The following is a 115,343-nucleotide window of genomic DNA, read 5'->3' on the forward strand; positions in this document are numbered from 1 at the left end:
GGGGGCGGTGCGGGCAGGGTTGGAGTCATGACCGCAGCAAAGAGGCTCTACCCCCTGGTCGCCTGCGCCTCGATTCTGTTCTCGGTGGTCGCCGTGGTGGTCGTCCAGTGGGGGGCCGGCCCTTCCGTCGATCCCATGAACATGACCGTGAGCGAATTCGCCGTGTCCGACCGCGGGGGCGTGACGGAGACGGCGATGGCGGTGCTCGGGGTCGGGTCTCTGGCGTTGCTGGCGGGGCTGCGGTCCGCGGGGGCGCCCGTGCGGGGGATGCCCGGGTGGTTGCTGATGGTGTGGTCGGGAGCGTTGATCGTGGCGGCGATCGTCCCGACCACACCCATCGGCCAGGATCTGGATGTGGTGGCCGAGATCCACGGGGTCGCGTCGGCAGCGGCTTTCGTGAGCCTGCCGGCCGCGGGTGCGTTGCTGGTGCCGCGGTTGACGGCGCACGCGGCGTGGAAGCCCGTCGCGCGGGCCGTGGAGTGGGTGGCGTTGGCGGGCGGGTTCGGGCTGCTGGCGATCACGTATGTGGCGCTGCCGGGCGGGGGCGTGATGATCGGGTTGGTGGAGCGGTTGCTGCTGGCCGCGGAGGTGTCGTTGCTGGCGGTGCTCGCGGGATGGCTGGCGTGGCTGGCCTGGTCGCCGAGTGTCGCAAAGGCCGCCGATTTCCCGGCATATCACAGATTTATCGCTAGTCGATCTTAAAACCATACGTTTGGATGCTATTCTCTCCCGCGATCTTCTATCCGGGAGCAGGTGTCATGGCATCGGGCAGATCCATCAGATTCAAGATCTCGACGCTGCTCGTCATCCCCTTGATCTCCCTGATCGCGCTCTGGGGCTTCGCCGCGAGCACCACGTCGGGAGAGGCGCTCAACCTGCTGAAGGTCGAGACTCTCTGGACCGGTGTCATCAACAACGCCGACAGCCTGGTGTCCAACCTGCAGGCCGAGCGGCTGGCCTCGGCGGAGCGGCTCGCGGGAGTGGCGCGGGACCCCGAGGCGCTGCAGCAGGCGCGGGGCAAGGTCGACGCGGCCAGGAAGAAGCTGCGGGAAGAGGCGCTGGCGCAGGACACCCAGGACGCCCTCACCCCGGACATGCGCACCCAGCTCCAGACCGTGCTCGCGGAGGCCGACCGGCTGCCCGAGATCAGGGGCAAGGTGGATGACCGCAGGTTCGTCGCCGGCAACCTCGTCACGGAGTACTCGAAGGTCTCCGACGAGGTCCACCTGCTGTATTCGAGGCTGGTGGTCAGCACCGACCTGGAGCTGTCCCTGCAGGGCCAGGGCCTGATCGCCGCCGACCAGGCGCGTGAGCTGCTGAGCCGCGAGCACGCCCTGATCGTGGCCACGAACGGCCGCGCCACCATGCACGAGACACACATGCTGGCCAGGATCGACGGCGCCAGGACGTACCTGTATCCCCAGGCCCTCGCCAACCTCGACACCGAGCTGCGGGCGCCGTTCGAGAAGTTGTACTACTCGCCCCGCTACGTCACGATGGAAAACCTCCTGGACGGCTACATCGGCGGCCAGCGGGTGGACATCCAGCTCTGGCGGGGCATCTCCGACCAGGTTCAGGCCGAATACCGGGAGGCCATCGGCGCCACCGGCGACAAGCTGCTCGCCAGGATGGAGCCCGCGGGCGTGGGCATCCTGGTGCGGGCCGCCGTCGCGGGCGCGCTCGGGCTGTTGGCGGTCGTGTTCTCCGTCTTCATCTCGATCAGGGTCGGCCGCCGCATCACCCGCGAGCTGGCCGCGCTGCGCCGTACGGCACTCGACCTGGCGGAGATCAGGCTGCCCGAGGTCGTGGCGAAGCTGCGCAAGGGCGAGAGCGTCGACATCGCGACCGAGGCCCCGCCCATCAAGGTGGGCGAGAACTCGACCAGCGAGGTCAGCGACCTCGCCGCGGCGTTCGACAGCGTCCAGAGCACGGCCGTGGACGCGGCCGTCGAGCAGGCCAAGCTGCGCGACGGCGTGGCGGAGGCGCTGCGCAACCTGGCCCGGCGCAGCCAGTCGCTGCTCCAGCGCCAGCTCCGGCTGCTGGACGAGATGCAGCGGCAGACGGAGGAGCCGGAGGCCCTGGAACGGCTGTTCAAGATCGACCACCTCACGACCCGCATGCGCCGCCACGCCGAGGGCCTTGTGCTGCTGTCCGGCGGTTCGGCCGGCCGCAGGTGGCGCGGCGTCATCCCGATGGAGGACGTGCTGAACGGCGCGGCCGCCCAGGTCGAGGAGTACACCCGCGTCCGCGTCTATCCGATGTCCGAGTGCGGCGTCTCGGGCACCGCCGTGGCCGACCTCATGCACCTGTTCGCCGAGCTGATCGAGAACGGCACCGCGTTCTCCTCCCCCGGCAACGAGGTCTCCGTGCGCGGCGAGATGGTCGGCAAGGGCTTCGCGGTCGAGATCGAGGACCGCGGCCTCGGCATGGACGAGCACACCCGCAGGGCCATCAACGAACGCCTGGCCAGCGCGCCCGAGTTCGACCCCGCGCAGACCGAGCGGCTGGGGTTCGCGGTGGTCGCGATGCTCGCCGCCAGACACGGCATCAAGGTCACGGTCAAACCCTCACCGTACGGGGGGACGACGGCCATCGTGCTCGTGCCCGGATCGCTGGTCGAGCCCATCCCCACGCCCGTGCAGCCGATGGAGTTCGAGCCCGTGTCCGTGTCGGTCGTCAGGGACGAGCCGACGGGGCCCGGCGAGTTGCCGCGCCGGGTCCGTACCAGCAGAAGGGCCGTGACCCAGGGGAGCGGCCCCACGGCGGTCCCGCAGCAGTCGCAGGGCCGTCCCGCGGCGATCCCGCAGCAGTCCCAGGGGAACGGGCGCGCGGCGGTGCCGCGGCAGGCCCAGGCCGGTGGCCCGGCGGCGCTGCCACGACGGCGGGACACCGACGCGGCCGAGCAGCCGCAGCGGGAGACGGGGCAGCCGCGGCGCGAGCGGGAGCCGGGGGTTCCCCAGCGCGAGACGGGCCTGCCGCGGCGCGAGCGGGAAACAGGGCTGCCGCGGCGCGAGCGGAAGACCGGACGGTCCCCGCGCGAGCCGGAGACGGGCCTGCCGGAGCGTGAGCGGGAGTCGGGGATTCACCAGCGCGAGACGGGCCTGCCGGAGCGTGAGCGGGAGACGGGGCTGCCGCGGCGCGAACGGCAGGCCAACCTGCCGCAGCGGCTCAGGGAAACGCCGCCGCCCGCGCCGCCGGTCCCCGAACGCTCACCCGAGGAAGCCAGGGCGCTGCTCTCCTCGCTCCAGTCCGGCTGGCAGCGCGGGAGGCAGGACAGCGAGCAGGATGGGGGATCCGAATCGTGAGTCGCGAGCACGAGTGGGTCGACGAGGAGGCGGGGCCGGTCGTCCGGCCGTACGCGGTCACCCGCGGGCGCACCAAGCCCACGTCGTCGTCGGCGCTCGACCTGCTGGCGACCGTCGTCTCGACGGGGCTGCCCGCGCCCGCCAAGGCGGAGCTCAGCTCCCAGCACCGCCGGCTGCTGACCTTCGTGACGGGGAAGGCGAAGCCCCTGGCCGAGGTCGCCTCGGACCTGAGCCTGCCGGTGGCCGTGGTGCGGGTGCTGCTGGGCGACCTGCTCGACCACGGGCTGGTGACGGTGCGTCCGCCGCGCGACAAGGCCGTCGCCCCCTCGGAGTCGCTGCTCCGAGAGGTGATCAACGGCTTGCGCGCCCTGTAGCCGGGGGCCGCGCGTCAGTTCGCGGAGGCGAGCGTCCGCAGTGAGTGCTCGACCAAGGTGATCATGACCTCCTTGGCGGAGTTGCGCCGCCGCACGTCGCAGAGCATGACGGGTACGTCGTCCTCCAGGTCGAGCGCGATGCGTACGTCGTCGACGCTGTGCTGGGCGGCGCCGTCGAAGCAGTTGACGGCCACCACGAACGGTGTGCCGCGCTGCTCGAAGTAGTCGACGGACGGGAAGCAGTCGGTCAGCCGCCTGGTGTCGGCAATCACGACCGCGCCCAGCGCGCCGTGGGACAGTTCGTCCCACATGAACCAGAACCGTTCCTGGCCCGGCGTCCCGAACAGGTACACCACGAGCCCGTCGCGGATCGTGATGCGGCCGAAGTCCATCGCCACGGTGGTGGTGGACTTGGCCTCGACGCCGTCGAGGTCGTCGACGCCGATCCCGCGGTCGGAGAGCACCTCCTCCGTGCGCAGCGGCTTGATCTCGCTGATCGACCCGACCAGTGTGGTCTTGCCGACGCCGAACCCCCCTGCGACAAGAATCTTGAGCGCGACGGGGTCCTCAGAGAGCACGGAGTCCATTGATCACTTCCTTGAGAATGCGCTCGTTCGAGCGCGCCCCTCCAGCCGAGGGCGACGTCACCGAGATGAGGCCGTTGTCACGCAGGTCACCGAGCATGACCCGGACGACGCCGACGGGCAGATCGATCTCGACGGCCAGGTCCGCCACCGAGATCGGATTGCGTGCTGCCCGCAGGATCAGTTGCTGTTCTGGGCCGAGCTCGTCAGTCGGTTCGCCGATGACGCGCACGGTGGCCACGAGGTCGAACGTGTCTCCGGAGGAGTGCGTGCGACCGCGGATGAGAGCATAGGGCCGCACGATCGGCCCCGCCTCCTCATCGAACCACTGCGGGCTATCGCTCATGACGCTCCAGCGCGTGGGTTGGTGTTGATGTGCTGACCCACCCTCTTGACCAGCATCGCCATCTCGTAGGCGATGTGGCCGACGTCCACGCTGGCGTCCGCGATGACGGCCAGGCACGTGCCCTGTCCCGCGGCGGTGACGAACATGAACGCGCTTTCCATCTCCACGATGGTCTGGCGTACGTCGCCGCCGCCGAAGTGCCGCCCGGTGCCGCGGGCCAGGCTCTGGAACCCGGCGGCCACCGCCGACAGATGTTCGGCGTCCTCGCGGGACAGCCCGCTGGAATAGCCCACGGCCAGGCCGTCCGTCGACAGGATGACCGCCTGGCGGACCGCGGCGACCCTCGTCGCGAGGTCGTCCAGCAGCCAGTTCAGTTCACCGGTGTTGGTGGCCGGCACACTCATGCATCCCCCTTACTCATGGGCCCCTCCTCAGAGGCTTCTTCTCGGGCGCGTTGCGTTCCCCGCTGGAACGCGGAGAACAGGTCGCGTACCTCATCGGGAGAGCGTTCGGCCCGCGGCTCCGGCTCAGGCGGTGGTTCCTCCTTGAGCTTCGGCGCCAGTTTGGCCTGACGCACCCGCCTGGGCAGCCCGGCGTGGGTGCCCGAGGTCACGACCGCGAGCGCCTTCTTCCGCGTACGGCTCGGCAGGGCGGCCTTGCCGTCGCCGCCCGCCTCCAGCGTCGCCTGGTCGGTCACCATCGTCCGCGGCACGAGCACGATGGCCGTCGTGCCGCCGAGGGGCGAGCGTCGCAGGAGCACGTTGATGCCGTGCCGTTCGGCCAGCCTGGCGACCACGAACAGGCCGAGCCTGTCGCTGTCGGCCAGGTCGAACTCGGGCGGCGCGGCCAGCAGCGCGTTGAACTGGGCGTATTCGCCGGACGACAGCCCGAGGCCTTTGTCCTCCACCTCGATGGCGTATCCGTTGCTCACCATGTCGCCGCGCACGTGGACCGTGGTGTCGGGCGGCGAGTAGATGGTGGCGTTCTCGACCAGTTCGGCCAGCAGGTGGGTGATGTCGGCCGCTGCGGCGCCGTCGACCGCGCTGACCGGCATCGACTCCACGGTGACCCTGGTGTAGTCCTCGACCTCGGCGACCGCGGCCCTGACGATGTCGATCACGGGCACCGGCTTGCGCCAGGCCCGTCCAGGCTCGGCGCCCGACAACACCATCAGGCTCTCCGCGTGGCGGCGCATGCGGGTGGTGAGGTGGTCGAGCCGGAAGAGCTCCTCCAGCCGGTCGGGGTCGTGCGTGCGGCGCTGCATGCCGTCGAGCAGGGCGAGCTGGCGGTGCAGCAGGCCCTGCTTGCGGCGGGCGAGGTTGAGGAACACCTGGCCGACGCCGCGCCGCAGCGACGCCTGGCCGACGGCCGCGTTGACGGCGGTGCGCTGCACGGAGCCGAAGGCCCTGGCCACGTCGGTGATCTCAGCGGAACCGCTCACCTTGATCGCCTTGGTCTCCTTCCGTACGTCGACGTCCTCGCCCCTGCGCAGCCGCGCCACGATCTCGGGCAGGCGCGTCTGCGACAGCTCGACCGCGGCGGAACGCAGCCCGCCCAGCTCGCCGGCCAGGCGGCGACCGAAGCGTACAGAGATGATGATCGACGCGAGCACCGCGATCAAACCGACGCCGCCCGCGATGGAGATCTTGACGATGGTGGAGGTGGCGGCCTCGGACGCGCGGGCGGTCACGATCGTGGACGACTCGGCGTTGATCTCGTCGAGCTGGGCGGTGAGCTGGTCGACGATCTCGTGCCAGCGGTCGTCCTTGGCGGGCAGCTCGCCCGACCCGGCGACGCGCGCCTCGAGGCTGGTGAAGGAGAGGAACGGGTCGGTGGCGAAGACCCGCTTGTACGGCTCGCGCAGCCGCACGTCGAGCCCGGCCATGCCGCGCGCGTGCAGGAACTTCCTGGAGGCGACGTACTCGGTGAAGGCGGCCGCCTCCGGCGCGCTGAGCCGCTTGGCGCCGCGCTTGCCGACGACGAGGGCGTGCTCTCTGGCGATGTACTCCCTGGCCATGCCCATGGCCTGCGTCGATGCGGCCTGCTGGTAGATGGCCAGGTCGGAGACGGTGACCAGGTGGTCGTAGATCATGAAGAGCTGGTCGAGCACCTGGTTGTAGGCGTTGAGGGTGGTGAGGCGGTTGCCGCGGTTCTGGTCGACGGCGGTCCTGATCTGGCCGAGCCGGTCGAGGGCGACGTTGAGGTTGCCGATGGGGCGGCGCAGGTCGCTGTCGACGGCGTCGCCGGCTTCGTCGACGGCCCGGCGGAAGTCGTCGACGGCCTTGTCGGTGCGGGAGCGCTGGCCGCCGAGCACCTGGGAGTGCTCACCCGCGGTGAGCGGCTCCATCGAACGCATACGTTCGGCCTGCAACTGTAAGCCCAGGTCGGCGGAGGTCACACCGATCGTCTGGTAGAGCGTGTCGGCCCGGAGTAGTGACTGGGTGTCGCCCATGGTGAGGTTGAGGACGAAACCCCACAGCGCGCTCAGAGACAGGAGGGGTAGCAGTAGCAATAAGAAGATCTTGAACCGAATTGACCGGTTTCGCGAGCCCATGTCCCAACCTCGAGTCGGGGGCATTTCCACACCTTGTGTAAATACACCTCCGGAAGATCGCACAGGAGACTAGCACCGTTTATGGTCCCCGCGCAGTGGGGGGAAGACGTTCATTACCGGGATTATTGGGAGGGGATCTTGGGCTCTCGGCGGGCCACGGCGACGATCCTCTCCAGCCAGGCCAGCGCGACCAGCGAGATCACGATGAGTCCACCCCAGTTCAGCAGGGTGTACACGTGCACCTGCCAGTCGGTCACGTTCGGCACCCTGCCGATCCGCAGCAGCTGGAACTGCCACGGCTGACCGGTCAGCACGAGGGTCACGGCGATCGCGATGGCGCTCATCGAGTCCCACAGCGCGTGCAGCAGCGAGACCCCCAGGTACGCCAGCCAGACGGGCGCCGTCAGCCGCCCGCCCGCCGCGAACAGCACGCCGCCGGCGATCGCCGTCCACAGGCCGTGCCCGACCGGCGTCAGGATGCCGCGCAGCACCTCGGTCTCCACGAGCTGCACCAGCGACAGGCCCTCCGAGGTGAACAGGGCGTTGAACGCGTACCCGGCGCTCTCGAACGCCGCGAACCCGAACCCCACCGTCGCCCCGAGCACCAACCCGTCTTGTATCGACGGCTGTGCTGATGGCGATCCTTCGGATCGCGGCTCGGTCGCTGGGTTCCGGGGTCTTCCCTCGCGGAGGGGGCGGGTGATGAGGATGAGGGCGGCGAGTTTCACGCCCTCCTCGATCAGCCCGACCAGGACGTACATCAGGATCGACGGCCGGACGAGCCAGCTCTCCAGCAGCGAGGCGCCGAGCACGCCCAGCACGCCGCCCACCACGAACGCTGTGAACAGCAGCTCGACCGTGACGCGGGACGAGCGGGCCCGCCCGTACGCCCAGACCACGAACGTCACGGGCACGAGGAAGCTGCCGAACAGCACGACGGTCGGCACCAGGTTGGAGTTGCGCGTCCAGGCGGTGACGACGACGGTGGCCAGCCAGAGCACGAACCCCGTCACGAAGATGCGCAACCACGGTCTCATCGCGCGAGTTCCTCGACGGCGCGGAGCGCGGCGGCCGCGGCGGCGTCCGCGCGGCCGACGGGCGCGGAGTCGGAGCCCGCGATCGCGATCCTGCCGAACCTCCTCCGCGCGAGGTCCGACGGGAACGGCCCGTCGGGGTAGAAGGGGTGCCAGGGGCGGCAGTACTCGGGCGCGTTCGCGTGCCCCCACCGGTCGACGGTGATCGCCTCGATGTCCGCCGCGGGGTCGAAGCCCGCGGGGCCGAGCAGCCGGGCGAGCTGGTCGCGGATGGTGTGCTCCAGCCGCCCGTACGGTGTCCTGACCAGTTCCCGCCTGCCCGCCGCCGCGCCCGCACCCGGCCCCAGCTCGGAGCGGCACGGCGTGGCCAGGAGATGCACGGTGGCGGGCGGCTCGAACTCGCAGAAGCCCCAGTACGCGCCCGTCCAGCGCACCCGCCGCACGCCGAGCCGCCGCCACGCCCGCGCGTCGCGCACCCGTACGGTGGCGTGCAGCAGCGGCACCCTGACGGCCGAGCGCAGCGCCCGCCGCTGGTCGTCGGGCAGTTCGGGCACCAGGTAGGGGATGACCGCGCTCCAGCAGGCCAGGATCACCGACCCGGCTTCGACGGTCATGACCTGGTGGCCGTCGAAGTACCCCACGGTCGCCGCGCGTGCGCCGTCGCGCGCGAACACGACCGGGCTGGACATGCGCAGCCGCGCCCGGTCGTCGGGGGGAGCGGCGACGCGCTCCCCTCCGGCGTTCGCCGGCCACTCCTGCCGCACGCTCGGCGAGTTGAGCCGGGAGGGTTTGTCCCGGTCGAGCCCGAGCCCGCCGAACCCCGGGTAGCCGGAGGCCCAGGCGTCGATCGCGCCGAAGGCCCGGGTGTCGTAGGCCCATTCGCGGCACGGCATGGTCCTGCAGAACCGTTCGACGTCGGGGTGGACCCCGCACACCCGCAGCAGGAACTCGGAGTAGGTGAGCGCGGCGAGCCGTTCCTGTTTCTCCTCCGCCGACAGCCGGGGGAACCAGTCGGGCGGGTCCGCGTGGAGCATGCGCAGGTCGCGCCTGGCCCGTTCGGCGATCGGGGCCGCGTCGGCCCATCCGGGTGCGGAGAGCCTGACCAGGGTGTCCGTGCCGAAGGTCTCCGCGTCGCACATCACGCCGTCCGGCCGTCCCTCGCGGGTCCTGCGGCGCAGCGCGTCGCGCCGGGCCTGCCCGCCGGTTTCGTCGTGGTTGTCGAGGACGAGTACGGCGGCGCCGGGGTCGCGCCGCAGCCATTCCGCGGCCGCGCTTATGCCGCTGCGCCCGCCGCCGGCCACCACGAGGTCGTAGCGCTCGCCCGTCGGCTCCGGCGTGTCCGCGTGGATCCAGAACCGCCCGTCCCGCAGCGCGTGCGGCACGCTGAGCGCCTCACTGGTGTCTCCCCGCACCGTGAAGCCGCCCGGCCGGTACGCGGCGTTCTGGCGCGTCTCAGCGTGCCCAGGAGCGCCATGGGTCACACGTGCCGCCGCCGGGCTCACCAGAGCGCTCACGGCTATGCCGTCGAAGAAGTCCCGTCGGGAAATGATCTGGTTCATCCCGAGGTCGCGTGGATTCAAGCCCATGGCGCGATCATCAGCAGCCGGGCGAAAAGCGGCGTCATGCCGCGCAGTGGTTCGAGGAACATTTTGCGCGACCTATTACGGCGAATGCCTGATTGAACCACCCGTCCGGAATGTCAGGCCGGGACGTCAAGTGCCCGGCACGCACCCCTTCGACGCCTCCTGGTGGGCTCAGTCCGCCGGTGGTGTGGCCTCTGACCAGCACGATCACGAGGACTTCCCGGCGTCGCACGTATGCCGCAGAACAGGAAAACGCCACGAAACCATTGAATTCCGCGAATAGCGACGTTGCCCGGCTGCGTACTCCCCGATTCCTCTAGCGTTTCCGACAATGCCGCGCGAGTGAATTGGAGCATATATGCTTAAGACCATTTCTGGCATATGTCTGGGCATGCTGGCCCTTGCCGGATGTTCCTCCGGTGAGGAGCCCGCCGCGCCCGCAGCCTCGGCGTCCGCGTCGTCGCCGTCCGCCGCTTCGGCCAAGCTCCGGGCCGCCCTGCTGCCGGTGCCCGACGGCATGCACGTCGCCTACGGCCCCGAGCTGGGCGCGTTCGGCAAGCTCAAGTCCACCCAGCAGGGCATCGCCGCGCTGCGCCAGGCCAAGCTGCAGCGGCCGGAGTGCGCGGGCGCGGCCCAGCTCGACATCGAGCAGCCCGACGTCGCGGGGGCGCCCGCCGCGGTGATCGCGTTCGCCGCCGAGCGCGGCTCGATCACGCAGGCGGTGGTGTCGCTGCCGTCGGAGTCCTTTCCGAAGCCGCTGCCGCGCCAGTGCGCCACCTACACGGCCGACGTGGGCGGCACGCAGGTGACGTACAAGACCAAGACGCTCAACATGCCGCGCAAGGGCGACGAGTCGCGCGCCTACCTCACCTCGGCCGCCGGGGGGGAGAAGAACGCCCAGATCGGCTCGGTCATGATCAGGCGGGGCACCGTGGTCATGAGCATGCTCGTGGTCGGCCAGAAGGTGAAGGCGCAGGGCCTGTACGAACTGGCCCGCCTCGCGGACAAGAACCTCGAACAGGTCGTCTGACGGTTCTCAGATGAGCACGTGGTCGTCAGGGCGGCCGACGAAGGCGAACTGCGCGTTGCGGGTCAGCTTGATGTGGTCGGCCTGCCACGTGTGCATGGAGGCGTCGGCGCTGCGCCAGTAGACGAAGTTGAAGCGGTCCGCCGAGTAGATCTTGACGGAGTCCTCCTTCAGTCGCCGTACCAGCTGGGTGTCCTCGCCGCGGGTGATGTCCGCGAAGCCGTACGAGCGGAACATGTCGGCCTTGCCGAGGAACGTGCCGCCCTGGACGAGGAACGAGTAGCGGTGCTCCAGGCCGGGCAGGCGCAGCATGGTCGTGTTCATGCCCTCGAAGTACGCGTAGTGCGCGCCCTTGCCGACCAGCTCGGCGTCGGAGTAGTCGAACGCCCTGACCAGGTCCGACAGATAGTGCTCGCCGTAGAGGTTGTCGTCGTCCATCTTGGCGATCAGGTCGCCCTCGGCGGCGGCGATGCCCAGGTTCATGCAGGAGCCGAGCGAGAGCGAGGCGTCCGCGGGCAGGACGACGACGTCGGTGATGCCCGCCATGCGGGCCTTGTCGGCGACCACGACCGGGTCGATGTCCAGGCCGTGCAGCACCATGACGAGCTGCAGCGGCCGGTGGATCTGGCGGGCCACCGACGAGATCGCGTGCTCGATCTGGGAGGCGCGGTTGGTGGGCAGCACGACCGAGATCGAGCGCGACCGGGGTTCCACCTGCTGCCCGAGGACCTGGAGGACCTGGTCGACGCGGTGGGAGAACAGGTGCTTATCGAAGACCTCGCGCATCGCCAGGTGGCCCGTCCTGGCCCGCAGCTCGGGGCTGTTGATCAGGTGCAGCACCTGGTTGTACGACTCGATCGGCTCGCGCGCGATGGGCACGAGGTCGCCGAAGGTCTCCTCGATCGCCCGTGACCACCCCGACACGACGGGCGTCGCGCAGGCCGACAGCTCGAAGACGCGGCGGGCGCACATGGTCGGCGAGTCGAGCACGGAGTTGACGTTGAGGAAGACCTTGTACATCCGGTACGCGGCCAGCATCCGGTCGTAGGGCAGCTCGCCCACGATGTGCGGCCGGTACTTCTCCGGCCAGGCGTACTTCTCGTCCACCTCGCCGTTGCGGGCGAAGATGTGCAGGCCGAGCTCCCTGATCGGGTCGAGCACGGTCTCCATCTGCTCGCGGCGCTCGGGGTGCTTGTCGCGGAAGTACATCCCGCCGAAGACCACGTCGTGCAGGCGGCCCTGGCGCTGCTGGATGGGGTTGTGCACCCGGGGCTGGGCGGCGAACTGCAGCACGTCCACCCGGTCATGTCCGAGAACTTCGCGATATTTCGGCAACATGTCACCGTCGCAGGTGAACACGTAGTCGAACAGCCTGGCCGTGTCGATGAAGAAGTCGAAGTTCGGCGGGTCCTCCTTGTTCCAGAAGACCGTGGGGATGCCCTCCCGCCTGCACCAGGCCACCAGGTCCCGCAGCGGCTCCTTGGGAGCGTTGGTGCCGGTCATCTGGTAGCGCCAGCGGCCCTGGTTGCCGTGCCAGGCGGACTCGCAGAACAGCAGGTCGGGCCGCTTCTCGGCGAAGATCTCCGGCCAGTCCTTCAGCCCGAACTCGATCTGGTCCCACTCGTAGCGGAAGGCCATCCTGGAGAAGTCGTCGAGGATCACCGCGACCTTCAGGTCGGGCCTGTTGACCGGGCCCGACGGCCACTTCACCGCCGGAACCTCGACCAGCGGCGGCCGGTTGTTCGCCGTCTCGATGGCCTCGGTGACGGGGATGGGCGGCTTGGGGGCCTTCTGCCGCGACCTGACCGCCTCGACGATCTTCCCCGGGCTCTTCGAGCCCAGCGCCTCGCCCAGCTTGAACGTGCGCTTGGCCTGCGTGGCCTCCAGCTTCCAGTTCGCGTAGGCGGCCTTGGCCTCGGCGATCTCCAGCCGCCGCCGCAGCTCCCGCAGCTCCGCCTCGTACCGCTCGACGACCTTGCGGTCCTCGGGCAGCCAGTTGACGGGACCGAGTCGCTGGAACTCGAATCCCTCGGGTTCGTGTTGGGAGAGACCGTGCGAAGCACCGAGATTTTCGGGGGGAACGCGGGGGGCCTGCCCCCCGCGGGGATTTTCGGCCATGGTGGGACGCCTAACGCTCAGCGGAGTACATCATGCTACGGCGGAAATGGCCATTATTCGGGGCGTTTGCCCTGAGAGGCAGGCGCCAGGTTGTCCCCCTTGAGCCAGGCGGAGATCACCGTGGCGATCCGCGGCCCTGCCTGGCCGTCCCACAACACGGGCAGCTCGCCCGCCGGCGTCGAGGCGCCGTCGGCCAGGGACTTCTCCGCCGCCGCCGGCAGCAGCGCGGGCGTGACCAGGCGGTTCGTGCCGTGAGTGATGGTGATCGGCCGCTCGGTGTTGGGCCGTACGGTCAGGCACGGCACGCCCAGCACGGTCGTCTCCTCCTGCACGCCCCCGGAGTCGGTGACCACCAGCGCGGCCCCGCGCACGAGGGAGAGGAAGTCCACGTAACCCAGCGGATCCACCACCCTGACCGACGCGCCGTCGACCAGGCCCGCCTCGGCCAGCCGGGCCTTGCCCCGCGGGTGCACGGGCACGACGAGCGGAATCTGCCGCGACACGTCGAGAACCGCGTCGACCAGCTCCTTGGCGGCCTCGGCCGTGTCCACGTTCGCCGGCCTGTGCAGGGTCGCCACGGCGTAGCGGCCGGGCAGGCCGAGCCGCTCCACCACGGGCGCCGGGTCCAGCGAGGGCAGGGCGGCGTACAGGCTGTCGATCATCGGGTTGCCCACCAGGTGCACCTTCGAGGCGGGCACGCCCTCGCTGGCGAGGTAGGACAGCGCCTCGGGCGAGGTGGCGAACAGCACGTCGGCCAGCGCGTCGGTGACGACCCGGTTGACCTCCTCGGGCATGCCGCGGTCGAACGAGCGCAGCCCCGCCTCCACGTGCGCGGTCCGCACGCCCAGCTTGGCGCAGACGAGGATCGCGGCCAGCGTCGAGTTGACGTCGCCGTACACCACGACCAGGTCGGGCTCCTGCTCCTGGACGACCTCTTCGAGGCCGACGAGCAGCGCGGCCGTCTGCTTGGCGTGGGAGCCGGAGCCGACGCCCAGGTTCGCCACCGGCTCGGGCAGGCCGAGGTCGGCGAAGAACACGTCCGACATCAGCGCGTCGTAGTGCTGACCGGTGTGGATGATGCCCTGCCGCACGCCGAGTTCACCGAGTGCCCGGACCACCGGGGCCGCTTTCACGAAATTGGGACGAGCGCCCAAAACGTGCAGGACCAGGGGGTTCTCCCTCATTGACCTCGCCTTTCATAGCGGAAGGGAAAAAACGTTGCCTATGGTACGGTCCCACCGTGGCATCCGACGCCAGTCGTCAAGACTCCTCCCGTTCATCCGACAGGGTTTCCGCGAAGTCCGCCCGTGCCGGCGTCGGGGGACTTCTCAAGGGCTTCGTCCAGCACCCGATCATCGTCTCCCGGGTGGTCATGACGAAGGTCAGGTCCGACCCGGTCCGCGTGGCCCAGGCCGCCGCCGAGACGCTGCCGCCCAAGATGCGGCCGGTCGTGGGCAGCGTGGCCTGGCCGGCCGCGCGCCGGGCCCGGCGCGCGGTGCGCAAGTTCGGCATGCGCGTGGTCAAGGGACCGTGGAACGAAGCCAAGGCCCACTGGGACGCCGGCCGCGTCAGCGAGGCGGCAGCCGTGCTCGAGGCGCACACCAAATACCCCTTCGTCAAGCGCAGGGCCGCTTACTACCGCGGTGAGCTGGCCGCCATCAGTCCCGACCCGATCCCGCCGGGCCCCAAGGTGGCCATCCTGAGCCGGGTCGAGAACCGTGTGCTGCACGTCGTCACCAACGCGCTGCCGTACACGCAGGCCGGCTACACCGTGCGCACCCACCGCATCGTCAGCTCGCAGAAGGCCGCGGGCATCGACCCGCACGTGGTCACGAGCTGGGGTTGGCCCATGTTGCAGGGGCACGCCGACGCGGCCCCGTACGAGGAGATCGACGGCATCCCCTACTACCGGCTGCTGCCGGACGGGCACGGGGAGATGCCGTTCGAGACCCAGGGCCGCATCACGCGGGGCGCCGACGGGGTCACCAAGCTGGTGGCGGAGCTGCGGCCGCAGGTCGTGCACGCCGCCACCGACCACCGCAACGGCTCGATCGCCCACGCCGTGCGCGACAGGACGGGCACGCCGTTCGTCTACGAGGTGCGCGGCTTCCTGGAGGAGACCTGGGCCTCGCGCGACCCGATCCGCGTCGGCAGCCAGCGGCACGTGCTCCAGCGCGAGCGCGAGGCGTTCCTGATGCGCGAGGCCGACGCCGTGGTGACGCTGGCCGAGACGATGGCCGCCGAGATCGTCGAGCGCGGCGTGCCCAGGGAGAAGATCCACCTGGCGCCCAACGCCGTGGACGACTCGCTGCTGTCGGCCCACTACGACGGCGCCTCCTTCAGGCGGGAGTACGGCATCGAGCCGGACGAGATCGTCGTCGGGTCGGTGTCGAGCATCGTCGCCTACGAGGGGTTCGCCACCCTGCTGCGGGCCGCCGCGCTGCTGCGCGACGACCGCACCCCGGTGCGGGTGCTGCTCGTCGGCGACGGCACCGAGCGTGACAACCTGCTCGAACTGGTCGAGGAGCTGGGCCTGAGCGACGCCGTGCTGCCGGGGCGGGTCGGCCCCGACGAGGCGCTGCAGGCGCAGGACGCCATCGACGTCTTCGTCTGCCCGCGCGAGGACCTGCGTGTGTGCCGACTTGTTACGCCATTGAAACCGGTCGAGGCGATGGCGCTCGGCAAGCCGGTCGTGCTCAGCGATCTGCCCGCGCTCTCCGAACTCGTCGGCGGCGACGGCGCCGGAATGCTCGTGCCGCCCGGCGATCCCGCCGCGCTGGCCAAGGCGCTCGCCGGGCTCAGGGAAGATCCCGCCAAGCGCGCCGAGATGGGTGAGGCGGGACGGGCGGAAGTGGCCGCGAAGCGCACGTGGAACCGCGTTGCCGAGACTTATCAAGCTCTATACCGGTCACTTGCCGAATGATGACCTTCGCGTTGGCTGTCTCTTACGACGGGTTCGGTCGCATTAGGCGTGAGCTAGGTGGAGTTGAGATAACCTTTGCGACCATGAAGTGTTGTTTCCGGCTCCCTAAGGCACGGCTGTGACAGAAATCGACTTGGCTGTCATCGGTCTGGGCTACGTCGGCATGCCGCTCGCCAAAGAGGCTGCGGGTGCCGGGTTGCGGGTCGTCGGCGTGGACGTCGACCCCCGCAAGGTCGACGCGCTCAACGCCGGGCAGTCCTACATCGATGACCTGACGGACGCGGACCTTGAGCACATGCTGGCCAACGGGTTCAGCGCCACGCTCGACGAGACCGTGCTGGCCCGAAGCAACACGATCGTCATCTGCGTGCCCACCCCGCTCGACGAGGATCACCGTCCTGACCTGTCGGCCGTGGAGGGCGCCACCAAGACCGTCGCCCGCAACCTCAGCAAGGGCACGCTCGTCGTGCTCGAGTCCACCACCTGGCCGGGCACCACCGACGAGGTGGCCAGGCCGCTGCTGGAGAGCTCGGGGCTCGTCGCCGGCGAGGACTTCCACCTGGCGTTCTCGCCCGAGCGCATCGACCCGGGCAATCCCAAGTTCGGGCTGCACAACACCCCCAAGGTCGTCGGCGGCTACACGCCGACCTGCCGCGACCGCGCGACGGCCTTCTACAACCGCTTCATCGAGCAGGTGGTGCCGGTCAGCGGCACCCGCGAGGCCGAGATGGCCAAGCTGCTCGAGAACACCTACCGGCACGTCAACATCGCCCTCGTCAACGAGATGGCGATCTTCTGCGACGAGCTCGGCATCGATCTGTGGGAGTCGATAGAGGCGGCCGCCACCAAGCCGTTCGGCTTCCAGAAGTTCCTGCCGGGGCCGGGCGTCGGCGGGCACTGCATCCCCGTCGACCCGTCCTACCTGTCCTACACCGTGCGCAAGCTCGGCTACCCGTTCCGGTTCGTGGAGCTGGCGCAGGAGATCAACGAGCGGATGCCGTCGTACGTGGTGGCGCGGGTGCAGCGGTTGCTGAACAGCAACAAGAAGCCCGTGAACGGTGCCAAAGTGGTTATGCTCGGCGTCACGTACAAACCGGATATCGCCGACGAGCGTGAGACCCCGGCGCTCCCAGTGGCGCGAGCGCTGCTGGAGCTGGGGGCCGAGCTCTCGTTCGCGGATCCGTACGTCAAGGAATGGTCGGTCGACGGCACCGCGGTGCCGCGTGAGGAGGATCTGGCCGGGGCCGTGACCAACGCGGACGTGACGCTGCTGCTGCAGCAGCACGCCGCGTTCGACCTCGACATGGTCGAGGCGAAGGCCAAGCTCGTGCTCGACACCCGAGGCGTTCTCGCCGAGGGTGAACGCGTCGAGCGGCTGTAGCGACGGAGGGCTGCGCGCAGTGCACGTGCTCGTCATGACGGTGGTGCATAACCCCGAGGACGCCAGGATTCTGCATCGGCAGATCCGCGCTCTCGTGGATGCCGGTCATGAGGTCACGTACGCGGCGTCGTTCACCGCTTTCGGCGTCGTCCCTCGTCCGTGGGTCACGGGCGTCGATCTGCCCAGGGCCGCGCAGCGCAAACGCCTTTCCGCGGTGTGGGCCGCGCGGCGGCTGTTCAAGCGCATGCGCGACAAGGTGGACCTGGTTCTGGTCCACGATCCCGAGCTGCTGTTCGCCGTGTGGGGCATACGCAACAGGCCGCCCGTGGTGTGGGACGTGCACGAGGACACCCCCGCCACGCTCTCCCTGAAGCCCTGGCTGCCCTCGCCCCTGCGCCCGCCCGTGCGGTTCATGGCGCGCATGCTCGAAGGCACCGCCGAACGGCACATGCACCTGATGCTGGCCGAGACGGCGTACGCGGGCCGGTTCAAGCACGCCCATCCCATCGTCCCCAACGAGACGTGGGTGCCCGACTCCGTGACCCCTCCCGGCGACGACCGGGTGGTCTATCTCGGCTGGTTGTCGCGGGCGAGGGGCGTGATCGAGGCCGTCGAGGTGGCCAAGCTGCTGCAGCCGTACCGCGTGGCCGTGGAGCTGATCGGGTACGCCGACCCGCAGAGCCGTCCGATGCTCAACCAGGCCGTCACCGAGGGCCTGCTGGAGTGGCGCGACTTCATGCCCAACGACGAGGCGCTCAAGCGGCTCGACGGGGCGCTCGCGGGGCTCTCCTTACTCCACGACGAGCCCAACTACCGGCATTCCATGCCGACCAAGATCGTTGAATACATGGCCCACGGCATTCCTGTCATCACCACCCCCTCCCCGCGCGCTGTCGAGCTGGTCGAACGCTATGACAGCGGCGTCGTGGTGCCGTGGGAGGACCCGAAGGCGGTCGCGCAGGCCGTACTGACCCTCCGCGACGACGTGCGGGAACGACGGGCGCAGGGGGCGCGCGGCTACGCGGCGGCCCGCGCCAACCACCACTGGCCCAACTCCGCCAAGCGGTTCGTCACCCAGCTGGAGTCGTGGGCGGGCGTCAGCCGATAACGGTTCTCTTGCAAGGGCGGTAGGTTCCTGAACGTGCGCTGGATCTTTCTCGCTGTGGGCGCGGCCATCGTCGTCGTGGTCGCGGCGGCGATCATCGTGCTTCCCTCCTCGTCGGAGAAACCGGTCGCCACGCCGGCGACGCCCAAGCCGTCCAGGACGGAGCCGACGCCCAAGGTGAGCGCGGTCACCGACCGGTGTGGAACGTTCGAGACCAAGGAACAGGCCCCCTACGCCGTCACCGGCTACTGGATCACCCCCAAGTCCAACCCGTGCACCTGGCGCAAGCAGCTGCAGGAGATCCACAGCGTCGGTGGCGACACGATCATCAGGATCGGCTACGGCCTGCAATATCGTCCCGTCACCGGCTCCGGCGAGATCAAGACCAAGGACGGCGAGCTCGACTCCCTCTACGAGGCGTGCGAGGAGGACGGCCTGACCTGCCACGAGGCCGCTGAGCGGGACCTCAAGCGGGCCAACCCCGGCAACCGCGTCGGCCGCACGTACGTCTACCGCACCGACGAGTCGTTCGGCGAGAGCCTGTTCCGCTGTCCCGAGATGGAACACGCCATCCAGACGCCCAAACGCACCTATTTCCGGCTCATCACCCAGCCGGACGGCTCCGACGACTCCACGTGCGACTTCAGCAGCGAGGCCACCTCCTACGACCTGATCCTGGTCGCCGGCAAGCCCACGGACAGCCTGAAGGAGCTGCTCGACCTGGCCGACCAGTTCGGCATGAGGGTCTTCCCCGCGCTGCCGCTCGCGCCCCGCGACCCCAAGACGCCGACCAGGGCCAACAAGAAGCACATCGGCACGCTCACCACGCTGACGCGGCGCATCCTCCAGGACTACGGTGTGCGCTTCGCCGAACGCGAGTCGCTGGGCGGCGTCTACCAGCCGTTCGAGGTGCAGATGTCCGACACCCTCGCCGACAACCCGACGCTTGAGGTCTACGCCGACCAGCACCGCATCGTGGAGCAGGAGTTACCGGGCAAGCCCATCCTGATCAGCCCCTACCTGGACGCGCGCAAGCGGGTGGCGTTCGGCCAGACGCCGAAGCAGGTGGCCGAGGGGTTCCGGGCGCTGGCGAAGACGGGCGTCGGCATCGTCGCGCCGCAGGACAGCCGGGGCACCGGCAAGGTGGGCCTGTACTGGCCCGACGAGCGCGAGAGCGAGGTCGACGAACGGCTGCGCCCGGTGGTGGGCGAGTCGACGTACGACACCGCCTACCACGGCTCCACGCGCGACTACTACCGCGAGATGTCGATCGCCCGCGAAGAGATGCTCATGGCCGGCCACGAGGTGCAGCTGTGGGCCAACGTGGAGGCGTTCGAGCCGTCGGGCGACCAGCCGTGCGCCCCGCACGGCACGCGCGGCAAGACCGACAAGAAACGCCTCGACCAGGCCGTGACCATGGCGGGACGCTACGTGCAGAAGATCGTCTCCTACATGTGGAGCGACTTCATGACGTGCGGCCGGCCCTCGCTGGAGAAGGAGATCATCGCCGACTGGCGGCGGCCGATCGCGGTTGACGCGATCCGGCGCGGGCGTGACAACCAGGACGGCGTGGAGGTGCGCGGCTACAACTTCCAGGGCGCGACGGTCACCGTCCAGTGGTCCGGCGGGACGCAGGAGCTCGCGGTGCCCTCGGTCGGGTGGCTCGACGAGGACCCGCTGGAGGAGCTGCCCGAGGGCATGGCCACCGCGTGGGTGCCGTTCAACTGGTCGCAGGTGCCGGCCGGCGAGTGGGTCAGGATCGGGGTGAAGGTGCCGTCGGGACTGTCGACGACGGAGCCGCTGCACGTGCGGATCGACACCTGACGAGGGGGCCGCGGCGGCGTTCGCTCCCCGTCCGCGGCTGCGTGTAACGTGCCTGCCATGGTCCCGAGCATCCCGGTCAGCGTCGACCTGGTCGTGCTCACCGTCCGCAACCAGGCGCTGAGCGCGCTCGTGTGGCGCCGCGACAACCCGCCGTTCCTGCGCCGCTGGTCGCTGCCCGGCGGCTTCATCCAGCTCGACGAGGACCTGCCGGCCGCCGCCCACCGCATCCTGGCCGAGCGGGCCGGCCTCCCCGGGGCCCCGGTGCACCTGGAGCAGCTCCAGACCTACGGCTACCCCGACCGCGATCCCCGCCAGCGCGTGCTGAGTGTCGCCTACCTCGGCCTCGCCCCCGACCTGCCCGCCTCGGAGAAGGCCCACATGAGCTGGCAGCCGGTCGACTCGCTCGCCGTCATGGCCTTCGACCACCGCCGCATCATGAAGGACGGCGTCGAGCGGGCCCGCTCCAAACTCGAATACACCCCGCTGGGCGCGGCCTTCTGCCCGCCCGAGTTCACGGTGGCCGACCTGCGCCGCGTCTACGAGATCGTCTGGGGCGGCACACTCGACCCGCGCAACTTCCACCGCAAGGTCACCAAGGCCGAGGGCTTCCTGGTGGAGACGGGCGCGACCACGACCCGTGACGGAGGCCGCCCGGCCAAGCTCTACCGCCGGGGCCCCGCCGAGCTGCTCCACCCGCCGATGTTGCGCACGCTCAAGGAGTGACGCGGGCCGGGTGGTGCTTGGCCGCGCCGGGCCTTCTACAGTGGGGGCCATGCCTCGTTTCCGCCAGATTCTCGACACCATGGCCCCGTACAAACCGGGCAAGGCCGTAGCGGCTCCTGACGGCAGGTCGTACAAACTGTCGTCCAATGAGACCCCGTACGATCCGCTGCCGTCCGTGGTCGAGGCGATCGCCGAAGGGGCGCGGCAGATCCACCGTTATCCCGATCCCGGGGCGACGAGGCTGACCGAGGCCATCGCCGCGCGTTACTCCGTGCCGCCCGAGCACGTCGCGCTCGGGGCCGGATCGGTCACGGTGGCGCAGCAGTTGTTCGAGACGGTGGGCGAGCCGGGGGTGGAGGTCGTCTACGCGTGGCGCTCCTTCGAGGCCTACCCGCTGCTCGCCGACCTGGCCGGCGTCACCTCGGTCATGGTGCCGCTGGCCGGCGAGGACCACGACCTCGACGCCATGGCCGAGGCGATCAACGACCGCACGCGCCTGGTGTTCGTGTGCAACCCCAACAACCCGACGGGCACGGCCGTGCGCCGCGGCCCGCTGGAAGCCTTCCTCGACCGGGTGCCCGAGCACGTGCTGGTCGTGCTCGACGAGGCCTACCACGAATACGTGCGCGACGACGACGTCCCCGACGGCCTCACCCTCTACCGCGACCGGCCCAACGTCTGCGTCCTGCGCACCTTCTCCAAGGCGTACGGGCTGGCCGGTCTGCGGGTCGGCTACATGATCGCGCAGGAGCCCGTGGCGTCGGCCGTGCGCAAGACGATCGTCCCGTTCGCGGTCAACCACCTCGCGCAGCTCGCGGCCATCGCCTCGCTGGAGGCCGAGGACGAGCTGCTCGACCGGGTCGAGCAGGTGGTCAAGGAGCGCACCCGGGTCAGGCAGTCGCTGCTGGAGCAGGGCTGGACGGTGCCGCCCACCGAGGCCAACTTCGTCTGGCTCCGGCTCGGTGGGCGCACCCTCGACTTCGCCGCCGCGTGCGCGGCGGAGGGCGTGGCGGTGCGGCCCTTCGCGGAGGAGGGCGTGCGGGTCTCGATCGGCTCACCCGAGGCCAATGACGCCTTCCTGGCCGCCGCCGCCTCCTTCGCGAAGTAGGGCCGTCACTTCCCTCGGCGGGCCTGCCAGTTGAGGTAGGCCACGCCGGCGATGTGGGAGCCCTGGCCGGGTTCGAGCGCGCGGGCTTCGTAGATCGACTTGGCGTGCTCGAAGACCTTCTGGTCCCACTGCGCGACGGCCATCCACCGCGGCGCCTGGAGATACTGGCCGGAGGCGGCCAGTCCGCCGGTGCCGTCGACGCGATGGAACGTCGTCGGCACGCCCTCGGCGTCGGTGGTGGCCATGTTCCTGCTGTAGGACCTGGCGAACCTGGCCATGTCGGCGCCCTTGAAGCCGAGCTTGTGGCGGAAGGCGAGGGCGGCGAACTCCACGTCGATCGCGCCGTGGCTCAGGTCCTCGATCTGTTGGGCGCCGTTGCCCGACGGGGTGAACTCGGAGAGACCGTCGCCGGCCGAGAAACCCCGGTAGGTGGCGCCGAACGACGGCCAGTACGGCCAGTGGTAGGCGTCCTTGTCGTTGGTCCTGAGCTCGCCGGCGAAGGTGCGGGCCATGCGTCTGGCGCGGTCGGCGTAGGCGGGGTCGCCGGTGGCGGCGGCGATCTCGGCGTAGGTGAGCCCGAGCGCGAGGAACTGGTTGGTCGGCATCTCGGTGCCGTCGTAGGCGAGCGGCGTGCCCTTGACCCAGGCGAGATACCCGCCGCCGTCGTCGCGTCGCCGCCATTCCCGGTCGTGCACGGCGGCCGCGGCCTTGGCGGCGTCGAGATATTCCATGGCCTTGGCCCGGTAGCGCGCGTCGGCGCGGAGCTTCGGCGTGCCCAGCACGATGCGTGCGAACGACGCGATCGGATAGGTGATCATGCCGGTGTGCACGGCGAAGATCACAGGCTGGGAGACGAGCGGGGTCGTGCCCTGGGCGGGCAGGGTGATCTCCCCGCTTTCGCGCAGGTCGCGCGTGGTGACCTGGGTGGGCGTCGGGTAGGCGTCGAGGATCTTGCGTACGGCGTAGTCGGGGGAGTCCGGGTCCATGGACAGGTCGGTGAACGTGGCGACCACGTCCCTCCAGTCGCTCCTCACTTCTAACGTGAAGCGGTCCTCGGTGCCGCCCGCGCGCACGGTCGCCGTGGTCTGGTCGGCGTACGGCAGCGAGCTGCGCACCTCCAGCACGGGCCGGCCGGACGCGTCCTTCAGCGCGGCGATGCCGACGGTGTAGGGGTGCATCGCCCGCCACGCCGGCAGCGACTCCCCGCGGTAGTCGGCCACGCCGCGCTCGGAGTCGCGGTTGCCGAGCACGAGGTCGATGTTCGTGACGAGCCGGTCCAGGTAGTGGGTGTCGCGGTAGGCCTCGTACATGCGGATGAAGCCCGCCAGCACGTACGACTGGCCCCAGGCCAGGCCGCCGTGCTCGTTGTTGTCGGTCGGCTGGCCCACGCCGCCGCTCTCGTGGAAGGTCCGCTCGAACTGGTCGAACGTCTCCCGCGAGGTGTAGTCGTGGCCCGCCGAGGCGCGAGCCGTGCCCGTGTGCAGGGTGCTCAGCGCGCCCACCGCGAGCGCGCCCAGACCGAACTGCCTGCGTGTCAACATCGTTGCGTCACCTCCGGCGGCGTCAGCCCTTGACCGCGCCGCGCATGCCTTCGAGTACGTGCCGTTGCATGATCATGAAAACGATGACGACCGGAATGATCGAGATGATCGTCCCGGCGGCCAGACTGCGGACATCCGTGCCGGTGATCCCGGCGAGGTAGGCGATCCCGAGCGCGACCGGGTATTTCGCGGAGTCCTTGAGCACCACGAGCGGCCAGATGAAGCTGTTCCAGACCGAGATGAAGCCGAAGATGCCGAGGATCGCCAGGGTGGGCCGGGCGGCGGGGACCATGACGTGCCAGAAGATGCGCAGCTCGTGGCAGCCGTCGGTGCGGGCGGCGTCCACGACCTCGCGGGGCACGCCCGCGAACGTCTGCCGGAGCAGGAAGACCCCGAAGGCGGACAGCACCCCGGGCAGGATGACCCCGGCGAACGTGTCGGCCATCCCGAGCTCGGAGACCACGAGGAACCTGGGGATGAGCATGACCTCGCTCGGCAGGAACATCGTGGACAGGATGGCGAAGAAGATGAGGTTCTTGCCCCTGAAGTTCATCAGGGCGAGCGGGTAGGCGCACAACGCGGAGACGACGATGTAGAGCGGCACCGTCACACCGACGTAGATCACCGAGTTGAGCAGGTAGGTGGGGAAGGGGATGGCGGTCCAGGCCTCGATCACCCAGTCGAGCACGGGAGGCCGGGGGACGATGTCGGGCGGGAAGGAGAAGACCGCCTGGCCGGCGGGCTTCAGCCCCGCGGAGAGCAGGATGAGGAACGGGCCGACGAAGGCGAGGGCGATCGCCGACAACACGATGTACATCCCGGCGCGCCGCAGTCTCATGGGCAGGCTCATGGCATGACCGTCCGTCCGCGGGTGAGCCGGTAGTTGAGGATGGCCATGGCGATCATCAGCACCCAGAGCACCAGCCCCATCGCGCTGGCGTAGCCCATCTCGTAGTGCTCGAACGCCGCCGACCAGATGTAGTAGCCGAGGGTGAGGGTGGCGTCCTGCGGGCCGCCTCGGGTCATCACGTAGATGGAGGTGAAGGCCTGCATGGCGTCGAGCATCTCCACCGTCACCGCGACCGCGATGTACGGCACCATCAGCGGCACCGTGATGTGGCGCAGCCGGTGCCAGGCGGTGGCGCCGTCGACCTTCGCGGCCTCGTACAGGTTGGTGGGGATGGTCTGCAGCCCGGCCAGGTAGATCATCATGTAGAAACCCATGCTCTTCCAGCCCTCGACCAGGACGAGCGCGGGCAGCGCCCAGAAGGGGTCGAGGAGGTACTGGATGGGCTGGTCGAGCAGCCCTGCCGCGGTGAGCATCCAGTTGAGCACGCCCTGCTGGTGGAAGACGTACTCCCAGGCGACGCCGACGGCGACCATCGAGGTCACGACCGGCAGGTAGTAGAGCATCCGGAAGGTCTTGATGCCGGGGAGTTTCTGGTTGACCAGCACGGCGAGCAGCAGCGGCACCACCACCAGCAGCGGAAACATGCCCACCAGGAAGAGCAGCGAGTTGAGCAGTGCGGTCCAGAACCTGCCGTCCCCGACGATCCGGGTGAAGTTCTCCATCCCGACGTAGACCGGCTGCGAGACCACGTCGTACTCGAGGAACGACAGCTGGATCGCGGTGACCGCCGGCCAGGCGAAGAACACGCCGAACAGGACGAGCGCCGGGAACACGAACAGGTAGGGCGTGTACCACCGCTGCCCGGGGATCCGGCCGGCGGCCATCGCATCACATCCTTTTTGCCGTCCTAAGATTTGATAAAGGCTGGCCAGAATTTCGGGAAGCGTACATTCGGCTGATCTATACGGTCAAGACCTTGCCTCTTGACGTTCCGTTGCGAGGCTGACATGGTGCCGAAAGTGGCGATAAAGGACGGCCATATCTTGCAGGAGGCTCGCGGAGATGACTCGATGTGCCTTAACGATCGGCGCGCTGGCGCTGTCCCTCTTCACCGCCGGCTGTGTCGCCGGCACGTCGCCCCAGACCGCCGCGGCACCCGCGGACGACCCGCCCTTCGAGGGTGAGGTCGAGTTCTGGACGATCAACCTGAAGAAGAACTACAGCGACTACATCACCGGCCTCATCGCCCAGTACGAGAAGGAACACCCCAAGGTCAGCATCAAGTGGGTGGACGTTCCCGGCCAGGAGAGTGCGACCAAGCTGCTCGCCGCCGTGGCCAGCGGTGACGTGCCCGACGCGGTCAACGTCAACTCGGTCGAGCTGGGCAGGTTCGTCCCGTCGCTGGAGCCGCTCGACACCTACTTCGGCCAGAAAGAGCTGGCCGACTTCCAGCCCAACCTGGTCGAGCCGATGCGCATGAACGGCAAGCTCTACGCCGTGCCCTGGTACAACGGCGGCGCCCCGGTCGCGATGTACCGCAAGTCGGTCGTCTCCAAGGCCGGCTTCGACGAGAAGGCCCCGCCCACCTCCTGGACCGAGGCACTCAAGCTGGCCGACACGGTCTACGACAAGACCAAGGTCAACGGCACCAACGCCATCCCCGACCACACCGCGCTGCGCTACCACGGCGTCCCCCTGCTGACCGACGACAAGAAGAAGGCGGCGTTCAACACGCCGGAAGCGGTCGCCGTACTGGAGAAGTTCAAGAAGAGCTACGACAGTCACGGCATCGCGCCAGGGGCCGTCTCCAAGGACATCCGCAGCCTGCCGCAGTCGCTGGAGAACGGCCAGGTGGCCTTCAAACCGATGGCCAACGCCGCCGAGCTGCTCAACATCCAGAAGAACGCCCCCGACGTCTACAAGGACCTCGCCATCACCGAGCCGGTGAGGATGAGCTCCGGCGGCTACATGCTGCTCGCGCAGCAGGCCTTCTCCATCCCCAAGGCCTCCACGCACAAGAAGGCCGCCGCCGAGTTCATCAAGTTCTTCACCAACGGCGCCAACCAGCTGGCCTTCTGCAAGATCGTGCCGATCTACCCGTCCACGGTCTCCTCGACCAAGGACCCCTTCTTCACCGAGGCCGAGGGCGACGACCCGATGGCCGTCGCCCGCCAGGTGATCGTCAAGGGGCTGCCGCAGCTTGAGTACAGCCCGCTCGGCACCACCAAGGACGCCGAGCTGGCCGAATACCTCATGGAAGAGGTCAGAGCCTTCCTCCAGGGATCCCAGAGCGCCGAGGAAGCACTCGACGCCGCCGAGAAAAAATGGAATGACGCACTTGCCTGAACTCCGTATCGGGATCATCGGCGCCGGCCTCATGGGCCGCGGCCACGCCGAGGTCTTCGCCGCCCATCCCAGAACTAAGATCACCGCGGTCGCCCGCCGGCCGCTCGAACACGCTCCAGGAGCCACCGTCCACCCCGGCTACCAGGAGCTGCTCGACTCCGGCACCGTGGACGCGGTCTCCATCACCACCCCCGACCACCTGCACGCCGACGTCATGGTGGCCGCCGCCCGCGCGGGCGTGCACATCCTGGTCGAGAAGCCGTTCACCACGACGGTGGCCGACGCCGACCGCGCCGTCGCCGCCATCCGGTCGGCGGGCGTCGTGGCCATGTGCCTGTTCAACCACCGGTGGGTGCCGGCGTACGCGCAGGCCAAGGACCAGATGCGGGCGATCGGCGAGCCCGTCGTGGGCTACGCGCGCAAGGACGACACCATTCACGTGCCCACCGAGATGCTCGGCTGGGCCGGCGAGACCACCTGCGCCTGGTTCCTGTCCAGCCACGACATCGACCTGATGACCTGGCTGTACGACGACGAGGTGGTCGAGGTGTTCGCCACGGCCAGATACGGCAAGCTGCGCGGCCGGGGCATCGACACCCCCGACGCCATGCAGATCCAGGCCAGGTTCGGCCGGGGCGCGGTCGCCACGTTCGAGTCGGCCTGGATCTACCCCAACACCTTCCCCACCATGGTGGACAGCTACGTCACCGTGGCCGGCGAGACGGGCGTCATCCAGCTCGACCGCCAGAAGGAGAACATCCAGCTGGCCACGGAGGACGGCTACACCTACCCCAGGAACATGCTGCAGCGGGTCGTGCACGGGGTGCCGGCGGGCGCCTACCGCGACGCGATCCACCACTTCGTGGACTGCGCGATCGCGGGGACCGAGCCGCTGATCACCGTGGAGAGCTCCCGGCACGTGACAGCGGTCCTGGCGGCCGCGCACGAGTCGGCGCGTACGGGGCAGCCGGTGAAGCTCTGATGGGCGCGGATGTCACGTACGTGGAGAAGCCGCCGCACGTGGACCCGGTGCGGATGCGGCACATCACCGACGCGGCGCTGCTCGCCGAGCTGGGCGTGACGTCGGTCGCGCAGGCGCGGCCGTGGCGGCGGCGCGACCCGGTGTGGCCGCGGCCCCGCCCCGAGGACGTGGCGGAGGCGGACCGGCTGATCGGCACCGAGGTGGACTTCCTCGACAAGGGCCACGGCCGCTCCAGGCTGTACGGCTTCCACTACCTCAGGTGGATGATGCCCCTGGTGTCGGCCTACGCGCAGACCGGCGACCCCCGCTACGCCCGCGAGTGGGACCGCTTCTTCCGCCAGTGGTACGCGAGCCGTGACCTGGTCGAAGGCGACTGGCCGGGGCTCGACGTGGTGTGGTACTCCCTCGGCGTCGCCTCCCGCTCGATGCACGTCACCCGGGCGCTGGCTGTCTTCGGCACCGAGCCCGCGCTCAGCGACGCGTGCTGGCTGGAGATGATGAAGACCCTGCTGGGCGGCGCCCGGTGGGCGGCCGAGGAGCACGACGAGTTCCGGCACGGCAACTGGCAGTTCGCCACCGTCTGCGAGCTGCTGCACGTCGCCCGCGTGTTCCCCGACCTGCCCGAGTCGGGGCAGTGGGCCGAGGTGGCCAGGGCGCGCATCCTGGAGCACCTGGAACGTGACGTGCGCGAGGACGGCGGCCACCACGAGCGCTCTCCCGGCTATCACGGCATGTGCCTGGGGGGCGTGCAGCGGGCCGCGTCCGTCGACCCCGACCTGGTCGCGCACCCGCGCTTCCGCGCCATGCACGACTGGCTGGCCTCGCTGACGACCTCGGGCGGCTGGGTGCCGCACCTGCAGGACAGCGGCGTGGTCTGGCCCGCCGAGATGCTGCGGACCGGGGAGGAGCTGCTGGGCGAGCCGGTGGTCCCCCCGGAGGGCTCGCACGCCCTGGAGGACAGCGCGTACACGATCTTCCGCGCCGGCACGCTGCACACCGTGATCAACCACGGGCCGTACATCGGCCACGAGCTGGAGCCGCACAGCCACCACGCGGCACTCGACTTCGTGCTGTCCGGCTGGGGGGTGCCGCTGGCCTGGGAGGCGGGCGGCCCGCCGTCTTACGACGACCCCGGCTACTACGACTGGTTCCAGGCGACCAGGGGCCACAACACCCTGCTCGTGCCCGGTGAGGACTACACCGAGGACCGCAGGGCGGCCCGCGACCTGTTCCACGCGGGCGAGCACGTGGACGTCTTCGCCGGCCACCACCACGGCTACCGGGCCAGGCACGACCGCCGGATCGTCTTCGTACGCGCCGAGCCGTCCTACTGGCTGATCACCGACGAGATCGACGCGGAGGCGATCTGGCTGATCCACGGCACGTCGCCGTGGATCGAGCACGGCCCAGGCCACGCCAGCAGCCAGGGCCCCGGGCTGCTCGTGGTGCCCGCGCAGCCGCCGGACGAGATCACGTTCGGCAGCGGGCCGGCCAGGATGCCCGACCCCGAGACCGCCACCGCCCCGTACGGCGAGATCCACGCGCTGGGGCTGCGCCGCCGCGACGGCCGGTTCACGGTCGCCGTCTTCCCGTTCCAGGACGTACCTCCCGAGGTCCAGGTGAGCCCGCCCACCATCCGCGTGGGCGGCGTGACCGACACGTTCACCGCGCACGGCTGGGCGCGGGACGGGCTCGCCGAGCGCTGGGGCGGCCGATGAGCGAGGACCGGCCGGTCCTGATCGACGCGGACGTCATGCTCGGCCGTCACCCGCGTCGCGACGTGGGCGGGGGCACCGTGGCCGAGCTGCTCGCCGCGATGGACCGCGTGGGCATCGCCGAGGCCGTGGTCGGCAGCATGACGTCGTGGCTGCACGACCCGGCCAGGGGCAACCGCGAGCTGACCGGCCTGCTCGCCGGGCAGCCCAGGCTCAGCCCGTGCTGGGTGCTGCTGCCCGACACGTGCGGTGAGACGGGCGCGGGGTTCGCCGGCGCCGCCGTCGAGGCGGGCGTGGTCGCCGTACGCGCCTTCCCGCGCGAGCACGGCTGGGACCTCGCGGGCGCCGACGCGGCCCCCGTCCTCGACGCCGTGGAGTCCGTACGGCTGCCGCTGCTCGTGGACGCGGGCCAGACCGGCTGGCCGGAGGTGGAGGCGCTCGCGCGGGCGCATCCGTGCCTGCGGATCGTCGTCGGCGGCGTGGGCTACCGGACGTTGCGGCAGATCGCCGGCGTCCTGGACAGGACGGGCAACGTGAGCATCGGGCTGGCCGACCTGTCCTCGCACCGCGGGCTGGAGTGGCTGGTCGCCCGGTTCGGCGCGGACCGGTTCGTCTTCGGCACGGGAGCGCCCTACCGCGATCCGGCCGAGGCCGTCACCCGGCTGCTCTGGTCGGAGCTCGGGCAGGCCGAGGTCGCGGCCATCGGCGCGGGCAACCTGCGCCGGCTGCTGAGGAAGGAGGTCAGAGCAGCATGAACGAGCTGACGACGGCTCTGTGGGCGCGCCGCCCGCAGCAGGCGACGAGGATCGTCGACGCGCACGCCCACGCCGGGCCGTACAGCGTGTTCTTCATCCCTGACCCCGACCCGGCCGGGATGCTGGCGGTGATGGACCGGTGCGGCGTCGCGCACGCGATGCTCTCCAGCCACCTGGCGATCCAGCTCGACGCCGCCAAGGGCAACGCGGCCACCGCGGAGATCGTGGAGCGGGCGCCCGGCAGGTTCACCGGCTACCTGACCGTCAACCCCTGGCAGGACCCGGTCGCCGAGCTCGAACGGTGGGGCGACGACCCGCGTTTCGGCGGGGTCAAGCTCCATCCCGACCTGCACGAATATCCGCTGACCGGCGCGCGCTACGCCGCGGTCTGGGAGTACGCGGAGCTCACCGGGCGGCCGGTGCTCACCCACACCTACTCGGGCTCGCCCTACAACGACCTGCCGCTGGTCGACGAGGTGGCCGGGAGACATCCGCGCGCCACGATCCTGGCGGGGCACTCGGGGGTGACGCCGCTCGGCATCGACCAGTCGATCGAGGTGGCCGAGCGGCACGAGCGGGTCATCCTGGAGGTGTGCGGGTCGTACAACACGGGCAGGGAGATCGCCGGGATGGTCCGCAGGCTCGGCGCGCACAGGGTCGTCTACGGATCGGACTTCCCCTTCATCGATCTGCGTATGTCGTTAGGGCGGATACTGTTCTCAGATCTCAGCGACGACGACAGGGCAGCGGTACTCGGGGGCACCATCACCGCTCTGCTCGGGAAAACAGGGGCATAGAGGGTGGACGGTCTACGATCCAAGATCGCGGTTGGTGTGGTGGGGCCGCACGATCTGGTCGAGCAGATCGTGCACATCGGCGCGAGCCTGCCCTCGGCCGCTTCGTTCCGGCTGGTGGGCGCCCCGCACGCCGGTGAGCACGAGACCCGCGACAAGCTCGCCAAGATCGCGGGCAACATCGACGCGGTCCTGTTCACCGGGCCGCTCCAGTACGACCTGGCGACCCAGGCGGGCGAGCTGCCGGTGCCCGCCACGTTCGTGCCGGTGAGCGGGGCCGGCCTCTACTCCAGCCTGCTGCGCGGCACGCTGTCCATGCGGATCGACCCCGCCAGGGTGAGCATCGACTCGATCGCCCGCGCCGACGTGGCCGAGGCCTACCAGGAGATCGGCGTGCCCATGGACGGCGTGCACGTCTCCGAATACCACCAGCCCGACTCGGTGCGCGACTTCGTCGCCTTCCACGAGCGACTCCACCGCGAGGGCGCCACCACGGCGGCGCTGACCACGGTCAGGACGGTGGCGCACAAGCTGCAGGCGGCCAAGGTGCCGGTGTTGCGGATGATGCCCACCCCGCACACGCTGCGGCTGGCCATCAACACCGCGACGCTGCTGGGCACGGGCAGCCGCCTGGAGGAGTCGCAGATCGCCATCGTGCTCGTCGAGCTCGCGGCCTCCGCCCGCCCGGCGCAGTCGGGGCCGGGCAACTACTGGCAGCAGGAGCTGAAGTTGTCGCTGCACCGGTCGCTGCTGGCCGAGGCCCGGCTCATGGGCGCGACCGTCGCCCCGCGCGAGGAGAACAGCTACGTGATCACGGCGACGGTGGGCGCCCTCTCGCAGGCCACCGACGGGTTCCGGGTGGCGCCGTTCGCCGACCGGGTGCGCGCCGACCTCGGCATGGTCGTCGAGGTGGGCATCGGGCTCGGCAACACCGCCCGCGACGCCGACGCCCACGCCCTCATCGCCGTCGAACGGGCGCGCGCGGCCGACGCCACCGCCGCCTTCCTGGTCGGCGGCGACGGCAGCGCGACCTCGCTGCCGCTGCGGCAGCGGCGCAGGAGGGAGCCGGTGGAGGAGCCCGCGGCCGGTTCCAAGGCGGCCAGAACGCTCGACCGGCTCCTTGAGCGGCTGGGCGACGACCCCGAGGCGATGGTGGTCGACGCGGAGAGCGTGGCCGAGATGCTGGGCGTCGCGCCGCGCAGCGCCCGCCGCGTGTTGCAGAGCCTCGTGGAGGAGGGGCTGGCCTGGGCGCTCCCGCCGGTCAGGTCGTCGCAGGCGGGCCGGCCGCGGCAGCCGTACCGGCTGGTGTCGCGCGCCGACTAGCCCCGCTCCGCGGTGATCAGCCGGGGTTCGACGTTCCAGCCGTCGAGCCGCACGCGGCGCTCCTCCGGCGGCACGCCGTCCCACTCGCAGCGGAGCACGCGTTCCTCGCCGGGCAGCAGGTCGATGGCGTTGTCGTCCCAGCGCATCCAGCCCCGCGTGGTGGCCGGCCGGGCGTCGAGCAGGCGCAGGAACGGCGCCGCGGGCCCGTCCTCGTGCCGCACGCGCAACGTCCAGGTCGTGCCGGCGGTCTCCAGGTGCGTGGAGAGCCTGGCCTGGCGCAGGCTGAGCAGCCCGGCGAAGTCGGCGCCCGAGGTCAGCAGGTAGCGGTTGCCGTTGGACAGGTCGAGGAGGAGCAGCTCCCCGTCGCCATCGCACCGGATCTCGCCGAGCGGCCGCGGCGGGCCGCCTTCGGTCGTCCAGTGCTCCTTGGCCAGCTCGGTCCCGTCCAGGCGGAGGAACCGGGCCGTGACCTCCGTGGGGCCGCCCGCCGGGCCGTCCGAGGGGCCGCCCGCCGGGCGGTCCGACGGGCCGTCCGACCAGGCCCAGACCGTGGCGGTGACCTCGCCGTGCACGCGCTGAGCCGGGAGCGCCGCGCAGACGTGGGCGTTCCTGTACGCCCGGCGCACGTAGTGGTAGACGGCCTTGGGCTCGCCGAAGTAGTCGACGGCGGCCGTGCACCACCCGTTGGGGAAGGACTCGTTGAGCTGCCACGGCAGCACGCCACAACTCTCGGGACGGCGCAGGTTGGCCTCCAGCGCGTACCGCAGCCCGTCGGCCTGGAGGAACTGGCTGGCCCTCGACATGGTCGCGAGGTCGCCGATCGCGCCGCCGAACGCCTCCTGGACCAGCGGCTCGTTGTTCCACCACCGGCCGAGGTGGTCCCAGACGGGGTGGCGGGTCGTCGGGAGGCGGCGCGCCGGTTCGGGCACGACCGACTCGATCGCGCGTACGTTGCTCATCCCCTCGACCCCGAACTCGCTGAGCAGCAACGACCGGCCCCGGTCGTAGAAGCCGTAGTGCTCGGACAGGCCCTGGTGCTCCCACGGGCCGTGCGCGTCGTGCGGGCTCGGGCCCTCGAAGGTGTTGCCGAACACCGGCCCGGACGGGGAGGTCGGCAGCCAGTGCCGGTCGGGGTCGAGCCGCGCCACGACGTCATGCAGCGCCTGGAGCACCGGGGATTCCGCGTCGGTCAGCGGGACGCCGTCGGCCCGCTGCAACTCGTTGCCGCCGCACCAGACGGCCAGGCTGGGGTGGTTGCGGCGGGCGGGCACGATGCGCTCGGCCTCCCACGCCATCCGCGCCACGAACGCCTCGTCCTCGCTGGGTACGCTGCGCATGCCGGAGCTGGACTGGGCGAACTCCTGCCAGACCAGGATCCCGTACTCGTCGCACAGGTCGTAGAACGTCTCGCTCTCGATGAGCCCGCCGCCCCACACCCGCAGCATCGTCACGCCGGCGTCACAGGCCAGCGTGAGGAGGTGCCGCACCCTGGCCTCCTCGACCGCGCCGTAGAGGGCGTCGGCGGGCACCCAGTTCCAGCCCTTGATCGTGACCGGCTCCCCGTCGACCGTCAGCCGGTACGGCAGCGCGCCCTCTCGGCCGGAGACGAACCGTACGTCGCGGAAACCGACGCGGACCCGGCGCTCGTCGCCCTGCACCCTGGTGGTCAGCTCGTAGAGGTGGGCCTCGCCGTGGCCGTTGAGGTGCCACCGGCGGGGCTGCCCGACCTCGAGGACCGCGTGCTCGCCGGTGGCCGTCGCGACCACGCGGCCGTCGGCGTCCCTCAGCGTGTGCTCGACGTTCGCCGGCGGGCCGTCCACCTCGGTGCTCACGACAAGTCGCGTGCCCGTGGGCCGGGCCCACACGCCGGCCAGCCTCGTGGGCCCGGTGACGCGCAGCCGTACGGGCCCCCACAGCCCTTGATGCACCATGCGCGGGCAGAAGTCCCACCCGTACCCCATCCGCCCCTTGTGCACGTTGACCTTGGACGTGTAGCCGACCTGCGGCTCGCTGACGGGCGCCGGGTCCACGACCACCGCCAGGCTGTGTTCGCCCTCGGCGAGCCCGGTCACCTCGACGACCAGCGGGATGTGCATGCCCTCGTGCGTGGCGACGCGCTCACCGTCGAGGTGGACGGAGGCGGAATGGTCGATGCCGTCGAACTCGAGGAACGCCCGCTCGCCGGGTGCCAGGCCGGGCGCGTTCAGATGGGTCCGGTAGACCCAGGTCCGCTGCGACACCCATTCGGAGAGCAGGCTCTGCCGGCCGACGTACGGGCTCGGCACCTCGCCGGCGGCCAGCAGGTCGGCCAGCACGCTGCCCGGCACCCGTGCGGGGATCCACCCGCCCGCGCCGCGGTCGTCCCTGGCGTGGAGCTGGGCCCGGTGCAACTGCCAGTCGTCCCCGAGAAAACCCCGCAGCTCCCATCGCTGATCCATGAGCGCCTTCCGTCCGGTGTGTGGGATCGTTCCCACACAATTCTATCGTCGCGTCTTCTCAAGAGGGGCGGTGGTCTCCGGAGGGCGGTGGTCTCAAGAGGACGGTGTCTCAGGAGTGAGACCGGAATACGAGCGAAGCGTGCCATGGCCGTCGCTGAGCCCGGCTGTGACGATGCCCGCTCCCCGTAGACCGACTGTCGACGGTCTCACCGGCCCGCTCGGGTCGCTATCAACCACAGCCTTCCGTTTCCCCCGCTTGACGACACGTGGTTCGGCCCGTTGCCCTTCCCGGCACCGCTTCGCCTGAGGGGGTGTCGCAACGTCCTCCGCGACAGCTGGTGAAACACTTGTCCGCCCATCGGCGAAGGAGGGCAACCGTTCAAGCTACCGAAGGCAGACGATGACACGAAAAATCTGGATATGGCCGCAATGACCCGGGCGCTTCCGGACCAGGAGGTCAGTGACGCGGCGATCATCGAGCAATCCTGGCAAGACCCGGAACGCTTCGCCGCGGTCTTCGACCGCTACTACGTCCAGATCCACGGGTTCGCCGCACAGCGGTTAGGGCCGAGCCTCGCGGACGACGTGGCCGCGGAGACGTTCCTGGTCGCGTTCGACCGACGTGACCGCTACGACCTGTCGCGGGAGGATGCCCGGCCCTGGCTGTACGGGATCGTCGCCAACCTGATCGCCCGGCATCATCGGGCGGAAGCCAGGCGGTATCGGGCTCTTTCCCGGACACCTCTCGCGCAGGCTGACGACGGCCACGCCGATCAGGTCGCGGGCCGCGTGGACGCACAGGTGCAACGGGCGCCCCTGATGGCGACGCTCGCGAAGATCCCTCGCTCCCACCGGGAGGTGCTCCTGCTCATCGCCTGGGGCGGGCTGAGCTCCGAGGAGGCGGCCGAGGCGCTCGGCATCACCGGCGCCGCCGTCCGAACCCGGCTGCACCGGGCCCGCAAGAACCTGCGCGCCTCACTGAACGGCCCCGAGCCGACAACGGCCGGAAAGGACGGTTGATCATGGACGACATCGAGATGCTGCACGCGGTGCGCCCGCAGCCCGACGCCCCCTCACACGCCGCCTGTACGGCCGCCCGCGCGGCCCTGCTGGAACGCGCCGCCAGCCCGTCGCCCACGGCGCGCCGCCGGCGCACCCCCTGGCGGCGGGTGCGATGGATCCTGATCGCAGCGGTCGCGGCGGCCATCGCTGCCGCACTCGTGATCGTGCCGGGCCGTGTCGGTGACTCCCAGCAGCCGGTCATGAGTTCGCGCGACGTCTTGCTCGTCGCCGCCGCGACGGCGGAGCGCACCCCTGAGGGCGCCGGGACGTACTGGCACATCACCATCACCAACGAGGAGGCTGTGACCGAGGAGTACTGGTATCGGCGCGACGGTCAGTTCTGGATCAAAGGCAAGGGGCTGAAGGGTGGAGGCACGCTCTTGGAGTGGCCGATGGAGCCTCAGCCGTTCGCGGTGGGGCCGTTGCGCATGGCCTTCGCAGAGTTGCGGTCGCTGCCCGCCGACGAGAAGGCCCTGTACACCCGGCTCTGGTCGGCTGTCCCCGGAAGCGGTGTCCGTCCCAGCGGGGTACCGATCACGGCTGCCGAACGGGATGGCCTCGCTATGGAGGCGCTGATCTCGCTGATCAGTGAGGCGCCGGTCTCGCCCCAGGTCCGTGCCGCCGCCTATCGAGCGCTCGCCTCACGACCGGGAGTCGTCGATCTCGGCGAGACCGATGGCGGGCGACGCCTGCAGGTCCCGGTGGCTTCCGGGAACGGGATCATGGTCGTCGACCCGGACACCGGGCGGATCCGCGAAACCTCCGTATGGGCGCCGCTCACCGGCGGAATGGCCCATGACCCGGACGGCATGTGGACGATCGACGCCGAGTGGACGGACCAGCTCCCGCCCGGGTGACGTGTGCTTCTGCTCCCTGCAGGAGCGAGCCCATCTCAACGATCCCGATCAGGCCTCGACACACCGGCCTCTACCAGCGGTGGAATCGGGTCGTGGCACGCTTCGCTCGTATTCCGGTCTCACACCTCTCAAGAGGACGGTGTCTCAAGAGGGCTGGGGCCGGTGGTTGCGGCGGTACTCGCTGGGCGAGCAGCCGACGTGGCGCTTGAACACGGCACGGAACACCTTCGCGCTCAGATAGCCCGAGCGGGCGGCGACCGTGTCGATCGGCGCGGTGGTCGCGGTGAGCAGGACACGGGCGTGGCGCAACCGTAGCGCGGTCAGGTGGCGCAGGAACGTCGTCCCGCGCACGTCGGCGAACAGGTGCGCGATGTAGAACGGGCTCGCGCTGACGGCCTGCGCGACCGTCGCCAGCCGCAGCCGCGGGTCGGTGTAGTGGGCCGCCATGTAGCTCTCGGCCATCGACAGGATGTCGCGGGGGGCGGGCGGCATCAACCGCCACAACGTTTCCTCGATCCAGATGTGCAGGTAGGAGCGCTCGTGGATCTTGGTCACCGTGGTCAGCTCCTCGATCGGCAGGCGCGCGAACGCGTCGACCCAGTCGGTGGAGCCGCCCGTGAGCCGTCCCCGGTTGACGACGTCGACCACGAACAGCAGCTCGCCCATCAGCCAGTTGTGCAGCGTACTCGGGGACAGGCCGCGCTCCTGGACGCACCTGTCCACCCAGCCCGCGAGCAGCCCGGCCGCGCCGACCCTGTCACCGGCCTGGATGCGGCGGGCCAGCTCGGCCTCGATCCGCACGGGAGGCGGCGCGCCGGAATGCTCCTCCCGCGGGGCCGTGATGACCCTGTCGCCGCCCAGCAGCAGCTTGTAGGAGTTGGTACGCCGGGCGTCCCGTTCGGTCACCGTCGTGTTCCCTGGGCCCTGCCGCGGGGTGCCCAGGGAGACGGTGGCGGTGAGGCCGGTGGCGTTGACGATGCCCGCGCGGATCTGCTCGGCCAGCGCGGTCGCCTCGCCCATGAGCCGGTCGGGGTCGTCGCCGCTCAGCCTGACCAGCCACTCGTCGGGCGGCAGCGGCTCGCAGGAAGCCGGCTGCCGTGCCGTCGCCGCGCGGACCGCCCGGTCGGCCTGGTCGAGCTGCCTGCGCGCCCACTCGCGGCCGTGGGCCCGCGTCGAGGCGACGTAGTCGTCGATGTCGATGAGGGCGCCGACCGTGAACTCCATACCTCCCAGAGTACGAGTGAGGTGCGCCGATATCTATGGTTTAGGCGGACCGAAAGTCGACCCGGTTGACCAGGGTGCCAACGTCCTGCACGGTGGCCCGCATGACGTCCCCGTCCTTCAGCGGGGCGATGCCCGCGATGGTGCCGGTCGCGATGAGGTCGCCGGGCAGCAGCGTCATCCCGTCCGACAGGTCGGCGATCAGCTCGGGGATCCCGAACACCATCTGCTTGGTGTTGGCCCGCTGCCGCACCTCCCCGTCGACCTCCAGCGTCAGCTCCAGGTTCTGCGGGTCGGGCACCTCGTCCACGGTCGCGAGGTACGGCCCCGCCGGAGCGAACGTGTCGAACCCCTTGGACTGGTCCCACGGCGCGTTGCGGGCGATGTTGGCCAGTTGCAGGTCGCGGGCCGTCATGTCGTTGAGCACGGTGTAGCCGGCCACGGCCTCGCGCCAGCGCTCCGCGGGCAGGTCGCGGACCTCCGATCCGACGACGACGGCCAGCTCGACCTCGTGCTCCAGGTGCTTCGTACGAGCCGGCGCCGTCACCGGGCGGTTGTGGCCCGTCAGCGCGGACGGCGGCTTGAAGAACAACACCGGCTCCGGCGGCACCTCCAGCCCGCTCTCCTCCGCGTGCGCGACGTAGTTCAGCGCCAGGCAGCAGATCTTCGTGCAGGTCGCCACCGGCGGCTCGAACACCACCGACGCCTCGTCCAGCAACTCCCGCGCGCCGGCCCGGAGCCGGTCCACCTCGGCGGTGAGCCGGTGGAGCCCGTACTCGTTCAGCAGGGCCACCGGATCGTCACCGGCTCGCAGCCCGGCCAGGCTGAGAAGTTCGCCACCCTCGCGCCGGGCCACCAGTTCCACTTCGTCGGCGGGAGAGCGCCGGATACGCCCGAGAAACACGGCCATTCCTTCCTGGAGGTCCCCTCAAGCTCACCAGGCGCGTCGCGGGCCTCACAAGGGCCCGTCCTTGCGATGCCGCCCTCCTTGTTGCTCTCCTCCTTGTCGGCGGGCGCCGCCGCGGCCTTTGATGGTCCCCATGAGCAGGACCTTGCACGTCAGCCGTGACCTCCATGCCGAAGGCCGGCGCCACCTGGCCGGTGGCGTCTCCAGCGACGCCCGCCGGGTGGCCGGCGTCCCCCTCTACGTGGACCGCGCCCAGGGCGCGCGTCTGTGGGACGTGGACGGCAACTCCTACATCGACTACGTGCTCGGCCAGGGGCCGGCGCTGCTCGGCCACTGCCCGCCCGAGGTCGTGGAGGCGATCGCGGCCCAGGCGGCCCGAGGCATGGTCTACTCGGCGCAGCACGCCGCCGAGGTGCGCGTGGCCGAGCGGGTCTGCGCCATGGTGCCCTCGGCGGAACGGGTGAGGTTCAACACCGTCGGCTCGGAGGCCGTGCACGGCGCGCTCAGGCTGGCCCGCGGCTACACGGGGCGCTCGAAGATCCTCAAGTTCGAGGGCCACTACCACGGCTGGCTCGACCCCGTCCTCTACAGCGTGCACCCCGCCGTGGAGGCGGCCGGGCCGTCAAGGGAGCCCGTGGCCGTGCCGGGCACGGCGGGGCAGCAGCCGGGACACGCGGACGACCTGATCATCTGCCCGTGGAACGATCTGGAGACCCTGACCGGTCTGATGGAACGGCACTCGGGGCAGATCGCCGCCGTCATCGCCGAGCCGGTGCTGTGCAACACCGGCGCGATCAGCCCCGACCCCGGCTACCTGGAGGGCGTGCGGCGGCTGTGCGACGAGCACGGCTCCCTGCTGATCTTCGACGAGATCATCACCGGCTTCCGGCTCGCCCCGGGGGGCGCCCAGGAACACCTCGGCATCACCCCCGACCTGTCGGTGTTCGGCAAGGCCATGGCCGGCGGCATGCAGGTCTCGGCGCTGACCGGCCGGGCGGCCGTCATGGACCACATCTCGACGGGCAAGGTCGCCCACGCGGGCACGTTCAACTCCCAGCCGGTCGGCATGGCTGCGGCCGAGACGACGCTGCGCATCCTCGACGAACGGCGCGAGGAGGTCTACGGCACGCTGTACGAGCGCGGCGCGGCGCTGATGGAGGGCCTGCGGTCGGCCGCGGACAAGGCCGGCGTGCCGATGCTCGTGGACGGTCCCGGCCCGGTGTTCCAGACCTACTTCACCGACGCGCCCGCCGTGCGGGACTACCGGGACTTCGCCGCCACCGACCGGGCCAGGATGGCCAGGCTGCACGAGGCGCTACTCGACAGGGGAGTCAACATGGTCCCGCGCGGCCTGTGGTTCATGTCGACGGCGCACACGGCGGCCGACGTCGACGCCACGGTCGACGCGTTCGCCGGGGCGCTGCGGGACCTTTGACCGGCGTTCCGTCGAGATGACCAGGGCGACGCCGACCAGGATGATCGCTCCGCCCACGAGGATGCGCGGGGTGATCGGCTCGCTCAGCACCAGCGCGCCCAGCACGACCGCCACGGCGGGGTTGACGTAGGCGTAGGTGGACACGAGCGAGATGGGGGCGTTGCCGAGCAGCCACGAGAACGCCGTGAACCCGATCAGCGACCCCACGAGGATGAGGTAGGCCAGCGCGATCCAGGACCGGCCGGTGATCGTCGTCGGGTCGAGTCGCTCGCCCGTCGCGGCGCCGAGCACCGCGAGGCCGAGGCCGCCCGCGAGCATCTCGATCGTGCTCGTCGCGAACGAGTCGGCGGGCATCGTGACGCGCCCCGACAGGAACGCGCCCACCGCCCACAGCAGCGAGGCGAGCAGCACCACCGCGATGCCCGTGGCGGCCGCGCCTTCGTGCCCGGTGAGCGAGAGCGCGGCCACGCCGCCGAGCCCCACCAGCACGCCCGCCATGGTCGCCGCCCTCGGACGGTCGCGCACCACGAACCTGAAGGCGACCAGCCACAGCGGCACCGACGCCACGAGCAGCGCCGCCAGCCCGGTCGAGATGTACTGCTCCGCCACCGACAACATGCCGTTGCCCAGGGTGAGCAGCAGCACCCCCACCAGCGAGGCGCTGAGCAGTTGCCGCCGGGTCATCGTGAACGCCCGCCTGCCGGACTTCATGAGCAGGAAGCCACCGAGGAGCACGGCCGCGGCGAGGAACCGCATGGAGGCGCCGAGCAGCGGCGGGATCGACTCGACCACGATGCCGATGCCGAGATAGGTCGATCCCCACACCACGTAGACGATGGCGAGGGCGCCCCAGACGATGAGCGGGGACCGCGAGTCAGGAGCGTTGTGGTCCATGGGTCATGACAGTAGCGGAGCGGCCCGACAGAAACCGCGCGGCTTCCGGACAAACAGGTGGCCCGATCTCTGCGGTGGCAGGGAGCTCTCACCTGCGCACGGCGAACGAGGGGCCATCGAAAGATTGGCGCCCCCGTCCGAATCCCGTCGATCGGGGGCGTCGCAATTCATACCCCCTCTCGCGAGGACCAACCGCCATTTCCCCAAGTGTCAACCGCACGTTCGCCAAGTCGTGACTTTCCGGACATGGCTCGGGGCATGGCAGACCCCGCAGTGGGGCAACCGGAAGCGAGCCCGCCGCCGTCGGAGGGGGAAGGTGAGGCGGCGGGCCGCGTACCGGGTGGATCAGCGCGGGGCGCTCAGCGCGGTCCCGGCTTCTCCACGATCACCAGGGGCTCAGCGCGGTCCCAGCTTCTCCACGATCAGCCGGTAGAGCTGCCGTGGCCGGCCGGGCTGGGGAGTACGGTTGGGCGGTAGCGGCCACGCGAGTCCCTCGTCAACCAACGTGCGCAGCAACCGCCGAGCCGTACGGGGTGTCACCCCCAGCATCTTGCCTGCCCCTTCGGCGTCCACCACAGTGTCGCCGCCCTCCAGCTTGGCCGCCAGCCGGGCCAGCACCTCGACCCCTTTGGGCTTGAGTGCCGTGGCGCCGGTGGGCGGCATCCGCGGGGCCGGGATGAGCGCCCGTCCTTCGCGGTCGACCGCGAATCCCTGCGCCTGTTTGCCCGCCTGTGTGCGGGCCAGCGCGGCCCGCGCGTGCGACTCCGCGTCGTGCGTCGTCCGCCCCATGCCCACGCCGACCTCGACCGCCAGCCCCAGCTCGTCCCTGATCCTGGCCGCGAACGGCAACACCCGGAACCCGTCGGTGGCCGCCGCGATCGAGCCTCTGGTCGCCGTGACCAGGTAGCTGTGATCGTCGATGGGCCAGACGGTCGCGTTGATGCGGTTCGCCTCCTGGACCAGCAGCCGCTGCAGCGACAACCGCAGCTCGTCGCGCCAGTAGCGGGGCGCGGCGCGGCGCACGGGTTCGCGCAGCGTCGGCACCTCCACCAGCACCACGGTCAGCTGCGACTCCTCCAGCCGGTGATGCGCCCCGAGCAGCGCCGCGGTGTGCAGCGCCGTACGGACCGCGGCGGAGGTCGGCCTGATCCTGATGACCGGCACGCCCGCGGTGTGCAGGCGTTCGGCCACCGCGGCCAGGCATGTGAGCGCTCCCGTGGTCGCGCCCTGCCGGGCCAGGCGTTCATGGTAGGCCGCGATCGTGCCGGTGGCGCCCGGCTCGTCGCGGCTGTGCACGTCCGTGGCGGGGATGCCGAGGTCGGTGTACGCCTCCTCGACATCGGCCCGGCTGACCACGTCGATGCTGACCCGTTTGGGGTCCGTCCGGGTGTCAAGCGCGGCCTTGGCCAGCGCCGCCACCAGTGCTGCTCCGCCGAGTTGCACGTAGGTCGCGGGCATCGTCAGCACGCCTGATCGCCTGGCCAGATCGTAGGGGACCGGGCTGGCGAACAAGCATGCGTCGACACCGGGTCCGAGCCTCGTCACCTTGTCGGGCGCCTCTTGCTCGTCGCGGTAGGCGGCGGCCACCAGACGACACGGCAGCGGTGCCGCGGCGTGTCCCATCAGCATGACTCGCTCGACAAGGTCGTGGGGTCCGACCACGCCGATGGTGAGGTCCGGTGTCATGGCGCCCGGGCGTGACACTCGGGGAGTTTCTTCGGCCCTCTCGACCAATGTTCGTCCCATCCTGCTGTCGTTGCAGTGCTCTCTTTTGGAACGATCGCTCGCGGGGGCCGTAATGTCACGCCCGACTTTTCCGGAAAGCCGTTCAGGTTGACCGCCCGACATGATGTCCTAGCAGCTCAACGAGGATTTTCTCACCATTTTTAGTGGGTGGAAATCTCTCGTGTAATGTCCGCGCCGAGCGCGCGCATTCGAGCGGCGAGATGCGCGTGGCCGCGGTCGATGAGGTAGCCGCTGCCGATGACGGTCTCGCCTTCGGCGGCGAGCCCGGCGAGCACGAGAGCGATGCCGGAGCGCAGATCGTGGGCCGTCACCTCGGCGCCGGTGAGAGGGGTGCGGCCGCGCACGACGGCCCTGCTGCCGTCGACGTCGACGCTGGCGCCCATCTTGTTCAGCTCGCCGGCCAGCGCGAAACGGCCGTCGAAGATGCGCTCGTGGATGTAGCTGGTGCCGTCGGCGAGCGCCGCGACGGTCATCATCGGCGACTGCAGGTCGGTCGCGAACCCGGGATAGGTGTCGGTGATGATGTTGATCGGCCGCAGCGGGCCCTCGCAGCGCACGTGCAGCACCGCGCCCTGCCGGGCGAACTCGACGCCCATCTGCTCAAGTTTGTACCGTACGACGCCCAGGTCCAGGCCGGTGCCCACGAGGCTCAGCTCGCCCCCGGTGATCGCCGCGGCCATCGCGAACACGCCCGCGTCGAGCCGGTCGGGCATGACCGTGTGCTCGACGGCGTGCAGCGTGTCGACGCCCTCGACGGTGATGAACCCGGTGCCGCCGCCGCTGATGCGCGCGCCCATCTTGGTGAGCATGTCGATGACGTCGAGCACCTCGGGTTCGAGGGCGGCGTTCTCGATCACGGTGGTGCCCTTGGCCAGGGAGGCGGCCATGATGAGGTTCTCGGTGCCGGTGTGCGAGGGGGTGTCGAGGTAGAGGGTCGCCCCGGTCAGGCCGGACGCCTTGACGTGGATGACGGTCTCGCCCTCGTCGACGATCGCGCCCAGCCGTTTGTAGCCGAGGTAGTGGAAGTCGAGGTTGCGGCTGCCGAGGTTGCAGCCGCCGACGCCCTCGACGACGGCCTCGCCGAGCCGGTGCAGCAGCGCGGGGGTGAACAACACCGAGCCGCGGAAGCGCCGGGCGATCTCGGCGGGCAGCACCGGGCTGGTCAGCCGGGAGGCGTCGATGACGAGCGTGCGCTCGGACTCGTGGAGTTCGACGTACGCGCCGACCGCCTCGGCCAGCTCTATCGCACGGCGGACGTCCTCGATGATCGGCACGTTGCGCAGGACGGTGCGGCCCTTCGCGGCCAGCAGCGCCGCACCGATCATGGGAAGCACGGCGTTCTTCGCGCCCTGGATGAACGCGGTTCCACGCAGTGCGTTGCCACCGCGCACGCGGTAACGGACCATTTCGTGCGGCTCCTTGAATTCTGGCGGTGAGGCTCGATCGGGCCAACAGTAGTCGGTAACACCACATGACCCAGCCGAATCATCCGCTAAAGGGAGCTCCCGTGATGCGCTCATACGCTTCTAGGTATCGTTCGCGCGTGCGCTCCACGATGTGGTCAGGTAGGCGAGGTGGGAGGTTTCCGGAGGCTTTGTCCCATCCGGATTCGGGCGATAGTAGCCAATCGCGTACAAATTGCTTGTCGAAAGAAGGTTGCGGACGGCCCGGCTGCCAGGCTTCGGCCGGCCAGAAACGCGATGAATCCGGGGTGAGAACCTCGTCGCCCAAGGTCAGCACTCCGTCGGAGTCCCAGCCGAGCTCGATCTTGGTGTCGGCCACGATGATGCCGCGCTCGCGCGCGATCTCCGCGCCGCGCGCGTAGACGGCCAGCGTGATGCGGCGCAGCTCGTCGGCCGCCTTCTCGCCGACCTCCGCCACGACCCGCTCGTACGGGATCGGCTCGTCGTGCTGACCCGCAGGCGCCTTGGTGGACGGCGTGAAGATCGGCTCGGGCAGCCGCGACCCGTCCTGCAGCCCTTCGGGCAGGCGCACCCCGGAGACGGCGCCGCTCTCGCGGTATTCGGCCAGCCCTCCGCCCGTCAGGTAGCCCCTGGCCACGCACTCGACCTGGACCATCGTCAGCGGCCTGCACACCACGCTGCGGGCCTCGTCGCCCCTGGCCACGATGTGGTTGGGCACGACGTCTCCGAGCTGGTCGAACCACCACAACGACAACTGCGTGAGGACCGCGCCCTTGTCGGGGATGCCGGGCTCCAGCACGTGGTCGAAGGCCGAGATCCGGTCGGAGGCGACCATCAGCAGCAGGCCGTCATCCGTCTCGTAGAGATCGCGCACCTTGCCGGAGTGCACGTGCTTCATGGGGCGATGTCCGTCCTGTAGTGGGAGCCGCGCAGCGTGATGCGCCCGGCGAGGTCGTAGGCGTGGCGCCGCGCGCTCTGCTGGTCGGGGCCGTGGCCCACCACGCTGAGCACCCGCCCGCCGTCGGAGACGATCGTGTCGCCCTCGCGCCTGGTGCCGGCGTGGATCACGTAGGCCTGGTCGGAGGGCTCAAGCCCGGTGATCACGTCGCCCTTGACCGGGGTGCCGGGGTAGTTCTCCGCCGCGATCACCACCGTGACGGCGCTGCCGTCCTTGAACACCGGGTCGAGCCCCAGTTCGCCGGTCGCGCACGCCATCAGCAGGCCGCCGAGCGGCGTCTCCAGCCGGTCGAGCAGCACCTGTGTCTCGGGGTCGCCGAACCGCGCGTTGAACTCGACCACCTTCGGGCCCTTCGCGGTCAGGGCCAGCCCGACGTAGAGCACCCCCTGGTAGGGCAGCCCGCGCCGGGACAACTCCGCGATCGTCGGGTGCACGACCTCCCGCATGACCTGCTCGGTGAGCCCGTCGGGCGCCCACGGCAGCGGCGTGTAGGCGCCCATGCCGCCGGTGTTGGGGCCCTGGTCGCCGTCGAGGGCCCGCTTGAAGTCCTGGGCGAGCTGCAGCGGGACGGCCGTGCTGCCGTCGCACAACGCGAACAGCGACACCTCCGGCCCGTCGAGGAACTCCTCGATCACCACCCGCTCGCACGAGCGAGCGTGGTCCAGCGCCTGCTTCCTGTCGTCGGTCACGACGACGCCCTTGCCCGCCGCGAGCCCGTCGTCCTTGACGACGTAGGGCGGGCCGAACTCGTCGAGCGCGGCCGCCGCCTGCTCCTCGCTCTCGCAGGTCCGCGAGCGTGCGGTGGGCACGTCGGCGGCCTGCATGATCTCCTTGGCGAACGCCTTGGAGCCCTCGATCATGGCCGCCTGGCTGGACGGCCCGAAACACGCGACGCCGGCCTCGCGCACCGCGTCGGACACGCCCGCCACGAGCGGCGCCTCAGGCCCGACGACGACGAGATCGACCCGCAGCCGCGTCGCCAGATCGGCGACCTGCACGGGGTCGAGGGGGTCGACCGCGTGGACGGTCGCGACCTGCTCGATGCCCGGGTTGCCCGGGGCGCAGTGGAGCTCGCTGACCTGGGGATCGAGCTTGAGGGAACGGCACAGGGCGTGCTCACGCCCTCCGGAACCAATGACTAGAACGCGCACACGCTCATTGTCGCAGGCCCGCCGCCGTGGGCACCCACAGGTCCGCGGGGTGGACCGCCTGGCGGAATAGACGACGATCGTTGGTGAGTTCTGCCGGAGACGACTGCTCTCGGCCCAGTGTCGTCAGATTGTTTCCCCGCCTGTGATAGGTTAAGGCGGCTTTGCGGCGTCCCTGTGTGATTGGAGGTGGTCCGGGATGCAACCTGGTGATCCCAGCAGTACGTGCTTCTTCACGTACGACTCGCGTACCCCCGACCACTCCAATCCGGCAGCCTGATCGTGCCTCCACGCCTGTGTTCTGATTGAGGTGACTTCTCGTCGCGCGTGGAGCGTGCCAGGTCGGGCGGAAAGGGACTGCCATGCGCTCGTCCACGCTTTTCCGTCGCATCAACCGTCACCCTGTGCGCCAGCATGTCGCGCGTCAGCACGCCGCCCCGGTGCGTGACGTCCGCGTGCCTCCCGTCGAGTCCGTCGTCGAGTTCGGCGCCTACGTCCACGGCGAGAAGGTCGCCGCCCCGGGCATCGTCGAGGCGCTGCACCTCGTACGCGAGCACAACAAGAGCGCCGAGGGCGCCAACGCGTTCGTCTGGGTCGGGCTGCACGAGCCCGAGGCACCCGAGGTGGAGTGGCTGGCCGAGGTGTTCGAGCTGCACCCGCTGTCCGTCGAGGACGCGGTCAAGGCCCACCAGCGGCCCAAGATCGAGCGGTACGGCGACTCCCTGTTCATGGTGCTCAAGACCATCGCCTACCTCGACCCCGGCAGAGGGCCGGGTGACAACGAGATCATCGCCACCGGCGAGATCATGGTGTTCCTCGGCGCCGACTTCGTGGTGACCGTACGGCACGGCGAGCACTGCCCGCTCACCGCGGTGCGCGAGCGCCTCGAGGACAAGCCCATGCTGATGAGCCGCGGCCCGGCCGGCGTGCTGCACGCCATCGCCGACCACGTGGTCGACCAGTACCTCCAGGTGTCCGACCTCATGCAGCTGGAGCTGGAGGAGGTCGAGGCGACCGTGTTCGCCGACGTCAGCTCCCGCGACATCAACCGCATCTACCAGCTCAAGCGCGAGATGCTGGAGATGAAGCGGGCCGTCACCCCGCTGCAGGCGCCGCTGTCGGCGCTGCCCCAGCGCCGCGTCGTGCCGTCGGAGATGCGCGAATACTTCCGCGACGTCGGTGACCACCTGTCGCGCGTGTGCGAGCAGGTGGAGTCGTCCAACGAGTTGTGCAGCTCCATACTGCAGGCGGCGCTCGCCCGCTCCAACGCGCTGGCCAACGAGGACATGCGCAAGATCTCTTCGTGGGTGGCCATCCTCGCGGTGCCCACGATGATCGCCGGCATCTACGGCATGAACTTCGACTTCATGCCGGAGACCGAGCAGGTGTGGGGCTATCCGGCGGTGCTGGCCGTCATGGCCACGGCCTGCGTGCTGCTCCACCGCGGCTTCCGCCGCAACGGCTGGCTCTAGAACGTCTGTTTCTTCCGGGTCGCCGGAACTGCTCAGACGCCGACCGGCTTGAGCGGCCCCACCGGCTCGGGCAGCTGCAGCCCGCGCTCGCGCCACAAGTCGCGCATCCGGTCGGGATAGTCGGTGACGATCCCGGCCACCCCCAGGTCCAGCATCCGGCCCGCCAGCTCCGCGTCGTTGACCGTCCACACCGCCACGTCGAGGCCGGCCGCCGCCGCCTGCGCCATCAGGGCCTCGTCCACCATGGTGTGCTTGGGCGAGAGCGTGGTCGCCCCGGCGTCGCGCGCGGCGGCGGGCACGTCGTCGCCCAGGTCGTCGTGCCAGTGCAACGTGTCGGGCTCGATCAGCGCGAACCGGCGCGCGCCCGGGACCAGCCCGGCGGCATAACGGATGATGCGCCAGTCGAAGCTGAGGATGGCGACGTTGTCCAGCCGTCCGTGCCGGTCGAGCTCCTCGACCACCTGCTCGGTGAAGGCCTTCGGGTCGGGCGTCAGCTCGGGCCTGGTCGGGTCGGACTTGAGCTCGACGTGCAGGCGTACGCTCTCGGCTTCGTAGGCGTTGACCAGCCCCAGCACCGCGCCGAGCGTCGGCATGCGGGTCTCGGGCATCGGCACCTGGGTCAGCGCGAAGGGATCGTCGGGATGGCGCGGCAGCCGCACGCCCACGTCGAGCATGCGCAGTTGCGCGAGGGAGAGTGAGTTGATCGGTTTGCCGACATAGGGGAAGAGGGGGTCGCCGGCGCGGATGGGCCGCCTGTCGGCGCTGGTCACGGCGGAGACCGTGAGGTCGTGCGTGAGCACGAGGCGCCGATCGGCGGTGAGCGCGACGTCGAGCTCGAGCGCGTGCACGCCCAGCTCCATCGTGCGGCTCATCCCCGGCAGGGTGTTCTCCGGCCAGAGGCCGCGGGCACCCCGGTGACCATGAATCTCAACGCGCACAACCCGGACCCTACCTGGCTGGGGGTGCCACTAGACAGTGCCACGCCGTGTCCTTTTTATCCTGCTACGCCCGGTCGATGACTAGACCTCAGACAATAAGCTGGATTACATGACGGAGGTTCTCAACAAGGCCCATCCCGCAACAGTCCGGGCATGGGTGGACGGATGGGCGATCTCCCGCAGAGCCCCCCGGCCCGTGCCCGAACCCTGGGGCACGAGGGTCGACGTCGGCCTCCCAGGACACGTGGCCCGCCACATCGTCCCCGCGCCCACCCCCGAGATCCTCCGCCGGCTGACCGGCACCATCACCACACCCGGCACCTGGCTCAAACTCTGCGCCCCCACCGAGGCCGTCGTCCCCTGCCTCCCGGCCGGCTGGCGCGTCGAGGAGCCGGAGTACATGATGACCGCGACCCTCCCGCTCCGCACGCCCCAGCCCCCCGCGCCCGCGGGCTACACGCTGGCCGTCACGACCAGAGCCGGCGTCACGGTGGCCCGCGTACTGACGAACGCCGGCGAGGTCGCCGCCAGAGGCCAGTTCGCACCGACGGGCCGGACAGCCGTCGTGGACCAGGTGGAGACGGCCGCCCGCCACCGCCGGCGCGGCCTCGGCACCGTCATCATGCGCACCCTCACCTCGGCCGCCGCCTCGGCGGGCGCACGCCACGGCATCCTGGTGGCCACGGCGGACGGCAGGGCCCTGTACGAAACCCTCGGCTGGACCGTCCACACCCCGATGACGGCCGCCGTACTGACCGGCTGATCCCGCGGCGCGGGGACCACTCCCGAACCTGACCCGCTAGAAATGAAGCGACAGCAAACGCGAGGCAGGAGAGTCATAGTGGGCCAGAAACCGCGCATCGGCCTGTCCCTCACGCTCGTCGCCGCCCTCGGGACGGCCGGTTGCGCGTCCGGCGAGACACCTGAACCCTCCGCCGCTGCCACGCAAGCCCGGCCCTCCGCGGCCTCGCCGGCCCCGCCCACGACGGCGGCCCCGCACCTGGTCCCCTGGATCGACCGGGTCTGCGCCGCGACCCGGTTGTTCCGCGACAAGCCCAAGGCTCCGTCGAAGCGGGCCCTCGACGACAGCGTTCCCGACCGGGTGGCCGGGGACTTCGCGGCCTTGGCCCTGCTGGAGATGGCCTCGCACCTCAACTTCGTCGCCGACACCACCCGTGCCTCAGCCGAGCTGCTGGAAGACGCCGGGCCTGGACCGGTCGAAGGGGGCGCCGAGATGATCGCCGGCTATCGCGGCGCGCTGCGCAAGCTGCTGCCCAAGGTGGAGCGGCACCGTATCAAGAAGAAGAAGGACTACGACGGGATCGGCAAGAAGGTGCGCCAGGTCTCCAAGCTGGTCGCCGCGCTCAAGACCGGCGGCCCCGACCTCGACAGCCTCGTCGACCGCGATCCCGCCCTCGCCAAGGCGTACGCCGAAGCGGTGAACTGCGGGGACGACGGCATGTTCCCGCGGCCGGGCGAAGGGGTCCCCACCCCCAAGCCCGGTTGAGACGGACGGACAGCTAGACGAGCGGCCTGACCACGACGGTCTGGTCGCGGCCAGGGCCGACGCCGATCGCCGAGATCGGGGCGCCGCTCATCTCCTCCAGCGCCCTGACGTACGCCTGCGCGTTCGGCGGCAGGTCCTCGAAGACCTTGGCCCCCGTGATGTCCTCCTGCCAGCCGGGCAACTCCTCGTAGATCGGCGTGGCGTGGTGGAAGTCGGTCTGCGTCATGGGGATCTCGTCGTGGCGGACGCCGTCCACGTCGTACGCCACGCACACCGGTACGCGCTCCAGCCCGGACAGGACGTCCAGCTTGGTGAGGAAGTAGTCGGTGATGCCGTTGACGCGGGTGGCGTACCGGGCGATCACCGCGTCGAACCAGCCGCAGCGGCGGTCGCGGCCGGTCGTGACGCCGAACTCGCCGCCGGTCTGCCGCAGCCACTCGCCCACGTCGTCGGTGAGTTCGGTGGGGAACGGTCCGGAGCCGACGCGGGTGGTGTACGCCTTGAGGATGCCGATGATCTTGGTGAGCCGGTTGGGCGGGATGCCCGCCCCGGCGCACGCGCCGCCCGAGGTGGGCGACGACGACGTGACGAACGGGTAGGTGCCGTGGTCGAGGTCGAGCAGCGTGCCCTGCCCGCCCTCCAGCAGCACGAACTTGTCGTCGTCGAGCGCCTTGGAGAGCACCAGCGAGGTGTCGGCGATGTGCGGCTTGAGGCGTTCGGCGTAGGCGAGGTATTCCTCCACGACCGCCGCCGGGTCGATGCCGCGCCGGTTGTAGACCTTGGTCAGCACCTGGTTCTTCTCGGTCAGGGCGACCTCGATCTTCTTCGCCAGGATGCCGGGGTCGAGCAGGTCCTGGACGCGCACCCCCATGCGGGCGACCTTGTCGCCGTAGGCGGGCCCGATGCCGCGCCCCGTGGTGCCGATCCTGGCCTTGCCGAGGTAACGTTCGGTGACCTTGTCGAGCGCCTTGTGGTGGGGCATGATCAGGTGCGCGTTGGAGGAGATCAGCAGCCGCTCGGCCGAGATGCCCCGCTCGGCCAGCCCGTCGATCTCGCCCAGCAGCACGCCGGGGTCGATGACCACGCCGTTGCCGATGACCGGCACCACGTCGGGCGACAGGATCCCCGTCGGTAGCAGGTGCAGCGCGTATTTCTGGTCTCCGATGACCACGGTGTGACCCGCGTTGTTGCCACCCTGATAGCGGACGACGTAGTCGACGTCGCCACCGAGCAGGTCGGTGGCCTTGCCCTTGCCCTCATCGCCCCACTGGGCACCAACGAGTACGGCAGCCGGCATGGTTCAGTCTCCCGAGCACAAAACGAAACCCCTGGCGCAAGCGCGACAGGGGCTCTTGCGTGGAGAGACTACCCGAACGTGGTTATTCGTCCCAAGGGCTAACTCCGGGTCAGCGCGTCGTGACCCGTTTCGGTGCTGTCCTTGAGGAACTGCAGGCACCGCTCGGCTTCGTCCTTCTCGCCGATCGCCTGAGCCGCCCTGGCCAGCGCGTGGAGGCAGCGCAGGAAGCCGCGGTTGGGCTCGTGCTCCCAGGGGATGGGCCCGTGCCCCTTCCAGCCGTTGCGGCGCAACTGGTCGAGCCCGCGGTGGTAGCCCGTACGGGCGAAGGCATATGAGGTGACGGCGTGCCCCTGGGCGAAGGCCTCTTCCGCGAGCGCAGCCCAGGCCGTGGGGAAGGCGGGGAAGCGGGCGGCCACGTCGGAGGCCTTGGCCCCGGCTTCGAGCGCCTCCCTGGCCTCGGGCAGGTCCGGCAGGTGCGTCGGGGGCGGCCCGGCGAGAAGGTTATCCATAGGACAAGTCATACCCGCCGGGCCGCTCATGTGCTATGAGATCTTCGTCCCAGCGCTCTTGAGGCTCTGGCACGCCTCCACGATGCGCGCGGCCATCCCGGCCTCGGCGGCCTTGCCGTAGGAACGCGGGTCGTAGGTCTTCTTGTTGCCCACGTCGCCGTCGACCTTGAGCACCCCGTCGTAGTTGCGGAACATGTGGTCCGCGATCGGCCTGGTGAAGGCGTACTGGGTGTCGGTGTCGACGTTCATCTTCACCACTCCGTACGAGATCGCCTCGTGGATCTCCTCGAGCAGCGAGCCGGAGCCGCCGTGGAAGACCAGGTCGAACGGCTTGTCCTTGCCGAACTTCGCGCCGACCGCGTCCTGGATCTCCTTCAGCACGCTCGGCCGCAGCTTGACGTGGCCCGGCTTGTAGACGCCGTGCACGTTGCCGAACGTGGCGGCCAGCATGTAGCGGCCCTTTTCGCCGACGCCCACGGCCTCGGCGGTGGCCACCGCGTCGCCGGGGGTCGTGTAGAGCTTCTCGTTGATCTCGCCGACGACGCCGTCCTCCTCGCCGCCGACGACGCCGATCTCCATCTCCATGATGATCCGCGCCCTGGCGCACTTGTCCAGGAGCTCCTTGGCGATCTCGAGGTTCTCCTCGAGCGGCACGGCCGAGCCGTCCCACATGTGCGACTGGAACAGCGGGTCGAGGCCCTTGGCCACCCGCTCGAGCGAGATGTCGATCAGCGGCCGCATGAAGCCGTCGAGCTTGTCCTTCGGGCAGTGGTCGGTGTGCAGCGCGACCGTGACCGGATATTTCGCGGCCACCACCCTGGCGTACTCGGCCAGCGCCGTCGCGCCCGTGACCATGTCCTTCACCGTGGTGCCCGACAGGAAGTCGGCGCCGCCGGTGGAGACCTGCACGATCCCGTCGCTCTCGGCCTCGGCGAAGCCCCGCAGTGCGGCGTTCAACGTCTGCGATGAGGTCACGTTGATCGCCGGGTAGGCGAATCCGCCGGCCTTCGCCCGGTCGAGCATCTCAGCGTAGACCTCTGGAGTCGCAATAGGCATGATTCATCTCCCTGAGAAGTAACGGCTTCGCGCGAGCCCAGTATCCCGGCTCCCTACCCCGCGTGGTAGAGACAACGCGACCTCATTGGTCACTTTGCGCCTCTCCACTACAGGTAGGCTCTCCTGGTGGACTGGCTTTGGAATCTTCTGGACCCGACGTGGTGGCTCACGATTCTCGGCGCATTCGCCACGGTCGGCGTCCTGGCCATCATCTTCGCCGAAACGGGTCTGCTGCTCGGGTTCTTCCTGCCCGGCGACTCGCTGCTGGTGGCCGCGGGGATTTTCAGCTCGGCGGCGGTGGCCCAGGGCATGGGCATCACACCGCTCTCGCTGCCCGTGCTGCTGGTCGGCACGCCGCTGTGCGCGATCGCGGGCGCCCAGCTCGGGCATTTCCTGGGGGCCCGGTTCGGCCGCAGGATGTTCGACAAGCCGGATTCGCGGTTGTTCAAACGCGAGCACGTGCTGCGGGCCGAGGAGTTCTTCGAGAAGTTCGGCCCGGCCAAGGCCGTGGTGCTGGCGAGATTCGTGCCGATCGTCCGCACGTTCATGAACCCGGTGGCGGGCGTGCTGGAGATGCCGCCCAAACGTTTCCTCGTGTGGAACGTCATCGGCGGCATCGTCTGGACCGAAGGTCTCATCCTGCTCGGCAACGCCCTCGGCAGGGAGGTCGATCCCAAGCAGATCGACAAGTACATCCTGCCCGGCGTCTTCCTCATCGTGTTCATCTCGATCATCCCGATCATCGTCGAGGTGATCAAGAAGCGCCGAGGTGAGAAGGTCGCCGCCGTTCCCAGCGGCAAGCACCGCGTCACCAACGGCCGCCACTAGCCACGACGGCGGATCATTCGGCTGTACGCTCCCCCTGTGGGACGCCACAGGTCAGATCCGATGGGCATGGCCCGATTAGCCCTCACCGTCCTGGCGGCGGGAGCCGTGCTGACCCTGCTGGTCATCGGCGGTCGCGCGCTGCTCCTCGCGCCGGGCGGGCAGGCGCCTGAACGCGAGCGCGCCTCCACCCGGGCCACCGGCCTCGCCACCGCACCGGCCTCCGACGCGACCGCGCGGGTGCCGACCGTACGTCTCGTGTGCGTGGAGGAGACCTGCCCGACGGTCACCGTACGCGTGCCGGGCGGCGACGTGCTCTACCACCACGAGATGACCAGGGGCGAGGAGCTCAACTACTTCGAGCCCGAACTCGACGTGGTGCTCAGCGACGCGGGCACGGTGCGCGTCACCGAGAACGGCAAGCCGCGCGAGCAGGGCGACAGTGGGAAGAGAGAGGCGTTCACCGTCCGCGAGCCCGGCTAGAGCCCCAGGTCGGCGAGCGTGTAGGCGGTGCGGTAGTCGAGGCCCTCGCCGGTGACGCGCTCCCTGGCGCCCCTGTCGACGATCGTCGCCACCGCGACCACCTCGGCCCCGGCCTCCCGCAGCGCCTCCACGGCCGTCAGCGGCGAGGCGCCCGTCGTCGAGGTGTCCTCGACGGCCAGCACGCGCCGCCCCTTCACCTCCGGCCCCTCGATCCTGCGCTGCAGGCCGTGCGCCTTCTGCGCCTTGCGCACCACGAACGCGTCGAGCGTGCGCCCGCGCGCCGCGGCGGCGTGCACCATCGCGCCCGCCACCGGGTCGGCCCCCAGCGTGAGCCCGCCCACCGCGTCGTATTCCAGGTCGGCGGTCAGGTCGAGCATCACCCTGCCGACGAGCGGTGCGGCCACGCCGTCGAGCGTGATGCGCCGCAGATCGAGGTAGAAGTCGGCCTCCTTGCCGGAGGAGAGCGTGACCTTGCCGTGGACGATGGCCTTGCTCTTGATCTCGGCCAGCAGGTTGTCGCGATCCGTCATGCGCCCAAGCTTATGGCCCGCCCATGATCGCCTCCCCGCACCCGGTTTAGCCGCGACAGGTAATGCGGAATGTATGCGCGGGGCAACCCTTCGTAATCGTGAGGCCTATCATGGGTGTCGAATTGCCGCAGAGCGATGCAAGCTTGCTACAGGCCGCCCGACAGGGCGATGCCGCCGCCTACGGGCGGCTCTACGAGCGGCACGTGGCCGCGGCCCGCGCCATGGCCCGGCAGCTCGTCCGGCGTTCCGAGGCCGAGGACGTCGTCACCGAGGCGTTCACCAAGATCCTCGATCTCGTGGGAAGGGGCGGCGGGCCCGAGTCCGGCTTCCGCACCTACCTGCTGACCGTGGTGCGGCGCACGGTGCACGACCGTTCCAAGCTGGCGGGCAGCCAGGCACGCGAGGTCGAGGAGTACGACCCGGCCGTGCCGTTCGTCGATCCCGCGCTCGCCGGGCTGGAACGGTCGCTGATCGCCAGGGCCTACCTGTCGCTGCCCGAGCGCTGGCGGGCGGTGCTCTGGCACACGCAGGTGGAGAAGTGCAAGCCGGCCGCGGTGGCGCCGCTGCTCGGCCTGTCGGCCAACGGCGTGGCCGCGCTGGCGTACCGGGCCAGGGAAGGGCTGCGGCGGGCGTACCTGCAGATGCATCTCGGCGCCGCGCCGCCGCACGACTGCCGGCCCGTGCTGGGCAAGATGGGCGCGTACGTCAGGGGCGGGCTGGCCAGGCGCGAGGCGCGGGCCGTGGAGCGGCACGTGGACGCCTGCGAGGAGTGTCACGGGGTGATCCTTGAGCTCACCGACGTCAACCGCGGGCTGCGGGTGCTGGTGGGACCGCTGATCGCGGGGCCCATGTTCGGCCGGTACGCGGCGGCGCTGGCCAGGCCGGAGCCGGGCGACGGAGCGAAGCGGCTGCCGCCGGTCCTGCGGCGGCTCTGGCGGACGCCCCGCCGCCAGCCCGTCGTGCTGGTCGCGGGCGTCGCCGTCACGGTCGCCGCGGCGGCGTCGTTGTGGCAGGGCGCCGACGGGGGGCCCGACGGCACACCGGCGACCGCGACGGTGGCCGCCCGGCCGTCGGAGCCCGTACGAGCGGTGCGGGTGCCGCCCCAGGCCGACCCCGAGCGGGTGCCGCCCCAGGAGAAACCCGGCGAGGCGCCGCCCCGGGGCGGGGAGCCCGAACGGGTGCCGCCGCCCCGCGTGCAGCAAACGCCCGAGGGCACCGCGCGGTTGCGGGCCACCGTCGACGTGCTCGGCGCACTCGTACGATCCCACCCCGGCATCGTCGGCCTGCGGCTGCGCAACCACGGGGAACGGCCGAGCGAGGATCTGACGGCGCACGTGACCCTGCCGCCCGGCGTGACGCTCATGCCACCCGCCCGCCGCGGCAGCCCGGCCGTCGTGGGCCCCGCGGACGGCTGGGAGTGCCGTCCTTCGCTGGGCGGCGCCCGCTGCACCAGGGAGCCTCTGGCGGCGGGCCGGGCGACGGCCGTCTTCCTGCGGGTGGCGGTGGCCCAGCGGGCCCCGCGCGGCACGGGCCCCGCCGCACGGATCGACGCGGGCCCGCTGCGAGTGAGGGCGCGGGGCGGCGAGGGCGTACGCGCGACGGGCGCTCCGGCCAGGTTCGCCGCCGACGGCAAGGTGACGGTCAAGGCGGTGGGCAACGCGCTGCTGAGCTGCGACGAGGAGAGCCCCGGCTGCGCGCAGGCCCGGCACCGCGACGGCGACCGGCGCGACAACGACCTCTGGCCGATGGTGGCGGTCGACCAGGACGACGCCCTCACCACCCTCGCCTCCAGCGGGGCCAGAGTCTCGCTGCCGAAGGGCGGCAGGATCGTGTGGGCCGGGCTCTACTGGTCGGCCGGCGGGTCGAGCACCGGGCCCATCAAGTTCAGGCCGCCGGGGCGGCGCAAATATGCGAGCATCCGGCCCAGCCACGTGGCCGTGCGGGAGCTGCCCCAGGGCCCGGTCTACCACGCCTTCGCCGACGTCACAGGGCTGGCGGCGAGCGCGCGCAGGACCGGCGTGTGGTGGGCGGCCGACGCCCCGCTGGAACAAGGCGCCTCACGCCACGCGGGGTGGAGCCTGGTGCTGGTGGTGGCCGATCCGGCGCAGCCGTACAGCCAGGCGGTGGTGCTCGACGCGGCCACCGTGGTCGGCGGGTCCGCCCGCCGGGTACGCCTCCCGCTGGGCGGGCTGCGTCCCGCCGGCACCCCCGCCAGGGCCGCGCTCGTGGCGTGGGAGGGCGACGCCGACCTGAAGGGCGACAAGGTCTCGCTCGGCACCGGCGCGCTGCGCCCGTCGGGCGGTGACCGCGATGCCGCGAACGTCTTCGACGGGTCGTCGGCCGGTGTGGCGGAGATGACGTTCGGTGTCGATGTCGACACGGTCAGCGCCGAACTCGGAGCCGATCCCGGGTTGACGATCGCCACGGGTAAGGACGCCGTTCTTTTCGGAGTCGCGGCCATAAGCGTACGAGCACGTTCGTGACCATAATCGGGACAAAATGGTACGGTCGGCCTGAGTGGTCCGGCGCGATGGCGGGTGAGGGGCGAATCGTCGGGATTAACCCTCGCACGATCACCTGCTTTCATTACCCTGAGAAAGGGCCGCCGAGTCCGGTCTCTGACGGTGCAGAGCCAGCAAGGTCGGACCACCAGGAAAGGGGCGGTGTCAGTGGATCGCTGTGCGCTGTTCGTGGACGCCGGCTATCTGCTGGCTGATGGCGCGATGGCCGTGCACGGCACGCGTCATCGCGAAGCGGTCTCTTGGGACTACCCGGGGCTGCTCCAGCTGATGACCGGCCTGTCGCGCGAGCGCACCGGCCTGCCGCTGCTGCGGTGCTACTGGTACGAAGCGACCGTCGAAGGACGGCGCACTCCGGAGCACGACGCGCTGGCCGACATACCGGGGCTCAAGCTCAGGTTGTCACGCATCCGGCCGGGCCGGCGCGAGGGCGTCGACGCCCAGGTGCATCGCGACCTCATGACCCTCGCCCGCAACAACGCCATCTGCGACGCGGTGGTCCTGAGCGGTGACGAGGACCTCGCGCAGGTCGTGTGCGACGCGCAGGACCTCGGCATCAGGGTGAGCGTCATCCACATCGCGGTGGAGGGCAGCTGGGCCGTGTCGCGCTCGCTGCGGCAGGAGTGCGACGACCTGGTCGAGCTGGGCGCCGTCCACCTGCGGCCGTACGTCAACCTGGTCAGCGGCGCCGCCGAGACGGCCAACGGGCACCACCAGCCGCTCAGCAACGGGCAGGCCACCCACTCGCTGCCGCCCGGCCAGAGTTCCACGCCGGCGCTGCCGTCACTCCCGCAGTCGTCGCCGTCGGGCAGTCACGCCTCCGGCAGCCACGCGGCGGGTGACCACGCGTCGGGCAGCCACGCCACCGGGAGCCACGCGGGCGGTCACGCCGCGAGCAGCCCTTCAGGCAGCCATTCGGTCGGTCCCTCGGGCAGCCATTCGGGCAGCCATTCGGGCAGCCATTCGGGCAACCACTCAGGCAGCCATTCGGTCGGCCCCTCGGGCAGCCATTCGGGCAGCCCGGGCAGCCATTCGGGCAACCACTCGGGCGGTCACTCGGGCAGCCACTCCACCGGCAGCCATGCCGGAAGTCACGCCGCCGGGAATTCCGCCGCGCCGAGCCAGCCGTCGTCCAACGGGCCGTCGCCGTCGGGGCAGGGCCAGCCGTCCACCCCCGCGCTGCCGACGTACACGAACCACCAGCCCGAGCCGCAACCCCCGCCCCAGCAGCCGGCCGCGCAGCCGCAGCAGCCCAGCACCAACCAGTTCCCCTCGCAGACGACCGGCAGCAACACCGGCCAGTTCCCCGCAACCAGCACCGGCCAGTACTCCTCGCCCACCAGCGGCGGCAACAGCAGCCAGTACGCGCCGCCGACGACCGGCAGCAACACGGGCCAGTACGCGCAGCCCACCACCGGCGGCAACACCGGCCAGTACGCCTCCCCGGCAGGCGGCTACCAGCAGGCCCAGCACGGTCCCTACACCGGGCCGCAGCCCGCGCCGGTCACCCCGTCGGCCTCGACCGCGGGCGCCACCACGCTGTCCGACGCGGTCAAGGCCGCGCACCGTGAAGGGCACGACTTCGGTGAGTCGGTCGCGCGGGACGCGCCCGCGCTCTGGCTGGAGGCGGTGCTGGCCCGCAAGCCGCGCATGCCCTCCGACCTGGAGGCGCGGCTGCTGCAGGGGTCGTCGCTGCCGATCGACTTCCTGCTGCACGACGAGGTGCGCCACGCCCTGCGCCGCGGCTTCTGGGACGCTCTGGAACGCGCCCGCCAGTGACCCCGGAAAGGGGTCAGGACAGCGCGTCGATCCGCGCCCGCCAGTGACCCCGGAAAGGGGTCAGGACAGCGCGTCGAAGCCCGCGCGCAGGCTGTTGACCCGGTCGGCCAGGTCGGCCAGCGGGGCGGCCAGCGCCGGGTCCTGTGACTTGCGGGCCAGCTCGCGCACCCGGGCCAGTTCGTCCTCCACGGCCGTGAGCCGGCGCGACAGCTCGGGCAGCACCGCCGCGTGGTCGCCGGTGCCGGGCGGCAGCTCGCCGGTCAGGCGTTCCCTGAGGAGGGACGCCTGCTCGGCCAGGCGCTTGTTCATGTTGTACAGCTCGGTGAACACCGACACCTTGGCCCGGAGCACCCACGGGTCGAACGGTTTGGTGAGGTAGTCGACCGCGCCCGCCGCGTAGCCGCGGAAGGCGTAGTCGGGGGCGCTGTCGACGACGGTCAGGAAGATGATCGGGATGTTCCTGGTGCGTTCGCGCCGTTTGATGTGCGCGGCCGTCTCGAAACCGTCCATGCCGGGCATGCGTACGTCGAGCAGGATGAGCGCGAACTCGGTGTTGAGCAGCGCCTTGAGCGCCTCCTCGCCCGACCGGGCACGCACCGGCACCAGGTCGAGGGAGCTGAGGATGGCCTCGAGGGCTATCAGGTTCTCCTCGCGGTCATCGACGAGGAGGATCTTCGCACGGTCGGTCATCGATCACGACCCTTCGGCCGGTGAGTCGGACGTGGAGCCGCGTCCTCGGCTGAGCCAGCCGCGCAGGCGTTCGAGCAGGCGGTCGACGTCGACGGGCTTGGGCACATAGTCGGAGGCGCCCGAGGCGATGCTCTTCTCCCTGTCGCCCCGCATGACCTTGGCCGTGAGCGCGATGATCGGCAGGTCGGCGAACTGGGGCATGCGCCGGATCGCCGACGTCGTCGCCCAGCCGTCCATCTCCGGCATCATGATGTCCATCAGCACGAGCGCGACGTCCTCGTTCCGTTCGAGCTGCTCGATCCCCTCCCGGCCGTTTTCAGCGTAGACGACCGTGGAACCATGTCGCTCCAGCACGCTCGTCAGCGCGAAGACGTTGCGGATGTCGTCGTCGACGATGAGGATCTTGGCGCCGGCGAGCGGATCGTCGCCCTGCCACTGCGCGGGCGTCTCGGCCGGCGTCTCGACCAGCTCGGGCATCGGCAGGTCGAGCGGCATCGGCGGCTCGGGCGCCGGCGACGCGGGCTCCGAGGCCGGCTTGGTCATGAGCTGCCGGCGCGCGGCGCCGCCGTCGGTCGCGGCCAGCGGGCCGGTGTAGGAGGCCGGCAGGTAGAGGGTGAACGTGCTGCCCTTGCCCAGCTCGCTGTCGACGTGGATCTCTCCGCCGAGCAGCCGCGCGATGTCGCGGCAGATGGCGAGGCCGAGGCCCGTGCCGCCGTATTTGCGGCTCGTGGTGCCGTCGGCCTGACGGAACGCCTCGAAGATGACGTCCCGCTTGTCGGGAGCTATGCCGATGCCGGTGTCGACCACCTGGAAGGCCAGCAGGTCGTCGGCGTCGTGCAGGGTGTCGTCGTCGAACTGCACCCCGGCGGGCGGGGTGGAGATGCGCAGCTTCACCTCGCCCCGCGGCGTGAACTTCACCGCGTTGGAGAGCAGGTTGCGCAGCACCTGCTGCAGGCGCTGCTCGTCGGCGCGCAGCTCCTGCGGGACGTCGGGCTCGACCTCGACGCTGAACGACAGCCCCTTGTCCTGCGCGAGCGGCGCGAACGCCGCCTCCAGCAGGTCGACCATCTTCGGCAGCGACACCTGGATGGGGTGGATGTCCATCCGGCCCGCCTCGACCTTCGACAGGTCGAGCATGTCGTTGATGAGCTGGAGCAGCGCCGAACCCGCGCTGTGGATCGTACGGGCGAACTCGACCTGCTGCGAGGTCAGGTTGCCCTCGGCGTTCTCGGTCAGCAGCTTGGCCAGCACCAGCAGGCTGTTGAGCGGCGTGCGCAGCTCGTGCGACATGTTGGCGAGGAACTCGGACTTGTAGCGCGAGGAGACCGCGAGCTGCTCGGCGCGCTCCTCCAGGGTGCGGCGGGCCTGCTCGATCTGGAAGTTCTGGATCTCGATCGCGCGGTTCTGCTTGGCCAGCAGCGCCGCCTTGTCCTCCAGCTCGGCATTGGACCTGCGCAGCTCCTCCTGCTGGCGCTGCAGCTCGTCGGAGCGCTCCTGCAGCTCCCTGGTGAGCCGCTGCGACTCGGTCAGCAGGTCTTCGGTGCGGGAGTTGGCGATGATCGTGTTCATCGTGACGCCGATGGTCTCGACGAGCTGCGTCAGGAAGTCGAGGTGCACCTCGCCGAACGGCGTGAACGAGGCCAGCTCCAGCGCCCCGAGCACGCGGTTCTCGAACAGGATCGGCAGCACCACGATCTGCGCGGGCGTGGACCTGCTGAGCCCGCTGTCGATGGTGATGAACTCGGGCGGCACGTCGTCGAGGATGATGTGCTCACCTTCGGCCGCGGCCTGGCCGACGATGCCCTCGCCGATCGCGAAGCGCTGGCGCGGCCCCCGGTCGGGGCGCACGCCGTAGCCGCCGATCAGCATCAGCTCGTGGTCGCCCTCGGGATCGATGCTGTAGAAGGCGCCGTAGCGGGCCGACACCAGCGGGGTCAGCTCGCTCATCGTGAGCTTGGCGACCTCGAGGAGGTCGCGGTGGCCCTGCATGAGCCTGGAGATGCGGGCCAGGTTGGACTTGAGCCAGTCCTGTTCCTGGTTGGCCTGGGTGGTCTCGCGGAGGTTGGCCACCATCGAGTTGATGTAGTCCTTCAGCTCCGCCAGCTCGCCCTGCGCCTCGACGGCGATCGAGCGGGTGAGGTCGCCGCGCGCGACGGCGCTGGTCACGGTGGCGATGGCGCGCACCTGCGTGGTGAGGTTGCCGGCCAGCTCGTTGACGCTCTCGGTGAGCCGCTTCCACGTGCCCTCGACGCCCTCGACCCGGGCCTGGCCGCCGAGCTGTCCTTCCGAGCCCACCTCGCGGGCGACGCGCGTGACCTCGGAGGCGAACGACGACAGCTGGTCGACCATGCGGTTGATGGTGGTCTTCAGCGCGAGGATCTCGCCCTGGGCGTCGACGTCGATCTTGCGGGTGAGGTCGCCGTTGGCGACGGCCGTGGTCACCTCGGCGATGTTGCGCACCTGCGAGGTCAGGTTGTTGGCCATGAAGTTGACGTTGTCGGTGAGGTCCTTCCAGACGCCCGACACACCCTGCACCCGGGCCTGGCCGCCGAGCTGGCCCTCGGTGCCGACCTCGCGGGCGACGCGGGTGACCTCGTCGGCGAAGGACGACAGCTGGTCGACCATGGTGTTCAGGGTGTCCTTGAGCTGCAGGATCTCACCCTGGGCGTCGACCGTGATCTTCCTGGACAGGTTGCCCTGGGCCACCGCGGACGACACCGCCGCGATCTGGCGCACCTGCGAGGTCAGGTTGTTGGCCATCGAGTTGACGTTGTCGGTGAGGTCCTTCCAGACCCCGGACACGCCGCGCACCTGGGCCTGGCCGCCGAGCTGGCCCTCGGTGCCGACCTCGCGGGCGACGCGGGTCACCTCGGAGGCGAACAACGACAGCTGCTCGACCATCGTGTTCATGGTCGACTTGAGCTCCAGGATCTCGCCCTGGGCGTCGACGTCGATCTTGCGGGTGAGGTCGCCGTTGGCCACGGCCGTGGTCACCTGGGCGATGTTGCGCACCTGGTAGGTGAGGTTGTTGGCCATCGAGTTGACGTTGTCGGTGAGGTCCTTCCAGACGCCCGACACGCCCTTCACCTCGGCGCGGCCGCCCAGCTTGCCCTCGGTGCCGACCTCGCGGGCGACGCGGGTGACCTCGTCGGCGAAGGACGACAGCTGGTCGACCATGGTGTTCAGGGTGTCCTTGAGCTGCAGGATCTCACCCTGGGCATCGACGGTGATCTTCTTCGACAGGTTGCCCTGGGCCACCGCCGTCGCCACGGTCGCGATGCTGCGCACCTGGGAGGTGAGGTTGTTGGCCATGAAGTTGACGTTGTCGGTGAGGTCTTCCCAGACCCCTGAAACGCCGGGCACCTGCGCCTGGCCGCCGAGCTGGCCCTCCGTGCCCACCTCGCGGGCGACGCGCGTCACCTCTTCGGCGAAGCCGGACAGCTGGTCGACCATCGTGTTGACGGTGTTCTTCAGCTCGAACATCTCGCCCACGGCGTCGACCGTCACCTTGCGGCTCAGGTCGCCCTTGGCCACGGCGGTGGTCACGACCGCGATGTCGCGCACCTGCGCGGCCACGCGGGACGACATCGTGTTGACGGCCTCGGTGAGGTCGCGCCAGCTGCCCGACATGCCGCGCAGGTTGGCCGAGCCGCCCAGCCGGCCCTCCGTGCCCGCTTCGCGGGCGACCCTCGTCACTTCGGTGTTGAACAGCGCAAGCTGGTCGACCATGCCGTTGATGGCCTTGCCCAGCCGCCGCACCTCGCCGCGCGCCGTGCGGTCGAGGTCGATGCGTCGTGACAGATCGCCCTTGGCCACCGCGTCGATGACGTCGGCCGCGCCGCTCACCGGGCTGACCAGGGCGTCGATGAGGATGTTGACCGACTCGACGCTCTCCGCCCACGCGCCGACGCCGGGACCGGGGGTCAGCCGCTCTCCGAAGCGCCCTTCCTTGACGACTTCCTTGCGTACGCGGGTCAGCTCGTTGGACAGGTGCTCGCGCCGGTCGGCCACTTCGTTGAGCAGCAGCCGCACCTCGCTGAGTATGCCGGGAGGCGCGTGAGGGACCCGCCGCCGGAAGTCGCCGTCCCGCCAGGAGAAGAGTGTCTCCAGGATGGGCACGAGATCCGACTCGGTGTATGTCCTCTCCTCCGGGCTTAGCGTGGCTTTGGCCGTGGTCATGGGGCCTCCTTCACTCGCGGCGTGCTCCGGCGAGTGATTCAAGTCTGTCACGATGAGTAGCTCGTAGTCCTGTCCTTGGATTTACCCCAAGTCAACGGGAAGTGTGGTAGGCACGTTGGGATGACTGCTTCTCCCCATGCGGTGCTGGCTGCGACATTCGCGCCGGGCGGTGCCGCTGTGACCGCTGCGATGAGGTTCACGCGCGAGGTGATGACCGCGTGGGCCACCAGTGGCGTGCTCCACACCGCGGAGCAGGTCGCGGGAGACTTGGCCGAGCAAGTCGCCGACGAGCCCTTTGAGGTGATTTGGAAGCATTTTGGGGATGCAGTACAGGTCGAGTTGCGGCAGCAAAACCTCTCCCAGGGTGATCCAAAGGCTCCTTCCGCGAATGTCGAAGAGTGGGGAGTCACCTTCGCGGGTGACTCCCGTGTCCATTGGGCTAGGATCACGGTACCTGGCTCGGTGGACGAAGTGGCAGCCGAATGGCTGGAGGAAAGTTCCCGAGGCCCCCACTGGCTGGGATTTCTCGCCGACGCGAGCGACCTGCTGGCCGGCACGCTCGATCCCGACATGGTCCCCGCGATCGTCGCCCAGGTCGTGGTGCCGAGGTTGTCGAGCTGGTGCGCCGTCTACACCTCCGACAACGCCGCGGGCCCGCTGCGCCTCGTCTACCTCTGGCACGCCGACGAGGCCAGGATCGACGGCCTGCGCGAGCAGCTCGACGACCTGGACGTCGACGGAGCCGACACCAGGGTCACCTCGGCGTTCCAGCTGAACGACTCGCACGTCCTCTCGGTGCCGCTCACCGCGCGCGGCCGCAGCATCGGCATGATGTGCCTGGGCCGGCCCGACCGTTTCCCCGACGAGGTCATCCAGTTCGCCGAGGACATCGGCAGGCGTGCCGCGCTCGCCATGGACAACGCCAGGCTCTACGCCCAGCAGGCCGCCGCCAACCGCGCGCTCCAGCGCAGCCTGCTGCCGCCCAACGAGCCCGAGGTCCCCGGCCTCGACTACGGCGTCATCTACGAGCCCGCCGGCGAGGCCAACGAGGTCGGCGGCGACTTCTACGACCTGTTCAAGGCGGGCGACGGTTCGTGGCGCTTCGCGATCGGCGACGTCTGCGGCACCGGCCCCGAGGCCGCCGCCGTGACCGGCCTGGCCCGTCACACGCTGCGGCTGCTCGCCAGGGAGGGGTACGGCGTCGCGGCCGTGCTCGGCCGGCTCAACCAGGCGATCCTGGAGGAGGGCGAGCGGGCCAGGTTCCTCACGTTGCTGCACGGCGAGATCACGCCGGTGGAGACCGGGCTGGAGCTGCGCCTGGTGTCCGCGGGCCATCCGGAGGCGCTGCGGCTCAAGCCGAGCGGCAAGGTGGAGGCGGTGACCACCCCGCAGTCGTTGCTGGGGGTCTTCCACGAGGTGATGTTCGAGGCCGACACGGTCCGCCTCGACCACGGTGACGTGCTGCTCGCGGTGACCGACGGGGTGACCGAGCGGCGCTCCGGCGGGCGGCTGCTCGACGACGACGGCGGCCTGGCCAAGCTGCTGGCCGAGTGCGCGGGGTTGTCGGCGAGGGCGGTGGCCGAGCGCATCCGCAGAGGAGCGGCCGATTTCGCCTCCGAGCCGAGCGCCGACGACCTGGCGATCGTGGTGCTGCGCGCCCGCTAGCACGGCGACGTGACGAAGGTGGAGCTCACAAGTACGCCCTCCCGACTCGGCGGTGGCGTGATGGTGACAGCGGAGCAGCCCGACGATCAAGCGAGCCCGTCGATCAACTTCTTACGACATGTCAAGGGTCAGTGGAGCTTGACGTGCTTGCGGGCGAAGTCGAGCTGGTAGGCGATCTGGGTGATGCGCTCCGAGACCGCCAGCGACCCCGCGGCGGCGTCGTAGGTGTAGACCTCGTGGTCGCGCCCGTGCTCGGCCAGCTTGGCGACGTACTTCTCGATCTGGCGCATCGGGCAGCGGGCGTCGTTCTCGCCCGCGAGGATCAGCAGCGGGCTCTGCACCTGCTCGACGTAGGTGATCGGGGAGCTGGCGGCGTAGCGTTCCGGCTGCTCGTCGGGTGAGCCGCCGAACAACGCCCGGTGGTAGGCCCGCAGGCTCTCCGCCTCGTCCTCGTACGACGTCTGGTGGCAGGCGAGCGGCACCGCGGCGATGCCGGCCGTCCACAGGTCGGGCTGGGTGCCGAGGCCGAGCAGCGTGAGGTAGCCGCCCCAGCCCGAGCCCGCGAGCACCACCCGGCCGGGGTCGGAGATGCCGCGCTCGACCACGCACCGGTGCACGGCGGCCACGTCGGCCAGTTCGGTGTGCCCGACGTCGTTGCGCAGCGCGTCGCGCCAGGCCGATCCGTAGCCGGTCGAGCCGCGGTAGTTGACCCGCACCACCGCGAACCCGGCGTCCACCCAGGCTGCGACCTCGGGGGAGAAGGCGTCGCGGTCGTGCGACTCCGGCCCGCCGTGCAGCAGGAAGATCGTGGGGTAGGGGGCGGCGCCCGTCTCCGGCCTGGAGATCAGCGCGTGGATGCGGCCGCCCTCACCCTCGACGTCGAGGTCCTCCACGGGCACGCTCGGCGGGGCGGCCGGGCCGATCGAGTTGACCACGACCTGCTCGTTGCTGGACCGGATGACCGGCGGGTGGGACGCGCTCGACCAGGAGTATTCGACGTGGCCGCCGGGGCGCGGGGCGGCGGCGTCGATCACGCCGTGCGGCGTCTCGATGGGTTTGAGCACGCCGCCCGCGAGGTCGTAGCGGTGCAGGTGGCTACGGGCGCGGTCGTCGCGCAGGATGAGCAGGCCGCGGCCGTCGTGGTACCACTCGGCGGCGAGGTCGCCGGGGTCCTTCAGCCAGATCTCGCGCTGCTCGCCGGTCACCGCGTCCCAGACCAGGGGTTCGTTGCGGCTGCGGCGTTCGTGCAGGGCCAGCAGCCGGCGGTCGCCCATGACGGGGGCGAAGCCGAGGCCGACGACGCCTTTGCCGGGGCCGTCGTAGAGCTCGCCGACGGTGTCGCCGTTGGGGCGGACCACGCGGAGCGCCGGGTGCCGGAAGCCGGAGTATTCGCCGTGGTTGATGGCGATCAGGGAGCCGTCGAGCGACAGGTCGGCCACCCAGTTGGCCTCGGCGTGTTCGTACAGGAGCGTGGCCGGGTCGCCGGCGCGTACGAGATGGATGCGGAACGCGCCGCCGCCGGCCAGGCTGATCGCCGCGAGTCCGGTCGCGGACAGGGCGATGCCGCCGGGCTGGCCCGGCGGCACGTCGGGGGCGACCGGTTCGTCGGGGCCGCCGTTGAACGGCTGGCGCCACCACGTGCCGAATTCGTCGCCCTCGGTGTCGGCGAACCAGTAGATCCACTGACCTGTCGGGTCGATGGCGGCGTACACGGCGCCCCTGGGACGGTCGGTGACCTGGCGGGTGGCGCCCGAGACGCGGTCCCATGCGTAGACCTGCCACGTTCCTGTGGCGTTGGAACGGTAGATGGAGCGGTTGGGTGCCTGACGAGCCCAGAACGGCAGCGTCATGCGCGAGGCCCGGAACCTGGCCTGCCAGCGTTCCTCCGCCTTCATCCGGCGCGCTCCCTCCATCTGAAGTCCCTCGCCTCGGGGCGATGGATGTCGTCCAGTATTGCGCCTGTGCCGGGGAAATACTTAGGAAATGTGGGGGAATTTCGGACTAAATGCCCCATCAGTAACATCGGTAACGTCGGCCCGTCAAGGAACAGGACTTGATCGGGGTGCGGGCTCGAAGATAGACAGGTGAAACGCCGCGCGGGTCACTACTTTATGACGTCCTTTCGCGACGTTTAGAGAGAGAAATGCGGCAATTCGCTCATCGAGCGTAGCCGGGTCGGTGTGCCACGCGCTGGGGCCCATCCCGACCACCTGGGTGATGTCACCGTGCGCCAGCTCCATCTCGAACTCGACCGGGCGCCGCTCACGTTCGGTGAACCCCTCCATGCTCCTGGCCACCCTGCGCTCCTTCTCGTCGTCCACGGAGACCAGGCCCAGCTCCTCGACCAGCGGGCTCAGATGCGCCTTCGCGGGAGTGACGACCACCGCGACGCCGCCGGGCCGCAGAATCCTGCCGAACTCCGGCCCGTTCCTGGGCGCGAACACGTCGATCACCACATCGGCCACCCCGTCCCGGATCGGAAGGGGGCGCCACACGTCGGCCACGAACGCTCCCGCCCTCGGGTGTGCCCGCGCCGCCCGGCGCACAGCGTGCTTCGACACATCGAACGCCATCCCGGTGCCGTCGTTCACCGCGTCGAGCGTGGCCGCCAGGTAGTGCCCGGTGCCCGCTCCTGCGTCGACGATCACCGGCGCGGCCCTGCCCTCCGCGCGACGACCGTCGACGTTGCCCGGCCCGCACCCGCGACCCCCCGGCCACGGGCCGTCACCGGCCTCCGTGTGCGCCCCACGGTACGCCTTCAGCCCGCCGCCGTCACCGGTTTCCGTGGAGGACTCATGTTTTGCCCGCCGCGCCAGGTGCTCGTGCACGGTCTCCGCGACCGCGGCGGCGAGAGGAGCATAGTGCCCGGCGTCCAGAAAGGCGGCCCGCGCGGCCACCATCGCGGCGGTGTCGGCGGTGCCCGGCGGTCTCCCGCCGACCAGCAGGCTCACGTATCCCTGCCTGGCCACGTCGAACGTGTGTCCCTGCGCGCACCGCACCGTCGCCGCGTCGACCCGCAGCGCCGTACGGCACACGGGACAGATCAGAAGGTCGACGATGTCAGCCAGCATGCGCCCATTCTGGTGCACGTACGTCATGCACTCGCTTCGAGGAGGAACGCGGCGTTGGAGGGGGTGGAGCGCAGCTTGCCGACGAGCATCTCGAGCCCCTGCTGCTTCTCCTGCGACGTGAGCATCCGGCGCAGCCGCCAGATGACCTGCCGCTCCTCCGGGTGCAGCAGGATCTCCTCGCGCCTGGTGCCCGACGCGTCGAGGTCGACGGCGGGGTACAGCCGCCGCTCGGCGAGCTCGCGGGTCAGGTGCAGCTCCATGTTGCCGGTGCCCTTGAACTCCTCGTACAGGCTGTTGTCCATCCGCGAGCCGGTGTCGACCAGCGCGGTGGCGAGGATGGTGAGCGAGCCGCCGCCCTCGACGGCGCGGGCGGCGCCGAAGAACCGTTTGGGCGGGTAGAGGGCGGTGGCGTCGATGCCGCCGGTGAGCACGCGCCCCCCGCCGGGCGCCAGATTGTTGTACGCGCGCCCGAGCCGCGTCAGCGAGTCGAGCAGCAGCACCACGTCCCGCCCCTGCTCGACGAGCCGCTTGGCCCGTTCGACGGCCAGCTCGGCCAGGGCGGCGTGGTCGCGGTCGGGGTGGTCGAAGGTGGAGGAGAAGACCTCGCCGTCGATGGTGGCGCGCATCTCGGTGACCTCCTCCGGCCGCTCGCCCACCAGGAGGACCATGAGGTGCACCTCGGGGTGGTTGCGGGAGATCCCGGCCGCCAGCGCCTGCATGACCATGGTCTTGCCGGCCTTGGGCGGCGCCACGATGAGGCCGCGCTGTCCTTTGCCGATGGGGGCGAACAGGTCGATGACGCGCGTGCTGAGCGACTCGGTCTCGATGCCGAGCCGTTGCGTCGGGTGGACGGGGGTGAGGTCGGCGAAGCGGGGGCGGTCCCGCCATCGCCTGGAACCGTTGACGGACTCCACGTCGGCCAGCTTGTTGCCGGCGAAGGTGGCGGTGACGTGGTCGCCGGGGCGCAGATCGTACTGGCGGATCTTGTCGGGGGTGAGGCGGACGTCGCCGGGTCCCGGCAGGTGGCCCGCCCGAATGAATGCGGATTTTTCGCGTACGTCCAGAAGGCCGGTCACATGACGGACCGACGCGGAGGCACGCTGCTGTGGAACTGTGTGCACAGACATGGTGAACCCCTCAGGGGAATGTGCCGAACCCATGGCGGGCCGGCGAGAGAAAGGAAGATGAGCCGGGCCCTCGTGAAGCGGGGCGGGGCTGCAAGGTGAAGATCAGCGGAACCTGAGCTCAACGCTTGGTGGGAACATACCACACCATCTGACCCATGAAACGCCTAGCCCCCTTGGACTATTCCAGGGCCGTTCCCGTGTCTTGACCGGCGAACGCGGGGTAGACGCGTGACAATGTTCTTCTCCACACCGCGGGGTGAGGAAAATTACCGCGCTCGGTGTACCGAAGAGCACAACCCCCATCAGCGCGGCGGCGTCAAATCTAGTGGCATGCAGGATGCCTGCAACTCGATGAGGGTTCCATAAGGACCAAGAGAACTCCTGGGGGAGCATCATGAAGACCGTCAACTGCCCGCGGTGCCACAACGAGCTCGACGAGGGCCCGATCATGTACCGCTGCGCCCAGTGCCGTCGCGCCGTCTACGCCGCCGACGTCGAGAACGAATACGTCCCGCGCGAGCCGGTCGCCGCCTGAACGACGGCGTAGCCTTGTCGGGTGCCGCACCGACCGATCACCGTGTCCGGCGTCGAGGTGACCCCACTCTGCGACGCCGTGGGCCCCATGGGCCCCGCCATCCGACGCCCGCTCGCCGAGTTGTTCGCCGGCTGCGGCCTGCCCGACGAGCCGTGGGTCCTGCATTTCCACTGCTATCTGCTGCGTGACGCGGCCGGCCGCCTGACGCTGGTCGACACCGGCATCGGCGGCGACGACTCGCCGGCGGCCGTCTGGGCGCCGGTTCCCGGCAGGCTGGCCGGCGAGCTGGCCGCCGTGGGGGTGACGCCGGCCGAGATCGGCACCGTCGTCCTCACCCACCTGCATGGCGACCACGCCTCGGGCGCGGTCGCGGGCGGCCGGCCCGCGTTCGACAACGCCCGCTACGTGCTCCAGCAGGCCGAGCTCGACGCCGCCGCCGGCCCGATGCTCGACGACGTCGTCTCCACGATCAAGGACCAGTTGCACGTCGTCGAGGGCGACGCGGACGTCGCGCCGGGCGTGCGCGTGCACCTCGCACCCGGCCACACCCCCGGACACCAGATCGTGCGGGCCGGCGACGTGGCCATGACCGGCGACCTCGTCCTCCACCCCGTGCAGCTCGACGATCCGGGCCTGCCCTACCTCTACGACGACGACCAGGAGGCCGCCGCGCGCACGCGGGCGCAGACGCTCGCCGCGCTCCGAGGCCAGGGGGCGATCCTGGCCACCGCGCACTTCGGCGAGCCGTTCCTGCGCCTCACACCGACCGGCGCGACCCCCGTCAGCGGCCGCTGAGCACCGGCTGGTCGGCCAGCAGCGACGAGGGCAGGGCGACCATCGCGGTCAGCCCGCCGTACGGCGAAGGCGTCAGGGTGACCTTGATGCCGTGCCTGGAGGCCAGCCTGCCGACCACGAACAGGCCGAGCCGGTCGCTCTGCGCCAGGTCGAACTCCGGCACCTTCGACAGCCGGTCGTTGAGCTCGTCGAGCTCGACGCGGGGCAGGCCGAGGCCGCGGTCCTCAATCTCGATCATGAGGCCGTGCGCGGTGCTGGAGCTGCGCACGTCCACCTTGGTCTGCGGCGGCGAGAACAGCGTGGCGTTCTCCACCAGCTCGGCCACCAGGTGGGCCACGTCCGTGACCACCGAGCCCAGCAGCGAGACCGGCGGCGGCTGGAGCACCTCGACCCGCTCGTACTCCTCGACCTCCGCCACGGCCGCGCGCAGCACGTCGTGCACCGCCACCGGGTTGCGCCAGCCGCGCCCCGGAGCCTGGTCGGACAGGATGATGAGGCTCTCCGCGTGCCGGCGCATGCGGGTGGTGAGGTGGTCGAGCTTGAACAGGTCCGCCAGCGTCTCAGGCTCCTCGGTGGCCCGCTCCATGCTGTCGAGTTGCAGCAGCTGCCGGTGCAGCAGCGACTGGTTGCGCCTGGCCAGGTTCACGAAGACCTGGCTGACGCCGTGCCGCAGCTTGGCCTGGCCCAGGGCGGCCTCGACGGCCGTGGACTGCACCTCGTTGAACGCCTTGACGATGTCGTTCACCTCGGAGGTGTTGGTCGTGACGTGGAGCGGCGCCACCTCCTCGCGCGTGGGCGGGTCCACGTTCGCGCGCAGCCGCTTGATCAGCGCGGCCAGCCGCACCTCGGCCAGTTCAGTGGCCGCGTCGCGGAGCCCGGCCAGCTCGCTCACCAGGCGCCTGCGGAAGCGCAGCGAGAGCCCGATGGAGGCGACGACGGCGATCAGGCCCACGCCGCCCGCCACGCCCAGCTTGACCAGCATGCCGATGGCCGTCGGCGTGACCCGCTGGGTGATGCCCTGGACGGCCGCGCTCTGGTCGCGTTCGACGGCCAGCCACAGGTTCTGGGCGTCCACGGGCCAGGTGGCCGCCGTGGGCGGGAGGGTGATGGTGGTCCGCTGGCTGCGGATGGCGTCCTCGGTGCGCATGAACTCCAGGTAGACCGGCGAGGAGGCCAGCCGCTCGTACGGGCCGCGCAGCTCGTCGTCCAGGTGGTTGAGCGCCTGGGCGTACAGCAGCCGCCGGGTGGCGACCATGGCCGTGAACGCCCCCCGCTCCCTGGGCTCGACCTTGCCCTTGGCGAGCACCACCGCGATCACGGCCTGCTCCCTGGAGAGCATGTCCTTGGCCTCGCCGAGCATCGTGATCGCCTTGGCCTGCTTGTAGAGGGTCATGTCGGGTACCAGCACCATGGCGTCGTACATGCGGAAGGACGCGTCCACGATCTGGCTGTAGCCCTCGACGACGTCGAGCGGCGCGACGGTGCCGCCGTCCACCGCGCGCCGGAGGTCGGGCAACTGGCCGAGCCTGGCGTTCAGGGCCTTGAGCTGCGTGGTCATGCCGGGGGTCAGATCCTGCTGGGCCTTGGTCAGCCGCTGGAACGTGGCCAGGGACCGGTCCGTGAGCTTGCGCTGCTCGGCCACCTGGCCCGCGCCCTGGCCGGTGGCCAGGAACTCCGTCGAGACGAGCCGCTCCTTCTGCAGGTGGATGTTGACCTGCTCGGACGGGATGGCCAGGTTGCCGGCCAGCTCGTTGATGGCCAGCAGCCGGACGCCGTCGCCGCCGGTCAGGCCGGCGGCGAACGCCCACAGGCCCACGAGGGACAGCAGCGGGACGAGGAGGAGGATGAGGATTTTCAGCGCGATGGGGCGGCCACGCGTGGGGGGCATGCGACCTCCGGGTGCATGATGAGATCGCCTCGCAGAGTACACCCCCCTTTGGAAGGATTTCTGTGCGTCTCCCGCGTTCTTTTTCCGGTTGGACCATCGCGGTCTTCGGGTTTCTCGCCTTCGCCCTCGGCCTGCTCGGTCTGATCTCTCCCAGCACCCTGCTGGTCATGCTGGGTTTCGAGGTGCTCGACACCAGGCCGCCGGGAGACTACACCCTGGTCTACATGGCCGCTTCGTCGATGGCGGCCGTCAACATGGGCGTCTATTACGTTTTCGCGGCCTCGGCGAACTACACCCCGTTCTTCCGCTGGACGGTGCCGTTCAGGCTCGTGACGTTCGCGGTGTTCACCACGCTGGTGCTGACGGGCGCGGCGCCGGGCAAGTTCTTCGGCGTCGGGCTCTGGGAGGGGCTCGGCGCGCTGATCACGGGGTACGCGCTCTGGCGTGAGGGCAACCTGCTGCCCTCACGCCAGAGCGTGGACGCCTGACCGGCGTCACCTAGGCGTCACGGGCGCGTGGTCTCGGGACCGCGCGACACGAGCCGGTCACCGGAGGTGCCGTCGCGTTCGAGCTTGCGTTCCAGATCGCGTTTCTCGTCCTCCAGCCGGGCCACCCGGCTGGAGGCCTCGGCCTTGGCGCTGCGCAGCCTGCGGCGCTGCCTGGCGGTCCTGCGCGAACCCGAGCCGATCAGCCAGAATCCCGCGAGCAGGACGGCCGCGACTGCCGCACCGGCGAGGAACATCTCCAGGTGATTCGGCTCGAAGGTGTATCCGAACAGGAGGTACCTGGCGCTCTCCTCGGTGAGGACCAGGGCGACGGCGGCGCCGGCGAGCAGGACCAGAAGCACACCTAAAAAGATCATCCAAACTCACCCCTTGTCGTCAGAGCGGGTTTCCCCTGCCCCGGCGGCGGCGGGGTATGCGCCATGATGACGTTCATGAGACCTGGACCGGGCGAGGTGCTGCACTTCTCCGAGGACCCGACGATCGAGCGGTTCATGCCCCATGTCGCGCCGACGTCGGTGCGGAGCGAGCCCTACGTGTGGGCGGTCGGCCATGACCGGTGCCCCGACTACTGGTTCCCCCGGGCCTGCCCGCGGGCGATGGCGTGGGCCGGCCCGCGCACCACTCAGGAGGATCTCGCCCGGATCGTCGGCGCGGGCTGCGGTGATCGGGTGCACGCCGTCGAGTACGCCTGGCTGCAGGCCATGATGGACGTACGGCTCTACGCCTACCGGCTGGCGGCCGACGACTTCAAGCCCATCGGCGACCCGCCGCACGCCATGGTGGCGACGGTTCCCGTGACGCCGCTGGGCCCGCCCGAGCGGGTCGGCGACGTGTTCGAGCTGCACGAGGAGGCCGGCATCCAGCTCAGGGTGCTGGCCGACCTGTGGCCGTTCTGGAACGAGGTGACGGCGAGTTCGCTGGAGTTCAGCGGGATCAGGTTGCGCAACGCTCGTCGATGAGGGCCCGCAGCGTCTCCAGCCGCATCGAGCCGGGCGGCAGCTTCTCGCGGGCGGCCCGGTCGGCCTCGCGCCGCAGCACCTCGTTGACGGGGGTGGGCACGCCGTGCAGCCGGCCGAGCAGGACGATCTCGCCGTTGAGGTAGTCGGCCTCGATCGAGCCGCTGCCCCTGGCCAGGCTCTGCCACGACGACCCGCCGCCGCGCTCGGAGCCCTCGACCGGGCGGATCTCCACGCGCCGGCCGCGCACCTGCGCCTCCTCCTCGCTCGTCGCGTACGCGACGCCGGCCGTGTCGAGCACGGCCATGGCCTCGACCCTGGCCCGCGTGACCACGTCGCTCATGCCGTCGACGCGGCCGAGCAGCGCCTCGACGGCGTTGCCCAGGTTGCCGATCAGTTTGCCGTGTTTCCAGCGCATCACGTCGGAGGTGGCCCGCCCGACGAGTCCGTGCTTGCCGAGGTCGGTGGCGATCTGCTCGGCGAGTTCGTCCACACCCTGTGGATAACGCCCGACGTGGAGCACGCCGGAGTACGGGTGGCCGTTCGCGGTCACCACGCCGGGCCGCAGGTGCTCGGCGGGCAGCCACACGCACATGCCGTAGACGTTCTCGAACCGCCGCAGGGCCATGCGCTCGTTGGCCACGCCGTTCTGGGCGCAGACGACGGGCAGAGCGGTCGGCCACGGGCTCAGCGCGGCGACGGTGTCCTGCGACTTGGTGGCCAGGATCAGCACGTCGCCGTCGTGGGTGGGCACGGGGCCGTCGGCGGCGGGGATGTCGAGGGTCTCGGCGGAGTCGGGGGTGATCAGGCGCAGTCCGTCACGGCGGAGCGCCTCGTAGTGCGAGCCTCTCGCGATGAACAGAACGTCGTGGCCGCCTTGGAACAGCCGGGCCCCGATGGTTCCCCCGACCGCCCCCGCTCCGATCACTATGTAGCGCATTGTCGAAGAATGTCACTTGTCGTGTGGCGAGTGCCACCGGCTCACTTCGCCAGCGCCACCTGCGTCCGGGCCGTGACGGACCGGCCGCGACCACGCTCCCGCAGGATCGTCCTGAGCACGCGCCAGCCGTCGCGCAGCGCGCGCAGGTTGCTCTCGCCGTGGATGCGGGAGCGCTCGTGGCTGGGGACCTCGCGGATGACGAGGCCGGCCTGCGCGGCCCTGACGTTCATCAGGGTCTCGATCTCGAAGCCGTCGCAGTCGAGGTCGAGGGCGTCGAGGTGGCGGGTCCAGAAGGCGATGTAGCCGTAGCAGAGGTCGGTGTAGCGGGTGCCGTAGAGCAGGTTCGTCAGCCCGGTGAGGACCCTGTTGCCGAGCGAGCGGATCGGGCTGAGGTCGTCGGAGCCGCCACCGGGGGCGTACCTGGAGCCCTTGGCGAAGTCGGCGCCGTTGACCAGCGTGGCGACGAACGAGCGGATCTCCCGGCCGTTGGTGGACCCGTCAGCGTCGATCATGACGATGATGTCGCCCTGAGCGGCCTGGAAGCCCTCGATGAGGGCGTTGCCCTTGCCGCGCCGCGTCTGCGTGACGACCCGGAGGCCGGGGCGCAACTCGCGCGCCACGGCGACGGTGTCGTCGGTCGAGTTGCCGTCGACGAGGATCACCTCGTCGATCCAGTCGGGCAGCGTGGCGAACACGTGGGGGAGGTTCTCCGCCTCGTTCATCGCGGGAACGATGACACTGACGCTGGCGGCGAAAGGCTGCTTGTCCATGGCAGAGAAATTCCCCCCTTTCGCATGCAGCTCACTTGACGATTCCTTGCATGGGCGCGAATTAAGAGGAATTGTCCTTTATTTTAGCCTCGCCCATCCGATGAAGAATCTCGTCCACGGTTTCTTCCGGGGTCTGTCGCGAGGTGTCGAGCCACAGGCCGAGGCGCGGCGTCTCGTCGCGCAGCGCGGCGTCGAGCTGGGCGATCGTCCATCCGCCGCCGTAGCCGTTCTTGCCGCGCGCCCGCTCGCGGCGCTCCACGGCGGCCGGGTCGGGAACGAGGACGACCACATGGAGTGGACGAGAACGGACCATTCTCGTAAACCGCTCCAAATCCCTGCCGAGAATGACGTCCTGAACAATTGGGGTGAATCCGGCTTCGTAATACAGATCCGTCGTTTGTGCCGCGATCCGGTAACGCAGATCGAGTTGGCGCAGCGCCTCGTCCGTCGCCCCAGGAGTCATCTCGGCCCGGCCGCCGACCACCATGCGCCGGAACACGTCACCGCGTACGTGGGCCGAGCGAGGCAGCCGCTCGGCCAGGCCCTGCGCCACGGTGGACTTGCCGGCCGCCGAGATGCCGGTGATCAGGACGACCCCGCGGACCCGCCGCTCACTCATGCGCCGATGAGCTTGCGCACCCGGTCGGCGCCCACGGCCATCAGCAGCGTGGGCAGCCTCGGGCCCGTCTCGCGGCCGACCAGCAGCTTGTAGAGCAGGGCGAAGAAGGCCCGCTGCGCCGCCTTCAGCTCCTGCGTCGCCTTGGCGTCGGCCGGCAGCCCGGCCTGGACCTTCGGCACGCCGTAGACCAGCGTGGTGAGGCCCTCGATCGTCCAGTCGTCGAGGCCGTCGGCCAGCAGCCGCAGCGACTCGCGGGCGCCGGGGTCGAGCGAGTCGAGCAGGTCGTAATCGGGGGTGCCGCGCACGCGGGTGCGCTGGTCTGCGGGCATGTGGTCGTCGACCCAGGTCTGCGCCTTGTCCAGGCGCGGGCGGGCGTCGTCGAGCGAGGCGACCGCGTCGAGGTCGCGCAGGATGCGCAGCGTCTGCCCGGCGTGCCCCGTCGTGATGTCGAGGACGGAGGCCAGCGTGCGGTAGGGGACCGGGTGTGCCGTGGCGGGCAGCGGGCCGGCGGCGGTGCCGACCGCGCGCTTGTACGCCGCCAGCTCGGCCGGCTGGGCCTGACCGGTGGCGACCTTGCGGCCCAGGGCGTCCCACTCGTCGTAGAGGCGCTGGATCTCCTGGTCGAAGGCGATCTTGAAGGACTGCTGGGGCTTGCGGCGGGCGTACAGCCAGCGCAGCACCGGCGCCTCCATGATCTCCAGGGCGTCGGCAGGGGTCGGCACGTCGCCCTTGGAGCTGCTCATCTTGGCCATGCCGGTGATGCCGACGAAGGCGTACATGGGCCCGATCGGCTGCCGGCCGCCGAACACCTCGCCCACGATCTGGCCGCCGACGATCCAGGCCGAGCCGGGAGAGTGGTGATCGACCCCGGACGGCTCGAAGACCACGCCCTCGTGCGCCCAGCGCATGGGCCAGTCGACCTTCCACACCAGCTTGCCGTGGTCGTGCTCGGCCAGCCGGACCGTCTCGCCGAAGCCGCACTCGCAGGTGTAGGCCAGCTCGGTGGTCTCGTCATCGTAGGCGGTGACCGTCGTCAGGTCGCGCCCGCACAGGTGGCAGTAGGGCTTGTACGGGAAATAGTCCTCGACCTGCTTCGACCGGTAGCGCGACAGCACGTCGTCGATCGCCGCCCGCTCGCGCATCGCCCGCAGGATCTGCTCACGGTAGGCGCCCGAGGTGTACTGCTCCGTCTGGCTGATGCCGCGGCACTCGACCCCGAGCTCCTTGAGCGCTTCGTCGAGCGGGGCCTTGAAGTGCTCGGCCCAGTTGGCGTGCACGCTGCCGGGAGGGGCGGGCACGGCGGTCAGCGGCTTGCCGATGTGCTCGGACCAGGACGGGTCGATGCCCGCGGGGACCCGGCGGAAGCGGTCGTAGTCGTCCCACGACAGCACGTGCACGCAGTCGAGGCCGCGCCGCCGGATCTCGTCGGCGACCAGGTGGGGGGTCATGACCTCACGCAGGTTGCCCAGGTGGATCGGGCCTGACGGGCTCAGCCCCGATGCGCAGACGATCGGTTTTCCCGGAGCGCGTCTCTCCGCCTCGGAGATCACCTCGTCCGCGAACCTGGAGACCCAGTCGGTCTCGGCACTTTCCACCATCGCGCCATTGTCGCGGGTCGGCGAGGTTCAGGCCAACACGTTACCCGTCGAACCCGGCCGCGATCTCCACCTCCTTGGGGTGGTAGACCGTACGGAACTCCTTGCCGCACTGCCTTTCATGCAGTCGCCTTTGATGGCCTGGAGAGCGCTGGGCCGTGGTGGAGCCCGTGAGCGCGACGAGGGCGGCCACGGCCAGAAGTGATCTCGTGGACGTGGCTGTTGACCATACTCTGTTGTACAGAGTATGGTCAACGCCGGTGCTCAGGACAGGGTGGCCGCGTACGGATCCCAGTCTGCGGGAAGCGGCTCAGGTGCGGTCATGGTGGAGGTGATGGGACGGAACTCCGAGGCCTCGCCGGACTGCGCGATCGCCGACATGAGCTCCAGCACGTGGTAGGCCAGCTCGCCCGACGCCCGGTGCGGCGTGCCCGCGCGCAGCGACCTGGCCAGGTCCAGTACGCCGATGCCGCGGCTCACCGTGGTGCCCGACACGGGCAGCTCGCGCCAGTCCGTGTCGCGCGGTCCGCGGGCCAGCAGCGGGCCCTCGAACGTGTTGGGATCGGGCAGCGACAGCGCGCCCTCGGTGCCGATGACCTCGATCACCCTGCGGTTGACGGGCGAGTCGAAGCTGAAGGTCGCCGTCGCCGTGGCGGCGCCGGGGAAGTCCAGCAGGGCGTTGACGTGGGTGGGGACATCGACGGGGAAGACCGTGCCCTCCTTGGGCCCCGAGCCGACGACGCGCTGCTCCCGGGCCTTGCGCGTGCCGGCCGCGACCCGCTCGACCGGGCCGAGCAGGGACACGAGCGCGGTCAGGTAGTAGGGGCCGAGGTCGAACAGCGGGCCGCCGCCCGGCTGGTAGAAGAACTCGGGGTTGGGGTGCCACGACTCGGGGCCGAGGCTCTGCGTGGCCGCCGCGACGGCGACCGGCGTGCCGATGAGGCCCGAACGCAGGGCGTGCAGGGCCGACTGGAGCCCGGCGCCCAGGAAGGTGTCGGGGGCGCAGCCGAGGCGCAGGCCCCGGTCGGCGGCTTCGGCCATGACCTTCGCCCCCTCGTCCAGGTCCATGGCGAAGGGCTTCTCGCCGTACACGTGCTTGCCGGCGCGCAGGGACTCCAGTGCGACGGCCGCGTGCGCGGACGGCACGGTCAGGTTGACGACGATCTCCACCTCGGGCAGCGCGAGCGCCGTGGCGAGATCGCCGGAGACGGGTACGCCGTGCTCGTGGGCCACGGCCGCGGCCCGCTCGGCGTCGAGGTCGGCGACGGCGAGCACGCGCACGTCGGGGAAGGAGGTGAGGTTGCGGAGGTACTGGCCACTGATGACTCCGGCGCCGACGAGGGCGACGCCGACGGGGCCGTTGCTCAAAGGCTCTCCAAGGAGGTGAGATAGGCGTGACTGTCCGCCAGAGCGGCGAAGACGTCGGTGGCGCACTCGTCGAGCTCGACGACGCGCCAGGCGTCCGGGGCGGCCGCGAGGATCTCCGGCACGGGCATGACGCCCCCGCCGACCGCGGTGTGCGGCTCGCCCTTGACCACCGGGCCGTCCTTGACGTGCAGCGCGACCACGCGCTGCTCCCCGAGGCGGCCGAGCAGGGCCGGCACGTCGGCCCCGCCCACCGCCGCCCAGTAGGTGTCGATCTCCAGGAACACCTCGGGAGCCAGCCGGTCGGCCAGCACCTCGATGGCGTGCCGGCCGTCGATCTTCGGCTCCAGCTCCCACCAGTGGTTGTGGTAGCCGACCCGCATCCCGTGCCCGGCCGCCTGCTCGGCCAGGCCGTTCAGCAGGGCGGCCGCACGGGCGACGCCGTCGGCGGTGGTGAACTCCTCGTGCGCGATGCCGGCGGGGACGATCACCAGGTCGGTGCCGAGCGTGGCGGCCGCGTCGAAGACCTCGGCGGGCTCCTGCCGGAGCAGGGCGCCCGCGTGCGTGCTCGACACGCTGAGCCCCAGGTCGTCGGCGGCCTGGCGGAACCCCTTGGGGTCGGAGGTGGGGTCGTACGGCTCGACCGCGGTGTAGCCGATCTCCGAGATCCGCCGTAGCACGCCGTCGCGGTCCGCAGTCAGCGGCTCCCTGACGGTGTAGAGCTGGACACTGATGGGTTTGGTCATCCGCGAACCCCCATGAGGTGCTCGAGCGCGAGCTGGTTGAGCCGGGTGAAGTGGAAGCCGCGCCTGGCCGCGGCCTCGGGGTCGAAGTCGTCGCCCGCCAGGTCGTTCCACGTCTCACCGGCCGCGAGGGTGGGCTGGGCGAGCTCGTCCACGCGGGAGGCGCGCAGGGCCTCCTGCACCTCGGGGTCGGCCCGGTAGGCGCGGGACTTCTCCTTGAGGATCAGGTAGGTGCGCATGTTCGCTGCCGCCGACGCCCACACGTCCTCGGGGTCCTCGGTGCGCAGCGGCTTGTAGTCGAAGTGGCGGGGGCCGTCGTAGCCGCCGTTCTCCAGCAGGTCGACCAGGAAGAAGGCGCTCTTGAGGTCACCGTGCCCGAAGATCAGGTCCTGGTCGTACTTCGGCCCGTGCTGGCCGTTGAGGTCGATGTGGAAGAGCTTGCCGTGCCACAGTGCCTGGGCGATGCCGTGCACGAAGTTGAGCCCGGCCATCTGCTCGTGGCCGACCTCGGGGTTGAGGCCCACCATCTCGGGGTGCTCCAGCTCGCCGATCAGCGCCAGGGCGTGGCCGATCGTGGGCAGCAGGATGTCGCCGCGGGGCTCGTTGGGCTTGGGCTCCAGGGCGAAGCGCATGTCGTAGCCGCGCTCCCGGACGTACCCGCAGAGCAGGTCCAGGCCCTCCTTGTAGCGCTCCATGGCCGCCTTGACGTCCTTGGCGGCGTCGGACTCGGCGCCCTCGCGCCCGCCCCAGCAGACGTACGTCTTCGCGCCCAGCGAGGCGGCCAGGTCGATGTTGCGGATGACCTTGCGCAGGGCGTAGCGCCGTACGTCGCGGTCGTTGCTGGTGAACGCGCCGTCCTTGAAGACCGGGTGGGTGAAGAGGTTGGTGGTGGCCATCGGCACCTTCATGCCGGTCTCGTCGAGGGCTTTCCTGAACGCCGCGATGGCTTTGTCCCGGTCGGGTTCGACCACGAGGAGGTCGTCGTCGTGGAAGGTGACGCCGTGCGCGCCGAGCTCGGCCAGGCGGTGCACGGACTCGACCGGGTCGAGCGGCGGCCTGGAGGCGTCGCCGAACGGGTCGCGGGCCTGCCACCCGACGGTCCAGAGGCCGAAGGTGAAGCGGTCGTCGGGAGTGGGCGTGAATGCGGTCATGGTGCGTCCTTTTGGCCTTTAGTCCATAATCTGTACATAATCCTGAGGAGGTGAGCATGGTCGCGTCAAGAGGGGTCCGTCATGATTCCATGCGTGCCCGTAACCTGGCCGTAGTACTCGGGGAGATCCACCGGTCTGGCCCTCACACCCGCGCCGCGCTCGCCGAACTGACCGGGCTCACCAAGACCACCGTGTCCAGCCTCGTCGCCGACCTGCTTGAGGCCGGGGTGGTGACCGAGCGCGGCGCCGTACGGGGCGGCGAACGGGGCCGGCCGGGCGTCGCCGTGAGCCTGAGCGGCCACCGGGTGGCCACGCTGGGGCTGGAGATCAACATCGACTATCTGGCGGCGTGCGTGGTCGACCTGACCCGCACCGTACGCCTGCGCCGCACCCGCCCGGCCGACAACCGCAACTCCGACCCCGAGCACATCCTGCACCTGCTGCGCGACCTGGCCAAGGAGACCATCGCCGAGGCCGAGGCGGACGGGCTGCAGGTCATCGGCGCCGCGCTCGCCGTGCCCGGCACCGTCGAGGGCGAGACGCTGCGCAGCGCGCCGCACCTCGGCTGGCGGGACGTACGGGTGGGCGACCTGGTGGACCTGCCGTTCGCCATCGAGAACGAGGCCAACCTGGCGGCGCTCGGCGAGCTGTGGTTCGGCGCGCGGGAGACGGACTTCCTCTACGTCTCGGGCGAGATCGGCATCGGCGCCGGGCTCGTCGTGGCCGGCAGCCTGTTCAGGGGCACGTTCGGGCTGGCGGGCGAGCTCGGCCACGTCGTCGTCGTGCCCGACGGGCCCGAGTGCCGGTGCGGCGGCCGGGGCTGCCTGGAGGTCTACGCCGGGCAGGACACACTGCTCGGGGAGCTGGACTCGGTGCCCGAGCTGGTGTCGCGGCTGGAGTCGGGCGACCGGCGGGCGCGGGAGACGTGTGAGCGGGCCGGGCACGCCCTCGGCGTGGCGCTCACCTCGGCCGTGCACCTGCTCGACCCGGGCATGATCGTGCTCGGCGGGGTCTTCGCGCCGGTGTTCCCCTGGCTGGAAGGGCCGGTGGCCGACGGGCTGGGAGCCAGGCTGGCGCACATGCGCGGCGCCCCGCCCGCGCTCGTGGTCTCGGGGACCGGCCCGGACGCGGCGGTGCTGGGGGCCGCCGGGATGATCATCCAGCGCATCATCGCCGAACCCGCCGAGGTGCTGGGGCTTTAGTAGTAGCCCTTCTTCCCGTCGAGCAACTCGCGGATCACGTCGAGGTGACCGGCGTGCCTGGCGGTCTCCTCGACCATGTGGATCACCATCCAGCGCAGGCTCGCCTGGGCGGAGCGGAACTCGGGATGCTTGCCGACGTCGTCGAGCGAATGGGCGGCGATGATCTCGTTGGAGGTCCGGCACTGGCGCTCGTAGTCGTCGAGCAGCCGGGCCGTCGGCACGCCGTCGACGATCATGTCGGCGTCCTCCTCCGCGGCCTCGTCGAACGCAGGGTTGCCGGCGGTGGACCGGCCCAGGAAGAGCGCCTCGAACCAGCAGTGCTCCGTCCAGCGCAGGTGGGAGAGCACGCCGGCCACCGTCATGAGAGGCGAGGCCGGCAGGACGGAGCGGTGCGCGTCCTCCTCCGACAGCCCCTCGCACTTCCACTGCACGATCGCGCGCTGCATGTCGAGCCAGCCGACGAGCTGCGTGCGCTCGTCGGCGACGAAGGGGGGTCGTTCGCGGGGCAGCATCATGCCCGCCGACGCTAGTTCACCCGTGCCGGGCACCGCGACGGATTTTCTGGCCGGGCCGCCGTGACGGCCCGGCGGGTCAGGTCTCGTTCTGCGCCGTCTCTTGGGCCGTCTCTTGGGCCGTCTCTTGCGCGCTGAGGGCGAACACCTTCAGGTTGGGGGTCGGGGTGCTGGTGAACGAGACGGCCTCGCGGGCCGGGTCGACCGGTATGGACACGCGCCAGATGGTGACCTTGCGCCCGTCCGAAGTGCCGTTGACGTGGTAGCGGGTGTCGGTCGTGAGCGCGGCCCGCTCGCCGAAGTGCGGTGACGCGCTCGCCCAGTCGGTCACCTGCAGCGGCGCGGACGACGTGCTCCCGTCGGCGTAGGCGATCGTGAGCTCGGTCCGCTGGTCACCGTTCACGGCCGTGACCAGCAGGTCGAGCGCGCTGTAGCGGTCCTTGGTGAGGTAGGTGCGCTGGCCGCGCAGGCTCGTGAAGTTGGCCGCCGTGCCCGAGGTGCCGGGGATGAGGAACGCGGCGCCGTCCACGGTGCGCGGGCCGGGCGCGGGCAACTGCTCGGCGGGGAAGCTCCACCCCTTGCCGTCCAGGTTGCCCTGCGCCTTGGCGTCGGCGGTGGCCACGCCGTCCACGTCGTACTGCGGCTCGTGCAGGCAGGAGCCGCCGGACGGCTCGCACGGGCCCGGCAGGTTCGGGACGGGCTCCTTCGCGGCCGGTACGTGGTCCACCGGGAGGTCGCGGGCGGCCGTGCCCCACGTCCTGTCGGGGGCCGTGCCGACGTCGACCACGACGTGCCCGCCGTTGCGGACCAGCGACTCCGGCAGCCAGGAACGGGCGTGGCGCTTGCCGTTCACCCGTACGCCCTGGACGTAGATCGCGTCAGGGGAGGCCTGCGGCGCGGTGACCGTGAGGGTTCTGCCGTCGCCGCGCCTGATCCACGCCTTCGGGAAGATCGGGCTGGACAGCAGCATCTCGGCGCGGCTGGGCGTCTGGGGGTACATGCCGAGCGCGGCGAAGACGTACCACGCGGACATGGTGCCGAGGTCGTCGTTGCCGGGCAGCCCGCCGGGGCCGGTCCTGTAGACCAGCGACGCCATCGCGCGCACCGTCTCCTGCGTCTTCCACGGTTGCCCGAGCGCGTTGTAGAGCCACGGGACGTGGATGCCGGGCTCGTTCGTCGGGTCGTAGCGGAAGCCGTCGCCGCCCGTCGCCCACGAGCCGTCGGGGCGGTGGAAGAACGTGTCGAGCCGCTCGGCCGCCCGCTCCTTGCCGCCCATGGCCGTGGCCAGCCCCGACACGTCGTGCTGCACCATCCACGTGTAGGTCGCGCTCGTGCCCTGGGCGAACCCGGCGTCCGAAGTGGGCGAGAACGGCCACGACCAGCTCCCGTCCGCCTTGCGCGCCTGCTGGTAGCCGCCCTCGGCCCCGGCCGACGGGTTGAACGTGCTGCGCCACCAGCTCGCGCGCGGCATCAGCCGGTCGTGCTCGCTCCTGCGGCCCAGCCGCCTGGCCCAGTCGGCCAGCGCGAAGTCGGCCGTGGCGTCCTCCAGCGTCTCGGCGGCGCCGCCCCAGCAGTGGCAGATGTCCTGCGGCGCGTAGTGCAGCCGCAGGTACTCGGCCAGATTGGGACGCTGGCCCTCGCACTGTCCTGGGCAGCCCTTGTCGGACAGCCCCGAAGGGTGCGGCACGGTCGCCTGCCTGACGAGCGAGTCGAAGGCGCCGCGCACGTCGAAGTTGCGCACGCCGAGCGCGTAGAACCCGGCCAGCGTCGGAGCCGACGGGTCGCCGGTCATCACGTGGGTGGGGCCGTTGACGTGCACCCAGCGGTCCCACACGCCGTCGTTCTGCCGCGCGAGGTTGTACAGCGACTGGGCGTAGTCGCCGGCCACCTGCGGCTCCAGCAGCGCCAGGAGTTGGGTGTGGGCGCGGTACTGGTCCCAGCCGGAGAAGTTGCCGTACTGCGCCCGCTGGCCGCGCGCCAGCCGGTGCACCTCGCGGTCGCTGCCGAGGTAGGTGCCCGAGACGTCGCTCGCGATGTTGGGCTGCAGGTAGGCGTGGTAGAGGGCGGTGTAGAACGTGGTGCGCAGGTCGTCGGAGCCGCCGGCCACCTCGATCGTGCGCAGCCGTTCGTTCCAGGCGCGGCGGGCCCTGGCGGCCACGTCGTCGACGTCGTCCCTGGGGCCGATCTCACGGGCGAGGTTCTCCTTGGCCGCCGCCAGGCTCGTGTAGGAGATGCCGACCTTCATCCGCACGTCGGCGTCGGACGTGGTGTCGAAGGAGACGTACCCGCCGGATCCGCGTCCGGCGCGGTCGGCGCCCGTCGCGTAGCCCTCGCCACCGCTCGCCTTGGTGGTGCCGGGCCGCAGTTCGCCGTCGACCCACGTGCCGGCGCCCGAGAAGGCGCGGTCGAACGTCGCGGCGAAGTGCAGCCGGTAGTAGCTCTTGCGGTTGTTCTCGCCGCCGTTCGCGCGCCGGCCGCAGAAGGCGCCCGTCAGCACCGACCCGGTCACGGTACGCCGGGCGGGGTCGATCGTGATCTCGGCGTCCTCGCTGCCGTTGAGCGAGTTGGACACCCGGAACAGCAGGTTGGCGGCCGAGCCCTTCGGGAAGGTGAAGTCGCCGACGCCGGCCCGGGTCGTCACCGACAGATCGGTCTTGACGCCGGAGTCGAGGGTGACGGTGTACCGGCCGGGGCGCGCGCTCTCGTTGTCGTGGCTGAAGTCGCCGGCGTAGACGGCGTCCTTCGTGTCGGCCGTGGGGGACGAGGTGACCTCGCCGGCGTACGGCATGATCGGGACGTCTCCCGCCGCTCCAGGGTGGCAGCCGGCGCCGTTGACGTGGGTCAGCGCGAAGCCGCGCACACGCGGCGTGTTGTAGGCGTAGCCGTTGGAGCCGGCGGCGTTCGTCTGGTCGCCGGCCGTGTTGGTCGGGCTCCAGGAGATCATCCCGAACGGCATGACGGCGCCGGGATAGGTGTTGCCGCCGTTGGCCGAGCCGATCAGCGGATCGACGTGGGCGGCGGGATCGGTGACCTTCGCCGGGGAGCGGCCGGCGGCGGCGGGCGTGGCGGGCGCGAGCGTGGCGACGAGCGTGGCGATGAGCGTCACGGCGAGCCACGAGCGGGGGGAGAACACCTCGTGATCACACCGTTCTACCGTAACCGGATCATTGACACGGATGTAAGAGCACACTCCGCTGCCCTGCGCGCCACCCGGGCGCTCCACCACACGGGCACGTACGACGACGTGCCGGCGCTCGTGGACTATGCCCAGCTCAACGACCTGCTCGCCCAGCGGGGCCGGCCACCGCGTGACCGGCGCTCACCCGGGGCGTTTGCGCATGACGAAGCCGGAGTGGTGCAGGACACCGTCGACCAGTTGCCCGAAGGCCCAGAAGCCGGTGTCGTCGAGGTAGGTGACGCGGTCGTCGAGGGCCCAGTACCTGCCCGTGTAGGCGTCGGTGCGGCCGTGGCGGGTCTCGGTGTAGCGGCCGTCGGGGAGCAGGTGCTGTTCCAGCTCGTGGGAGTCGTCGACCCAGACTCCGTGCCAGGTCCGGCGCTCCGGCGCGGGGGTGCCGGCTGGGCGGGTGGGCCGGCCTTGCCATGCGTGGACATGTCCGGATGTGGCGATGGCGAGCAGGTCGCGCGGCTGGATCATCAGCATCCGCCTGATCTGCGACTCGCTGACGCGCGCCCGCGTGACGGCGAAGGTCGCCGGGTTGCCGACGGCCAGGTCGTAGTGGCCGCGCCGGTCCGGGGGTTGCGCGCGTACCGCGGAGTCCACGAGCAACGGGACGACGTACGCGCCGTCCGCCTCGATCACCCGGGCCCCGGCCGGGCGGGACGCGTTCTCCCCGCGCGGGCCGACGTGGGTGATCCTGCCGTTCTCGGCCCACAGCTCCCCGCGTACCGTCCGTGACGGTGTGACGTGGACGGTGGCGCCGGCGACCACCAGCGCGCCGGGTCCCGCCATCGGCTGCGCTCCTTGCGCGGCCGTGCCCGCCGCGGGGCGGCCGGTCAGCTGCGGGTGTACGGCGTGGATCACGAGGCCGGCGGCCAGCGCGGCAGGCAGCAGGAGCCACCAGCGGCGGCCGGCCCGCGACACCGAGGCCACCCCGGTGGTGGTCATCCCGGCGGAGGGCAGCACGGTGGAGGGCAGCACGGTGGAGGGCAGCACAGGGGGCGCGTCGCTCATGCGCCCACCCTCGGTCAGGGCGGCGTACGGGAGAAGGCCGCGGTCCTCCTGGGAGCGCCGCACCCAGCCTCCGCATCGGACCTGACCGAAGCCCGGACAGGCCCATCGGGGCACCGTTCGCGAACCAGCCGGCCAGGAAATGGACAGCGAATGGACTAAAAACCGGCCAGGAGAACAGCCGACACTGGGCAGGCCGTGCCTGCGACGGCGGACATTCCGCTGCCGGCGACCCGGACGATCCCGGGTGAGAGAGCACGCTGATCGAGGCGTCCGTAGGGCTCGGCGCGATGCGGGATCCGGGGGACCAGAGGGGGAACGAGCATGTACGGCTATGGCGATGCCACCGGGCCGGGCGAGGAAGCCGTCGTCTTCGACTCGATGCTGGAGGGCTGGTCGCGGCAGCAGGGCGCCGCGGGGCGCCTCCAGCCGCCGACGCTCGCCTTCCGGGAGCAGGCGGTACGCCGGTTCGCCACGTTCGCCGCCGCCTACCCGTGGCAGTGGTCGCCCGAGCATGTCGGCAGGTGGATCGCTCACCTGGTGGAGCGGCGCAGGGCGCAGTCGACGGTGCGCCGCTACCAGAGCGCGCTGCGGCTCTTCTGCGACTACGTCACCTCGCCGCGCCACGGGTGGCCGGTGGAGTGCGAGGCCCGTTTCGGCAGGGCGCCGGCCCAGGTCTTCAACGACTGGAGCGCGAACGCGAACCTCACCGGCTACCGGGGCGACCCCGCGCGCCGGCCCATGACCCGTGAGGAGGTGCAACTCTTCCTCGACCACGCCGACGACCAGGTGGAGGTGGCCCTGCGCCACGGCCACAAGGGGGCTCTGGCCCGCTACCGGGACGCCACCGTCTTCAAGGTGGTCTATGCGTGGGGGCTGCGCTGCTCGGAGGCGTCGGGGCTGGACGTGGACGACTTCCGCCCCCACGACGGCTTTCCGGAGTGGGGCCGGTTCGGCTCCCTGGACATCAGGGCCGGCAGGCGGATCAGGGGCCTCCCGCCGCAGCGGCGGACGGTCGTCAGCCTGATGCCGTGGGCGGTGGAGGCGGTCCAGGACTACCTGCACCACATCCGGCCCCGGTACCGCGGCAACCACCTGGGCGCGCTCTGGCTGACCGAGCGGGGCAGCCGGCTCGGGACCAGGGAGATCGAGGACCGGTTCGCGGCCTACCGGGACGCGCTCGACCTGGACCGGGCGCTGACCCCGCACTGCATGCGCACGGCGTACATGGCGCACCTCCTTGAGGACGGCTCCGACCTGGCGTTCGTGCAGAAGCAGGTCGGGCACAGCTTCGCCGTGACGACGGCGGCCTGCGTCCGTACGGTCGGGGGAACGGCGTGACGGCGGAGTTCGACTACCGCTGGCGCCTGCGCGAGGTGATGGCCGCCAGCGGCCTGTACGCCACCACCGACCTGCGCCCGCTGCTGGCCGATCGGGGTTTCCCGCTGTCGCAGAGCCAGGTCTACCGGCTGGTGGCCGAGCGGCCGGAACGGCTCAACCTGCGCATGCTGATGGCCCTGCTGGACATCTTCGGCTGCACGATGGAGGACCTGATCGAGCCGGTCCGGGGCGCGGGCACGACGACGACGGAGGAGGGGGAGGCCGGGCGGCGTTCCGGCGCGGAGGTGCGCTTCGGCTCGAGGCCGACCCGGGCCCGGGTCCTGCCGGATTGAAGAGCTCCGGCGGGAGGGAACAGGACGAGCCGGCTCAGCCCGGCCGGTACGCGGGCGGTGTCCGCGCCGTTCAGCCCGGCCGGTACGCGGGCGTGTCCGCGCCGTACAGCTCCCGGTGCCACAGGGCGGTGCAGACCCGTTCGATGCCGGCCATCAGGTGACGCCGGTAGGTGGTGAACGGCAGGCCGAGCCGTTCCGCTGCCGCCTCCTGGGTGGGCGTGTCCTGGAGGTAGGTGACGGCGACCGCCCGGTGGAACTTGACCGAACGCGGATCCTCGCGCAGGTCCTCGACCGCCTGCCGAAGCAGGTCAGCCAGTGCCGTGGCCGGGGCGTCGCCGGCCCGCTCGGCGATCAGCCTGGTGCGCGTCAGCGGGGAGGCGGCCAGCGCGTCGGGCCGCCACAGGTGACGCAGCGCCTTGCGGATCGCCTCGGCGAACTCCGCCTGGGACAACACCGCGAGGCCCGCCGTCGCGGCGCCCTGACCGCCGGCGGGACCCGCGACGAGCATGCGGTTCACGCGGTCCAGCCACGCCTGCGCCGGCACCGCGCGCCAGTCGTGGACGAACAGGGTGTACGGGTCGTCCGCCAGCCGGGGCCGCTCGGTGAGGTCGCGCATCCCGCATCGCCGTAGGCGTTCGGTCCACGCATCCGTCGCCCGCCGAATCGCGATATATGACCATGCCATGCGCTCGGCCCGCAGACAGTTGGCGATCACACGCCACTGGATCACCTCCATCACCGGCGCGTTACACCCGTACGACGGCGAGATCCACAGCCGGCTGACCGCCAGATGCTCACCGGCGCGCAACGGCGTGGTGGCCCGCGCGTGCTCCCACGCCGCGGCCACGACGGGATCGGCCGCCAGTTCCTCCTCGTCGGGCTCCTCCAGGCGCAACCACGCGGAGAAGGCCGCCGGTTCGCCGGTCTCCGTGCGCCGGTACAGCCGGAACGCCTCCGGCTGCCGTTCCGCCCAGAAGGCGGCGCAGCTCGCGGCCGCCGCGCCCTCGGCCGCCGTCGCCACCCGGAGCAACGTGCCGACGTCCTCCTCGCGCAGCACGTCCTCCTGGAACTCGCCCTCGACGCGGTGGCCGTGGACGTCGGCCGAAGCCCCGTTGCCGCGATGCAGGTAGAGCAGTGCCACGACCGCGCCGAGCGCGTCGGCGTCGTTCGCCGTGCGCACCTTGTCCGCCAGGTGGGCGTGGATGCGGTCGTGCATCGCGGCGTACCCCTCGGGGTCGCGCCAGCGCAGGTCGGCCTCCAGCAGCTCGCGCACCACGTCATGAGGGAACAACCCGGAACCGCACGACTGCACGAACGGCAGCCGCCGCAACCACTGGAACAACGCCGCGGCGTCGTCCGGCAGGGCCGCCCGCAGCAGGTCCTCCGTCGTCGTGTGCGCATGCGCGCAGACCTCCAGGGCGAGCCGGTGCGCCGCCGACGGCAGCTCGCCCACGAGCTGGTCCAGCAGCGTGGCCACGACGTCCTGGTTCGGTGTCCACCTGCCGGCTCCGCCGTCCTTCACCGCCACGGCCGCGCCCAGCAGCAGCGCCAACGGATGACCGCCGGCGAAGGCCAGCAGCGGCTCGCGCGACTCGGCCGGCACCCCTCGGGAGTCCAGCAGCGCCCGCGCGTCATCGGCCCGCAGGTCGCGCAGCGGCAGCACCTCCAGCGCCCCCGCCCATCCCGGGTCCGCCTGCCACCGGATGTCCGGCGGGCACCGCCCCGCGATCACCACCAGCGCCCCCACGGGCACCCGCGGCAGGAACCGCTCGCGCAGCCAGCCCTCCAGGCCCTGCAGGCGTTCGACGTCGTCGACCAGCAGCACCGCGTCCGCGTCATGGAGCACCCGGCCGGCCTCGGCCTCGAACGCCGCCGGTGACGGCTCCAGCGTGTGCCCGTCCACCAGGGACACCGCCCGGCCCGCCATCGTGGCCTCGCACGCGAACCGACGTAACAGGGCCGACTTGCCGATGCCGCCGGGACCGTGCACGTACAGGACGTTGCAGCCGCCGCCGTACAGTGCCGACCGGAAAGCCGCGAGCTCCTCCGCACGCCCCACGAACGCCATGTCCCGCGCGGCCTGAAGGCGCGATCCCAGTCGGTCGGCCGCCAACCTGGGAGAATGTGCAGAGCCGGGTCGCCGAGGCATGGTCACGAGTCTGTACCGACCCTGCACACCTCAACCAGGGTCAGTCACTCCCACCTTCACCGCACCCGCGCACGTTCGTCGACAAAGAGTCAAGCCGCGCATGGGACACCAAACCGATACGGGAACGGTCCATTCAGGCGGGGCGATCATCAATAGGATCGTTCCACATCATGTCCCACCACCCAGGAGTCGTCGCTGTGCGTACCCGTTCCCTGGTGACCGCCACCCTGTTAGCCGCGTCCGTCGCCGCCGCCGCGCAGCCCGCCTACGCCGCCGCCCCCGCCGTCCAGATCACCAAGATCTACTATGACTCGCCCGGTTCGCCGGACTTCGGCGCCAACAGCAGCCTGAACGGCGAGTACGTGCAGCTCAGAAACATGACGAGGAAGGCCGTCAACCTCGCCGGCTGGACCGTCCGCGACGCGACGAGGCGGCAGGACCACATCTACAGGTTCGGCACGTTCACCCTCAAAGCCGGGAAGACGGTCACCCTGCGCACCGGCAGGGGCAAGAACACCGGCACCACCCGCTACTGGGGCAGGAGCGGAGGCACGCTGGCCTACATCTGGAACCAGACCAGCGACACCGCCTACCTGCGGAACCCGGCCGGGAAGCTGATCGACTCCTGCTCGTACAACTCCTCGCGGCGGGCCTACAAGGTCTGCTGAGCCTGCTTTCCCGGGCACGTGGTGGTGCGCCTGCCGGTCTCGAAGTAGGCGATCACCTTCGCGGCGCAGCCGGGCACCTGGGCAGCCGAGCCGTGCACGTCGTCGTCGATGCTCACCAGGGTTCCGCCGATGGCCGCGCGCATGGCCCGCGCCCACTCGTACGGCGTCACGGTCTCGTAGCGGTGGCCGGACAACATGAGCGAGGTGCCGGTGGGACGTACCGTCGGCGTCTTCGCCGGCAGCGGCCATCCCGCGCACATGTGTACGAAGTTCGCCGTCCGGCCGGTCACCGGATACCGCTTGAGCCGCTGCTGGTAGTCCTTCCAGCTCGACTCGATCGTGCTCGGGGTCGGGTCCTCGTTGCAGTGGTACGCGCGGCCGGCCGTCCTGTCGGTGCCGGTGTCCCCGCCTCCGCCTCCGCCCTCCGGTCTGCCGAACGCCTCCTTGACGGCCGGCGGCGCCTGCGGGCCCGTGGCGTCGGCGAGTTCCTTGAGCACCTGGGCCATCCTGGGCCACTGGCCGCTGGGCCGGCCGGCGGCCCGGGAGACCAGCCCGCCGTCCACGGTGAGGTCGATGTCGGTGAAGGACAGCGGCTCGCGGTCGTACCGCCTGACCATGTCCTCCACGGCCGAGACCACCTTCCGTTCGGAGGTGCCCAGGCCGTAGGTGTCGTGGCGTTCGGCCATCCACGCGGCCATGCGCCGGAAGTTGCGGTCCGCGGCGTTGGCCTGGACATTCGTATCGAAGTCCTGCCAGGAACGGGGCGGGACCACGCTGTCCAGCCACATCCGTCCCATCCTGGCGGGATACATGGTCCGCATGACCGCGCCGAGCCACGTACCCCAGGAGACGCCGAAGAAGCCGATCTTCCGCTCGCCCAGGGCGGCGCGGATCCGGTCGATGTCGCGGGCCACGTTCGGGGTGGTGAGCTGCCGCAGGAACGCGGGGTCCCGCCGGACGCACTGCTCGCTCCAGTCGACCATGGCGGCGTAGGCCTGCCTGGCGTGCGCTTCGGTGATCGGCCCTGGCGAGGGCGTGCCGCGCGGGATGTCGGGGCAGCTCACCTTGGTGCTGCGGCCGACTCCGCGCGGGTCGACGCCGATCAGGTCGTGACGTTCGTCCAGGCCCTTGGCGCCCCTCATGACGAGGTGGAGGGGCATCAGGTAGCCGGAGCCGCCCGGCCCGCCGGGGTTGAGCGCGATGCTGCCCAGGCGGTTCTTCCGGTCGGAGGCCCGCAACCTGGTCAGGGCCACGGTGATCTGCTTGCCGCGCGGTTCGTCGTAGTTCTGCGGTACGCGGATCGTCCCGCAGTCCGTACGGGCGAGCAGCCGCCTGAACTCGGCGAACTGTTCCTCCTTGAGGTTCTGCTCGCGCAGGTCCTCGTCGGAGAACTCGGGGCACGCCTGCCACGTGATGGCCGAGACCCCTGACTCGGCGGCGGCGGGCAGGCCGGCCGTCAGGGAGGCCAGCAGCAGGGCTCCGGAGAGCAGGCCGCGGTTCACTGCCACACGCTTCACTGGTCGACGTCCTTTCGGCGGAGCACGACCCGGCGCAGGGCCACCGGGGCCGTACGGCGTGCCGGGTCTTCGGCGGTCGCCCTCCTTTATGCACCGCCGGCTGTTTCCTCACCGTTTCGGCCGGCCGCGGCGGACCGGCGGTGGTCAGTCGTCGAGTTCGCGGCGGAGCCGGTGCAGCCGCAGCGCCAGCTGGATCTCCAGCGTGTGGTCAGGGCTGTTCCAGTCCATGCCGAGCAGGCGTCTGACCCGGTCGAGCCGCTGGGTGACGGTGTTCGGATGGATGTGCAGGCGTTTGGCGCTGGCGGCGAGGCTCTGCCCGGTGGCGAAGTACGTTTCGAGCGTCTCCATCAGCGCGGTGGAACGCTGCTCGTCGTGCCGGATGACCGGCCCGAGCGTCCGCGCCACGAAGCGCACCGCGGACGCGCCGTCGCCCAGTAGCAGCCCGGCGTACCCGAGGTCGTCGGCCGTGGCCGCGACGCCCACCCGGTCGAGCCGGAGCAGGGCCTGGACGCAGGCCAGCGCCTCCGCGTACGCGCTCGGCAGGTCGGCCGGGTCGTCGACCGGTCCCGCGGCGCCGACGGTGACCGGCGAACCGAGCCGCGTGGTCATCGAGCGTGCCGTCTGGCGGCCGGTCAGCGACGGGTCGTCGGAGGGCACGACCAGGATCGCCTGCCCGTCGCGTACCGTGCTCAGGCCGTCGCGGGCGGCCGCGAGGTCGGAGGCGACGGAGGCGAGGCCGCGCCGGTTCTCGGCCCGGATGTGCGCGACGACCACGGCATGCCGCTTCTGCGGCTGGTAACCGATCCGCAGTGCCCGCTCGGCCAGCGACGAGTACGTACGCGGGGTGGGCGTGAGGAGGTCGTCGAGCAGTTCGCCGCGCACCCTGGCCTCGGCCGCGGCGAGGTTGCGGCTGAACAGTTGCAGCAGCGAGGCGACGACGGCGGCCCTGGCGAGCAGCCGCCGGTCCAGGTCGCCCACCTCGGAGGGCGCGGTCGGCGGTCCCCAGACGAGCGTGCCGAGGTTCTCGGTGCCGGCGACGAGGCCGGTGACCCAGTACGTCCCGTCGTGGGTGGCGGCGGCGGAGCGACCGGCGGCGCCGCCCACCGCGGCGGACATCGCCTTCAGCACCTCGTCGGACGCCCCGGGGGTCCAGGCGACCGGCGTCTCGAACTCGTCGAAGATGGCCAGCACGCCGCCGAGCTGGTCGCCCGCCGCGGCCACGACCTCCTGCACGCCGCCGCCGCGCAGCACGATGGCCATGCTCTGGTCGTGGGCCGCGACCGCCCGCTCCTGGTCGGCCGCGCGCTGCCGGAGTGCCGCGTTCTCCCGCCGGAGCGCCGCCAGCGTCTGCTGCCGGTCGTGCCTCGACCGCGCCTGCTCGATGGCCGTCGCGGCGAGCGTGGCGAACGAGCCGAGCAGGGCGATGGCGTCGTGGGAGAACCAGCCCGGCGTGCGGTTGGAGGCGAACAACACCCCGATGACGGCGCTGGTGCGCAGCGGTACGCCGACGATCGACACCTGCCGCTCCGCCCTGACCGAGGCGTCGACCGCCGGATCGTGCGTCAAGCGCTCGTCGCTGAAGTAGTCGGGCGTCGAGAACGGCGTGCCCGTCGCGGCGACCCTGCCGCCGATGCCGATCCCGAACGGGATCCTGACGTCCTTCCAGGCCGAGGAGGTCGCGCCCACCATCACCTGCATGCAGGTCGCCCGGCCCTCGTTGTCGTTGAGGCTCAGGTAGGCCATGTCGCAGCCGAGCAGCCGCTGCGCCTGGCTCACGATCAGGCTCAGGATCGTGTCGGGGTCGCTGCGGTCCTCCGCCAGCTCTTTCGCGCACTCCACCAGCGCCCGCTGCTGCTCGTGGCGGCTGCGCCGCTTCTCCAGCGTGTCGCGGAGCTGGAGGGCGAGCGTGTGCTCGGCCTGCAGATCGGCTATCTCGGCGGGTGAGGCGGCGCTCGCCACCGCGTCGTGCAGGACCTCGTCGTAGTGGGGCAGCGGGGCCCCGTCCACGAGAAGCTGGAGGAAACTGCGCCTGTTCACACCGTTGCCCATCGTTGTAGCACTCGCGCTTCACAATGGGCACTAGTCAAGTCGTGCGGATCGCCAATTACCAGGCTGCGGGGGAGATAGGTGATGTCACAGGGCGTTCACCCATGCAACGGGCGGGCTTTCACGGTCAGGCAGGGGTGTCGACGGACTTCCTGGGCTCGGCGGGCACGTCGGCGGGCGCGGCGGGCGTACGGCGGGTGACCAGCAGGTGGTGGGCGGTTCCCCAGATGCCGCGCCGGAACAGCAGCACGACCACGATGAAGATGGTGCCCGTGATGATCCCGGTCTCGGCGAACCCGGCGGTGGCCAGGAAGTCCTGGAGCTGGACGATCAGGGCCGCGCCGATGGCGCCGCCCCACAACGTGCCGATCCCGCCGAGGATCACCATCATCACGGCCTGCCCGGAGGTGGTCCAGTAGACCCCTTCGAGCGAGGCGAAGCCGTGGCCGATGGCGAAGACCCCGCCGGCCGTGCCGGCGAGCGCGGCGGACAGGACGAACGCCTGCAGCTTGTAGCGGTCGACCGGATAGCCGAGGGCCCGCGCCCGGTCGGGGTTGGCGCGGATGGACACCAGCACCCGGCCGAACGGCGAACGCACGATCCGCCAGGCGGCGAACAGCCCGGCCAGCACGAACGGCAGGCCCGCGTAGTAGAAGAAGAACGAGTCGGACAGGTCGAGCCCGAACAGCTCGCGCGGGATGCCCTGCAGGCCGTTCTCCCCGCCGGTGACGTCTCTCCACTGGTTGGCCACGAAATAGATCATCTGAGCGAAGGCCAGGGTGACCATGGCGAAATAGATGCCGCTGAGCCGTACGGACAGGAAACCGATCGGCAGCGCCAGCAGCGCGGTGAACACCGCGCCGCCCGCGATCGCGACGGGGAAGGGCATCCCGGTGTGCAGCGCGATCAGGCCCGTGCAGTACGCCGACCCGCCCCAGAACGCGGCGTGCCCGAACGACAGCAGCCCGGTGAAGCCCAGCAGCAGGTCCACCGACGCGGCGAACAGCGCCCAGCAGGCGATGTCCAGCGCCACCGGCGGGTAGATCAGCCACGGCAGGGCGAAGGCGGCGACGAGCCCGGCGGCGAGGAGCAGCCATCCGCCCCGGCCCGAGCGGGCCAGCCTGGTCAGGATCACCGGAACGCCTCCTCGCGTCCGAACAGCCCGGCCGGGCGCCACAGCAGCACGACGGCCATGAGGATGAACACCAGGATCTGCGAGAGCGCCGGCACGTACAGGTTGCCGAGGGCCGACACCAGGCCGACGGCGAAGCCCGCCGCGACCGAGCCGAACACCGAGCCGAGGCCGCCGATCACCACGACCGCGAACACGGTGATGATGAGGTCGGCGCCCATGAGCGGGTTGACCGCCCGCATCGGCGCGGCCAGCACCCCGGCGAACGCGGCCAGCGCGATCCCGAAGCCGAACACCGGGGTCACCCACCGGCCGACGTCGATGCCGAGCCCGCGGGTCAGCTCGGGCCGCTCGGTCGCGGCCCTGACGATCATCCCGACCCGGGTGCGCGTGAGCACCAGCCACACGACCACGCACATCAGCACCGACACGGCCAGCACGAACACCTGGTAGGCCGGGTAGGTGAACAGCCCGAGGTCGACCGTGCCGTTCAGCGCCTCCGGCCTCGGGTAGGGCTGCGAGCTCACCCCGTACTCCCGCTTGACCAGGTCCTGGAGGATGAGCGCGAGCCCGAACGTGAACAGGAAGTTGTAGAGCGGGTCGAGCGGCGTCAGCCGCCGGATGAACAGCCGTTCCAGCACGATCCCGGCGACGCCCAACAGCGGCGGCACCAGCAGCAGGGCGATCCAGAAGTTCAGCCCGAACGCGTCGAGTGCGATGAATGCCCCGAAGGCGCCGAGCATGTAGAACGCGCCGTGGGCCAGGTTGACCACGCCGAGCATGCCGAAGATGACGGACAGGCCGAGGGCGAGCAGGGCGTAGAAGGCCCCGCCCACCAGCCCGTTGAACGCCTGCTGGAGCACGCCGGCCGCCTACAGCTTGCAGGCGGGGTCGGGCTGCGGCTGGAACGCCTCCGCCGCCGGGATGGTCTTGATGACCTTCACGTAGTCGTACGGCTCCTTGACCTCGCTGGACGGCTTGACCTCCGACAGGTAGGCGTCGTGCAGCAGCAGGTGGTCCTGGGGGCGGATGGTGGCGTTGCGGGCGAACATGTCCTCGATCTTGTGGCCTTCCAGCTGCTTGACCACCTCGTCGGAGTTGTCGGTGCCGCCGCGCTGCACGGCCTCGAGGTACTGCAGGGCGGCCGAGTAGTTGGCCGCCATGTTGGCGGTCGGCCGCTTGCCGGTCTTGGCGTGGAACTTGTCGGCCCAGGCGCGGGACTTCTCGTCGGCGTTCCAGTACCACATGTCGGTGTAGCGGGTCCCGGCCAGGGCGTCCGCCCCGAGCGAGTGGATGTCGCTGAGCGCCAGCAGCCCGACCGCGAGCCCGACGCCCTTGTCGCGCAGCTTGTACTCGTTGTACTGCTTGACCAGGTTGACGAGGTCACCGCCGGCCTGCATCGTGCCGATCACCTGTGGCTTGGGGTCCAGGTTCGGCGCCTTGAGCAGGAACGTGGAGAAGTTGTCGTTGGGGAACGGCGTCGGGTCGGACGCGACCACGGTGCCGCCCGCGTCCTTGATCGCCGCGCTGAAGGTCTTCTCCATGTCCTGCCCGAACGCGTAGTCGGGGTAGACGATGTACCAGTTCTTGGAGCCGTCCTTGGTGACCTCGGCGCCGGTGCCGTGGGCCAGCATGTAGCTGTTGTAGCCGTAGTGGAAGGTGTACTTGTTGCACTGCTTGCCCTCGAGTTCGGTGCTGGCCGCGCCGACGTCGATGAACACCTTCTTCTTGTTCTTGGCGATGGTGGCGACGGCGAACGCGGCCGAGGAAGTCGGCACGTCGAGGATCACGTCGGCCTGCTGCCGGTCGTAGAGCTCCTGCGCCTTGGAGTTGGCGATCTCGGGCTTGTTCTGGTGGTCGGCGTCCTTGACTTCGATCGCCTTGGACACCGCCTTGTCACCATATTTCGCCTGAAAGTCGGCCACCGCCATCTTGACGGCCTCGATCGTCTGACGCCCCGAGGTGTCGGCGTAGATGCCCGACTGGTCGTTCAGCACGGCCAGCACCACCTTGCCGTCACTGATCTTCTCGTCGCCACCGCCGGGACCGCCGCCGCACCCGGCCAGCAGCAACCCCGTGGCGGCCAGGCAGCCGCCCCAACCTGTGACTCTCATCAAGGCAACTCCTCTGTTTCCCCAGCGTCGTGGTCGTCAGATCCCGAGGTATTCGAGCAACTCGTGCTCGCGTTCGCGGACCTGGTCGTTGTCCAGCGACTCGACGATCCGGCCCTCGGCGAGCAGGTAGTGGCGGTCGGCGACGGTGGCGGCGAAGTGCACGTTCTGCTCGATGAGCAGGACCGTCACCCCGGCCGCCTTGACCTCGCGCAGGATCTCCCCGATCTGCTGGACGATCAGCGGCGACAGGCCCTCGGTCGGCTCGTCGCACAACAACAGCCGGGCGCCCGTGCGCAGCACCCGGGCCAGCGCGAGCATCTGCTGCTCACCGCCCGACAACTTCGTCCCGGGGAACCGGCGGCGCTCGCGCAGCGGCGGGAACGTCTCGTACACGCGCTTCAGCGGCCACGGCTCCTGGCCGCCCTTGGTCACCGGCGGGAGCAGCAGGTTCTCCTCCACCGACAGGGTGGCGTACACGCCCCGGTCGTCCGGGACGAAGCCCAGGCCACGGCGGGCCCTGCGGTGCGGGGCCAGGCCGGAGATGTCCTCGTCGAACAGCGACACTGTGCCCGTGGTCCTGCCGTACGCGCCGTGCAGCCCCATCAGGCAGCGCAGCAGCGTGGTCTTGCCCGCGCCGTTGCGGCCGACCAGCGTGACGATCTCGCCCTCGTCCACCCGCATCGACACCTCGCGCAGGGCCTGCGCCTCGCCGTACCAGGCCGACAGCCGGTCAACGCGCAGCATGGGAGTCTCCGAGGTAGGCGGTGATGACCCGCGGATCGTGGCGGATCTCGGCGTACGGCCCTTCGGCCAGCACCTTGCCGTGCTGCAGGACGGTCACCCGGTCGGCCAGGCTGGCCACCACGTTCATGTTGTGCTCGACCAGGACCACGGTCCGGCCCGTACGGATCTTGCGGACGAGCTCGCTCGTACGGTCGACGTCCTCCACGCCCATCCCGGCGGTCGGCTCGTCGAGCAGCAGCACCTTGGGGTCCAGGGCGAGGGCCAGCGCCAGCTCCAGCGCCCGTTTGCTCCCGTACGGCAGTGAACCCGCGGGCACGTGGCCGTGGCCGGACAACCCGACCTGGTCGAGCAGTTCCCCGGCGCGTCCGGCGAAGCGGGCCAGCGCCCGGTCGGAACGCCAGAACCGCCAGCCGAGACCGGTGGGGCTCGCCAGCGCCAGCTCCACGTGCTGGTGCGGGGTCAGCTCGGCGAACAGGCTGGTGATCTGGAACGAGCGCGCCACGCCCAGCCGGGTGATCGCCTCGGGGCTGCGCCCGGCCAGCTCCCGGCCGCCCGCGAGCTGCACGCTGCCGGCGCTCGGCTTCAGGAAGCCGGTGAGCAGGTTGAACAGGGTGGTCTTGCCGGCGCCGTTGGGTCCCACCAGCGCGTGCACGCTGCCTTCGGCGATGTCCAGATCCACGCCGTCCACGGCGAGGAAACCGCGGAACTCCCTGCTCAGGCCGCGCACCCGTAGGATGGGGACGGATCCGCCCGGGGCGGCACCGTGCCCGCTCCCCTCCGGATCTGCTCCCATGCGCCCTCCTCGCGCGTCACGACGTGACGAGAGTCACGTTCAGACCGCCGTAACCGTGAACGCTAAGTGGCAGCCGGGCCGCTGGACCAGGTGACTTGGACACACATTCCGGCAGCGCACTATGAGCTGGCGCACATCGGAGCCCTCCGACGGCACACATCCTCGCCCGAGCCGCCGCCGGACCACCTCCTCTTCGGGTTCGCGCCGTCACGCGGGCTGGGGCTCCTCGACGGGCGCCTCCCTGGTTCTGATCGGCCGCGTCACCTGCCTGGCCACGCACGACGGCATCCCCGCTGCGGCACCCGCCGCGCGGCGCTGGTAGACGCTGGGCGGCACGCCGACCAGCTCGGTGAACCGGGTGCTGAACGTGCCCAGCGACGAACAGCCCACCGCGAAACAGACCTCGGTGACGTTGAGGTCGCCACGGCGCAGCAGCGCCATCGCGCGCTCGATGCGGCGCGTCATCAGATAGGCGTACGGCGACTCGCCGTAGGCGAGGCGGAACTGGCGGCTGAGGTGCCCGGCCGACATGTGCACGCCGCGGGCGAGCGCCTCGACGTTCAGCGGCTGGGCGTACTCCCTGTCGATGCGGTCGCGTACGCGGCGCAGCCGCGCGAGGTCCTTCAGGCGCTCCGCCGCGGTGAGCGCGCGTCCCCATGCGGGATGGCACATGAGCAAACCCCTCTCGTTGATGCCCGCTCAGCGCACTTCCTGGATGCGGACCAGGTTGCCCGCGGGGTCGCGGAAGGCGCAGTCGCGCACGCCGTACGACTGCTCCGTCGGCTCCTGGACGACCTCGGCGTCGCCGGCCAGCACCTTCGCGAACACGCCGTCGAGGTCGCTGGTGGCCAGCAGGATCCAGCCGTAGGTGCCCTTGGCCATCATCTGCTGGATGGTGCGGCGCTCCTCCTCGGTGATGCCGGGATCGGCGGCGGGGGGAGCGAGGAGGATGGACGTGCCGGGCTGGCCGGGCGGGCCGACCGTGATCCAGCGCATCAGGCCCTGCCCGACGTCGCTGCGTACCTCGAAGCCGAGGGCGTCGCGGTAGAAGGCCAGGGAGGCCTCCGGGTCGGCGTGCGGCAGGAAGGTGGTGTGAATGGTGATGTCCATACCGTCACGGTAGCCGCGGCGCCCCGACCTGCGCTTCTCCGATCCTGCCCGGACCGGCGCGCTGATCCCCCCACCGCGTGGAGGGCGCCGATGGTGGGCGGATCAGAAGCGGTCACGCCCGCCCGGTGCCGCGGGCGTAGAGGGCGGCGATCTCGTCCAGCAGCCGGTCACGCGCCACGGCGGAGGGGGCGACGCCGGTCAGCACGTAGGCGGCGAGCCCCTCGGCCAGGGCTACGAGGGACAGAGCGGTGCCGGAGGCGTCCACCTCGGCGGAGACGCGGCCGGCTCGCTGGTCCTTTCTGATCAGGTCGGCCAGCCGGCGGTGGAACTCGGCGTACAGGACGCGCATTCTGGCCGCGATGCTCTCCTCGGCGAAGCCGAGTGCGTGGAAGGACTGGCGTACCCGCATGTGGGCCTCGGTGGTGGCGTCGTACGGGATGAGCTCGGTGAGCACGGTGGTGAGCACCAGGCGCGGATCGGCGGCGTCGAGGTCGGAGCCGGCCCGCTGCCTGATGCGTACGCTGGACAGCTCGTTGCCCCGCTCGAAGGCGGCCTCGATGAGCTGCCGCTTGGCGGGGAAATAATGTTGCACCCGGCCGGGCGAGATGCCGGCCTGGGCCGCCACCTCGGTCAGCGACACGGCGGCCAGGCCTCGGTCGGCGACGATGGCGAGCACGGCGTCGGCGATCTCGTTGCGCCGCTGCTCGTGGTGTGCTCCGGGCCCACGGGTGCGTCTCGTTGCCACGTCGCCACCTCTCCGATGCGGTCACACTGGTTTGTCGGGTGAGTCTACCCGTGGTGGGGCGGGACGCAACCCCGCGAGGCGGGGGGCGAGCCGCGCGGCCATGAGGCGGTAGCCGGCGGCGTCGGGGTGCAGGCCGTCGGGCAGGAGGAGGTGGGCGTCGCCGGCCCCGAGGACGCTCGGGCCGTCGATGAGGTGGAGGCCGGTGTCGCCGCGTCGGCGCAGCGCCGTCACGGCGTCGGCGACGGCGCGGCGGACGTCGTCCAAGGTCATCGTCGCCTGGTTGGGCAGCCGCTCACGGTCCGGCGAGACGATCGGTGTGAGCACGGCGATCGGCGCCCGCGGATGCGCGTCGCGGACCGCCTGGACGAACCCCGACACCTGGCCGGCGAACGTGCGCGGGCCGAAACTCGCGGCGCCGTACACGTTGATCCCGAGGCACAACGAGATCACCTCGGCGGGCCTACGCGCGATGGCCCCGGCGGCGACGGGGTCGAGGTGGCACTCCCCGGCGAAACCGAGACAGGTGAGATCCCAGCCGAGGCGGCGCGCGACGAGAGCGGGCCACGTCTCGCTCGGGCCGGCGGCCGAGCGGCACTGCGTGATCGAGCTTCCGTACGCGATCCAGCGGATCCCCTCGTCCACGGCGGCGGCGTACGTCGCGCCGTGCAGGACGAGGGGTCCCGTCCGGACCTCGCCGAACTGGGGCAGCCACACCTCGACGACCTTGGCGCCGGGCGGCAGGGCGACCCGGCTCGCCGCCACCCCCGCCCCCGCCGTCAGCGCCGTCCGCCGCCACAGCGCGCCGTCCACGACCACGTCCAGCGACGTCACGTCGTCGCCGGCGGCGTGGGTGCGCAGTTCCAGCGCGCTCGCGTCGGTACGGACGACCGCGCGGACCCCCGCCGGCATGCGCGCCCGCGTGACCAGGCCGGGGGCGTGGGCGGTGGCGATCCGGCCGGGCGGCAGCCGCCACGGTTGCCACGCGCCGCCCTCACGCGTCCAGGCCAGGCCGCCCCGCCAGACGTCCGGCCGGGTGTCAGGAGCGAGCCGGATCGGCGCCACCCGGACCGCTCAGACCTTCGGGCCGAGCGCGACGCTGAGCCAGGCTTCCCCGTCGGAGAGCGCGAGACCGCGCTTGCCGATCTTCGGGTCGCGGACCATGATCATGCCTCCGACGTGCTCGGCCGCGTCCGGCAGCGCGCCCGGCGCGTGCTCGGCCAGCGACACCTGGTGGGCGTACACGGTGCGCATCCGCCGCTCCGCGCTGCCCAGGTCACGTGTGTTGTCGGCGGGCGGGATCAGCCCGGTGGCGCTGGAGACCATGGAGACCAGTTCGTTGGTTCTCGTGGTCGAGCAGAGCAACTCGGTGGCGCCCGATCCCGACTGGTTGACCGGGACCACCCGCAGCCCGCCCTTGACGCCCGGGTTGGCGTTGTTGCCCTCCACGACGAACGAGCCGTAGTGGTCCTCGCCCACCGTGGGCTTCTGGGTCGAGGTGCTGACCACCTTCGCCGCCGCGCCCAGCGGCTGGGCGACCTCCATCCGGTTGAACCGGCCGGGGCTCGCCTGCACGAACGAGTCCGCCCCCACCGTGCCCGCGACCAGCGGTACGTGCGCGGAGGCGTTGCCGATGACGTGTGACCCGTGCAGCCCGCCGGTGGTCATGATCGGCGGCCGGTCGGCGGGGTCGGCCGAGATGACGTTGCCCATGACGCTGAACGCGGTCGCCTTCCCGGCCACCCTGATCGCGGCGGCGTCAGACCTGCCGTCGAGGTTCCAGTGGTCGAACGAGTTGTTCGCGATAGTGATCTTGCTGGCGTCGTTCTCGAACCGGATGGGCGAGTGGTTGAGCCAGTTGAAGGTGTTCCCGCTGATGGTGACGTTCTGGGCCTTGACGCCGCTGGAGAACTGGATGGCGCTCGGGCCCTCGTTCAGCGGAGGTTCGAACCCGCCGAGCACGTTGTCGGCGATCGTCAGGTTGTGGCCCCCGCTGGTGATCTCGATGATCGGCCCGTTGACACCCTTCTCCACCATATTTCCGCTGATGGTGGAGTTGGTGAGGCTCCCGATCAGCAGGCGCCGGCCGATGTCGAGCAGATTGCCCTGGATGATCGCGCCCCGGAAGTCGGCGTCCTCTGCGCCCTCCGTGACGATGGCCTGGAACGGGCTGTGGAAGTGGTTGTTGGTGATGAGCCACTTGCGCAACCCGTACGGCGGGACGTGGACGGGACCGCCGCCGACCTCGTCGGTCGGCCAGGCGAGGCTGATGCCGGTGGTGCAGAGGGCGACGAGGTTGTGCGAGAAGTACAGGCCACGGCCGACGTGCTCGACGGCGAGCTTGAACGATATGAACGTGCACTCGAGGATGGCGGCGTCGGTGTCGTCGGTGTTGACCTCGCCGGCGAAGCGCAGCGCCCGGTTGTTCTCGGTCTTGGCGGGGGCGACGAAGGCCAGGCCGTGGATGGCGGCCAGCGAGCACCGTACGTCGATGCCCACGCCGTCGTGCTCCACCTGGATGATGGACGCGCGGTTCGTCATGGTGCTGTAACCGCGCAGCTGGATGCGGTTGAAGTTCTCGTCGGACGCGTCGGGGATGACGATGGTCCGGGTGATCCGGTAGGTGCCCGGCGGGAAGACGACGATCCGGTACTGCGTGCGCTTGGCGTTGATGGCCTGCTCGATGGCCTCGGTGTCGTCGTGCTTCCCGTCGGCCAGCGCGCCGAACTCCTGGGGTGTGACGATCTCCGGCGGGTCCGCGGTCGCGGCGGCCACGGGGGAGGCTCCCCATGACGCGGTGGCCGCGGCCGCGCCCAGCGCCGCACCGCCGATCCGTAAGAGCGCTCGACGATCGGTGCCCTCGGGCATGGCCCCTACCTCCTGTTAGGCGGGTTGATACGTATAGATCGTGGATCGTACAGACGTGATATCCGGCTTACAAGAGGCGGCATGCGTCCGTTCTGAGTCCGCTTTGCGCCATCTTGCGGAAATCTACCCCTTGTGTTGACGCCCTCCGGGTCTCTAGAGTGCCTCGGAGTCGTTACGTATTAGTCAAGTGGATCGTTATGCGCAAACGTGCGGGGCCCCGTCGCCCCACCCAGGTCGAGATCGCCCAGCGGGCCGGAGTCTCCCAGGCCACGGTCTCCCTCGTGCTCAACGGGGGAGACGGTGTGCCAGTGGCCGAGGAGACCCGCCGGCGCGTGCAGCAGGCGATCGAAGACCTGGGGTACGCCGCCAACCCCGCCGCCCGCGCGCTGCGCGGGATGACCGTCAAGACCATCGGGCTCTACACGTTCGAGTCGGTGTTCCCGGTCGACCAGCGGGACTTCTACCACCCGTTCCTGCTCGGGGTGGAGGAGGAGGCGGCGCGGCTCGGCTACGACCTGCTGCTGTTCACCTCGGCCAACACCGCCCAGGGCGGGGTCTACGCCAGGGGGCGCAACGCGCTGCTGAAGGCCGACGGCTGCGTCCTGCTGGGCCGCCACATCTCCCGTGACGACCTGGCGAACCTCGCCAAGGAGGGGTTCCCCTTCGTCTTCATCGGCCGGCGCGACATCGAAGGCACCGAGCTGTCCTACGTCGCCCCCGACTACGTCACCCCGACCGCGGCCCTCGTGGAGGAGCTGGCCGCGCTCGGGCACCGGCGCATCCTGCTCCTGCGGCAGACCGACGGCGCCGAGCCGGGCGACGATCGCGAGCTCGGGCTGCGACAGGGCGCGCAGGCCGCGGGCCTGCGCCCGGACGACCTCGTGGCCGAGTTCTCCTCCGGCGCCGCGGACATCGGCACCGACCGGGTCACCGGCTGGGTCCGGGACGGGGTCACGGCGGTCCTGGTCGAGCCCTCCGAGGACAACGCCACCGGCCTGGCCCTGGCCGAGGTCGCCGAGGCGGCCGGCCTGCGCATCCCCGACCACCTGTCGGTCGCCTTCCTGGGCTCCGCGCCGCCGCCGACCGCCACCAGGATCTGGACCTCGTTCGAGATCCCCCGCGTGGAGATCGGCAGAGCAGCGGTGCAACTGCTGGTCAACCTGCTCGAAGGCGCCGAGCAGCCGCCCCTCCAGCTGGTCGTGCCCTGCACCGACGTGCGCGGCAACTCGATCAGCCGGGTGGTGCGCCGATGACCAGGTACGCGCTGCGCACGGCGGCGACCGGAGTGCTGATCATCTTCGGGGCCGCCACCCTCGTGTTCTTCATCATGCGGGCCGCCCCCGGGGACCAGGCCCTCGTGCTGCTCGGACCGGACGCCACGGCGGCCGAGGTGGCGGCGGCCCGGACCAGGCTCGGCCTGGACCAGCCGCTGCCGGTGCAGTACTGGCACTACCTGACCCAGCTGGTGACGCTCGACTTCGGCGAGTCCTACCGCTTCGGGCAGCCGGCCGCCGAGCTGGTGTTGTCCCGGCTGCCGGCCTCGGTCGAGCTCACCCTGACGGCGACCGTCATAGCGATGACGGGCGTCGTGCTCGGAGCGCTGGCCGGGGCCCATCGCGGCCGGTGGATCGACCGCGGGATCTCCGGGTTCGCCCTCACCCTCTACTCCATGCCGCCGTTCTGGATCGGCATCATGCTGATCCTGGTGATGGCGCTGCAGCTCAGGCTGCTGCCCAGCGCCGGCGTCGGCACCCCGGCGCACATCGTGCTCCCGGCGCTCACGCTCGCGGCCCCCTTCACCGCGCTGCTCACCCGGATCACCCGCAGCAGCGTCGCCGACACCATGGCGGAGCCGTACGTGCAGCGGGCGTACGCCAAGGGGCTCAGCACCCGTGAAGTGGTGACCGGGCACGTGGTGCGCAACGCGGCGACCCCCGTCGTGACCGTCGGCGCGCTGCACGTGAGCACGCTGCTGGGCGGCGCGGTGATCGTGGAGAGCGTCTTCACCTGGCCCGGCCTCGGCTCGTTGCTGGTGACGGCGGTCACCAACCGCGACTACTCGATCGTGCAGGCCGCCGTGCTCCTCATCGCGGTCATCGTGGTCTGCTGCAACGTCGCGGCGGATCTGATCGCCGCCCGGCTCGACCCGCGGGTACGGCTGGGGGCGAAGGCATGAGCGCGATCACCGCCCGGCCACGGTTGTGGCCCGTACGCCTGAGGTCCACGCCGACCGCCGCCGCGGTCGCCACCGCCGTGCTCGCCGTCTACCTGGTCGTCGGCCTGATCGGCCCGCTGCTGATCGCCTACGATCCGGTGGCGACCAGCGTGGCCGACCGGCTGCTGCCGATAGGGGCGGTCAGGTCGGACGGCACGGTCGCCCTGCTGGGCACCGACGGCGCCGGCCGTGACATGCTCGGCCAGCTCGTCCACGGCGCCAGGACGTCGATCATCATCGGGATCTCCGTGGTGGCCGCCTGCCTGATGGTGGGGCTGGCCTTCGGGACGCTCGCCGGCTATCTCGCCGGCTGGACCGACGTCGCGATCTCCCGGCTGATCGACATCCTGATGGCCTTCCCCGGCATCCTGCTGGCGATCGTGATCGCGGGCCTGTTCGACCGCAGCATGCTGGTCGTCGTCCTGGCGCTGTCGGTGGCCGGCTGGGTCGGCTTCGCCAGGCTCGCCCGCGGGCTCACCCTCTCGCTGCGCGAACGGCCGTACGTGGACGCGGCGCGGCTGATCGGCGTTCCCACCCCGGTCGTGATCATCCGGCACGTCGTCCCGTTCGTCATCGGCCCGGTGACCGCGCTGGCGACCACGGAGTTCGCCGGCGCGGTGCTGTCGGAGGCCGGGCTCAGCTTCCTGGGCCTCGGCCTGCCCTCGGCCACGGTCTCCTGGGGCCAGGTCATCGCGAACGGCAAGGACTACCTGGACACCGCCTGGTGGATCTCCGCACTACCTGGGCTGGCGCTGACCGGCCTCGTGGTGAGCACGGGCCTGCTCGGCGACCATCTCACCCAGCGCCTCGGCACGAGCCGCTGAGCCAATGTCAGGAGGGATTTCCATGAGGCCCGTTCGGCTTCGTCGTGCGGTGGCCCTCGCCGCCGCGACAGTATCCATCGCCGGGCTGGTCGCCTGCAGCACCACCACCGGCGGTCCGTCGACAGGTGGCGCCGTGGCACAGGAGCTGGCCGTCGCCGTGTGGACCCCGATCGAGAACCTCGATCCGCACGGCGCGTCCGGCATGGACAACGGCACCCAGGTGGCCGCCAAGGCGATCTTCAGCCCGCTTCTCCGTACGAAGGGGAAGGGGCAGTTCGAAGGCGTGCTCGCAGAGTCGTGGCAGGCCGACGAGGACGCCACGGAGTGGACCTTCACGCTGCGCAAGGACGTGAAGTTCTCCGACGGCACGCCGGTCACCAGCGCCGACGTCGTCGCCTCCTTCGAGCGGCTGCAGGCGCTCAAAGGCGCGATGGCGAGCAACTACGCCGGCCACAAGGCCAAGGAGAGCGGTGCGGCCAAGGTCGTCATCACCTCGAAAGACCCCGACCCGGCTCTGCTCGGCAAGCTCATCACCTTCTACGTCACCCCCGCCGCCCACCAGGACGGCGACTGGTCCAAGCCGATCGGCTCCGGCCCGTTCGTCGTCGAGAAGTTCACGCCCGGCCAGAGCCTGGTGCTCGCCCCCAACCCCGGCCACTGGCGCGGCAAGCCGGCGCTGAACCGCCTGGAGCTGCGCAGCATCCAGGAGATGGCGGCGCGGATGACCGCGTTGAAGACCGGCGAGGTGGACATGACGTGGGCGGTCCCCGACGACCAGCTCGCCGGTCTGAAGGGCAACACCGACCTGGTGGTCGAGAAAGACTCCGGCAGCGGCGTCATCACCATGTGGATGAACGGCTCAGAGAAGGGCCTGAAGGAGGCCGCCGTCCGGCGCGCGCTCTGGCAGGCGGTCGACTTCGCCACCATCATCAAGTCGTTGTTCCCCGAGACGGGTTCGGCGGCGAACTCGGTGGTGACGCCCAACGTGCTCGGCTACGCGCCGCAGACCCCGGTGACGTACGACCCCGCCGCGGCCAAGAAGGCCCTGGACGACGCGGGCTGGGACTACGACCAGAAGATCCGGATGCAGTTCTCCCAGCCGCAGTTCCAGCAGTTCGCCGACGCGGTGGCCAGCGACCTCGCCAAGATCGGGGTCAAGGCGGAGCCCACCCAGAAGGAGGCGGCGGTCTTCCTGCAGGACCTGCTGGCGCTGAAGTGGGACCTGAACATCCAGCAGCTCGGCACGGCCGGCTTCGACGCGGCGACCAACCTCGGCCGGTTGTACACCTGCGCGGCCAAGCGTACGGGCTACTGCAACCCCGACCTCGACAAGCTGCTGAGCCAGGCGGGCTCGACCAGCGACAACGCCGAGCGCCAGGAGCTGTACGCGCAGGCCAACAAGATCATTTGGGATGACGCGGTCGGCATGTACCCCATGTTCGTCCGCAACCTGTACGTCCGGAACAAGTCCGTACAGGGCCTCACCATTCCCCCGGACCTGACGCCGGACTTCTCCACCGTCCGGATCGGCAACGGCGCATCATGAGCCGGATGTCCAAGGTCACCGACCCGGTGGCGGCGGAGCTTGACCCGGAGCCGGCGCCGCTGCTCCAGGTCGAGCACCTGTCGATCGACCTGCCCGGCCCGACCGGCCCGGTCCGCGTGGTGGACGACGTCTCGTTCACCGTCGCCGCGGGCCGGACCACCGGCCTGATCGGCGAGTCGGGCAGCGGCAAGACGATGACGGCGAGCGCGATCATCGGCCTGCTGCCGCCCGGCGCGGCGGTCTCCGGCCGGCTGCTGTGGCACGGCGACGACATGGTCACCATGACCGAGCAGGACCGCCGCCGCCTGCGCGGGCGCGGCATCGCCATGATCTTCCAGGATCCCCAGGCGGCGCTCGACCCCACCCAGACGATCGGCCGGCAGGTCGGCGAGATCCTGCGGCGCGGCGGGATGCCCGCGAAGGAGGTCCGCCGCACCGTGATCGACCTGCTCGACCGGGTGGGCGTCCCCGACCCGGAGACCCGGCACGCCCAGTATCCCCACCAGTACTCCGGCGGGCTGCGCCAGCGGGCCATGGTGGCGACGGCGCTGGCCGGCTCGCCGGAGCTGATCCTCGCCGACGAGCCGACGACGGCGCTCGACGTCACCGTGCAGGCCCGCATCCTCGCGCTGCTGCGGCGCGTGCGCGACGAGGAGGGCACGGCCATGCTGCTGGTCAGCCACGACCTGCGGGTGATGGCCCACGTGGCGGACGAGGTCGTCGTCATGTACGCCGGCCGGATCTGCGAGGCCGGCAGCGGCCGCGAGGTGCTCAACAGCCCGGCGCACCCGTACACGCGGGCGCTCGTGGTGAGCGTGCCCGCCGTACGCAGCAAGACGGCCATCGCCGAGCCGCTGCCGGGCAGCCCGGCGAGCCCGGCCGAACGCCCGAGCGGATGCCCCTTCCATCCGCGCTGCGCCAAGGCACAGGACCGGTGCGCGAGCGAGGTGCCGCACATGCGCCAGGTCGCCGCCGGCCGGCAGGTCGCCTGTCACTTCCCGGAGGAAACGTGAGCGCATCGGCCCTGGTCGAGGTCAGCGACCTCGTGGTCAACTTCCACAGCAGGAGGGAGCGCAGGCGCGGCAGCGCGCCGAACGCCGTCGACGGCGTCTCCTTCGACCTGAGCGCCGACGAGACCCTGGCGATCGTCGGGGAGTCGGGCTCGGGGAAGACCACGGTCGCCCGCTGCGTCGTCGGACTCCAGGCACACCAGGAGGGGACGGTCCTGTTCGACGGGGCCCCGGTCGGCCCGGTGACCCGACGCTCACCGGCGACCCGGCGGGCGATCCAGATGGTCTTCCAGGACCCGGCGGCCTCGCTCAACCCCCGGATGACCGTGCGGTCGATCATCGCCGAGACCTGGCGGACCCACCCTTCGGCCGCACCCGACGGCCTGACCTGGGACGCCGCGATCGACGAGCTGCTCGCCGACGTCGGCCTGGACCCCGACGTCGCCACCCGGCGGGCCACGGCCCTGTCCGGCGGCCAGTGCCAGCGGGTCAGCATCGCCCGCGCGCTCGCCCTGCGGCCCCGGCTGCTGGTCTGCGACGAAGCCGTCTCGGCGCTCGACGTCTCGGTGCAGTCACAGATCCTGCGGCTGCTGGCGGGCCTGCGCGCCGCCCGCGGCCTCGCCATCCTCTTCATCACCCACGATCTCGGGGTGGTACGGCAGATCGCGGACCGGGTCGCGGTCATGCACCGGGGCCGCCTGGTCGAGACCGCGACCGCCGACGACCTGTTCGAGCAGCCCGGCCATCCCTACACCAGGAAACTTCTCGACGCCGCCCTCGACCTAGAGGGCGCCTGAATTCACATGCAACCAGGGGGAACGTTGGAATCGCGGATCACTGATGCGGATCTGGCCATCATCGGCGGTGGCGTCGGCGCGGTCGCCGCCGCGCTCGCGGCGCTGCGCCACGGGCTGCGGGTGGTGCTGACCGAGGAGGGCGACCGCATCGGCGGGCAGTTCACCAGCCAGGGCGTGCCCCCGGACGAGCACAGGTGGATCGAGCAGTTCGGGTGCACCACCTCCTACCGCCGGTACCGGAACGCGGTCCGCGACCACTACCGGACCTGGTACCCCCTCACCGTGTCGGCCAGGAACGAACCGCACCTGAACCCCGGGCTCGGCCGGGTCGGCGCGCTGTGCCACGAGCCGCGGGTCAGCGGCGCGGTGTTGCGCGCGCTGGTCGACCCCTACCTGAGCAGCGGCCGGCTGCGCATCCTGCTCCGTGCGCGGCCGGTCGCCGCGCGGACCGAGGGCGACCGGGTGCGCAGCGTGACCGTGGACCGTGCGGACGGCGGTCTCGTGCACATCGTGAGCCCGTACTATCTGGACGCCACCGAACTCGGCGACCTGCTGCCCCTCGCCGGCGTGGAGCACGTGACCGGGTTCGAGTCGCGGCACGAGACCGGCGAGCCGAGCGCGCCCGGGGAGGCGCAGCCCGGCAACATGCAGGCGTTCTCCTGGGTGTTCGCGGTCGACCACCAGGAGGGCGAGAACCACGTGATCGACCGGCCGGCGAACTACGACCACTGGAGCACGTACCGTCCCGATTACTGGCCCGGACCGCAGATCGGGCTGACCGCGCCCGACCCGCGCACGCGGGAGCCGCTGACGCGCACGTTCACCCCGAACATCCGGTCGGGCCCCGTGCTCGCCGACCAGAGCCAGGACCCGGGGGACCGCGAACTGTGGGAGTTCCGCCGGGCCGTCGCCCGCGAGCAGTACGAGCCCGGCTTCGTCACCAGCGACGTCACCCTGGTGAACTGGCCGATGATCGACTACGTGGAGGGGCCCCTCATCGGGGTGAGCGAGGAGGACAAGGCCCGCCACCTCGCCGGCGCGCGTGAGCTGTCGGCGAGCATGCTGTACTGGCTGCAGACCGAGGCGCCGCGGCCCGACGGCGGGCGCGGCTGGCCCGGCCTGCGGCTGCGGCCGGACGTCATGGACACCCCCGACGGCTTCGCCGCCGCGCCCTACATCCGCGAGTCCCGGCGCATCAGGGCCGAGTACACCGTCGTCGAGCAGGACGTCTCCCTCGCCGTACGGGGTGAGGCGGGCGCGACGCCGTACGACGACACGGTCGGCGTCGGCATGTACCGGATCGACCTGCACCCCTCGACGGGCGGCGACAACTACATCGACGTCCCGAGCTGCCCGTTCCAGATCCCGCTCGGCGCGCTGCTGCCCGTACGGGTGCGGAACCTGCTGCCTGCCGGCAAGAACATCGGCAGCACGCACATCACCAACGGCTGCTACCGGCTCCACCCCGTGGAGTGGAACATCGGGGAGGCCGCGGCCTCGCTGGTGGCCTACTGCCTGGGGGAGACGGTCGAGCCGCACGACGTCCGGCGCAAGGAAGGACACCTGCGGGCGTTCCAGGGCAGGCTGAAGGCCGACGGCGTGGAGCTGGCCTGGCCGGAGATCCGGGGGTACTGATGTCCGTGTCAGGTGTGATCGTCCCCGCCGTGACCCCGATCGGCGAGAGCGGACGTCCGGACCTCGCGGCCGGTCTGCGCTACTTCGACGCGCTGGCCGCCGCGGGCATCACGAAGATCATGCTCCTGGGCACGAACGGCGAAGGGCCGTTGCACCCGACGGCCGAGATCGGCACGTTCCTCAAGGACGCCGTCGGCCACTGGCGGCGGCTGGCGCCGGACGGCGCCGTCGTCGTCAACGTCTCCGCCGCCGGCACCCGCGAGTCGCTCCGGCGGGCCGAACTCGCCGCCGAGGCCGGCTGCGACGCGATCGCCCTCAGCCCGCCCTGCTACTTCCACCACGACGAACGCGACATCGTCGAGCACTACCGGGCCGCCCGTGCCGCGGACGTGCCGGTGATCGCGTACAACATCCCGAAGTACGCACCGCCGTTCTCGGCCGGCCCGATCGCGGCCGTCGCCGGCATGGAGCACGTCACCGGCGTCAAGGACAGCTCCGGCGACGCCGACGTTTTGCGCCGGTGGCTCGACGTCAAGCGCCACCGGCCCGGCTTCGGCGTCAGCCAGGGAGCGGAGGGCGCCATGCTCGACGCGCTGGCCGCCGGCGCCGACGGGATCACCCCCGGCATCGCCAACCTCTCCCCGCGCCTCGCGCTCGAACTGGCCGGCGCCCACCGCGCCGGCGACCAGGAGCGTGCCGCCCTGGCCCAGAAACAGGTCGTCCGGCTGCTCGGCGTGCACCGGATCCGCCCAGGGGTCCCGGTCGTCAAGGCGGCCCTGGCCCTGCGGGGCCTGTGCCGCCCGACGGTCGCCCCGCCGCTGCGCACCCTCGACGACGGCGAGCTGACGGCACTGCGCGAGTTCCTGACGGACTTCGAGCCGGAACTGATCGGAGGCGCCGATGGCTGACGTCGAATGGTGGCGCACCGCGGTCATCTACCAGATCTACATCCGGTCCTTCGCGGACGGGAACGGTGACGGGATCGGCGACATCGCCGGCATCCGCAGCCGCCTCGGCTACCTGGCCGGGCTCGGCGTCGACGCCATCTGGATCACCCCGTGGTACGCGTCGCCGGGCAACGACGGCGGCTACGACGTGTCCGACTACCGCGCCATCGCCCCCGAGTACGGCGACGTGCACGAGGCCGAGCAGCTCGTCGCGGAGGCGCACCGGCACGGCCTGCGGGTGATCCTCGACATCGTGCCGAACCACACCTCGACCGGCCACCCCTGGTTCCAGGCCGCGCTCGCCGCACCTCCGGGCTCCCCGGAACGGGCGCGATACCACTTCCTGGACGGCAGGGGAGCCGGCGGGGAGGTCGTGCCCAACGACTGGCGCAGCACGTTCGGCGGCCCGGCCTGGACCCGGGTGCCCGACGGGCAGTGGTATCTGCACCTGTTCGACCCCACCCAGGCCGACCTGAACTGGTCCGATCCCGAGGTCCGCGCCGAGTTCCTCGACCTGCTGCGCTTCTGGTTCGACCGCGGGGTCGACGGGTTCCGCATCGACGTCGCCACCGGCCTGGTCAAACACCCCGGCTATCCCGACCTGGGCTACCGCGAAGAGGACCTGCTCGTCCTCACCGACGTGCCCGACCACCCGCACCGCGACCGCGACGGGGTGCACGCGATCTACCGGGACTGGCGGGAGGTGGCCGACGCCTACGACCCCCCGAGGGTCTTCGTCGCCGAGGCGTGGGTGGCCGATCCCGACCGCCTGGCCAGGTACGTGGCGCCCGCCCAGCTCCACACCGCCTTCAACTTCCCGTTCCTGCAGTCGGCGTGGGACGCCGGCGACCTGTTCACGGTGATCGACTCCACGCTCCGCACGATGGCTCTCTCCGGCGCGCCGCCGACCTGGGTGCTGTCCAACCACGACGTCGAACGTACGGTCACCCGCTACGGCCGCGCCGACACCCGCAAGCACCAGGGGAGATCGGGCCACGAACTGGGCCCGGTCGAC

At 70.7% G+C, this 115,343-nt stretch carries 99 protein-coding genes (1 of these 99 running past the window's edge); 44 read left to right on the top strand and 55 right to left on the bottom strand.

Going from position 1 to position 115,343, the window contains the following annotated elements; all coding sequences use genetic code 11:
- Positions 1–27: 27 nt before the first annotated feature.
- Genes E1295_RS04790 through E1295_RS04800 form a run of 3 tightly spaced genes read left to right on the top strand, consistent with a single transcriptional unit; the run spans position 28 to position 3,679 of the window.
- A complete protein-coding gene (locus tag E1295_RS04790; RefSeq protein WP_132628433.1) occupies positions 28–702 on the top strand; it encodes a DUF998 domain-containing protein in 675 nt (224 codons plus the stop codon).
- Between the two features lie 56 nt (positions 703–758).
- On the top strand, positions 759–3,305 hold the full coding sequence (locus E1295_RS04795; RefSeq protein ID WP_166427079.1) for a sensor histidine kinase: 2,547 nt from the start codon (positions 759–761) through the stop codon (positions 3,303–3,305).
- Positions 3,302–3,679, top strand: coding sequence for a DUF742 domain-containing protein (locus E1295_RS04800; protein ID WP_132337515.1), 378 nt, complete (start codon positions 3,302–3,304; stop codon positions 3,677–3,679). The genes E1295_RS04795 and E1295_RS04800 overlap by 4 nt, the downstream gene beginning before the upstream one ends.
- Positions 3,680–3,693: 14 nt before the next feature.
- Here E1295_RS04800 and E1295_RS04805 read toward each other — a convergent pair whose 3' ends face one another.
- From E1295_RS04805 to E1295_RS04830, 6 genes are all read right to left on the bottom strand, one after another.
- Positions 3,694–4,266 carry a GTP-binding protein gene (locus E1295_RS04805; RefSeq protein WP_132628435.1) on the bottom strand — a complete coding sequence of 191 codons (573 nt, stop codon included), beginning with the start codon at positions 4,264–4,266 and terminating at the stop codon, positions 3,694–3,696.
- Positions 4,247–4,609 (bottom strand): DUF742 domain-containing protein, encoded by a 363-nt coding sequence (locus E1295_RS04810; RefSeq protein WP_132628436.1) that lies wholly within the window; start codon positions 4,607–4,609, stop codon positions 4,247–4,249. The genes E1295_RS04805 and E1295_RS04810 overlap by 20 nt, the downstream gene beginning before the upstream one ends.
- Positions 4,606–5,013 carry a roadblock/LC7 domain-containing protein gene (locus E1295_RS04815; protein WP_132628437.1) on the bottom strand — a complete coding sequence of 136 codons (408 nt, stop codon included), beginning with the start codon at positions 5,011–5,013 and terminating at the stop codon, positions 4,606–4,608. The genes E1295_RS04810 and E1295_RS04815 overlap by 4 nt, the downstream gene beginning before the upstream one ends.
- Positions 5,010–7,121, bottom strand: coding sequence for a sensor histidine kinase (locus E1295_RS04820; protein WP_166427080.1), 2,112 nt, complete (start codon positions 7,119–7,121; stop codon positions 5,010–5,012). The genes E1295_RS04815 and E1295_RS04820 overlap by 4 nt, the downstream gene beginning before the upstream one ends.
- A 164-nt stretch (positions 7,122–7,285) precedes the next feature.
- The gene (locus tag E1295_RS04825; RefSeq protein WP_132628439.1) at positions 7,286–8,200 is read right to left on the bottom strand and encodes a PrsW family intramembrane metalloprotease; all 915 of its coding nucleotides are present in this window, start codon (positions 8,198–8,200) and stop codon (positions 7,286–7,288) included.
- Complete coding sequence (locus tag E1295_RS04830; RefSeq protein WP_246079843.1) at positions 8,197–9,783, bottom strand: NAD(P)-binding protein; 1,587 nt, start codon at positions 9,781–9,783, stop codon at positions 8,197–8,199. Before E1295_RS04830 ends, E1295_RS04825 begins: the two co-directional genes overlap by 4 nt.
- A 388-nt stretch (positions 9,784–10,171) precedes the next feature.
- Here E1295_RS04830 and E1295_RS04835 point away from each other — a divergent pair, with 388 nt between their 5' ends.
- The gene (locus E1295_RS04835; protein ID WP_132628440.1) at positions 10,172–10,810 is read left to right on the top strand and encodes a hypothetical protein; all 639 of its coding nucleotides are present in this window, start codon (positions 10,172–10,174) and stop codon (positions 10,808–10,810) included.
- Between the two features lie 6 nt (positions 10,811–10,816).
- Here E1295_RS04835 and E1295_RS04840 read toward each other — a convergent pair whose 3' ends face one another.
- Positions 10,817–12,925, bottom strand: a complete 2,109-nt coding sequence (locus E1295_RS04840) for a glycosyltransferase family protein (protein WP_246079844.1) — start codon at positions 12,923–12,925, stop codon at positions 10,817–10,819.
- A gap of 53 nt (positions 12,926–12,978) precedes the next feature.
- Entirely contained in the window at positions 12,979–14,109 is a 1,131-nt protein-coding gene (gene wecB / locus E1295_RS04845; RefSeq protein ID WP_132628441.1) for a non-hydrolyzing UDP-N-acetylglucosamine 2-epimerase, read from the bottom strand.
- 188 nt (positions 14,110–14,297) lie between these two features.
- Between wecB and E1295_RS04850 the strand changes: the two genes are divergently transcribed.
- The 6 genes from E1295_RS04850 (at position 14,298) to hisC (ending at position 21,989) form a co-directional block, all read left to right on the top strand.
- Positions 14,298–15,848 (top strand): glycosyltransferase family 4 protein, encoded by a 1,551-nt coding sequence (locus tag E1295_RS04850; protein WP_246079845.1) that lies wholly within the window; start codon positions 14,298–14,300, stop codon positions 15,846–15,848.
- Positions 15,849–15,981: 133 nt separating this feature from the next.
- A complete protein-coding gene (locus E1295_RS04855) occupies positions 15,982–17,229 on the top strand; it encodes a nucleotide sugar dehydrogenase (RefSeq protein ID WP_281284717.1) in 1,248 nt (415 codons plus the stop codon).
- Positions 17,230–17,248: 19 nt separating this feature from the next.
- A complete protein-coding gene (locus tag E1295_RS04860; RefSeq protein ID WP_132628444.1) occupies positions 17,249–18,337 on the top strand; it encodes a glycosyltransferase in 1,089 nt (362 codons plus the stop codon).
- A gap of 33 nt (positions 18,338–18,370) precedes the next feature.
- The gene (locus tag E1295_RS04865; protein ID WP_132628445.1) at positions 18,371–20,158 is read left to right on the top strand and encodes a DUF4434 domain-containing protein; all 1,788 of its coding nucleotides are present in this window, start codon (positions 18,371–18,373) and stop codon (positions 20,156–20,158) included.
- Between the two features lie 57 nt (positions 20,159–20,215).
- Positions 20,216–20,881, top strand: coding sequence for an NUDIX hydrolase (locus E1295_RS04870; RefSeq protein WP_132628446.1), 666 nt, complete (start codon positions 20,216–20,218; stop codon positions 20,879–20,881).
- Between the two features lie 49 nt (positions 20,882–20,930).
- Positions 20,931–21,989 carry a histidinol-phosphate transaminase gene (hisC, locus tag E1295_RS04875; RefSeq protein WP_181957954.1) on the top strand — a complete coding sequence of 353 codons (1,059 nt, stop codon included), beginning with the start codon at positions 20,931–20,933 and terminating at the stop codon, positions 21,987–21,989.
- A 5-nt stretch (positions 21,990–21,994) separates the two neighbouring features.
- Here the strand turns inward: hisC and E1295_RS04880 are convergent, their stop codons facing one another.
- From E1295_RS04880 to E1295_RS04890, 3 genes are read right to left on the bottom strand one after another with little or no spacing between them, the layout of a single operon-like run.
- Complete coding sequence (locus E1295_RS04880; RefSeq protein WP_132628447.1) at positions 21,995–23,530, bottom strand: hypothetical protein; 1,536 nt, start codon at positions 23,528–23,530, stop codon at positions 21,995–21,997.
- A gap of 22 nt (positions 23,531–23,552) precedes the next feature.
- Positions 23,553–24,368, bottom strand: coding sequence for a carbohydrate ABC transporter permease (locus tag E1295_RS04885; RefSeq protein ID WP_246079846.1), 816 nt, complete (start codon positions 24,366–24,368; stop codon positions 23,553–23,555).
- Positions 24,369–24,376: 8 nt separating this feature from the next.
- Positions 24,377–25,264, bottom strand: a complete 888-nt coding sequence (locus tag E1295_RS04890) for a carbohydrate ABC transporter permease (RefSeq protein WP_132628449.1) — start codon at positions 25,262–25,264, stop codon at positions 24,377–24,379.
- A 178-nt stretch (positions 25,265–25,442) separates the two neighbouring features.
- Here E1295_RS04890 and E1295_RS04895 point away from each other — a divergent pair, with 178 nt between their 5' ends.
- Genes E1295_RS04895 through E1295_RS04920 form a run of 6 tightly spaced genes read left to right on the top strand, consistent with a single transcriptional unit; the run spans position 25,443 to position 32,295 of the window.
- On the top strand, positions 25,443–26,726 hold the full coding sequence (locus E1295_RS04895; protein ID WP_132628450.1) for an ABC transporter substrate-binding protein: 1,284 nt from the start codon (positions 25,443–25,445) through the stop codon (positions 26,724–26,726).
- Positions 26,710–27,708 (top strand): Gfo/Idh/MocA family protein, encoded by a 999-nt coding sequence (locus E1295_RS04900; protein WP_132628451.1) that lies wholly within the window; start codon positions 26,710–26,712, stop codon positions 27,706–27,708. Before E1295_RS04895 ends, E1295_RS04900 begins: the two co-directional genes overlap by 17 nt.
- Complete coding sequence (locus E1295_RS04905; protein ID WP_132628452.1) at positions 27,708–29,426, top strand: heparinase II/III family protein; 1,719 nt, start codon at positions 27,708–27,710, stop codon at positions 29,424–29,426. Before E1295_RS04900 ends, E1295_RS04905 begins: the two co-directional genes overlap by 1 nt.
- Positions 29,423–30,178: an amidohydrolase family protein gene (locus E1295_RS04910; RefSeq protein ID WP_132628453.1), complete on the top strand. Its 756-nt coding sequence runs from the start codon at positions 29,423–29,425 to the stop codon at positions 30,176–30,178. The genes E1295_RS04905 and E1295_RS04910 overlap by 4 nt, the downstream gene beginning before the upstream one ends.
- Positions 30,175–30,975: an amidohydrolase family protein gene (locus E1295_RS04915; protein WP_132628454.1), complete on the top strand. Its 801-nt coding sequence runs from the start codon at positions 30,175–30,177 to the stop codon at positions 30,973–30,975. The genes E1295_RS04910 and E1295_RS04915 overlap by 4 nt, the downstream gene beginning before the upstream one ends.
- 3 nt (positions 30,976–30,978) lie before the next feature.
- Entirely contained in the window at positions 30,979–32,295 is a 1,317-nt protein-coding gene (locus tag E1295_RS04920; protein ID WP_132628455.1) for a Fic family protein, read from the top strand.
- Here E1295_RS04920 and E1295_RS04925 read toward each other — a convergent pair.
- Positions 32,292–34,733, bottom strand: coding sequence for a glycoside hydrolase family 2 protein (locus E1295_RS04925; RefSeq protein WP_132628456.1), 2,442 nt, complete (start codon positions 34,731–34,733; stop codon positions 32,292–32,294). The genes E1295_RS04920 and E1295_RS04925 overlap by 4 nt on opposite strands.
- A 420-nt stretch (positions 34,734–35,153) precedes the next feature.
- Here E1295_RS04925 and E1295_RS04930 point away from each other — a divergent pair, with 420 nt between their 5' ends.
- Together E1295_RS04930 and E1295_RS04935 are read left to right on the top strand one after the other, a co-directional pair.
- A complete protein-coding gene (locus E1295_RS04930) occupies positions 35,154–35,753 on the top strand; it encodes an RNA polymerase sigma factor (RefSeq protein WP_246079847.1) in 600 nt (199 codons plus the stop codon).
- Positions 35,754–35,755: 2 nt separating this feature from the next.
- Positions 35,756–36,652 (top strand): CU044_5270 family protein, encoded by an 897-nt coding sequence (locus tag E1295_RS04935; RefSeq protein ID WP_132628457.1) that lies wholly within the window; start codon positions 35,756–35,758, stop codon positions 36,650–36,652.
- Positions 36,653–36,796: 144 nt separating this feature from the next.
- On the opposite strand, the gene E1295_RS04940 is transcribed toward E1295_RS04935, so the two are convergent.
- Both E1295_RS04940 and E1295_RS04945 read right to left on the bottom strand, forming a co-directional pair.
- Positions 36,797–37,876 carry a helix-turn-helix transcriptional regulator gene (locus tag E1295_RS04940; RefSeq protein ID WP_132628458.1) on the bottom strand — a complete coding sequence of 360 codons (1,080 nt, stop codon included), beginning with the start codon at positions 37,874–37,876 and terminating at the stop codon, positions 36,797–36,799.
- Between the two features lie 40 nt (positions 37,877–37,916).
- The gene (locus E1295_RS04945) at positions 37,917–38,777 is read right to left on the bottom strand and encodes a fumarylacetoacetate hydrolase family protein (protein ID WP_246079848.1); all 861 of its coding nucleotides are present in this window, start codon (positions 38,775–38,777) and stop codon (positions 37,917–37,919) included.
- Positions 38,778–38,913: 136 nt separating this feature from the next.
- Between E1295_RS04945 and E1295_RS04950 the strand changes: the two genes are divergently transcribed.
- Entirely contained in the window at positions 38,914–40,215 is a 1,302-nt protein-coding gene (locus tag E1295_RS04950) for an aspartate aminotransferase family protein (protein ID WP_166427082.1), read from the top strand.
- On the opposite strand, the gene E1295_RS04955 is transcribed toward E1295_RS04950, so the two are convergent.
- From E1295_RS04955 to purD, 5 genes are all read right to left on the bottom strand, one after another.
- A complete protein-coding gene (locus tag E1295_RS04955; protein ID WP_132628460.1) occupies positions 40,096–41,109 on the bottom strand; it encodes an EamA family transporter in 1,014 nt (337 codons plus the stop codon). The genes E1295_RS04950 and E1295_RS04955 overlap by 120 nt on opposite strands.
- Positions 41,110–41,505: 396 nt before the next feature.
- On the bottom strand, positions 41,506–42,795 hold the full coding sequence (locus E1295_RS04960) for a GTP cyclohydrolase IIa (RefSeq protein ID WP_132628461.1): 1,290 nt from the start codon (positions 42,793–42,795) through the stop codon (positions 41,506–41,508).
- Positions 42,796–42,995: 200 nt separating this feature from the next.
- Entirely contained in the window at positions 42,996–44,261 is a 1,266-nt protein-coding gene (gene murA / locus E1295_RS04965; protein ID WP_132628462.1) for a UDP-N-acetylglucosamine 1-carboxyvinyltransferase, read from the bottom strand.
- A 79-nt stretch (positions 44,262–44,340) separates the two neighbouring features.
- The gene (locus E1295_RS04970; protein ID WP_132628463.1) at positions 44,341–45,177 is read right to left on the bottom strand and encodes a phosphoribosylaminoimidazolesuccinocarboxamide synthase; all 837 of its coding nucleotides are present in this window, start codon (positions 45,175–45,177) and stop codon (positions 44,341–44,343) included.
- The gene (purD, locus tag E1295_RS04975) at positions 45,174–46,388 is read right to left on the bottom strand and encodes a phosphoribosylamine--glycine ligase (protein WP_132628464.1); all 1,215 of its coding nucleotides are present in this window, start codon (positions 46,386–46,388) and stop codon (positions 45,174–45,176) included. Before purD ends, E1295_RS04970 begins: the two co-directional genes overlap by 4 nt.
- 401 nt (positions 46,389–46,789) lie before the next feature.
- On the opposite strand from purD, the gene corA reads away from it, so the two are divergent.
- Positions 46,790–47,857 (top strand): magnesium/cobalt transporter CorA, encoded by a 1,068-nt coding sequence (corA, locus tag E1295_RS04980; RefSeq protein ID WP_246079849.1) that lies wholly within the window; start codon positions 46,790–46,792, stop codon positions 47,855–47,857.
- A gap of 32 nt (positions 47,858–47,889) precedes the next feature.
- Here the strand turns inward: corA and E1295_RS04985 are convergent, their stop codons facing one another.
- Positions 47,890–48,795 (bottom strand): glycerophosphodiester phosphodiesterase family protein, encoded by a 906-nt coding sequence (locus tag E1295_RS04985; protein ID WP_132628465.1) that lies wholly within the window; start codon positions 48,793–48,795, stop codon positions 47,890–47,892.
- A 109-nt stretch (positions 48,796–48,904) separates the two neighbouring features.
- Here E1295_RS04985 and E1295_RS04990 point away from each other — a divergent pair, with 109 nt between their 5' ends.
- Together E1295_RS04990 and E1295_RS04995 are read left to right on the top strand one after the other, a co-directional pair.
- On the top strand, positions 48,905–49,558 hold the full coding sequence (locus E1295_RS04990) for a GNAT family N-acetyltransferase (RefSeq protein WP_132628466.1): 654 nt from the start codon (positions 48,905–48,907) through the stop codon (positions 49,556–49,558).
- A 78-nt stretch (positions 49,559–49,636) separates the two neighbouring features.
- Complete coding sequence (locus E1295_RS04995; RefSeq protein WP_132628467.1) at positions 49,637–50,302, top strand: hypothetical protein; 666 nt, start codon at positions 49,637–49,639, stop codon at positions 50,300–50,302.
- 13 nt (positions 50,303–50,315) lie between these two features.
- Here the strand turns inward: E1295_RS04995 and E1295_RS05000 are convergent, their stop codons facing one another.
- The 3 genes from E1295_RS05000 to fbaA all read right to left on the bottom strand — a co-directional run bounded on the left by E1295_RS05000 (position 50,316) and on the right by fbaA (position 53,164).
- Complete coding sequence (locus tag E1295_RS05000; RefSeq protein WP_132628468.1) at positions 50,316–51,599, bottom strand: adenylosuccinate synthase; 1,284 nt, start codon at positions 51,597–51,599, stop codon at positions 50,316–50,318.
- Positions 51,600–51,697: 98 nt separating this feature from the next.
- Positions 51,698–52,108 (bottom strand): DUF3151 domain-containing protein, encoded by a 411-nt coding sequence (locus E1295_RS05005; protein ID WP_220448543.1) that lies wholly within the window; start codon positions 52,106–52,108, stop codon positions 51,698–51,700.
- A 33-nt stretch (positions 52,109–52,141) separates the two neighbouring features.
- Positions 52,142–53,164, bottom strand: a complete 1,023-nt coding sequence (gene fbaA, locus E1295_RS05010; RefSeq protein WP_132628470.1) for a class II fructose-bisphosphate aldolase — start codon at positions 53,162–53,164, stop codon at positions 52,142–52,144.
- Positions 53,165–53,290: 126 nt separating this feature from the next.
- On the opposite strand from fbaA, the gene E1295_RS05015 reads away from it, so the two are divergent.
- Together E1295_RS05015 and E1295_RS05020 are read left to right on the top strand one after the other, a co-directional pair.
- Positions 53,291–53,992, top strand: coding sequence for a DedA family protein (locus E1295_RS05015; RefSeq protein ID WP_132628471.1), 702 nt, complete (start codon positions 53,291–53,293; stop codon positions 53,990–53,992).
- A 66-nt stretch (positions 53,993–54,058) separates the two neighbouring features.
- On the top strand, positions 54,059–54,472 hold the full coding sequence (locus E1295_RS05020; protein WP_132628472.1) for a hypothetical protein: 414 nt from the start codon (positions 54,059–54,061) through the stop codon (positions 54,470–54,472).
- Here the strand turns inward: E1295_RS05020 and pyrE are convergent.
- A complete protein-coding gene (gene pyrE, locus E1295_RS05025; RefSeq protein WP_132628473.1) occupies positions 54,469–55,002 on the bottom strand; it encodes an orotate phosphoribosyltransferase in 534 nt (177 codons plus the stop codon). The two genes, E1295_RS05020 and pyrE, sit on opposite strands and share 4 nt — an antisense overlap.
- A gap of 110 nt (positions 55,003–55,112) precedes the next feature.
- Here pyrE and E1295_RS05030 point away from each other — a divergent pair, with 110 nt between their 5' ends.
- Both E1295_RS05030 and E1295_RS05035 read left to right on the top strand, forming a co-directional pair.
- A complete protein-coding gene (locus tag E1295_RS05030; protein ID WP_166427084.1) occupies positions 55,113–57,485 on the top strand; it encodes a sigma-70 family RNA polymerase sigma factor in 2,373 nt (790 codons plus the stop codon).
- Positions 57,486–57,671: 186 nt separating this feature from the next.
- On the top strand, positions 57,672–59,300 hold the full coding sequence (locus E1295_RS05035) for an NYN domain-containing protein (protein WP_132628523.1): 1,629 nt from the start codon (positions 57,672–57,674) through the stop codon (positions 59,298–59,300).
- Positions 59,301–59,360: 60 nt separating this feature from the next.
- On the opposite strand, the gene E1295_RS05040 is transcribed toward E1295_RS05035, so the two are convergent.
- Both E1295_RS05040 and E1295_RS05045 read right to left on the bottom strand, forming a co-directional pair.
- Positions 59,361–59,990 carry a response regulator gene (locus E1295_RS05040; RefSeq protein WP_132628475.1) on the bottom strand — a complete coding sequence of 210 codons (630 nt, stop codon included), beginning with the start codon at positions 59,988–59,990 and terminating at the stop codon, positions 59,361–59,363.
- A 3-nt stretch (positions 59,991–59,993) separates the two neighbouring features.
- Positions 59,994–64,169 carry a HAMP domain-containing protein gene (locus tag E1295_RS05045; protein ID WP_181957955.1) on the bottom strand — a complete coding sequence of 1,392 codons (4,176 nt, stop codon included), beginning with the start codon at positions 64,167–64,169 and terminating at the stop codon, positions 59,994–59,996.
- 462 nt (positions 64,170–64,631) lie between these two features.
- Between E1295_RS05045 and E1295_RS05050 the strand changes: the two genes are divergently transcribed.
- On the top strand, positions 64,632–65,834 hold the full coding sequence (locus tag E1295_RS05050; protein WP_246079851.1) for a PP2C family protein-serine/threonine phosphatase: 1,203 nt from the start codon (positions 64,632–64,634) through the stop codon (positions 65,832–65,834).
- A gap of 128 nt (positions 65,835–65,962) precedes the next feature.
- Here the strand turns inward: E1295_RS05050 and E1295_RS05055 are convergent, their stop codons facing one another.
- The 3 genes from E1295_RS05055 to rho all read right to left on the bottom strand — a co-directional run bounded on the left by E1295_RS05055 (position 65,963) and on the right by rho (position 70,065).
- Positions 65,963–67,729: a S9 family peptidase gene (locus E1295_RS05055; protein ID WP_132628526.1), complete on the bottom strand. Its 1,767-nt coding sequence runs from the start codon at positions 67,727–67,729 to the stop codon at positions 65,963–65,965.
- A gap of 144 nt (positions 67,730–67,873) precedes the next feature.
- Positions 67,874–68,905 (bottom strand): putative RNA methyltransferase, encoded by a 1,032-nt coding sequence (locus E1295_RS05060; protein ID WP_181957956.1) that lies wholly within the window; start codon positions 68,903–68,905, stop codon positions 67,874–67,876.
- A 23-nt stretch (positions 68,906–68,928) separates the two neighbouring features.
- Positions 68,929–70,065, bottom strand: a complete 1,137-nt coding sequence (gene rho, locus E1295_RS05065; RefSeq protein WP_132628476.1) for a transcription termination factor Rho — start codon at positions 70,063–70,065, stop codon at positions 68,929–68,931.
- Positions 70,066–70,426: 361 nt separating this feature from the next.
- Between rho and E1295_RS48490 the strand changes: the two genes are divergently transcribed.
- A complete protein-coding gene (locus E1295_RS48490) occupies positions 70,427–70,567 on the top strand; it encodes a hypothetical protein (protein WP_165959647.1) in 141 nt (46 codons plus the stop codon).
- A gap of 21 nt (positions 70,568–70,588) precedes the next feature.
- The gene (locus E1295_RS05070) at positions 70,589–71,362 is read left to right on the top strand and encodes an MBL fold metallo-hydrolase (RefSeq protein ID WP_246079852.1); all 774 of its coding nucleotides are present in this window, start codon (positions 70,589–70,591) and stop codon (positions 71,360–71,362) included.
- Here E1295_RS05070 and E1295_RS05075 read toward each other — a convergent pair.
- Positions 71,349–73,250, bottom strand: a complete 1,902-nt coding sequence (locus tag E1295_RS05075) for a sensor histidine kinase (protein WP_132628477.1) — start codon at positions 73,248–73,250, stop codon at positions 71,349–71,351. The two genes, E1295_RS05070 and E1295_RS05075, sit on opposite strands and share 14 nt — an antisense overlap.
- A gap of 62 nt (positions 73,251–73,312) precedes the next feature.
- Here E1295_RS05075 and E1295_RS05080 point away from each other — a divergent pair, with 62 nt between their 5' ends.
- Entirely contained in the window at positions 73,313–73,738 is a 426-nt protein-coding gene (locus tag E1295_RS05080; protein WP_166427085.1) for a hypothetical protein, read from the top strand.
- Between the two features lie 17 nt (positions 73,739–73,755).
- On the opposite strand, the gene E1295_RS05085 is transcribed toward E1295_RS05080, so the two are convergent.
- Complete coding sequence (locus E1295_RS05085; protein ID WP_132628478.1) at positions 73,756–74,112, bottom strand: hypothetical protein; 357 nt, start codon at positions 74,110–74,112, stop codon at positions 73,756–73,758.
- 75 nt (positions 74,113–74,187) lie between these two features.
- On the opposite strand from E1295_RS05085, the gene E1295_RS05090 reads away from it, so the two are divergent.
- Entirely contained in the window at positions 74,188–74,715 is a 528-nt protein-coding gene (locus E1295_RS05090) for a DUF6886 family protein (RefSeq protein ID WP_132628479.1), read from the top strand.
- Here the strand turns inward: E1295_RS05090 and E1295_RS05095 are convergent.
- The 8 genes from E1295_RS05095 to xylA form a co-directional block, all read right to left on the bottom strand.
- Positions 74,690–75,652: a ketopantoate reductase family protein gene (locus E1295_RS05095; protein ID WP_132628480.1), complete on the bottom strand. Its 963-nt coding sequence runs from the start codon at positions 75,650–75,652 to the stop codon at positions 74,690–74,692. The two genes, E1295_RS05090 and E1295_RS05095, sit on opposite strands and share 26 nt — an antisense overlap.
- 41 nt (positions 75,653–75,693) lie before the next feature.
- Positions 75,694–76,422 (bottom strand): glycosyltransferase family 2 protein, encoded by a 729-nt coding sequence (locus E1295_RS05100; RefSeq protein WP_132628481.1) that lies wholly within the window; start codon positions 76,420–76,422, stop codon positions 75,694–75,696.
- A gap of 61 nt (positions 76,423–76,483) precedes the next feature.
- Positions 76,484–77,041, bottom strand: a complete 558-nt coding sequence (locus tag E1295_RS05105; protein ID WP_132628482.1) for an AAA family ATPase — start codon at positions 77,039–77,041, stop codon at positions 76,484–76,486.
- Positions 77,038–78,639, bottom strand: coding sequence for a lysine--tRNA ligase (gene lysS / locus E1295_RS05110; protein ID WP_132628483.1), 1,602 nt, complete (start codon positions 78,637–78,639; stop codon positions 77,038–77,040). Before lysS ends, E1295_RS05105 begins: the two co-directional genes overlap by 4 nt.
- A gap of 40 nt (positions 78,640–78,679) precedes the next feature.
- Entirely contained in the window at positions 78,680–78,829 is a 150-nt protein-coding gene (locus E1295_RS48495) for a hypothetical protein (RefSeq protein WP_166427086.1), read from the bottom strand.
- Positions 78,830–78,900: 71 nt separating this feature from the next.
- Positions 78,901–80,004 carry a Gfo/Idh/MocA family protein gene (locus tag E1295_RS05115; RefSeq protein ID WP_132628484.1) on the bottom strand — a complete coding sequence of 368 codons (1,104 nt, stop codon included), beginning with the start codon at positions 80,002–80,004 and terminating at the stop codon, positions 78,901–78,903.
- On the bottom strand, positions 80,001–80,747 hold the full coding sequence (locus E1295_RS05120) for a sugar phosphate isomerase/epimerase family protein (RefSeq protein WP_132628485.1): 747 nt from the start codon (positions 80,745–80,747) through the stop codon (positions 80,001–80,003). Before E1295_RS05120 ends, E1295_RS05115 begins: the two co-directional genes overlap by 4 nt.
- Positions 80,744–81,895: a xylose isomerase gene (gene xylA, locus E1295_RS05125; protein ID WP_132628486.1), complete on the bottom strand. Its 1,152-nt coding sequence runs from the start codon at positions 81,893–81,895 to the stop codon at positions 80,744–80,746. Before xylA ends, E1295_RS05120 begins: the two co-directional genes overlap by 4 nt.
- An 89-nt stretch (positions 81,896–81,984) precedes the next feature.
- On the opposite strand from xylA, the gene E1295_RS05130 reads away from it, so the two are divergent.
- Positions 81,985–83,097 carry an ROK family transcriptional regulator gene (locus E1295_RS05130; RefSeq protein ID WP_246079853.1) on the top strand — a complete coding sequence of 371 codons (1,113 nt, stop codon included), beginning with the start codon at positions 81,985–81,987 and terminating at the stop codon, positions 83,095–83,097.
- On the opposite strand, the gene E1295_RS05135 is transcribed toward E1295_RS05130, so the two are convergent.
- The 3 genes from E1295_RS05135 to E1295_RS50665 form a co-directional block, all read right to left on the bottom strand.
- On the bottom strand, positions 83,094–83,612 hold the full coding sequence (locus E1295_RS05135) for a DinB family protein (protein WP_132628488.1): 519 nt from the start codon (positions 83,610–83,612) through the stop codon (positions 83,094–83,096). The genes E1295_RS05130 and E1295_RS05135 overlap by 4 nt on opposite strands.
- A 76-nt stretch (positions 83,613–83,688) precedes the next feature.
- The gene (locus tag E1295_RS05140) at positions 83,689–86,742 is read right to left on the bottom strand and encodes a GH92 family glycosyl hydrolase (protein ID WP_220448544.1); all 3,054 of its coding nucleotides are present in this window, start codon (positions 86,740–86,742) and stop codon (positions 83,689–83,691) included.
- Between the two features lie 186 nt (positions 86,743–86,928).
- On the bottom strand, positions 86,929–87,801 hold the full coding sequence (locus E1295_RS50665; RefSeq protein WP_132628489.1) for an Atu4866 domain-containing protein: 873 nt from the start codon (positions 87,799–87,801) through the stop codon (positions 86,929–86,931).
- 321 nt (positions 87,802–88,122) lie between these two features.
- On the opposite strand from E1295_RS50665, the gene E1295_RS05150 reads away from it, so the two are divergent.
- Together E1295_RS05150 and E1295_RS05155 are read left to right on the top strand one after the other, a co-directional pair.
- Positions 88,123–89,139 carry a tyrosine-type recombinase/integrase gene (locus E1295_RS05150; RefSeq protein ID WP_132628490.1) on the top strand — a complete coding sequence of 339 codons (1,017 nt, stop codon included), beginning with the start codon at positions 88,123–88,125 and terminating at the stop codon, positions 89,137–89,139.
- On the top strand, positions 89,136–89,471 hold the full coding sequence (locus E1295_RS05155; RefSeq protein WP_132628491.1) for a helix-turn-helix domain-containing protein: 336 nt from the start codon (positions 89,136–89,138) through the stop codon (positions 89,469–89,471). The genes E1295_RS05150 and E1295_RS05155 overlap by 4 nt, the downstream gene beginning before the upstream one ends.
- A gap of 70 nt (positions 89,472–89,541) precedes the next feature.
- Here the strand turns inward: E1295_RS05155 and E1295_RS05160 are convergent, their stop codons facing one another.
- Positions 89,542–91,584, bottom strand: coding sequence for an ATP-binding protein (locus E1295_RS05160; protein WP_132628492.1), 2,043 nt, complete (start codon positions 91,582–91,584; stop codon positions 89,542–89,544).
- 233 nt (positions 91,585–91,817) lie between these two features.
- Between E1295_RS05160 and E1295_RS05165 the strand changes: the two genes are divergently transcribed.
- The gene (locus E1295_RS05165; protein ID WP_246079854.1) at positions 91,818–92,288 is read left to right on the top strand and encodes a lamin tail domain-containing protein; all 471 of its coding nucleotides are present in this window, start codon (positions 91,818–91,820) and stop codon (positions 92,286–92,288) included.
- Here E1295_RS05165 and E1295_RS05170 read toward each other — a convergent pair.
- From E1295_RS05170 to E1295_RS05225, 12 genes are all read right to left on the bottom strand, one after another.
- Complete coding sequence (locus E1295_RS05170) at positions 92,273–93,805, bottom strand: alpha/beta fold hydrolase (RefSeq protein WP_246079855.1); 1,533 nt, start codon at positions 93,803–93,805, stop codon at positions 92,273–92,275. The two genes, E1295_RS05165 and E1295_RS05170, sit on opposite strands and share 16 nt — an antisense overlap.
- A gap of 144 nt (positions 93,806–93,949) precedes the next feature.
- Complete coding sequence (locus E1295_RS05175) at positions 93,950–95,842, bottom strand: helix-turn-helix domain-containing protein (protein ID WP_166427087.1); 1,893 nt, start codon at positions 95,840–95,842, stop codon at positions 93,950–93,952.
- 136 nt (positions 95,843–95,978) lie between these two features.
- On the bottom strand, positions 95,979–96,986 hold the full coding sequence (locus E1295_RS05180; RefSeq protein ID WP_220448545.1) for a branched-chain amino acid ABC transporter permease: 1,008 nt from the start codon (positions 96,984–96,986) through the stop codon (positions 95,979–95,981).
- Positions 96,983–97,846 (bottom strand): branched-chain amino acid ABC transporter permease, encoded by an 864-nt coding sequence (locus tag E1295_RS05185; RefSeq protein ID WP_132628496.1) that lies wholly within the window; start codon positions 97,844–97,846, stop codon positions 96,983–96,985. The genes E1295_RS05180 and E1295_RS05185 overlap by 4 nt, the downstream gene beginning before the upstream one ends.
- A gap of 9 nt (positions 97,847–97,855) precedes the next feature.
- Entirely contained in the window at positions 97,856–99,097 is a 1,242-nt protein-coding gene (locus E1295_RS05190) for an ABC transporter substrate-binding protein (protein ID WP_132628497.1), read from the bottom strand.
- A 36-nt stretch (positions 99,098–99,133) separates the two neighbouring features.
- The gene (locus E1295_RS05195) at positions 99,134–99,841 is read right to left on the bottom strand and encodes an ABC transporter ATP-binding protein (protein WP_132628498.1); all 708 of its coding nucleotides are present in this window, start codon (positions 99,839–99,841) and stop codon (positions 99,134–99,136) included.
- Positions 99,828–100,634, bottom strand: coding sequence for an ABC transporter ATP-binding protein (locus tag E1295_RS05200; protein ID WP_132628499.1), 807 nt, complete (start codon positions 100,632–100,634; stop codon positions 99,828–99,830). The genes E1295_RS05195 and E1295_RS05200 overlap by 14 nt, the downstream gene beginning before the upstream one ends.
- 207 nt (positions 100,635–100,841) lie before the next feature.
- A complete protein-coding gene (locus E1295_RS05205) occupies positions 100,842–101,306 on the bottom strand; it encodes a helix-turn-helix transcriptional regulator (RefSeq protein ID WP_132628500.1) in 465 nt (154 codons plus the stop codon).
- Between the two features lie 27 nt (positions 101,307–101,333).
- Complete coding sequence (locus tag E1295_RS05210) at positions 101,334–101,744, bottom strand: VOC family protein (protein WP_132628501.1); 411 nt, start codon at positions 101,742–101,744, stop codon at positions 101,334–101,336.
- A 112-nt stretch (positions 101,745–101,856) separates the two neighbouring features.
- A complete protein-coding gene (locus tag E1295_RS05215) occupies positions 101,857–102,489 on the bottom strand; it encodes a TetR/AcrR family transcriptional regulator (RefSeq protein ID WP_132628502.1) in 633 nt (210 codons plus the stop codon).
- A gap of 21 nt (positions 102,490–102,510) precedes the next feature.
- Complete coding sequence (locus E1295_RS05220; RefSeq protein ID WP_132628503.1) at positions 102,511–103,551, bottom strand: GDSL-type esterase/lipase family protein; 1,041 nt, start codon at positions 103,549–103,551, stop codon at positions 102,511–102,513.
- Between the two features lie 9 nt (positions 103,552–103,560).
- Positions 103,561–105,354 (bottom strand): right-handed parallel beta-helix repeat-containing protein, encoded by a 1,794-nt coding sequence (locus E1295_RS05225; protein ID WP_132628504.1) that lies wholly within the window; start codon positions 105,352–105,354, stop codon positions 103,561–103,563.
- Positions 105,355–105,551: 197 nt separating this feature from the next.
- On the opposite strand from E1295_RS05225, the gene E1295_RS05230 reads away from it, so the two are divergent.
- The 9 genes in view from E1295_RS05230 to E1295_RS05270 are tightly spaced (at most 24 nt apart) and all read left to right on the top strand, a layout consistent with a single transcriptional unit that may run on beyond the window.
- Positions 105,552–106,607: a LacI family DNA-binding transcriptional regulator gene (locus E1295_RS05230; RefSeq protein ID WP_132628505.1), complete on the top strand. Its 1,056-nt coding sequence runs from the start codon at positions 105,552–105,554 to the stop codon at positions 106,605–106,607.
- Positions 106,604–107,530 (top strand): ABC transporter permease, encoded by a 927-nt coding sequence (locus E1295_RS05235; RefSeq protein ID WP_132628506.1) that lies wholly within the window; start codon positions 106,604–106,606, stop codon positions 107,528–107,530. Before E1295_RS05230 ends, E1295_RS05235 begins: the two co-directional genes overlap by 4 nt.
- On the top strand, positions 107,527–108,393 hold the full coding sequence (locus E1295_RS05240; RefSeq protein ID WP_132628507.1) for an ABC transporter permease: 867 nt from the start codon (positions 107,527–107,529) through the stop codon (positions 108,391–108,393). The genes E1295_RS05235 and E1295_RS05240 overlap by 4 nt, the downstream gene beginning before the upstream one ends.
- A 22-nt stretch (positions 108,394–108,415) precedes the next feature.
- The gene (locus E1295_RS05245; protein ID WP_166427088.1) at positions 108,416–109,939 is read left to right on the top strand and encodes an ABC transporter substrate-binding protein; all 1,524 of its coding nucleotides are present in this window, start codon (positions 108,416–108,418) and stop codon (positions 109,937–109,939) included.
- Positions 109,940–109,944: 5 nt separating this feature from the next.
- Complete coding sequence (locus E1295_RS05250; RefSeq protein ID WP_132628509.1) at positions 109,945–110,952, top strand: ABC transporter ATP-binding protein; 1,008 nt, start codon at positions 109,945–109,947, stop codon at positions 110,950–110,952.
- Positions 110,949–111,746 carry an ATP-binding cassette domain-containing protein gene (locus E1295_RS05255; RefSeq protein ID WP_220448546.1) on the top strand — a complete coding sequence of 266 codons (798 nt, stop codon included), beginning with the start codon at positions 110,949–110,951 and terminating at the stop codon, positions 111,744–111,746. Before E1295_RS05250 ends, E1295_RS05255 begins: the two co-directional genes overlap by 4 nt.
- A 24-nt stretch (positions 111,747–111,770) precedes the next feature.
- The gene (locus E1295_RS05260) at positions 111,771–113,381 is read left to right on the top strand and encodes an FAD-dependent oxidoreductase (protein ID WP_246079856.1); all 1,611 of its coding nucleotides are present in this window, start codon (positions 111,771–111,773) and stop codon (positions 113,379–113,381) included.
- Positions 113,381–114,289 carry a dihydrodipicolinate synthase family protein gene (locus E1295_RS05265; protein ID WP_132628512.1) on the top strand — a complete coding sequence of 303 codons (909 nt, stop codon included), beginning with the start codon at positions 113,381–113,383 and terminating at the stop codon, positions 114,287–114,289. The genes E1295_RS05260 and E1295_RS05265 overlap by 1 nt, the downstream gene beginning before the upstream one ends.
- Positions 114,282–115,343, top strand: the 5' portion of a protein-coding gene (locus E1295_RS05270; protein WP_132628513.1) for a glycoside hydrolase family 13 protein. The gene runs 582 nt beyond the window's last position; the window shows 1,062 of its 1,644 coding nt (coding positions 1–1,062); it begins with the start codon at positions 114,282–114,284; the stop codon falls past the right edge of the window. Before E1295_RS05265 ends, E1295_RS05270 begins: the two co-directional genes overlap by 8 nt.

This window comes from Nonomuraea mesophila, assembly GCF_004352805.1.
In the GTDB taxonomy this organism is placed as follows: domain Bacteria; phylum Actinomycetota; class Actinomycetes; order Streptosporangiales; family Streptosporangiaceae; genus Nonomuraea; species Nonomuraea longispora.

Bases quoted from the DNA above. Each gene is read 5' to 3' on its own strand.
- E1295_RS04790 (WP_132628433.1), top strand. From the start codon at position 28: ATGACCGCAGCAAAGAGGCTCTACCCCCTGGTCGCCTGCGCCTCGATT.
- E1295_RS04795 (WP_166427079.1), top strand. From the start codon at position 759: ATGGCATCGGGCAGATCCATCAGATTCAAGATCTCGACGCTGCTCGTC.
- E1295_RS04805 (WP_132628435.1), bottom strand. From the start codon at position 4,266: ATGGACTCCGTGCTCTCTGAGGACCCCGTCGCGCTCAAGATTCTTGTC.
- E1295_RS04810 (WP_132628436.1), bottom strand. From the start codon at position 4,609: ATGAGCGATAGCCCGCAGTGGTTCGATGAGGAGGCGGGGCCGATCGTG.
- E1295_RS04815 (WP_132628437.1), bottom strand. From the start codon at position 5,013: ATGAGTGTGCCGGCCACCAACACCGGTGAACTGAACTGGCTGCTGGAC.
- E1295_RS04825 (WP_132628439.1), bottom strand. From the start codon at position 8,200: ATGAGACCGTGGTTGCGCATCTTCGTGACGGGGTTCGTGCTCTGGCTG.
- E1295_RS04830 (WP_246079843.1), bottom strand. From the start codon at position 9,783: ATGGGCTTGAATCCACGCGACCTCGGGATGAACCAGATCATTTCCCGA.
- E1295_RS04835 (WP_132628440.1), top strand. From the start codon at position 10,172: ATGCTGGCCCTTGCCGGATGTTCCTCCGGTGAGGAGCCCGCCGCGCCC.
- E1295_RS04840 (WP_246079844.1), bottom strand. From the start codon at position 12,925: ATGGCCGAAAATCCCCGCGGGGGGCAGGCCCCCCGCGTTCCCCCCGAA.
- wecB (WP_132628441.1), bottom strand. From the start codon at position 14,109: ATGAGGGAGAACCCCCTGGTCCTGCACGTTTTGGGCGCTCGTCCCAAT.
- E1295_RS04850 (WP_246079845.1), top strand. From the start codon at position 14,298: ATGACGAAGGTCAGGTCCGACCCGGTCCGCGTGGCCCAGGCCGCCGCC.
- E1295_RS04870 (WP_132628446.1), top strand. From the start codon at position 20,216: ATGGTCCCGAGCATCCCGGTCAGCGTCGACCTGGTCGTGCTCACCGTC.
- hisC (WP_181957954.1), top strand. From the start codon at position 20,931: ATGCCTCGTTTCCGCCAGATTCTCGACACCATGGCCCCGTACAAACCG.
- E1295_RS04880 (WP_132628447.1), bottom strand. From the start codon at position 23,530: ATGTTGACACGCAGGCAGTTCGGTCTGGGCGCGCTCGCGGTGGGCGCG.
- E1295_RS04885 (WP_246079846.1), bottom strand. From the start codon at position 24,368: ATGAGACTGCGGCGCGCCGGGATGTACATCGTGTTGTCGGCGATCGCC.
- E1295_RS04890 (WP_132628449.1), bottom strand. From the start codon at position 25,264: ATGGCCGCCGGCCGGATCCCCGGGCAGCGGTGGTACACGCCCTACCTG.
- E1295_RS04895 (WP_132628450.1), top strand. From the start codon at position 25,443: ATGACTCGATGTGCCTTAACGATCGGCGCGCTGGCGCTGTCCCTCTTC.
- E1295_RS04900 (WP_132628451.1), top strand. From the start codon at position 26,710: ATGACGCACTTGCCTGAACTCCGTATCGGGATCATCGGCGCCGGCCTC.
- E1295_RS04905 (WP_132628452.1), top strand. From the start codon at position 27,708: ATGGGCGCGGATGTCACGTACGTGGAGAAGCCGCCGCACGTGGACCCG.
- E1295_RS04910 (WP_132628453.1), top strand. From the start codon at position 29,423: ATGAGCGAGGACCGGCCGGTCCTGATCGACGCGGACGTCATGCTCGGC.
- E1295_RS04915 (WP_132628454.1), top strand. From the start codon at position 30,175: ATGAACGAGCTGACGACGGCTCTGTGGGCGCGCCGCCCGCAGCAGGCG.
- E1295_RS04925 (WP_132628456.1), bottom strand. From the start codon at position 34,733: ATGGATCAGCGATGGGAGCTGCGGGGTTTTCTCGGGGACGACTGGCAG.
- E1295_RS04930 (WP_246079847.1), top strand. From the start codon at position 35,154: ATGGCCGCAATGACCCGGGCGCTTCCGGACCAGGAGGTCAGTGACGCG.
- E1295_RS04935 (WP_132628457.1), top strand. From the start codon at position 35,756: ATGGACGACATCGAGATGCTGCACGCGGTGCGCCCGCAGCCCGACGCC.
- E1295_RS04940 (WP_132628458.1), bottom strand. From the start codon at position 37,876: ATGGAGTTCACGGTCGGCGCCCTCATCGACATCGACGACTACGTCGCC.
- E1295_RS04950 (WP_166427082.1), top strand. From the start codon at position 38,914: ATGAGCAGGACCTTGCACGTCAGCCGTGACCTCCATGCCGAAGGCCGG.
- E1295_RS04955 (WP_132628460.1), bottom strand. From the start codon at position 41,109: ATGGACCACAACGCTCCTGACTCGCGGTCCCCGCTCATCGTCTGGGGC.
- E1295_RS04960 (WP_132628461.1), bottom strand. From the start codon at position 42,795: ATGACACCGGACCTCACCATCGGCGTGGTCGGACCCCACGACCTTGTC.
- murA (WP_132628462.1), bottom strand. From the start codon at position 44,261: ATGGTCCGTTACCGCGTGCGCGGTGGCAACGCACTGCGTGGAACCGCG.
- E1295_RS04970 (WP_132628463.1), bottom strand. From the start codon at position 45,177: ATGAAGCACGTGCACTCCGGCAAGGTGCGCGATCTCTACGAGACGGAT.
- E1295_RS04990 (WP_132628466.1), top strand. From the start codon at position 48,905: ATGACGGAGGTTCTCAACAAGGCCCATCCCGCAACAGTCCGGGCATGG.
- E1295_RS05000 (WP_132628468.1), bottom strand. From the start codon at position 51,599: ATGCCGGCTGCCGTACTCGTTGGTGCCCAGTGGGGCGATGAGGGCAAG.
- E1295_RS05005 (WP_220448543.1), bottom strand. From the start codon at position 52,108: ATGGATAACCTTCTCGCCGGGCCGCCCCCGACGCACCTGCCGGACCTG.
- fbaA (WP_132628470.1), bottom strand. From the start codon at position 53,164: ATGCCTATTGCGACTCCAGAGGTCTACGCTGAGATGCTCGACCGGGCG.
- E1295_RS05020 (WP_132628472.1), top strand. From the start codon at position 54,059: ATGGCCCGATTAGCCCTCACCGTCCTGGCGGCGGGAGCCGTGCTGACC.
- pyrE (WP_132628473.1), bottom strand. From the start codon at position 55,002: ATGACGGATCGCGACAACCTGCTGGCCGAGATCAAGAGCAAGGCCATC.
- E1295_RS05030 (WP_166427084.1), top strand. From the start codon at position 55,113: ATGGGTGTCGAATTGCCGCAGAGCGATGCAAGCTTGCTACAGGCCGCC.
- E1295_RS05040 (WP_132628475.1), bottom strand. From the start codon at position 59,990: ATGACCGACCGTGCGAAGATCCTCCTCGTCGATGACCGCGAGGAGAAC.
- E1295_RS05045 (WP_181957955.1), bottom strand. From the start codon at position 64,169: ATGACCACGGCCAAAGCCACGCTAAGCCCGGAGGAGAGGACATACACC.
- E1295_RS05055 (WP_132628526.1), bottom strand. From the start codon at position 67,729: ATGAAGGCGGAGGAACGCTGGCAGGCCAGGTTCCGGGCCTCGCGCATG.
- E1295_RS05060 (WP_181957956.1), bottom strand. From the start codon at position 68,905: ATGCTGGCTGACATCGTCGACCTTCTGATCTGTCCCGTGTGCCGTACG.
- rho (WP_132628476.1), bottom strand. From the start codon at position 70,065: ATGGGTTCGGCACATTCCCCTGAGGGGTTCACCATGTCTGTGCACACA.
- E1295_RS48490 (WP_165959647.1), top strand. From the start codon at position 70,427: ATGAAGACCGTCAACTGCCCGCGGTGCCACAACGAGCTCGACGAGGGC.
- E1295_RS05075 (WP_132628477.1), bottom strand. From the start codon at position 73,250: ATGCCCCCCACGCGTGGCCGCCCCATCGCGCTGAAAATCCTCATCCTC.
- E1295_RS05085 (WP_132628478.1), bottom strand. From the start codon at position 74,112: ATGATCTTTTTAGGTGTGCTTCTGGTCCTGCTCGCCGGCGCCGCCGTC.
- E1295_RS05090 (WP_132628479.1), top strand. From the start codon at position 74,188: ATGAGACCTGGACCGGGCGAGGTGCTGCACTTCTCCGAGGACCCGACG.
- E1295_RS05095 (WP_132628480.1), bottom strand. From the start codon at position 75,652: ATGCGCTACATAGTGATCGGAGCGGGGGCGGTCGGGGGAACCATCGGG.
- E1295_RS05100 (WP_132628481.1), bottom strand. From the start codon at position 76,422: ATGGACAAGCAGCCTTTCGCCGCCAGCGTCAGTGTCATCGTTCCCGCG.
- E1295_RS05105 (WP_132628482.1), bottom strand. From the start codon at position 77,041: ATGAGTGAGCGGCGGGTCCGCGGGGTCGTCCTGATCACCGGCATCTCG.
- lysS (WP_132628483.1), bottom strand. From the start codon at position 78,639: ATGGTGGAAAGTGCCGAGACCGACTGGGTCTCCAGGTTCGCGGACGAG.
- E1295_RS05120 (WP_132628485.1), bottom strand. From the start codon at position 80,747: ATGACCAAACCCATCAGTGTCCAGCTCTACACCGTCAGGGAGCCGCTG.
- xylA (WP_132628486.1), bottom strand. From the start codon at position 81,895: ATGACCGCATTCACGCCCACTCCCGACGACCGCTTCACCTTCGGCCTC.
- E1295_RS05130 (WP_246079853.1), top strand. From the start codon at position 81,985: ATGCGTGCCCGTAACCTGGCCGTAGTACTCGGGGAGATCCACCGGTCT.
- E1295_RS05135 (WP_132628488.1), bottom strand. From the start codon at position 83,612: ATGATGCTGCCCCGCGAACGACCCCCCTTCGTCGCCGACGAGCGCACG.
- E1295_RS50665 (WP_132628489.1), bottom strand. From the start codon at position 87,801: ATGAGCGACGCGCCCCCTGTGCTGCCCTCCACCGTGCTGCCCTCCACC.
- E1295_RS05150 (WP_132628490.1), top strand. From the start codon at position 88,123: ATGTACGGCTATGGCGATGCCACCGGGCCGGGCGAGGAAGCCGTCGTC.
- E1295_RS05190 (WP_132628497.1), bottom strand. From the start codon at position 99,097: ATGAGAGTCACAGGTTGGGGCGGCTGCCTGGCCGCCACGGGGTTGCTG.
- E1295_RS05195 (WP_132628498.1), bottom strand. From the start codon at position 99,841: ATGCTGCGCGTTGACCGGCTGTCGGCCTGGTACGGCGAGGCGCAGGCC.
- E1295_RS05200 (WP_132628499.1), bottom strand. From the start codon at position 100,634: ATGGGAGCAGATCCGGAGGGGAGCGGGCACGGTGCCGCCCCGGGCGGA.
- E1295_RS05205 (WP_132628500.1), bottom strand. From the start codon at position 101,306: ATGTGCCATCCCGCATGGGGACGCGCGCTCACCGCGGCGGAGCGCCTG.
- E1295_RS05210 (WP_132628501.1), bottom strand. From the start codon at position 101,744: ATGGACATCACCATTCACACCACCTTCCTGCCGCACGCCGACCCGGAG.
- E1295_RS05225 (WP_132628504.1), bottom strand. From the start codon at position 105,354: ATGCCCGAGGGCACCGATCGTCGAGCGCTCTTACGGATCGGCGGTGCG.
- E1295_RS05230 (WP_132628505.1), top strand. From the start codon at position 105,552: ATGCGCAAACGTGCGGGGCCCCGTCGCCCCACCCAGGTCGAGATCGCC.
- E1295_RS05235 (WP_132628506.1), top strand. From the start codon at position 106,604: ATGACCAGGTACGCGCTGCGCACGGCGGCGACCGGAGTGCTGATCATC.
- E1295_RS05240 (WP_132628507.1), top strand. From the start codon at position 107,527: ATGAGCGCGATCACCGCCCGGCCACGGTTGTGGCCCGTACGCCTGAGG.
- E1295_RS05245 (WP_166427088.1), top strand. From the start codon at position 108,416: ATGAGGCCCGTTCGGCTTCGTCGTGCGGTGGCCCTCGCCGCCGCGACA.
- E1295_RS05250 (WP_132628509.1), top strand. From the start codon at position 109,945: ATGTCCAAGGTCACCGACCCGGTGGCGGCGGAGCTTGACCCGGAGCCG.
- E1295_RS05265 (WP_132628512.1), top strand. From the start codon at position 113,381: ATGTCCGTGTCAGGTGTGATCGTCCCCGCCGTGACCCCGATCGGCGAG.